The following is a 115,343-nucleotide window of genomic DNA, read 5'->3' as shown; positions in this document are numbered from 1 at the left end:
TTTACGAAGATCCTTCCATCCCCATACTTCCCGGTTCTTGCAGCTTCCATTATGGTCTTTATAACTTTGTCCTTGTGTTCGTCTTCGACTACCATCAGAAGCATGGTTTTCTGCAATTCGTCATAGTGGATGTCTGCAATGTGAATCCCTTTTTGCTTCCCTCTTCCGAAGACTTCCATTTTTGTAAGGGAAATACAGCCCTCTTTTTCCAGGCACTCGACAACCTTTGATTCCATTCCCGGTCTTATGACCGCTCTTATCATTTGCATCGTTTTCATCTCCTCTGGGTCTCAACAGTTACAGCTCAACGATTCCGAATTCTACCATCATAGCTTCTAACTCTTCCATCGGGAGTGGGGTTGGAACCACGAGTTTGTTGTTGTTCTGGACGTTGTCTGCAAGGGTGAGGTATTCCTTTGCCTGGTCGGATTCTTGATCAAAGTCGATTACTGTCTTTCTGTTGATTTCTGCCCTCTGGACGATGTTGTCTCTGGGCACGAAGTGGATCAGTTGACTCCCCAGTTTCTTTGCGAATGCTTCAAGAAGTTCACGTTCTCCATCTACTTTCCTGCTGTTACAGATGATGCCTCCGAGACGGGCTCCACCTTTAGCGAATTTGGCCAGACCTTTGCAGATATTGTTTGCTGCATAAATTGCCATCAGTTCTCCACTGGCCACGATGTAGATTTCCTTGGCTTTTCCTTCGCGGATAGGCATGGCAAAACCACCGCATACAACGTCGCCAAGCACGTCGTAGAATACATAGTCAAGATCGTCAGTGTAAGCTCCCAGGTTTTCGAGCAGTCCGATGGAGGTAATGATGCCTCGGCCTGCACATCCTACACCCGGTTCAGGCCCCCCGGATTCCACACATTTGATGCCGCCAAAGCCTGGCTGTAAAACTACATCGAGGTCGATTCCTTCGTCGCCTTCGCTTCTAAGAGTGTCAAGTACGGTTTTCTGGTTCAGGCCTCCAAGCAGCATTCTGGTAGAGTCTGCTTTCGGGTCGCACCCTACAAGAAGAATATTGTTCCCCATAGTCGAGAGGGCCGCAGTAAGATTCTGCGTAGTAGTTGATTTTCCAATGCCGCCCTTTCCATAAATTGCTATTTGTCTCATTTTTTCCTTGCTCCTTTATTTTCGTCGGCTACCGGAAGCCGGTAACCGTTGTACTATCTAATTGTATATATAATTAACTCTTACTTTAAGATACTTATTTGTTGACTTTTTCCTTGCTTTTTAATACTTATTGGTTCACAATTCGTCTGAATTGCGGTGCTGAATTTGGATCATGGGGCTCTTTCTAACTTCCTAAATCCATTCTTTTTATGTTCCAGTTCCTTCACCCTGCCACACTCGGAAGCCGGTAACCGTTGTACTATGCAGTCTTATTTAAACATTTCTATGCTCGGGCGTGTTCCTTCTTTCTTATCTATTTGCCAGACAGAATTTTGAACCTTTATTTTGAGGGTTACACTACCTGATTGTGGGGATTAAAACACCCGACACAGCACTATTCGTTTCTTGGCTTCAGGAAAGGATTAATAAACAATTCCTCAGTAAACTGCAGAGGCTAAATATAAACAACAGTGAGACCTTTTCATGATTCCAAAAACCTCTTACGATGTCATCGTTGTGGGTGCAGGCCCTGCAGGTTCCACCGCTGCCCTGCATGCCGCAAAGAACGGGGCTTCTGTCCTGCTTCTCGATAAGAAAAGAGAAATTGGAAACCCCATCCAATGTGCCGGTTTTCTTCCGGATGCCTCGGAAGTCCAGGCCCTGATGCCTGAGGCCAGGCTGCCTGATACCCTGAAAAACTATCCTGACTCCTGCGTGTTGCAGCACATCAAAACACAGCGAATCATCCCCCCAAACGGCAGTGTAAAAGAGTTTGCTGTCCGGGGCACAGTCCTCGACCGTCGCCGCTATGACCAGTTTCTGGCTGAGCAGGCTGCTGCGGCAGGGACTGAACTGATGGTAAAGACCCGGGTGACAGGGGTGGAGGGCACAACGGTTGAAACTTCAGGGGTATTCGGGAAACATGCCCTGAAAGCAAAGGCGATCATTGGAGCTGACGGTCCTAATTCCCTTGTTGCAAAATCAAAAGGAATTGCCATGAAACCCGAATTAAGAGAAACCTCCGTTGCCCTTGAGTACCAGGTCAGGAACGTTGATATTGACCCGGATGCCCTTGAGATGTATTTCGGAAAAGATTATGTTCCTGGCGGTTATGCATGGATTTTTCCGGAAGGCGGGGGGCGGGCAAATGTAGGAATCGGTATCCGAAGCGGAATGGCCGAAAAAGGGATTTCTGCAAAAGATTACCTGCACCATTTTATGCGGGACCATCCTCTAGCCGCCCCGAAGCTGAAAAATGCTGTCATAATGAATGTTATCGCAGGGATTATTCCCATAAACGGAGCTCCTGCAAACACTGCAACGGCGGACTCTCTGATCGTAGGGGATGCCGCCGGGCATATCATCGCAACAAACGGCGGGGGAATTCCTCCTGCAATGATTGCCGGAAAAATTGCGGGAGAAACTGCAGCCGAATTTGCCACCGGGAAATGCAAGCTTGAAGCTTATGAACGGCGCTGGAGGGCTCAGTTCGGTGAAGCTCTCGAAACTTCGGTACAGGCGAGGCAGATTATGGATGGGATCATGAAATCCGATGTCCTGATGAATGCGGCTTTCAAATTTATTTCACCCGAACAGATAAAGGTCATGCAGTGCGGAAAACTTCCCGGGACCGTAAAACTCGGGCTTCAGGCCCTGAGCCGCGGGAAAAAATAACTGGTTGTTCTGGCAGTCGGGCAAAATCAGTCCTTCGGGCAAAATCGGCCCTTCAGGCAAAACCGGCCTGTCAGGGATTTTTCCCGGAACACCTTTTCGTTTTTTAACTTTCTGTCCCCTCAACTTTAATTTCTTCTTCCTGCTCCCCGTGAGTTTCCGATGTTCCTTTTTTTTCTTCTCCAACCGGCCTTTCTGCGGCTCCGATCTTTCTTAATTCAGTTTCTGCATCTTCTTTATTGTACTTTGCCTCCGGATAGTTGGGTCTTATCTCAAGCGCTTTATCAAAAGAGGTAATGGCCTCTTCATACTGCTTGAGGACCACAAATTCAAGCCCTCTGAGGTTCCAGGCTCCTGCAAAATCGGGCTTTAAAGCCAGGACTTTATCGAAGTATTCAATCTTCTTTTCAGGATCAGTTTCCCCAACAGCAAGCCCGTACCATTCTTCTACGGTTTTTCCTTCGAGTTTCTTCTTGAACAGTTTGTCCAGAAATCCCAATAGCATCACTTCCCATTGAATATATGTGGGGTCGGTAGAAATAACTGATGATGCTATTGCTCCTTCGTTTTTTAAAAAAGATGCAATGAGAACCAAAACATGCTGAAAAAAAGTTTTTCCCTGCCGAGTTGTTGTGGATAGTTTATATTCGCCGGACTTTGATTTCTATCATTGCACTAGCTGTTTCTTTTTTATATAGTCCCGGCTGTCAGGAAGGAACAGGGATAGTAACTGTTTGATTATAGTCAGTTTTTTCTGGATTTCCTTTTTTTCTTCGAGTTTCCGAAGTTCATTTTTTCCTTCGAGTTTCTGGAGTTCAGGTTTTTTTCATCATGTTCCCGGTTTTAATTTTGCTTCCTTCATCTTTTTCTCCAGATTTCTCCTGTTATACTTTGCTTCCTTGTACTTTGGGCAGATCGAAAGAGCCTTGTTGTAGCATTCCATGGCTTTTTCATACTCTCCCATCTCGGCATAGGCGTTCCCGAGCACTGTCCAGCCGCCTACGAAATTTGGTTTCAGCTCCACTGTGTTTTTGAAGTACTCTACCTTTTTCTCAGGGTCTTTTTCCATTGCCCCGAGTTCAAACCAATCGTGGGCGTTCTTGCCGTCTATCTTTTTCAGGAAAATCCTTTCGAATGAACTGGAAAATCCCAAAGCCTCACCTCATTTTTTCACTATTATTTTATTCGTTCTCTTTCTATATTTATTCAATCTATATGGTTTTTTATTCTTCCCGTATAAGGCTTCTTATATTTCTCCAGACCGAATTCTCCTGATTTCTTAAGCTCTCCGCAAAAACCTGCAGATTCCGGAAAGAATCCCAAAGAAGCTGTCAGAGAAAAGATTCCAGAAAAAATATTCGGGGAAAAAGTAAAAAAGTAAAAACCAAATCAAAATAAAAAAAATTTAAAATGAAAGTTTGCCTGCTTATATTGAAAGCAGGGCACTTTCGTTGTAAAGGCTTTCAAAGTCCGAGCTTATTTCCAGTTTTGTAATGTTGCCCAGAGTAGTTACGTTGTATGCCACTCCACGTTCGCTCGAGTTTGTCTGGTAAACTGCGATCTTTTCATCTACTTCAGGTTCAGGGTTAAGGTAGATGGTTGTCTGCACGTAACTTCCGTCATCCAGCTTTTTGAGATCCATGTAATACTGTTCTGCAGGAATATCCGTGGAATTTGTTTTTGTGACCGCTTCTTGGTAGATGCTTCCTTCCGGGTCCGCCTGGCTCAATATCTGGTCGTATTCCGAGCTGGAAGTTGCATTTCCTTCAAGGACATCGATGACGTTTACCACATTCTGGATGGGGCCTATGATTGAGGGGCTTCCTGCCAGGTTCCAGATGTTGTAGGTCCCATTTGTCCTGTCGAGGATCTGGTATCCTTCATATGGCATTGCCGATGTGTTCAGGGGCATGTTCATCTTCTGCTCGGGAATCTGGTGCAGCTCAAAACCGCTTCCATCGGCATAACTTGCCCCGTATCTCTTCGTAACGTCAGCTCCATAAGAGAAGGAAACATTCATGGTTTGACTGTTTCCGAATGCAGATTCCAGGGGGGTCCCTTCGGTTTTTTGAAGGTCGACATATATAGCATTCGTTACTCCTTCAGGTGACATTTCCAATCCGTCGATAATGGAGTTAAAATCGTGCTGGACATGTTTGCCCGGGATCTGAGAGAACGGGACTGTCATAAAATTCTCTCCTGTCTCCGAAGCAGGGGTGTTATTATCATCGTTTTTATCATTAGCCGTAGACGAGAAATATATCATAAAAGCTGAGAGAAACATCGTTACGGCCAGGAAGATAGCCAGATATTTCTGGTTTTTTGTTGCAGGATCCTTTCGTTTCATAAATGAAACCTCATAACATAAGGTAAATTATTCTGAATGTAAAAAACATACATGGTATCTAAATCTATTGTCATAAAAAAGTTTTCGCATCCGGTTTAGCAAAAAAGAAAAAACTTATGGGATTATTTGGAATCTGAGTCCTAACTTCTTCCTTTGAATAATTCGGCCCGAGCTTCAGAATCAGTCAAGGGTCAGGATTTTGAGCATGTTTGTGCCTCCGGGTTTTCCGGAAGCAGGGCCCTGGGTGAAAACTACTAAGTCTCCGCTTTTTGCAAATCCCAGTTTCTTTGCCTTTTCCGTGGTCTCTGTTTCCCAGTTTTCAAAGGTTTCTTTTACTATTATCGGATAAACCCCGTAGGACAGGGCAAGGGAGCTACGGGTTTTCGGGAAGCGGGTGAAAGCCAGGATCCAGGGTTCAGGTTTGAAGCGGGAAAGCCTGCGCGGGGTTGCTCCGCTCCGGGTTGGGGTGAGCACAGCGGCTACAGGAAGCTTTTGCAGGGCTTCGTTCACCTGGAGGGCAATTACCTCGTCCACTGACATTTCCTGTGCCGTAATTCCCTTGAGCATTGTGTCAAGTCCCCATTTCGTCCGGGAGCGCCAGTTTTCTGTCGTTTTTGCAATCTTTGCCATCATCTCCACAGTTTCTACAGGATAGTTTCCAACTGCGGTTTCTTCCGAGAGCATGACCGCATCCGTCCCGTCAAGGATGGCGTTGGCAACATCCGTAGCCTCAGCCCTTGTAGGCCTTACATTGTCGGTCATGGAGGCAAGCATGTGGGTTGCAGTAATTACGGGGATACTCAGGAGCTTTGCACTCCGAATGAGTTCTTTCTGGACCGAAGGCACTTCCTGGATGGGAATTTCGACTCCCAGGTCTCCTCTGGCAACCATCAAGGCATCGGTTTCTTCAAGAATTTCCTCAATATTCTGGACTGCCTGGCTCCGTTCGATTTTTGACACAACGTATACGGGCTTTCCCATGGTCGAAGCAAAATTCCGGACTTTGCGGATATCTTCGGCTTTTTCCACAAAAGAGATGCTGATCGCGTCAACATCTTCGTTCAGGGTAAACTCAAGGATTTTGAAGTCATGTTCCGTCACGGGGTCCAGGAAAATTTTCGCCCCTGGCAGGTTCAGCCCTTTATGAGAGTAGAGCTGTCCCCCTACCATAACTTCGCAGATTACGTCTTTTCCTGATATTTCTAAGCAGAGGAGCTGGATGAATCCGTCACTAAGGTAGATAAGGCTTCCCGGAGACACGCTCTCAGGGAGCTGTTTGTAGCTGACCGGGATGCGGTCCTCGCTTCCGGAAGTTTCATCTACTGTAAGTATTATCCTGTTCCCTTTATAGAGCACAAGCGGCTCTTTTTTGAGCTTGCCTATGCGAATTTTCGGGCCCGGAAGGTCGGCAAGGATGGCAATTGTCCTGTCAAGCTCTTCTGCAACATTTCGGATTCTCCGGATAACTTTTCCGTGGCTCTCGAAGTCTCCATGGGAAAAGTTAATTCTTGCCACGTTCATGCCTGCAAGCACCAGTTCCCTCAGAACCTCCTCGGACGAGGAAGCAGGGCCTATGGTACAGACGATCTTTGTTTTATGGTCGGGGATTTGCATGTTTTCACGGCCGTTTATATTCACGTTGATATTCACTGCCGTTTTGGAACTGTTATTTTCGATTGTTATTTTTAGCAAACTTACGCTGCTTATTGCTGCTTGCTTACTCTCCCTTGTAAATCTTCAGGGCTTCTTCAGCGCTTGCGTCTTCTACGGTTATTGCATAGACTGCATTGCACATGCGGACAGCTTCGTCCAGGGATTTCTGGTGGATGTTCCTTCCGGTTGCATTTCCCTGGGCCCCGGAGATGTGGATCTGGTCATGGAGCTTTTCGAGGAAAGCTTCGGCTTCATCGCTTGAGCCGCCTGCGCAAACGACTTTTGTGCGTCCTGCTGCTTTGATAGCTTCCTTGAAAATCTCGGCGGATTCTTCCCCTTCCTTTTTCGGATAATTGACCTTCACAAAGTCAGTCCCGAGGCAGGCTCCTGTTCCGGTTGCTCCTGCAATCAGGTGCGGATCTTTTTCGTCTTTTACGGCAGCTCCGCGGGGGTAGATCCAGAGTACTGAGACCATCCCATGCTGGTGGGCATCATAAACTACCTGGGCGGCCTGTACAAGCATCTCAGCTTCAAACTCGCTGCCGAGATAAATTGTATAGCCAATTCCAAGGATATTGAGCTCGCTGTTTTCCTTAAACTCGGCTACCTGGTCAACGTCATACCAGAGGTTGCTGAAGGGGTCTGCCTGGGAAGTGCCAACGAGATTGGTCTTGGAGTTCACCTTCACGAGATAAGGCACGTCTTTATATTCCATGCCGTAGCGGGCAATCAGCCCGAGCTGGGTCGCAAAAACTCCTATTTTGGACCGGGCTGCAATCCTGAAAAGGTGTTCAGGATCGGCATCGTCTTCAGGGACTCCTTCTCCAAAAAAGTCATCATTCAGGTGCTCTACTTTCTGGTCTCCTGCAAAAAGCATGAGCCTTCCGGTGCCTTTTGTAATTTCCATGTAGTTTTTCACGTATGTCTTACGCATTGCTTTCGGAACGTCCAAAGGTACGATTACGCCTTCTTCGCTAATTGAAACCATTTATATAAACCTCAGTCTGATTGAATAACAGTTAATTGGATAGTAAAGTTATCAGGTGATTTGGTTGAAAGGTAGGTAGTAATAATAGAAATGATTTATCTAGTTATTCTTCTCACTATATTTAATAATTTTTTCAGTTGCTCTGCTGGTATATTGTATCATGACATTGTATCAGGGCATTGTATCAGGATATACCTCCTCCAAACTTCAGGACGCTTTCTCTCCATACCGGTTGTTTAAAAAGTATTCTATTCAGAATTATTAAGCATTTCGGAGATTTAAAAACCGGATAAATTATTGGCTTCAGACACTAAAAATGGGTCGAGCATACAAATCTCTGGGTATGAAATCGGATCCTGTAAAAACAAGTGGCAAAAACAAGTGGCAAAAGAAATCAGAGCAAAAAGCAAAATTTAAAAAAGTAAGGTTTAATTACGCCGCTTGCAGGGCTCGAACCTACGACATTCTGGTTAACAGCCAGACACTCTACCAACTGAGTTAAAGCGGCTTTCAGGTCGGAACGCTTTCGATTTTGGTTTTTATCCTTAAAACCTTCTTATACACGAGATCTTTTGGATATATTATACATATATATTTTATGGGTCTCTATGGATTTATGGGCCTGACCGGATTTGAACCGGTGACCGCTCGGTTATGAGCCGAGCGCTCTAACCTGACTGAGCTACGGGCCCTCTCTGTTGCATAGCGCTTCAATAATGTTAGTAAGGCTTTTATAATGAATTTTTGAATGTGTTTCTATCTTTTAGAAAAAGCGCTATCATATATACAAAAGTTTTACGCCGCTTGCAGGGCTCGAACCTACGACATTCTGGTTAACAGCCAGACACTCTACCAACTGAGTTAAAGCGGCTCATGTGCTCGGGTGTGTTATTTGTTGCTCACCCTGTCGCGAACACTCCTAAAGCGATAATCTTATTTATATATTTCGCTTGAGTTCTCTTTCACAAACTGTAGCTGGGGAGGACTTATACTATATTTACCTTTAGTTGGAAGGGTCAGTTCATTACTATGTTGTTTTACCAATGATTTTATTTAATTCCCTTCTGATTTACTTCCCATCAACTTATTATCTTTGCTTTATAACCTTAACTCCCATTTTTTGTAGGGAATATGTTGAATTTGAGAGTTTTATCTAATTCTCTTACTTTCTTAGGAACTTCAGTAATGATACTTTTTTCACCAAAGTTTATACTTTTCACTTTTCTAAACTTCAATAGGATATCAATGGGTGAGACCTTGTCATTTATCTCTGCTTTTTTAATTGCCTTCAACAATTTACAGTACGCATATAATGAAAGAAATGCCACAAACACATGCCCATAAACGCTCTCATCATCATGAAGATACAATTTGTCAGCGTCTAATGTTGTTTTGTATGCATCAAACAACTTTTCAATCGAGTCTCTTTTTTTGTAGAGTTCATACATCTCCTTTTTTCCTATGTCGTAATTGGAGATAATCAAGAACTTCCCTGCTCTATTTTGTTTTAAAGAGTACTCTTCATCGCTGATCTTCCCTTCCTCTCTCTTTCTGAAGATCGTCTTCTGTTCTTCAAGTCTTAGATCCAGGTCTTCATATAAATATAGGAACCTATTTCCTAACTTTCTTTTACCACATTTGATGAGTCTATCATGATAGATGAATTCTTCATTAAGGTGTATTCTTGTGTCATAATAGTGGCTGTTCCTTTTTGTTGGTAACACAAATTTGATATGTTTTTCTTCTAAGCAGTTAAGGATGTTCTCTGAGAAAAAACCACGATCAAGAAGAAGTATCTTATCGCTGATATCCAACTCTTCTATTGTTTTGTATAATGTCTTTATGTCCTTCACACTGCCTGGAACTGATTTGATCATAGTAGGCATTTCACTATCAAGACCACAAAGAAGGGCAAAGTTGATTTGGGGAACTTGAATACAGTCTTTGTTGTAGCCTTTTTCAGCCTGTAGAATATTCATAGATCGAGAGAAACAGGAACTTAAGTCATAGACGAGTTGAGTGTCTGCATTTTTGAGATGATTGAATAGCTCATTCTGCCCAAACCTATCACAGCCTACTTCCCTTAACACTTTTGAAAGATTGGATGGATTAAGATTTGGTTTTATACCTTCAAGATTATAGAGATCTTCCCAAGTATCTTTAATTCGTTTGAGGGGGACATATCCATTTACACGAACAATTGACATTGCATAGAGTTCTTCCCAATATTCCGGAAAATTTTTCATGAGAAAAGGTTTGAGCTCTCCCATCATATTATGTAAAATCATTGAATTTCCATAGTCAGTGACAGAGTGAGGCACAGGTATCACATTAGTTTTAGGTTTCTCACCCTTAGGTATAAAGCCGTAATCTTTGTCGAGTCTACCAATGTAAACTGAAACTTTACGACCTTTCTTAATTTTTTTGTCATATTTACTCGTAGAGCGATAAACATAATGACAAGCGCCTCGAACTTTGATTTCAAGACATTTTTCTCCAGCTTTACGCTGATCTTCAAGCCAGCATCTTGCCCAGGGTTCCATAATCCCTATTATGTAGGGAATATAGGCATATATAAGTTTCGATTTGAAATCGTTCTACTGATATTAAAAATGAGAAAAAATAAGCAAATTAGATGATATAGTCCCTATAAATAGGCAGAGTTAAGATTATAACTTTGAGGTCAATGTTCAATATTGTTGAGGTCAATGCTCATATAATTTTTATATTTGTTTTATATCATTGAATTTGACATTCATTCAACTAACGGATTTATATGACTCGCATTTTATTTTTTCTATATCTCTTAGGTAGCTTTTTATATTATATTCTCGGATTCCTTCTTCTTTCTATTCATTTATATATACTTATTTGCGAGATAAACCTTATATCCTATTACAGGTAATATAATGAATAGCTTTTTACAGCTTTAGGTGGCGAAATCGGATAGGATTCGTTTTAGGCAGTGTAAATCCAATTTAGCTTAAAACTCTTTACTTAAAGGCCTTTCCGGGGAATTCCAACCAGTAGAAGCCTCTTCCGGCTTTATGTAAAATTTTAGTATTAGGGGTTTAGGTTCAGTTGCTTGTTGTACTGTTGGGTGTCTTATCAGATTCTTTCTGAAATTTAATACACTCTTCTGTCCCGATCACGCTTCTGACTGTTTGGCCTCATAGGTTAAAAATGGAAAATAAGGGGGCTTATTCACGAAACATCTAAAAATATGTCCAAAATGTAACGCTAAGCTTAAAATGAGTGCAGATGGTGGAAGACAGTACTGTCCTATTTGTAAGTACTGGACAATAACAGGCACTGCAAGGCTCGACTCGATCATGATATATGACTGAGGAGTCCCGCATGGTAAATTTTGATGTCCCTACGCTTTGCATCGAGTGCAAGACCTGGCTGAAACGCCAGGTAATAGGTTCGAATGTTTTCTACTACTGCAAAAGTTGCGGGCGCATGAGTTCTGATATCTGTCTTTCTGGGGGGAGTGTAAATAATGCACAGAATTCATTTGCCCAAAGGGCATCTTCTGTAACAGAGCTGGAAGTTTCTGTAAATGCTCAGAATGCTATAATGGAGAGCTAATCTTAAAAAAAGTTTTTTTCACGGAAAGTTAGAATACCCAAATTTAGTTTTTCGAAAACGAGCCCTAAAAGGGTCTTAATTTTTAATTTTTAATTTTTTTACCTCTGTAATGTTTTTATCCTCAAACATGTGCATCTATTTCAGTATGTGTAACTATTCCTAATATGTAAAACTCTTCATTCTTCATTTCAAAGGAGAATGATTCTTTTTTCTTATCTCTTATTCGGGGATACACCGGATATTGTAAACCAGTTTTTGAATTCACTGCGCCAGTCGTTGAAATCTCCTACAAAAAATGAAGAGAAAGAAAAGGTAAAAAGAAAGATTGAGTTTTGCCGAAATGCGGGTCCCTTTTTCACTGCCCGGCTTTAAGCAATTTACAAACGTTTTCCACTTCGGACCGGAATTCATCCTGGGTGAATCCGAAAAGGCCTGCAAGATACATGGCACCTCCGGCACCTGCACCCTCCTTTATCGTGCCGGTTTCGTACCTGTGAAGTCCTTTCAGGGATGATTTCCCAAAACCGGGGTCAGCAACGTAGACTACCGGTACTTCCAGAGTTTTTGTGAGTTCTACGAAGTGTGCAGATTTATCCTCTACTACGTAGCGGGTTGTTGCAATTGAGAGCTTTTCGGTGTTAAAGCTCAGGTGTTTGATAATGGCATAGACTGCTGCCATCTGAGTTCCGCCGGCAAGGACAACATTGATCTCCGTGTCCTGGAAACCTGCCACAAGGCCTACGACAGCAGGCATCATGGGGTCTCCCATGCAGGCAATGGCTTTCATGGGGTCATCTTTGAGGCAGCCAAAGGTCAGGCCTGAAGCTTTCATACCTTCTTCAACGACCTGCTTTTTGAGCCCCAGCGGGTTTTCATCTGCGCTGCTGCTGACATTTCCGTTATACCCGAGTGCATTTAAAACTCCCATCGCTGTTGTTGTGCCGCCCGGGATGCTCTCCCCGATAACTACATGGTCTATCTGGTTCCTGAGCCTCTTGGCAAGGAACTTTGCCCGCTCGTAGATGCCCTGCACATCCCGCACAGCAACAGGCTCCCGTATGTCTTCTCCGGGCTTTGCTTTCAGGTCAATGCAGGGGACATCTGGAGTCACAATCAGGCCGGAGTTGATAAAATGATAAGGCACCTCCGTCAGTTGCAACGCCGAACGGGTCATTATTGCAGGGGTAGGGGTATCATAGGGAGGGGTCATGGGAAGAACTGGTACACTGATAATGTTTCCTGTCTCCATAAGTTCCGCATCCCCTGCCGGCGTATAATCCGTAAGTTCAGCCGTTTTCCCTGCTGCTGAGAGCTTCGGGATGTGTGCGGTTTTGGTATTGGAAAGCACGCATAAAAATATGGGTTTTTTAGGCTTTTTCGTTACTTCCGGGTCGATCCAGGCCATATTATATCTCCTCTATGAATCGTAGATAAGTATGCAGAATAAATAAGTCTTGTAGATAATTCTCAAATTTAGATAATTTTCAAACTTAAACAATTCTCAAACTCATTCTTCCGGGATTGGATTTTGCATAAATTCGTCATTTTCGTATAAGGTACGAGGGTGAATTGGTGTAAATCTACTCAAAGTCCGGTGAAGAGTTCTTTTACTTAGTATTTAATATTTATCTGCAATCAATTATAATTTGATTGTACTCAAATTAACTTTACTTTATTTTATCCTAATTTCGAGGTCAGTAAGTCTATCTTTGTGGTCTTTTTTATGGGAAGTGGGATAAGAAAAAAGCCAGGAATATGGGATGCCTCTTCCCCATATTTTCCTGCCGAAATTTTATGAAAGAGAGTTTACAGGGCTCAGTATGTTCTTGCAATGTAAACGCGGGTTTCGGTTTCTGCTCCACAGATAGGGCATTTCTCTTTTCCTTTTCCTCTTGGGGTCAGGGGAATTCCCAGGATACCTGCTCCAATCCGGTCTTCCATTGCAAGTCCGCACTCTTTTTTACCGCACCAGGGGATTGTTGCAACTCCTTTCTGGATCTTTTCCTTTACTTCTTCAAGTTCGGTGCAATCAAAGATGCGGCTTTCGAGTTCGTCTCTGGCTTTTTCATAAAGGTTATTCTGGATTGCCTCAAATTTCTGAAGTACTCCAGCCTCTATCTCCGGAAGGGAAATCTGTTCCTTTTTCCCGGTGTCTCTCCGAACCGCAATCGCAACATTGTTTCCCAGGTCTCTTGGCCCTATTTCAAGCCTAAGAGGTACGCCTTTCATCTCCCATCTGTAGTACTTTGCACCGGGGCGCAGGTCGCTTTCATCGATTTCAACCTTAACCCCAGCTTCTTTCAGGCGCTCCTGAACATCCCTGCAGGCTGCAAGCACCTCTTCTGCTCCTTTCTTGAAAATAATCGGGATAATGACCACCTGAACAGGCGCAATTTCAGGAGGCAGGACAAGTCCTTTGTCATCTCCGTGGATGGAGATTGTGGCTGCAATAGACCGCTCAGAAATTCCGTAACATGTCTGGTAAGCATAGCGCTGTTCGCCGTCAGGGGCTTCGTACTTGATATCGAAGGTCTTTGCGAAGTTGTCGCCAAGGTGGTGGGCCGTTCCTATCTGAAGGGTTTTCCCGTCAGGCATCATGGCATCAATGGCATCGGTGTAATCAGCGCCCGGGAATTTGTCCCAGTCCGGTCTTCGTGAGCGGAGTACCGGAACTGCCAGCCTGCGGTAGATCTCGGTGTAAAGTTCAACAGCTTCCTGTACCTGGGCTTCCGCATCTTCCCATGTGGCGTGTACGGTATGGGCTTCTTTAAAGGAAGTGATCTCCCTGAGCCTTATCAGTGGGCGGGTATGCTTTGTCTCATAGCGGAAAGTATTGACTATCTGGTAAAGCTTTATAGGGAAATCCGCATGAGACCTGACCCACATCTTGTACATCGGATAAATGGCAGTCTCACTTGTGGGGCGGAGAGCCAGAGGGATGTCAAGAGGGTCTTTTCCCCCATGAGTGACCCAGTATACCTCATCTTCAAAGCCTTTGATGTGCTCGGCTTCTTTCATAAACTCGTTTTCGGGGATAAGCAGAGGGAAGAGAGTCTCCTGGTGCCCACTGTTGTCGAGAATTTCCCTTATTATATTGTAAGTACTTCTCCTGATGGCAAAACCGAAAGGGTACCAGACATAAAGCCCCTTTACAGGGTAGCGGACGTCCATTATTTCTGCCATCCACAGGAGTTCGTTATACCAATCGCTGAATTCCTCTTTTGGAGGGAGTGCTGCTTCTTTTTCGCTTTCTGCCATACCTTCACCGTATTATTGTGATTTCAGTTAATTTTGTGATAATTCATATTATTAAACGCATCAGTCAGAAAATAACGCATCATTGTCCCGATATTGTATTGTTTGTGCCTTAAACGGAACGTTGTTCCGCATTATGGATAGTGCTGCGTATTATGAGATAATATGGACTTTTTGCGCCATCCCTGCTGCTTTATGTGTGTGGGTAAAGCCTGCTCAGCCCTTGACGTGATTGCCTTTATTGAAATAAAAGTAAATAACTATATGGGGGCACTACCACCAAAATCCTGGTCGGGCTGTTAGAAAAATCGGAAAAAAGAATTAATCTCCTCCGAGGGGCTTGACATTGTCCGAAACGTCGTGCTCAAGTTCGGATTTGTCAACATCGAAAACTATCATGCCTGTGTTAAGCTTCTCAGCCTCTTCTTTTGAGAGTTTGATAGCAACAGCCTTTTTCGAAATAATTGCACTGTTTCCGAGGGGATCTTCTACAATGACTGTAATTATTCTCTTACTTTCGATTACTTCATTGAGCATGCACAGGAGTTCCTGGCTGCGGGTGAATTTTTCTTCATCTTCCTGTACCCATTTGCTTGCAGTTATAAGGACTTCCTTAACCCTCTGCAGCACACCTTCGATGTTCGTTACGTACGAATCAGAAACCGTGCCGGGCTCGATAATAATTCCCATCTCAGGAATGCGGATCGTTCCTGAAGTTGAGCGGATAACTCTTGAGTCCAGGTCTTCCGGGCTCTCGATTGACAGCTCATAGCGCATGGGTTCTTTGCTGGAGAGAATCATTGTATCTGCAAAACGGAAACTGCACTGGCATTTTGCAGTTATGTACATGACCTCCCCGAAATAGGGAATGTTATCTCTCTGCCACTTCATTACAAGGTCGCTCTGACACAGGGGACAGGAGATCCTTGTCTCAAAGTTTTCTCTCTTAAAATAATCCTGATTCAATATTTTCCACCAATAATCTTTGATCTGTCGATTTTAATACCCGTAGGAGTTACAATCACAGTGTTCCCTTTGACACCGGCAATATCTCCGTGGACATCGACAACAACATCTTTCAGCTCTTTTAAAACCCTATCCCTTAGCAGGTCGTCGCCTCTGATGTTTGAGATGTCGACCATAAGGATGTTTCCGTTGTAAATCTCCTGCTTGAGTGCGGATACCTGGTTAATGCTTGAGACTTCTGCAATTTTTACGTAAGTCTCTGCAGGCTCCTCCTCCAGAACTTCTTCATATTTACTGAGGTCAATTTCAGTGTAATCTTCGGCACTGGTTGAGCTTTTTACATTGCCGCCAAGGATCTTGTCTATAAGTTTTGCCATTTATGCACGCCTTTTGTATTTTTTTATATTTGGATAATACTGACCTATATTGGGATCTATATTAATTAATTTTGCTATTATAAAGCCACAGTGGTCCCAAGCTTTTGTTCAGGAGTTTTTTCCGTTGACGTAAACGTTTTCTTCCCAGCAGAATCTCTTTTCAGCACTTTCTCAGAACTCAAAATTAAGCGTTCTCTGAAAACTCAAAATATAATTTTCTCAAAACTCAAAATTCCAGAGTTTATCACCGACATGGGTTATTGACTTTATGGCTTTTCCCGAATCTGCATCAACCATCTGCTGCCCTTCCATAAGGGCTTTTCCTATTGCAAGAGCTTTCCTGTGAGTCTCTTCAACGATAATTACTAAGTCTCCCTCTTTTATTTCAGGATCTGCTTCCAGGATCCCGGGGGCCATAATATCCGCTCCTTTTGAAACGAATCGGATGGCCCCTTTGTCTACTATAACAAGACGCTTCTGCAGCCCCATCTCAAGAGCCCCGCGGACTGTAGGGAATAGATGCCCTTCGATTTCAAACAGAAGGGGCTTTCCGTCCACGAGAATGAGGGAAAATTCGTCCAGAGTAACCTTTTCCAGAGTTTTTTTTTCCAGCTCTACCATTTCCTCCCCTAATGCGTACTCAAGGTCTTTTAACATCTTGTTCTTTACATTTTTCCTCAGCTGAACTCTCGATTTTACTTTCAATCAATCACCTGATTTCAAAAGGTACACTTATTCATAGGATAGGGTTTTTGAGCCTTTTAAAGCTTGTGTGGATTCTCAAGGTTTCCTGATACGGGATATGCAAGTTCTCTGCAGAATGTTTTGTATTTTTTCCGGCTTTTGTCCTGAGTTTGTGGTTTTTGCAATCCATTCGTGGGTTTTATTCCAATTTTATAAAAAGCATCATAAGCAGCACCAGCGAGCTTCCGAGAAACACTTTTTCATAACCTAAAGGCTCTATAAATATGCTCCCAAAAACCGGTATTATCCCTAGCCCTGCATAAATTCCCGTATTAAATATTCCCATTGTAAATCCGCTCGAGCTAATCCTGGATGTGGCAGTAACAAGTCCTATAATCGCCGCTCCTCCCCCTGCACCAATAAGGAAGAAAGCCATCAGAGGGGCTTTTACTGAGAGCAGAACGCCTGCAGCCGCAAGGATCAGACCTGTCCTCACTATCTTCTTATAATCAGCACCTGTTCTCCCTGCAGCCAGAGAACTCAGCATTGCAGCTACATATGAGGCTGCAATTGCAAGCCCCAGCTCCGGTTTTGTCAAGAAGTCCGCACTGTAGTCCGCATAATTTGCAGTCAAGATCCCTGTTGCTCCGTAGAGGAGAACGGAAATCCCCCATATCTTCCAGAGCCCGCTTTCAGAAAAAACCTGCCCGAATTTTTCCATATAGCCGGCAGGCTCCGGGGTCATCGAGGTTTCAGGAAGCTTTCCTGTGAACTCTTTATGGTTTGAGGTGCCGGTTTTTTTCTTTTTCCTGCCGGAACTGTCTGAATATACGAGTTTCCGGGCTTCCGGAAGAAGCAGGGCAAGGGAAAAGCCTGCAAGGATGGTGAAAATGTTTATTGCGGTTTTGATTCCCATTTCCGCAAGTATTCCTGAGAAAAAAACTCCTGCAGCAAGTCCGGCGTTTAACAGGAAATTAAATTCTCCCATACTGCGCTGGCTGTCTTCCCATTCCACAATCATGGAAAAAGCCGCAGGGAAAAAAGCTCCGCAGCCCAGCCCTTCTACGAATCTTGAGATGCCTAGAATCCACAGGTTGTCAAAAAATGAAATAAAAAGCCCTGAAATAACGGTAAGTGTGATTCCCAGGCCTGCTACCTTCAGGTTTCCTATCCTGTCGGCAAGGATTCCGAATGGTAAGAGTGTGAGAAAAGCCCCTATAAAATATCCGGAATAAAGCAGGCTTGAGATGGCTGGGCTAGCATTGCCCTCTCCCGCAAGTTCGGGGAGGACAGGAATTATTGCATTTGTAAGTCCCTGGATCGCAAAAACTGACGAGTAGAGTATGAGTTTTTTCGAATTCATGGTTTCTTCTGTTCAGTGTTATTTTATTCTGGTATTTTTCCGGTAAGTTATTTTTCTAATTAGATTTATTTTCAGTCTTTTAATAGAAGGGCTCCTGCCAGGATAAAGCCGTTTATGGCAAATATTTCTTCAAAGCTCAGGAACCCCGTAAGGAACCCTGCAGCGATCGGAAGAAAAGACAAGCCTGCGTATACTGTTGTGTTAAAAAGTCCCATTGCAAGACCTCTATATGCATCCATTCTTGCAACCGCCAGGGCAAAACCTACCATTGCAATTCCTGATCCTCCTCCAATGCTTGAAAATCCCAGGAAGGGGTATTTGATCGCAAAAAGGGCCCCAAGGGCTGAAAAAGATAGACCGATCCCGATGATCACCTTTTCTTTAATTCTAAAACGCCCGACCAGAAGAGAAGCGGCCATGGCGCAGATATAGAGGCTTGAAATAGCACCTCCGAGCTGGGCTTTTGTCAGGAATTCAAGGCTGTACTCGGGATAGTAGGCTATAAGAACTCCTATCGCTCCGTTGAGCAAAAAAGAACTCAGCCATATTGCCGAATTCTGACGGTTAAGGAGTCCTGAAATTTCGCTGAAAGAATGTTTGAAATGATCCTGGAGGGAACCTGACAGTAAATCTGTTTTCTCTCCTTTTGCTTTCGGGTTAATGAGTTCTTTGTGTCTGGGAAGAAGTGGGATAATCGAAAGTGAAGCTATGAAAGTGAATATAAGGATGGCTCCTTTCAGGTAGGTATCTGCCAGCAGGCCTGAAACTAAAGCCCCTGAAGCCAGTCCGGCATTGAAAAAAAAGGTAAATTCTCCCATGCAGCGCCCCGGGTCTTTGCATTTTGAGAGTGTAGAAAAGGCAGCAGGAAAAAAAGCGCCGCATGCAGCGCCTTCCATAAATCTGGAAATGAGAAGGATCCACAGGTTTTCGGAGAAAAGGATGATTAGTCCTGAGGCAGCTGTAAGAATAATCCCAAACCCTATGAACCTGAGATTCTCGAACCTGTCAGCCATAATCCCGAAGGGGAGCATTGTTGCAAGGGCTCCCAGAAAGTACCCTGAAAAGAGAAGGCTTGAGGCAAATTCTCCAAACGTACTGTGATAACGGGCTGCAAGTTCCGGGAGTATGGGAATTACAGCATTGGAAAGCCCCATAATTGCAAAAACTGCAACATAAATCAAGCGCCTGTCAGGGTTCATAGGATCTAAAACCCGTAAACTCGTATAAGTTTCTTATCGTGGCTACTTTTGGGGGTGCAATTTCTCTTCCGAATTTCTATTTCTATATTGGGGTCTATTTTTATATTTGGGGTTTCTTCTGAGAACATATTAGACTGTAACATCTAAATAATTATGTAACATCCAAATAATTATTGAACAATTATTAAGGCTGTAATATCTAAAAAAAATATGTGTGAAATACGGAAATTCTGATAAATGTTCTTGTATGATATTCTGCATGATATTTTTTATATTATATTAACTCGAATGAAATGCATAGCTATTTATATAATTAATTTGAATAGGTGATATGTGTAATGTGAGCGGGAAACTTTTTTCACATACCATACCCCCCACTCCCCATATGACCCCCCACTCCCCAACCCGCTCACACTACTTCTAACCTTATTCTAATCCTACAGCTTATTCTTTCCGTTTTTTTCAGACTAAGTTGCTTTTCGTCTGTTTTGCGGTTCTTCCGGCAAGGTCTACCGGCTTTGTTATTCTTCAATTATTTCGCGGTCATTTCTTATTTTGCAGTTCGTTTGCTACAGTTATAGATGTAGTTATTAATACAATGGTAGGTTATTTTCATTCGGAGAGCCAACATTCTTAACTTATTTTGTCTTTATATGGCTATTTATTTCTTAACTATTTTTAAATTTTAATTCCATAATCCTTATCACTTTGGAGATTATAGGATTGCCTATTATATTATCTTTTCTATTTTTCTTTTTCTGTTTATTGCTTTTTAGAGCTTTAATCTCCTCTATAATGTTTTTTTCTCCTAAAAAAATTAATCTTCAACCATTTACTCATAAATATTTTTTTCTCATCTGATCTGAAATTCTTTGAAGAACTTCTTTTCAGCTATAAAAACACAAGCTTACTATCGACAAATCCGGCAGTTTTTGCCGGGACAAATGATTGAAAAATAAATTTCTGTTCACGAGTGTATTTAATAAAAAATAACTGATAAGTTGTTGATAAGGGTAAATGTCTCGAAAGAGCAGATAAGCCGGTAAAAATCAAAAATGAACAAAAAATTCGATGAAAATTAAATGAAATTAGATAAAAATGAGACATGAAATGGAGGGGGTGGATTCCCCGATTGGGGATTCCAGATTATTCTCTTCTCTTAGAATAGCCCGCTGTGTATTATCAGGGCGGAGAAGAGAATTGCCACCATGTTCACGACTTTAATCAGAGCGTTGAGGGCAGGTCCGGCAGTGTCTTTGAACGGGTCACCTACGGTATCCCCGACAACTGCAGCTTTATGGGCTTCTGATCCTCTTCCGCCATGATTCCCATCTTCAATCAGTTTTTTTGCGTTGTCCCAGGCTCCTCCTCCGTTATCCATCATGAGGGCGAGCATAAACCCTACTACAATGAGCCCTATGAGAAGTCCTGCAAGCGCTTTCGGGCCCAGGATGAAACCCACAAGCAGGGGCACAAGTACGGCAAGGAAGCCGGGCATTGCCATCTCATGGAGGGCTGCTTTTGTCACGATGTCAACGCAGCGTCCATATTCCGGCTTTGCAGTTCCTTCCATAATTCCGGGGATCTCCCTGAACTGCCTGCGGACCTCATTTACGACCTCAAAAGCGGCTTTTCCGACCGCGCTCATCGTAACCGCGCTGAATACGAAAGGCAGGAGGGCTCCGAGAAGAAGCCCTGCGAGTACCACAGGGTCATCGAGATTCAGGGACTGTCCCCCAAGATTTACCTTGCTGCGGTAGTCCGCAAAGAGGGCAAGTGCGCCCAGAGCTGCCGAGCCTATTGCGTATCCTTTGGTAACAGCCTTTGTGGTGTTTCCAACGGCATCGAGGGCATCCGTGACCTTTCTGACCTGAGCCGGGAGGTTTGCCATCTGGGCAATTCCACCGGCATTATCCGTAATAGGGCCGTAAGAGTCCAGAGCAACTATCATGCCTGTGGTTGAAAGCATTGCAACGGCTGCAATGGCAATTCCGTAAAGCCCTATTCCTGAATCTGCTGCACCTCCTACAACGAAGTAGGAAAGAAGGATTCCTATTACGATTACTACAGTAGGCACGAGTGTGCTTTCAAAGCCTATTGATAACCCTGAAATGATGTTGGTTGCAGCTCCGGTTTCAGAGGAAGCTGCGATTGTTTTTACCGGCCTGTAGTCTGTAGAAGTGTAGTATTCCGTAATAATCACCATAAGCACCGTGATTACGATGCCTACGAGAGTGGCATAGAAAAGCCTGATATCTCCCATAAGATAGTTGGTTACAAAATAGAAAGCGATCAGGCTGATAATTGCAGAGCCGCCTACACCCTTGTAGAGGGCCTGCATGATCTTACCTTCTTTTCCTATCTTCACAAAGAAGACAGATATAATGGATGCAAAGATTGCGACAGAACCAAGTATCAGTGGGTAGAGTATGGCGTTTTCGTAAGTGCCGGTAATAAGGGAACCAAGCAGCATGGCAGCCAGAGAAGTGACCACATAGGTCTCAAAGAGGTCTGCCCCCATTCCTGCACAGTCCCCCACATTGTCCCCCACGTTGTCGGCAATAACTCCTGCGTTCCTGGGGTCATCTTCAGGGATCCCCGCTTCGACCTTGCCTACAAGGTCGGCCCCGACGTCAGCAGCTTTTGTAAAGATTCCCCCGCCTACACGGGCAAAGAGGCTGATAAGACTGGCTCCGAAACCAAATCCTACAACCAGGTTCACGTCCCCATAGAGGATGTAAAAACTACTTGTACCGAGCAGTGCAAGCCCCACTACTGCAAGTCCTGTCACAGCCCCCCCGCGGAATGCAACTGACATGGCTTTCTCAAGCCCACTTGATGCAGCATGAGCAGTCCTGACGTTTGCCCTGACCGAGACGCTCATACCTATATAGCCGGCAGCAGCCGAACTTATGGCACCTGCCAGGAAACCGATAGCTATTTTTAGCCCATCATCAAGCAAAAAGAGAATCAGGAATGAGAGAATGATCGAAACCACTGCAATCGTTTTGTACTGGCGATTTAGGTAAGCCATAGCTCCTTCCTGAATTGCTCCGGCTATTTCCTTCATCCTCTTATTGCCGGCATCTTCCTTCAGGATGCTTTTTGCGAAAAAAGCAGCGAAGACAAGACTTATAACGCCTGCTAAAGGAGCAATAAATATTAAACCTTCCATAAATTTCCTATCCTTTGGTTTTGATACCCGTTCACATTAATATTTTTTATAATCCCTTCAAGAATTCCTATCCTCTAGCTTCAACGTCCCTTTCATTGTCTCTAGAATTGTTTTCATCCATGTATTTCTTGTAATTTTATCATGATTTTTACGTATCAATTTAGTATTATTCTAAAGTATTTTTTTAATTGTTAAAGCCTCATTTTAGACGAAAGCGTAAATAGTTATTTTTTATATAAACTTTTGCGCCATTTTGCCCTCTCAGAGTTCACTCAACTCGACAAAATACGAAGATTTTTTTTCTGGAATTGATGAATAATGGAACTCATATATGCAGATTTGGGACTGTCAGTGAGGACAAAAAGATGTTGGGGGAATGGTTTATTGGAAATTCTATTCTGGGTGTGTCGGTGGTTTTTTCTTTGTTTCTTTTTTCGATGCGTTTTTCGACACCTGCGGTTGTAGTCAGCTTTCTATTAATAAATGGGGATGAGGTTAAAATACGAAAGAGGGGGCTATTTTTTCCTTTAACCCATCTCTTTTAGATATTTATTTATTTCACTAGCAAGGTAATAAGTTACCGTATTCCCTCACCTCGGTGAGAGAGAACTTGGTTTTTGCCCTGAGAGCAGGGGCCAGGAACCAAATATGAACGGGGAAGCTTTGCCCCTAAGAATTTGTCGGGATCAGTAAGCGATGTCTTATCAAGACGAACCTTCTGAGTAATGCCTGAGTAATAAGTGTTTAACCCGCAAAAATCGTCAAAATCAAAAGGAGCTGTTTAAAAAAACAAACCGATATCAAAAAGAAGGAAAAATCGCAATCTATAAAACAAGAGTCATATTAATGTCGAGTGGTTTTATATAAGATTGTGTCAGTTTGCAACGAAAGTTTTGTTGTGTGGGGGCTGAAATCCTCAGTTCCCCCGAATCTTCAATGGAAGATCGAGTATCAATTTATATACAAAGACCCATTTATTATCTCCAAAAGTACTTTGGAGGAGTACTTTTAATTTGCTTTCCGGTAGGATGGTTGAAATTATGGATATGTTAATCTACCTTGCACCAATATGTGCCCTTATTGGTCTGATTTTTGCAGGTATATCCTACAAAAACGTCCAAAATGAAGGCGCAGGTAATGATCTTATCAAGAAAATTACTGCGTCGATTCACGGTGGAGCTATGGTCTATCTTAACAGGCAGTACCGTGCAATCGCCGTATTTGTCGTTTTCCTTGCAATTGTAATTGCGTTAGTTCTGCCAAACGGAATTCTCACAGCAGCATGTTTCGTTTTTGGCGCGGTGCTTTCCGCAACAGCTGGCTATGCAGGGATGCTTACGGCGACTCTTGCAAATGGGCGGACCACAAATGCTGCCACCAGAGGCATTGGTCCCGCTTTTAGGGTTTCATTTGCATCAGGTACCGTTATGGGAATGAGTGTCGTAGGTCTTGGTCTCTTTGGGCTATCTCTTTCATTTATCTTTCTTGATAGTGTTTATTCCAACCTGGATCTGCTTACTATCGTAAACATTGTTGCGGGCTTTTCACTCGGAGCTTCGTCTATCGCTCTCTTTGCCCGTGTAGGTGGGGGAATCTTCGCCAAAGCTGCTGACGTGGGTGCAGACCTTGTAGGCAAGGTCGAAGCCGGGATCCCTGAAGATGACCCGAGAAATCCTGCTGTAATTGCTGACAATGTCGGAGACAACGTAGGGGATATTGCCGGAATGGGGGCTGACCTCTATGAATCATATGTCGGTTCTATCCTTGCAACGATGCTTCTTGCAGCATCAACAGCAGCAACTACTTTCCCCAACATCCCGGTTGAGAATGTTATTCTGGTTCCGCTGACGATTTCGGCTATTGGAATTCTCGCATCTATTGTCGGTACTTTTTTTGTCCGTACAAACAAGACTGAATCTTCAGCACTCCATATGGCATTTAATATGGGGTTGATTGCTGCAATCATTCTTACGGTAATTGCTTCGTATTTCGTTACATCCCTGCTCCTTGGAGAATACGGACTGAATGTCTTCTTCGCAACGGTTGCAGGGCTTGTTGCAGGTTTTCTTATTGGGCAAATCACAGAGCACTACACGTCATATGACAGAAAGCCTACCCTCAGTGTTGCAAATTCCTGCCAGACAGGTTCCGCTACCAATATCATTACAGGTTTTGCAAAAGGGATGGAGTCAACTCTCTGGCCTGTTGTTCTCATCAGCATTGCAATTTATATTGCGTTCCAGCTCGCCGGCCTCTACGGTATAGCTATTGCAGCCGTCGGAATGCTTGCTACGCTCGGGATCTCCCTTTCGGTCGATGCATACGGCCCTGTAGCTGACAATGCTGGTGGCATCGCGGAGATGTCTCACCAGAAGGAAGAGGTGCGTCAGATTACCGATACGCTTGATGCGGTAGGAAACACTACGGCAGCTATCGGCAAAGGTTTTGCAATCGGGTCCGCAGCTCTTACCGCACTTGCCCTCTTTGCTTCCTACGGTATTGCAGTGGGGCTCAGTGCCATCGATGTTATGAATCCGAACGTCTTCATCGGGCTTATAATAGGCGCAATGCTTCCGTATCTCTTCTCTTCAATGACCATTCTGGCTGTCGGAAATGCGGCAGGTGAAGTGGTGGTTGAAGTAAGGAGGCAGTTTAGGGAGATTGCGGGTTTGATGGAAGGCAAAGCTGATCCTGATTACGGCAAATGTATTGCAATCTCAACACACTCTGCTCTTAAAGAGATGATTCCACCAGGACTTCTTGCAGTTATTGCTCCTCTTTTAGTCGGGCTTGTACTTGGTCCCGGAGCTCTTGGAGGGCTTCTTGCAGGTTCCGTTGCTTCAGGTTTCATGATTGCAATCACAATGTCCAATGCAGGAGGAGCGTGGGACAATGCAAAGAAATACATTGAACTCGGAAACTTCGGCGGAAAGGGTTCAGATGCTCACAAAGCAGGTGTTACCGGCGATACTGTAGGTGACCCGTTCAAAGACACTGCAGGTCCTGCAATCAACATCCTCATTAAGCTCATGAGCATAGTGGCTGTTGTGTTTGCACCCTTGTTTATGTGATTTCCTTAATTCTTCCCTTTTTTTATTTTTTTATTTTTAGTACGTATTCTATTTCCTGGTCTTCTTTTCCAGTGTTCTTTTGCTTAAATCTGTGGAAGATTGCTGTTTCTTTGTGGATAGCTATTTCTTCGCTTGGATTGACTTTTGCTTGAGTACCTGAAGAACGTGCCCTTTCTTCAAGTATTTCCAAATTTTTCCGGTTTGATGGCTCGTGAATTAATCGTCCACAGCTTAAGCGCCTTTACATACCAGGGAAAAATGTCAGGAACAAAAAAAGCATAGCTTCAGCTCTTCGTCCCTTCCTGTCCCATAGGCAAGCCTCTTTCTTATTTACTCTATGATAAGTTATTCACACACAGATTTATTTCACACACTATCGGCTGTTCACACACGATGGTTATTTATGTGTCAAATAGCCAAAAAGGAATACAGTTTCCTATTTGAGAATTATCAAATAAAAATCTTTCTGTTTTATCTTGTTTTACTCAGGTTTCCAATGGAATTAAACAGGGTAAAAAAGACCTTACGGAAGGAAGATAAATCTGTTTTTCGAAGTCTGTTTTTTGGTGGGGGAGAGTTCAGTTCACTCCCCTTACCTGAAGCAGTTGGAATTCTATCTCATCAGGAATTGTGGCGAGGAAGACAAAGGTGTTATACCCCAGCTTCTGTACTTCTTTGATTGCCTGTGCCTGGGTCTCGTCCAGTTCTCTTGAATCGTCTACGATACAGAACGACTTCCTGTTCCCGGTATTTACAAGGAAGTTAAAGGTCTTCCCATGGGTGTTGAGGAATGTAACCAGGTTCTTAAGTTCATCCCAGGTATTGCACATATGGATGTTCTTGGACCCCATGTTTTCCACATACCAGTCCCGGCTCACATAAGAGTATGAAGCATACTGTTCGTTCAATTCATCATAGGATTTGATGATTTTATTGAGGTCTTTTCTCAGGTTCACCCATTTCCAGTTCTGTGTTGCGAAATAGCGGGCTGCCACTATTTCAAAGATTGACTGCTTGTCTTCAGTTTCGAGTTTCATTTTCTCACATCGCTATTTTGTCTGCCTTCCAGTGTGCTCAGAATACGTCATCCTGGGCATAACTCCGGTTAAAGCGCAGGGAAAGTTCGGCTTTTTCCAGTTCTCTTCCAAGGTATGCCGCATGGTCCAGGCGTGATACCAGTTCAAGTTCAAGCAGCGTGTCCATAACTTCTCTGGCACTCTCTCCTGCAACAGCTGTTTTCTCGTGTTCGGCTACAATCAGTCCACCGTCCCCGCTTATTCTGTCCGGTACAATCCGGATTCGGATGGGGCCTGCAGGGTCTACACGCCAGTTCTTCGAGGCTCTGGCCATGATTATTTTTTCAGGGAGGGGGCTGTCAGGACGTCTTCTTTTTTCCTTTATACAGAGAAGATCAATGCCAAGGTCCTTCGGGGAGCTTTCCCTGATTTTGCAAAGCTGCATCATCTCGGAGGCTTTTTTTAGCTCTCTTATGGATCCCTGGGCTTTATCACTGTATTCAGGAGTAAAAAGGATACTTGCTCCTGCTTCTGCTCCTATTCCGCAGAGTGTGGCATTTACTCCAATGGTATCCACGTCCATGAGTTCCGTTACATTGCCGGCTCCGAAGAATAACGGCAGCTCCGGGTACGTTTTGTGAAACTCATGGTAGCGTACAATAGATTCGGTTATATTGTGGCCTACGGGGTCAAGGACAGGGTCAGCTATTATTTTTTCAATCCCGAGCCTGCGGGCAGCTTCGATATTTTTTATCAGGTTTTCCAGGTTGTTTCCTTCATCGGGAATTACCACTGCTGCAACGCCCGCTTTTGCAACTATCGGTCCTGCAGTTTCCATATTCGTGCCGTTAAGGCTCAGGACAAGTTTTGCTCCTGCCTCTATTCCTTCCTTTATCAGTTCAGGGTCAAGAGTATCGACACTTATCGGGGTGCACGTGAGGGTTTTTGCAAGGGATACCGCTCTCCTGATCTGTCCCGGGAGGGTGTTAAGTGTAGCTCCGAGGTCGATAATATCTGCTCCACGGGCGATAAAAGCTTCGATTCTTATCGCCAGGTCTGCAGGGTTCATTTCCGCAGCCCCTACGATTTCTCCCATGACCTTCATACGGGAATTTCCTCCAAGCTTTACCTCTCCAAGGGTAAGGGAGGGATGAGCTTGCTCTTCAGCTTTCCTTACAAGCTCAAACGCCATCTCTTTTCGCACATCTGCAAGGAGCTCACAGGCAGGAACTTTTTCGGAAAATTCAACTTCCTCTGTAAAATGGAGCACGAAGCTGAGGTCATAGGCATGTTTCGGGCCCAGCCGGATTTTACAGCCAAGCTCTTCTGAAACCTTTGAAAAGTCTCCTGCTACAAGCCCGGGAAGCAGAATAAGGTCATATCTGCTTGAAAAACCTGCATCCTGAATGGCTTTAACCAGCTTTTTTGGAGTTATGAATGCAGCAATGTCGATATCTGCTACGAGGACGTCTGCTTTTTCTCCAGCTGCTTTCCTCACGGTATTTTCCGCAAGCCGCCCAGTTGCAATCAGAATTTTCATGTTTTTTAGATGGGATCGCTAATAAAAAAGAGTATCTGTTCGGTAAGCCCTTCAAAAAATGAGTATCAGGTAAGGAAATACCCATTCTACTTATTTCGGGTAAGTTTCCTCCAGTAAAGCTCTGGTTTCTCTCCGGAAAATTCCGGAGAATAACCTGAGGGGAGCCCGGTATTCTGAGGGGCCGGGCATTTTTCTGTATCTGGTTTAATTTATGAAATCAATAATCGATTCTTCGTGCTTTTTTCTGAGAGGTCCTGCAGTTTCTCCTCTTCTGCCAGGGTTTAATCTCCCGAATCTCTTTTCCTGAATTGGTTCGGCCTCTGCTCTGGACTCGAAGATTCCAGCTCCAGCCTGAGGACCCAGGATCTGGGCAGACTGGACGCCAGTCATGATTGCCATTACTCTGACCTTACCTTCATAATCTTCTCTGATTCTTGCGCCCCATATCACATTGGCGCCTGTGGAAAGTTCATATGTAAGCATAGAGGCAATTTCCTCAGCTTCCTTCAGACTCAGGTCAGGCCCACCTGTTACATGGACAAGGCTGCCGGTTGCACCCTTGTAATCAACATCAAGTAAGGGGTGATTCAGGGCAGTCCGTACAACTTCCGTGCTTTTGTCCTGGCTCTTGGATTCTCCGACAAGCATTACGGCAACTCCGCCGCAGCTCATGATGGTTCTGATGTCGGCATAGTCAAGGTTGATGAGGGAAGGCACTGTGATGGTTTCAGTTATGCCTTTCACGGTTTCGGCAATTAACTGGTCCATTACCGAGAAAGCCTGGTCAATGGGAAGGTTAGGTACGTAGTTGAGTAGCCTGTTGTTGTCAAGGACGATTACCGTGTCTGCTGCCCTGCGCAGGTCTTCGAGTCCTTCTTCGGCTTTGAATATACGAGCCCTTTCGACCCGGAAGGGGCTTGAGACCATGCCTACGACGATTGCACCCTGTTCTTTTGCAACTTCGGCGACTACGGGGGCAACTCCTGTTCCCGTGCCCCCTCCAAGCCCAGCTGTAATAAAAACAAGGTCTACATTCTTCAAAACTTCCTCAAGAGTGCCTCTTGCAAGTTCTGCGGCTTTCTTTCCGGTTTCCGGATAACCGCCTGCTCCCAGGCCTCTTGTAAGAGTTTTTCCTACGAGGATCTTCTTGTCAGCCCTTACATTATCAAGGTGCTGCTTGTCTGTATTGATGCACACTGTTTCTGCGCCTTCGATCCCTATGTTGTAGAGCCGGTTTACGGTATTGTTTCCTGCACCCCCGCATCCTACAATCATAATTCTCGGCTGTCCGAATTCTTCTATGTCTTCTTCGGAGGAGGAATTTTTTCGATATTCCTTCTCTTTTTCGCTAAATTTCATTGCTTCCTGTACTATAGATTGCAATTTATCCCCTCGGCTGGATTTCGTTTATCATGTTATCTTTATTTTTTTCTTTTGACTCCCCACCCTCGATATCGGGGGGCAAATTTCTGGTTATATGGTTAAATTGGGGATAACCTGTAAAAACCTGGTAAAAGATTTTCATTCGTTATCTTTAATAAGTTGGCACTGTTCTAAATTTAAACATTTCGGACATATTTAAACAGTGCTTTTAAATCGCATATGAAGTTTAAATATGTCACCCATAAATTTCATATATTCTACTTTTTTCTGCCTTTTTCCCTGAGTTCTCAGGGGAAAAAGTGCGGGAACTTACACAATGTTTATATACAGTAATTTAAAACTTTCTCGAAAGTCTTGTTTTTCAGGAAAGCTATCCTGATCATGCATGTCAGGGCAATTTTTATTTTCTTTATTGCATGTTATTTTGCGATTCTGCTCTCCTCAAATCATTGTATATGTGATCGCCACATTACTTTTTTGTTGAGACCTCCAAACTGAGGTACTTTCAATTTAATGAAACTGTTTATATTATTACTTTTAAGTAGAATTCTCATCTTAAAAACTTTTTCGGTATCTTTCGAAGATTTTAAGGCGCCTGTTTATTTTTTCCAGTAATAAAAGATAACTGCACATGAGTGTTTATATAAATTTGAGTTAAATCTTCTGAATTCCGGATTTCATTTTAAAATTATTTCAGTTGAATCCTCCGCTAGCTTACAGTGAGGTGCGCCAGCTCAACTTTGATTTTCCAAGAAATTTCTTTCTTCTTTTATTCAGTTTGTAACACGCACAAAAGGAATAAAAGCATTTATGTCCTGACTTTTTCGGAAGAGACCGCTTTCCTGCGTCGAACGGGACAAGAACGACACAATATAGCGAGTACGGTTGTAAGTTTTAGATAAATCCATTATTTAGTCCGATTGAGCGAAACGAAGTGGAGCGAAAATAACCGTATGCTAATTTTTATGTTGTCTCCCCGAAATGCCGGGAAAGCTTTAAGACTGCAAAACCATTTTTACTTTAAATTACTTCACTTGGACTCTTTAGCAAACTGTATTCAGGAAGAGTCAGAACTCAGTTCTTATCCCCTTAAATCTTTATAAATAGTTTTCATTTCTTTTGGTTCAGGAGCTAGAAGCGTGTTAAAAGCATTAATTTTTGATATGGACGGTATTCTCGTCGATTCCATGCCTTTCCATGCGGCAGCCTGGAAAAAGGCTTTTTTTGACATGGGTATGAAAATCAGGGACGAGGATATCTATGAAATCGAGGGTTCAAACCCCAGGAACGGGCTCCCCCTGCTTATCAGAAAAGCCCTTAAAGATCCCGACGCTTATGATTTTGAAACTATTACCTCAATCTACAGGCAGGAGTTCAAACGAATTTTCGAACTGAAGGCTTTCGATGGGATGAAAGAATGCCTTGAAATACTCAAAGCCCACTTCCTGCTTTCGGTGGTCTCGGGCTCGGACCGCTTGATCGTTAATGGAATCCTTGACCAGCTCTTCCCCGGCATATTTGATACGGTGGTCACCGGAGATGACGTCCTTAATTCCAAACCTCATCCGGATCCTTTCCTGAAGGCCGTTGAACTTCTTAAAGTCGGGAAAAATGAGTGTGTCGTGATCGAGAATGCCGTTCTGGGCGTGGAAGCCGCTAAAAGAGCTGAAATATACTGCATAGGTGTCCCTACATATGTGGATCCTTCAAAGCTCGACAGGGCGGATCTAATAGTAGGCGATCATAAAAAGTTAATGGAACACCTTCTTAATCTGAAGTAATCTTTCCAGTCCTTGTCTAAAAAAAGAAATGGTGGCCCCTTTTTGGGGTCACAGTAGCCTCACAGTCTCGAGGTTTGTGAGGGCCCGTGTCTCTATCTTAAGTTTCTTGTACACGGAACTTGCAAGGTCCACGCAGGCTTTTTCATCGCCGTGTTCGGTGAACACTCTTTCCGGGCGTGGCTGCATTCTCTTGATGTACTCCATAAGCTGCCTCCTGTCCGAGTGGCCTGAGAAGCCGTCCACTACCTGAACTTCCATGTTCATTTTCAGGATTTCAGTGCTTCCGTTCTTCCCCGTCATGGGGATTTCCTTCCATCCCTTCTGGATCCTGCGCCCAATGGTCCCGTCAGCCTGATAGCCCACAAACACAAGCGTATTGCGTGGGTCATCGGCAAAGGCCCTGAAATAGTCCATAACAGGTCCTCCGTTCATCATCCCTGAGGTTGAAAGAATTACACAGGGATGTGGATTCTGAATGATTTTCTGGCGGGCTTCATGGGAGTCAACAGGCCTGAAGCATTCGGACAGGAAGGGGTTTTGACCTTTCTGGAAGATCAGTTTTCTCAGGTCGTTGTTAAGGTACTCGGGATGGGTTGCATGGATCGCGGTGGCCTCCCAGATCATTCCGTCAAGGTAAACCGGGATTTCGGGGATAATCCCTTTCCTTATGGACTCTTCGAGTACGATCATGACTTCCTGACTTCTCCCTACGGCAAAAGCAGGGATAAGGGCAATTCCTCCGCGCTCAACGGTATTCTTAACCACCATCTGCAGGTGCCTTTCAGCGTCTTTGAGTGCAGGCTGGAAGGCGTTGGAGTTCCCATAGGTAGCTTCACTGATAACAGTTTCAACTCTGGGGAATTTGTTGACCGCAGGGTCGAAAAGCCTGGTTTTTTCATACTTGTAGTCTCCCGTAAAGACTACATTATGGAGTCCATCTCCTATATGGAAGTGGGAAATTGCCGAGCCCAGGATATGGCCTGCATTGTGGAAAGTCAGTTTAATGTCAGGGGCGATGTCTGTTACTTCCTCATAGTCCAGAGGTATGGTGTGTTTGAGGGTCTTAGCTACCATCCCTGATTCGTAGGGAATCTTCTTCCCCTCTTTAGCTGCCACATCAATGTAGTCAAGCTGAAGCAGCACCATGAGGTCTCTTGTGGGAGGCGTACAGTAGACAGGTCCTTCGTACCCATACTTGAAAAGCAGGGGAACAAGGCCCTGATGGTCAAGGTGAGCATGGGTAACGATTACGGCATCTATCTGGTTTAATGGAAATACTTCAGGAACATAGAGGAAAGGTGTCATATTTTCGTCCGAACCTACATTGACTCCGCAGTCAATCAGGATTCTGGACTCGGGAGTAGAAAGCAAAAAACAGCTTCTACCCACTTCTTTGCATCCGCCGAGGGCTGTAACTCTTACCCACTGGTCTTTTGAGGTACACTCCCTGTGAATTTTTCTCCCCACGGTTTTCAGGATTTCTTTCCTTTCTTTGAGGTTGTTCCTCATAAACTCCCTGATATTTTTTACTGTACGGGACTTAATAGGAGGTGTCCGGACAACTTTGGGAATCCAGCCGATCTGCTTTGTAATTTCTCTAAGGGTTGCACCATGTTTTCCTATTACAAGCCCGGGCTTTTCGGCTTCGATGATCACTTCTCCGGAATCAGGGTCAAAATAGTAGCTCGAGATTACGGATTCTTTTGGAACAACTTCTTCAATTATAGAAATAGAGTCCTCGGGAGTTGCAAGCACCCTCGGGTCAGGCCGCATGGCAATCCGCGTCCTGAGTTCTTTTGCCAGGTTGCGGATTATGTTCCCGTCGTCTGCGAATTTACGGGGCTCTTCAGTGTACAGGACAAGCTGAGGACCTTCGAATTCGACGTCGGTAATTGTAACGCCTGCAGGTAGATTTTTCTCAATTTTCTGTTTGAGATCTAATAGCACGTCTTCAATAGGCATTAAGAATCTTCCTTTTTGTCAAAAAATCAAAAAGTATCTGGATGTCGAAAAAATAATATTTGAAAAAGGTGTTAGTTTATATATTGGAATAAAAAACCAACAGTTAGAACATTTTTAGTTAAATAAAGCCCTTCTGGATTTTACTTCTTCGGGGTCCAGCCTTTTGAACGCCTCCTTTGTAATTACGACTACATCGATATTTTCTCCGGAAGCTGCATCTCTTTTCGTTGCAGTGTGGATCGCTCTGATTGCAAGATCGAGACCTTCTTTTACAGCCATATCCTCTCTGTACTGGTCCTCCAGTACGCCGTAAGCCATGGGAGATCCCGAACCCGTTGCCGAGATCCTAGTCTCTTCGATACTTCCTCCCATTGCGTCAAGGGAGTATACTGCAGGTCCGTTCTTGTCAACCCCTCCGATAAGGAGCTGGACCATCATAGGATAGTAGCGGTTAGCATTCAAGAAGTTAGACATCAAAGTGGCAATCCCTTTGATTGTCATGGATTCGTTCCTGCGCATTTTGTAGAGCTGTGACTCTACATTTACCAATCGCACAAGCTGCTGGGCGTCCCCTACCGAACCGGCAATGGTCATCCCTACCAGGTCATCTATCTGGTAAACTTTCTTTGCAGTTTTGCTTGCGATGAAATGCCCCATTGTGGCTCGCTGTTCACTTGCGAGCACAATTCCGTCGGTACAAACTACTCCTACGGTAGTTGTGCCCTTTAGATATTTGTCATTATCCATAAACATACCCTCATAATAAGTTAAAAATGAGAAAATGTAGCTAAAAAAATATTTTAGTTGAGGTGAGCATTTTTAGCTTTAATCGCAGGATTTAGCAATCCATTATCTCATTATTAATATCGCTATATATAAGTTTTCCTCCTCATTTTTCTAAACGCGTATGCATTTAAAACCGGAGCATTTTTTGATAAAATTATTTTTCTTGTTGACAAAATTATTTTTCTTATTTTCTATATCCCGGATGTTTGTCTCTCTTCTATCCGGGGAGTTTAGCGGGAAATTCTTTCTACTTCTTCAGCGAGTTTTTTTACTCTCTGAACTGTATATTCAGGTATATTTTTTTTACTCATGAGTTCCAATCTTTCATTTATCGTTATCCTCTTCGTCCCTTTTATAAGATTATCGGCATGTGCAACGATTTTTTCCTCCAGGCTCCGGGGGAAATAGTCATCTTCGGGAAGTCCCAGTTCCTTTGCCTCTTCTTTTGAAACTCCGGCTCCTATATGCCGCTTTATTATCTCGACAACTTCCGGTTCGACTCCTTTGCTTTGAGCCAGCCTGAACCCTTCAACTGCATGGGAAATCCCATGAGTCCGGCATCTTCCCACATCATGTAACAGAGCCCCTGCCTCTACAAGCTCCAGATTAACATCATTTCCGGCTGCTTTCGCCTTTACTGATATCTCAACTGCCAGGGAGGCAACTTCCTTACAGTGTTTAATCACATTAGGGGCACAGCCCGCTTCTTCAAGCAATCTTATTGCCTGGGTCCGGGTAATCAAGATTGATCCCTTACGCGGAACTCAGGGCTTCCACACGCTTCTTCAGGGCGCCTATAAACTGGGAATTATCGTAATAGACCAGGTCTTCACCGCACATGGGACAGAGAAATTCCGTTTCGGTTGCTTCGTCAAAAAGAAGGCGAACACAGCCCTGCGGACAGACATAAAAAACGTTATTTTCCTCAAATTCAAGACGGGTTTTCAGGTTCCTGAGCAGCTTTTTCTTTTCCCTCATGAGCTGGTGCTCTATGTCGGAAAAGTCCAGATGCCAGAGATAAGTCAGCCATCCGCTGTTTGAATCTCTTTCCCTTACAACGATTGCAAATTTGTTTTCGTAAAGTATGAAGAGGGTTCTTCGCACGGTATTCAGCAGAACTCCGGTCTTTGCCGCAATTTCTTCATCCGTGACTTCGCCTTCGGGCATCTCTTCTATCATTTTAAGCCCTTCTTCCCCTACGAGGCTCATGAGATATCCTCTAATTACCTTGTCATTCAAATCTACCAAAGTGTTCACCTCGCAAATCCCTTATATGAATTGGACATACCAGTATTAAAGTTTACATTCTGCTTTTTCTCAAAGAGATCTCTCATGTCTGGAAAAAGCTGTACTCTCGCAACTGAACCTCATGCTTGTCGGGCAGGGTTCAGGGGCTTTCTCTCCTCTTTTGTTCGATTTACAATAAAAGTCTTTATTCTCTCTGCCCCTCTTTCAAGAGACCTGACTGACTCGTCTCTTGTGGAGGCACATGCAAACAGGGAAGTAAGGGGCCAGTCGGGCTCAGTAACAGTTCCCATAGAAGGAATATCAGCGCTTTTTTCCCTGAGAATGACGTCCATGAGTTTTCTGTCTATAAAAAGCTCTCGATCCGAGTAAAGAACTCCTCTTGCAGCAAAAAATTTTGCTTCAGGTTTTTCCGGAAGTTCGCCTCTAAAGCAGCCGATGTGGGCTTCAAAAAGGTTAATTCCCGTCGCCATTTCTACGGTATCTAGGCTGCCCTGAAACCTCGGGTTTATTTCCAGCACTACAGGTCCCTTTTCCGTGATCAGGAAATCCACTCCGTTTGAGCCCAGGAGCCCGAATTCGAGCACCAGTTCTTCAGCAAGGGCTTCCATTTCCTCTGCGTATTCGGTCCTGAAAGGAGTTACGTTTCCACAGTAGGCAAAAGGCAGCCTCGAGAGCCAGGGTATCCCTATCAATTGTTCATTCACAGCAACTGCCAGAGCCTGACTCTTTGTGGAAAGCAAAGAAACGCTTGAAGGAATTCCTTCCAGAAACTCCTGTATTACAAGCTCCTCTGTTGCAAGCCCCGGGTCCAGCTTTTCCAGTTCTTCGAAAGCTGCCAGCAATTCCTTCCTGTTCCTTGCAACTCTGTTAAAGATCCCTCCTCCTCCCGAGGAAGGTTTGAGAATCACGGGATATTCGATGGCATTCAGTTCTTCCGGGGAATAACATTGAGGTATAGGCATTCCGAGAGCTTCGAGCTTTTTTTCAAGGTGCAGTTTGTTTGAGGCTTCCTTTACCGCATCGGGACTGCTGGCGAGTACGGGGCAGGGAAAACTGCCCGGGTCCAGCATCTCCATTCCCGAGCCCGGAACAATGGCATCAAAGTCAAGCTCGAAGGCGTTCATTTTAGCTATTATCCAGCGTGGATCCAGCTGACGGAGTTCGCTTGAGGTCCTGCACTCAAGGAACGCTGATGCGTATGCACATTTCTGCAGGTCAAGGTCCCGAAAAGCATCTATTGAGCAGACAGTGTAGCCTGCCCTGCTTGCAGAGCAGACAATATTTCGCGTATCAAACCCAATTGCAAGGATGTTCTGCATGTTTCTCCGTTTTTTTCATTTTTCCCGCAGAAGTTCGAAGTTTGCCAGGGCAAAGATTCCATATTCCGTTTTCAGGACAGGGATCTCGTCTCCTGCTTCTGCACTGAAGGACATCGGCTTTTTTATTGCAACGGTTTCATAGGTCTCAGGGTCAAGCACAAGAATTGCATTTTCTTCGATTGAAACCAGAACCGTATAAACCATATCCCTTATATTTGCAATTTTTTCTGCGCCTTTGATTTCTTCCGGGGTTGAGATAAACCTGGAACCATCTTCAAGGCTGATACCGTTGACCTTTTTTCCTGAGCTTCTTATCTGGATAATCCTACCTCTGAACTTTATCACGTCTCCTGGTCTGAACTCCGGAAGGCGCATGGCAAAAGTAATCCTATAGAGGTTTTTTCCGTCTTTCATGCCGACCAGGGTTGGAGATTCGGAGAAACTACCTCCAAGTTCGGAGATGATTGCCCGGCAGACCTGTCGGCTGGCATTCATGGAACCCATATAAAGGTCGACACCTTCTTTCTGCTCCTGACATTCACTTATAAATGCCAGTCGGTCCCCTTTTTTCTTCATGCTCTTCATAGCTTCTCTGGCAATGGCAGAGCAGCACTTCTTTTCTTCTTCCGTAGGGAACCTGCCCGTTGCCCTGATCTGGATGATTGCTTCAAAGTATCCTCCGGACTCGCGGCTGCACATATCGCAGGCTATCCGCTGAACCCTTACTTCTGTCTCAGCTTCGGCATGAACCGGCTCTTCTCTTACGATTGCATCTACTTCGGCTCTCACCCTGTACATGTAAGGCGTAACCTCCCGTGGTTCAAGGTAGAGTTCCACATCTCCGGCTTCATTGTGGATAAAAAGGGCGTTTTCTACGGCTTTCAGCACCACTTCTTCTATATTGCCTATATCTTCCCAGCGGCTCCTGTGGAAATATGCTCCGCAGCTGGAACAGATCCTTACGTGAAGTACAAGAGGCAGTTCGATTAGTTTGAAGGTTTCAAAGAAACAGTCCCTGCAAACGGAATCAAAAAGTTTGTCGCATTCTTTGCCGCATTTCGGGCATGTAATGGAATTCATCTATAATCCTTACTGCTAGTCTTCTTGGAGTAGTAGGTTACCTGATTTAGAAAATAAAGTATCTGAAGGAATAATCAGCAGTTCATCTGTTAAGCATTCTCATGCTATTTAATAATAGCTGGGTCTGCTGTTTTTACTCATCAGGTGACTTTCGTGCCTGAGATGTCAGTCCGCTATATCAGCAAATCGCTGCATCCAGTACTCTAATATTAAAAAATCCGTGTTTTAGAAGCAGACCAAATTGGCTTTTTACTTATATAAGCATTTGTATAATTTTTCTTTGCGCCGTTGTTTTGTTTTAGACTCTGTTTTGTTCAAAGCACCCCTCACAGGATTTTACTGCTTTTTCCTTTGGCTGTCTTTTCAAACTCCACCATAATCGAAAAATTTGAGACCCCATCTCTAAAATATCTTTTTTAAGATTTACTTTAGTTGTGCCTCCATGTCTCCAGACTACCGGGAATTCTTTTACCTTAAATCCCCGGGCCTGTGCAAGCACCATAAGCTCGGTATCCCAGAACCAGTGTTCATCCTCTACAACATCAATCAGTTCAAACAACGGAGCTTTTTTAAAGGCCTTAAACCCGCATTGATGGTCGTATAACTTTGAGTTCAACACAGTGTGCACCAGAAAATTAAATCCCTTGCTAGCTATTCCTCTTTTTAGGGGTCTTTTGACATTGCTTTGAGGCATCATCCTTGAGCCTGTCGCAAAGTCATATCCTTCTACTGATATTGATTCTATCAGCTCTTTCAGGTGGTTCATATCGGTTGCAAGATCCACGTCAATATAACAAAGGACGTCGCCTGATGCAGACTTAAAAGCTCTGTTCAGGGCTCTGCCTCTTCCCTGGCGAGAATTCGAGTGAAGGTGACTTATCCAGTTATGCTCCAGAGCGAGTTTCTCTGCGACTCTATCTGTCCCGTCACTGCTCCCGTCTTCCGCTATGATTATCTCAAAAGAAGAAGTAATATTTCTGAGAGTTTCCGCAGTTTGTTTTACTGTTTTTTCTATTCTTGCTACCTCATTATAAGCAGGCAATACCAGCGAAACCCTTGTAATGTTAACACCCGAATAATGTTTGAATATTGGTTATTTATGGTACCTGTACAGGTTAACATCTGTCATATCCTATTATCTGGATCGCTTCATTTTATTTAAATTAACTTATTTTTCATCTTTTCTTATGTGTTTTTTATGCATTTATATATTCTTTTTTATAGCATTTGTCCTAATTTCATAATCAATATTTTTGATGGTTCTTATGCTCTTATGTGGAAACTAACAATATAGCTGGAAAGCAAAAAATAAAATTGAAACTCTACGTGAGGGAACAAAAATTCAGAATCTATACGGATAACCATAACTAAGAATTTATATGAGTTTTCAAGGAAAACTTACATACTAAAAGGTCGAAGTAAGAATCCCATCCGTGCAGAAGTTAATTCCTTAAAAACCGTCTGTGGCTGTTATTGTGATATGTCTCATATTTTTTTAAAAAAGATAAAAAAGTACCGTGTCTTTTAGACACGGAATCTTAACCTTCAATTTTTTTGCCTTTATTTAGGTGGCCAGTTCTTTTCCATCCAGCCTGGGATACGGCCGGAGTCCATTGGTCCTACCTTTACATTTGCACCGAGCTTGTCCTCAAGGTCTCCCTGTAGACGGGCCGCAAGACCCGGAGTAACTACGGTGTTGTGGTTTACGGCTGTCTTAAGGTCGAACCCTGCCTTGTCAAAGGCTTCCTTCACCTTGTCAGCGGTCAGCTGTCCGCCTGCAACTGCAGCTTCCACCCCTATCCCGTCTGTGTCAACTGCAAGTAACCAGCAGTCGATTCCGTTGGACGATATATCGCTCTCCACAGTATAGTATGTGAGTGCGAAGTTTGTGGTAAAGAGCACCGGGGAATCCGCTGTCGGGCTTCCTACCTTGTACATTCCTCCGTCCACGGAGACCGGGGTCCTCGGGTCCGTGTAGATGGTCTCTGCCAGGTGAACCTCAGGCAGGGTGGAATAAGGCTCCATGCTGTGGAGGATCATTATGTCTCCGTACCTTATAGTAAAGACCGAAGCCATTACGGTTTCCCAGTATGAGGCGCTGACCGGGTCGGAAATTCCAGCCATCCATGCAGTGAAGGGGAGAGCAATAATCGGGTATGCGAATCTCCGTGTCGCCCATAATTCCCGCTCTCCTTATCTTCAGGAAGTTGGTGAATGTTTCCTTCAGGCCCTTTCCTGTGGGGTATGTTCCCGGGTCAAGGACAATATCCTTAATTCCTGCCTCTGCAAATGTCTTTGCAAGGGTCTTGAGGGCATCAAGGTCATTGAAAGCTGACACAACCACAGGCACCTTGTATTCAAGGGCGAGTTCTCCTACTTCCTTCCAGTTATCCTTGTTTGCAGCATAAAGCAGCGGGTTCAGGTCCTTTGCCACTTCGAGTCCTGCCTTCAGGACCTCAGGGTTGAAGGAACAGAATATCATGGGCAATCCTGCTTCAGCTACCTTCTTTACAGCTGCCGCAAACTTTGCCGGGTCGTTGGAAACGGCTCTGATAGCCACCCCATCGAGGAGCAGGTTTCGGCCTACATAGAACTTTCTGAAGTTGGCGATGCTGTTCACTCTCTCAACAATGGCAGCTTCATCCATGTTGTCTGCCACATCGAAGAACATCTTCGTCTTGTTGAAGAATGTGAGTTTGTGGCGGTACAGGACATCGTCCCCCCCAATGTTAACTGCTTTCTCGCCTACTCCTATGGTTACCTGGCGAATTTCCGGTGCAAGTAGCCTGTCGAGTTCTGCAAGTTTCTTTGCAAATTTCTTCTCCTTAATAAGAGGTGGACAGTCTGATGTCTTGCCTGACCTGTCAATCAGCTTGGAGGCAAAAGCCATACATGTAGCTTCCCCACACTCTCCACAGTTTGTCTGGGGCAAGTATTTGTAAGCTTCTAACGGGCTGTTTATTTTCATGTTTTACACCTCCGCTCCTATCCAGTTTGCAATGTCAACCTGCTCTGTGTCGATCATACCGAAGAGTGTCTGTGTGATCTGTTTCAGGACAGCAACCGATGTTGGGTGCATCATCATGAACAGGTCGTTTCCTGCAATTGCAAGGGACAGTCCTGTAACGATTTCCCATATCGGACCTCTGTACTCTCTCGGTCCCCAGTCAGAGTCTTCCTTAAGTGGGGAACTAACCATCCATGACTCACGGGCACCCCATGCATTTGTGGTCCCTGAAGACATCGGGAATGTAAGTTCGTCATCACCCATAAGGGCTGCAAGTCTGATACGCTCCATGTTGGTGTAAGCGTAGTCGAGACCGTATCCCAGGGCTGCAGTGGTGGGGTCCATGATGATTCTGTCTCTTGGGACGTTGCACTGCTTCATGAGTTTCCTGTTTAGTTCCTTCTGCGCGTTCATGTCCAGCTGTGTCCAGGAAAGCACGTCGTGATCGTATTTTAGTGCTGCCTCTGCGATTGCTGCATAGTCCAGGTTCAGGCTGGCCGATGCAAGCAGGCAGCGCTCGCCTTCCGAAACTTCTGCTGCTCTTGTGAGCACTTCCGGGTCCTTCTGTGGGTTCCCTGATCCGCCTATGGCAATTGGCACATCAACAGCCTGGAGCACTTCTTCTACAGTCTTGGCTGCTTCTTTTGCAGGAGTGTCTTTGATTAGCGGGTCTGTTGAAATCAGGTGGATGGTGATCATGTCAGCGTTGAATTTCTCAACGTTCTTCTTTGCCCATTCTCCCGGGCTGTCCATGACTTCATCATAGTTCTGCTTGACAGCTTTTGCAAGGCCGATCCTCATATCGAACACGTCAATAGTGACCTGGTTCCTGTTCGGCATCGGTGCGTCGAAGTAGAACGGAAAGGGCTTTCTCTCCGCCCAGCATCACTCTCTTTCCACGGCTTCCGCCGTCTGCCGAGGTGTTGCCTATTGGTACTTCCTGGATCTCGGTTGCCCATTCAGCGATGTTAGCAACATCGAACTTTGCAGGGATAAGATCTTTGAGTTTGGGGGCTGCAAGAGCTGGGGCAACTGCCGGAGCTGCTGGTGCGCCAATGCCCACCGGATATCCGAACATGCCTGCGAGTCTTGCAAAGTGCTGGGCAAGTATTGCACTCTCCTGCCCAAGAGCTGCGGCAAGCATCGGGTCAAAGCCGCCTCCGAGTCCACCGAGATCAATCTCAATGTCCCCTTCAATAGTCACACCTTCGAGGGCTTCTACATCCATTCCCGCGAACATGTTTGTTATATCAGATAACTTCATTTTCTTTGCCATGTAAACCTCACCGTTTCCGTAATTTATCCGTTTTTACGAGTGACTGTATAATAAAATAAAGAATGTAATACAGGATCTGTTTCCACTTTTTCCCTTGTATAAGAACAGGGATCGGAACAGGAATTCTCCTGTCCCGTTACTCTTATGATTTTAAATGCCGTTTCAAGCTCTTAATCCGGCTCTGGACTCTTTATATTTGATTCCGGTACGGTTTTCTGCATCATCCACAGGTTCAAAACTATTGGGGTCAGTACCCCATTTTTTGTACAATTTTTTCGATTTCCATTGCAGCAGCCGAATCATCCGTTATTTCATAGAGAGGTATTCCTTTTATGTCCATTTCCTCAATTTTTGGATCTAACGGTATCATACCTATCAGGCTTAGTTTCAAATCCTCTGCCAGTTTAGTGAGCTCTTCGCGGTTAGCATCTGTAACTTTATTTGCAATAACGTGAATGTTTCCTACATTTGAATCCAGTTCACTCACCAGTTCTCTGATTCTTTCGGCAGTCCTGAATCCCCTTCGTGAAGCGTCAGTTACTACAATAAGGTCATCTATGTCCCGGATAATCTTGCGGCTGAAATGCTCAAGCCCCGCTTCCGCGTCAATTACAACCACATCATAGTTTGTGATCAGTTTGTCCATTATCCCGCGGAGGAGGTTGTTCACATAACAGTAGCAGCCTGACCCTTCGGGCCTTCCCATTACAAGCAGGTCATATCCCGGCATCTCTTCAATTATCTCATAGACCTTGCTTTTAAGTATCGACTCTTTGTTCATATCGGGGTTATCAGGCCTGGGATTGGTAATTTCGGCCTGAAGGAACTCTTTTGCATCCCCGATTGTTTTTACATTCTCACAGCCAAGGGTTTCAGGAAGGTTCGTATCCGCATCCGCATCAACTGCCAGTAGAAACTTCCCTTTTTTGGAAAGGTAGCGGATCAGAAGAGCCGCTACCGCTGTTTTACCAGTCCCGCCTTTTCCCGTTATTGCAATTACTTTAGTCACAGCATACCCCTTTGTATTGTTTTTCGGTTTTAGGCAATTGCCTTTCGGTTTTAGGCAATCGCCTGTCGTCACTCAGTTATTTCTTTTCCTTCTTCTCGCTGATGATCATCCTGTCAATGGTGATCTTTGCATTCTTGAAGGTCAGCTTTATTCCGCCGCTTGAACCGCCTGACATCATTGGCATTGCAGGCATCTGGAATCCGGTTGCTGGCATCATCATCGGAGCTGCTGCAACTGCTACTTCCTCTTCTTCTTCCTCTTCTTCCTCTTCTTCTTCCTCAGCTGCTGCCCAGGTAGCAACTACCGGATGGTTCTTCTCCTGGAGGAAGGCTTTCAGGGATTCAATGTCAGTTGCATCGTTTTCTGTTGCAATCTTATCTTTGAGATCCTCAGGAATGGTTTCTGCAATCTTTTCCTTCAGCATCGAGGGGAGCCAGACAACCCTGTTCCATCCCCCGTCAGCCTGGATGAACTTCGGGGAGTAGAAATAGTTGATTCCAATACCAAGGAAACCTACGATCTGCTTACCGCCACCTGTCTGGCCTGCCATGGTTGAGAATCCGATCCCATTCGGTGCCATTCCCTGGTATTCCCTGTTAACCCAGCCTATACCATCTACTTCAGGGATATAGAACCCGACTACTTCGAAACATCCGCATGATGTGTGAGGAGCATCGAAGAAGGAGTGAAGTTTGATTTTGTCGAATTCGCCGGCTGAGAGTTTCTTTGCAATCTCGTTGATCCCTGTGTATTCGCCTTTCTCGGCATCAAGAAGATCACCCTTGGCGATTTCAAACTGTGGGCCTTCGGGGTCTACTTTTGCTGCTGCTCGGCCGTCGAACCAGTTGATAGCACCACAGAGGGAGACCCTGTCAGGGGAGACAACACAAACGTTGGTCGGAGCAAAGGACTGACAGAGAGTGCAGCCATAGAAGACATCCACATCTTCGTCGTGGAGGTCCTTGGTCCTTGCGTCTCTTGCCTTGAAGATTTCCTTTGCTTCTACCATCTGCTTTTCAACTTCAGCCTGGTCGGTGTAGAAGGTCACCTGCATTTTCTCGATAAAAGGAAGTTCTGTCTTGAAGAGCATCATGACGGCCTGTCCGAAGGGCTCGAAAGAGTCCATCTTTGAAGCTGTGTCCTTGGAAACTCTCATCCAGACATCGTACCTCTGGTTCAGGTGCATGATACCCTGGCAGTAGTTGATGAAGTCGTGGACACGCCTTTCGACTACGGACTCAAGGTCAGGCTCTACGAGTTCTCCGCCTATGTTGAAGATCATTGCCCAGGGGTAGGTCTTTCCCTCTTCCATTTCTTTGAGGTCTGGACCGATAATTGTTACTCTGTCGTCTTCAATTTCATCCATAGGTTTTGCGCGGACAAGTTCGAGACCCAGGGATTTTGGACCTCCAAGCTCTACGAACATTCCATCTTTCCTTACTCTTTCTCCTTCAAACATAGGGGAAATCTCAAATGGGAATTCTGCCATTATATTTCGCCTCCTAATTCAAAATTATAATGCATCTATAAGTTCATCCAGAGCAGCATAGTGGTCTGCTTTGCTCAGGTTTCCGAAAGACATCGTTGCGTTCTGGACGTAGTTTCTGTCAATTGCAATTGCTTTTACGGTGCTGAAGTTCTTTGTTCCGGACAGTACCTGGTTGATGTAGTACTTTATGTGTCCAAGGACAATGAGTGTATCATAAGTCCCATTTCCGTCAAGGCCGGGCCAGTTCGCGTCTGTTACATAAAAACCGAGCTGATGCAGGTTTATGTATTTTGCATCCACATCCTTACCCACGAAGCCTGGCATAGAACTTCCTGTAGCTGCAATAGGAATGTTTGCTTTCTGTGCAATCTTTACTGCTCTGTCCAGGAGTTCCGGATCAAGAACTTTGGTCCCTACCACAAGAAGCGGCCTCTTTGCCTTAGAAATCAACTTGGCTGCGATCTCTGGGGTAGTTACTTTGGAAGTTGTCACTCCGTAGCTGGTAAAGAGTTTTGTGTTCTTGGTAGTGTCTACCATTTTCAGGCCTCCTTGCAAAGTCTCTTGAGGTTAGTTGGCTGTGCGGAGACATCGAATTTGATCTTCGGACCGGAGATAATCTTCTTCCTCTTCCAGTCAATTTCCCAGCCATGCTCTGCCTCTAGCCTCTTGAGGAGCTCTTCACGCTTGGCAAGCGGGAGGTCAGCCTCATTCCTGACGAACTTCCACCAGTCTTCCGGTTCTACACCAAGGTATTTCTTGGAAAGTTCCATCCAGTGGGTCAGCTTTATGGACCTGCCCATGTTGTTGTCGGACGGGCGGATGCAGGCCTTTGCCATCATCGGGATTGCTTCCTGCCAGGTCTCTGCTGTGGTCAGGAGGAATTCCGGTGCGGGTGGGATGTTCATTTCTGAGCCGTCTCTGCCATCGTAGACTTTCCACTTGGACTCATCATAGTTCTTGGCAATCAGGGCTCTCCTGTACTTGGAACTGTGTGGGCCGAGCACTGCGGGGATACCGTATATATTACATCCGGTACCTATTGAAGCAGCCTTCTGCGAGTATGCACCCCAGGCAAGTCCGCATGCACCAACACGGTTGAGAGTATAGTCTGCAATTTCCGCCAGGTTCCCTGCCAGGGTCCTCTGCGCAAAGATTCCGGCGACTTTCTCTGCAGCTCCACTGATGTGTGCGTTGGACACACAGGAACCAGTGTTAAGCAGCCCACCGCCGGCAAATGTACCCGGGAACCTTTCGTACAGGGTCTTGCCATCCTCATCCTTGTACATACCGATGTCCATTGCGGAACATCCGCTTACTGCAAGGAGATAGTTTCTCTTCAGGAATTCTTCGGCAATGAGATAGACATCTTTGGTACCTGCTGGATAATTCGGACATCCGATGATTGCGATAATACCGGGGGTAGTCCCCATAACGAGGTTAAGGCCTTCTTTTCTGATTTCTGCGTCACTTGCCTGTCCTCTGCCGGCTCTGACCAATCCCTTCTCTTCACTGATGGCCTTCTGTGCAGCCTTCTCAAGCACGTTCAGGATTGGGATTTCTTTCTTACAGACCTGTTCACAGCGGCGGCACCCGATACAGACATCGTGGAGGGCTTCAAGGTACTCGTAGCTTCCCTTGGCTGCATATTCCAGAGCTTCTGGGATGTCAAGTTCTTCCGGACATGCAAGCATGCATTCTCCACACTTGACACACTTGTCGATGTATACCTTGAATTCCTCGTCAGTCGGGATTGCTGTAATACCTTCCGCATCACGGATTGGAGCCATTACTTCGGCAATCTTCGGGATGAGTTCTCCGAGTTTATCATAATCCAGCATCACACAACCCGGAATTGCTCCTGACTTGATCTCTTCAACTATCGAGTCTACATCAGCGTCTGTGCGGTCCGGCAGACCGAACATGATCTTTTCGTTTGATGCGATCACAGGGATCTTGAGCTTCTGGGATTCTGCAAGGACATCACCGCGGACGCACTGTTCGTCCACAACAATGACATCAGGCATTCCGGAGCGGATAATCTTCAGTTCCTTTGCCAGAGACCCTACGATCTTGGCGTATGGAGCTCTCCTGTCGGCTTCCTTGTACCTGGTCATGTCGAATGCGGTACAGCAAAGTCCGGCGATTTCCATCTTGTCGGTCAGGTTGTTTTCTTCCATGTAATCCATGATGTATGTTACACCGGCTACGTTGTGCCCGATTGCAACAATGAGGGGCTTGGACTTGTCAATGGATCCCATACCGATTTCAATGAGCGGGGCTTCTGGGTCAGCTTTAGGGAAGTCATATGCTGAGACCTGAGCGATATCGGAGACTTCCATCCCAACGTGGTCAAGACTACCGCTAAAGAGGGCTTTAGAATCATAGTCAATTTCTGCGCTTTCCTGGCCTGCATGGATGGTTGCAAGGAGCTGGGTGAGCTGTTCTTCGACATATTCCATTGGAGCTCTGCATTCTCCGAGGGTCTTTGGGCTCAGTCCTGTGCAGATTGTGACGTTCGGGGTCAGGACGTTTGATTCTCCAAGGTTGAGTGGGAGATCTTCGCCAAAGACTTCTATTACATGGTCAAGCAGGTGGCGGCCGTGGGCAGCATGGCAGGCAGTACCTGTAATTACACGGAGGAAGAATTCCCTTCCTGTCTGTCCAGCCATGTCAATTCCGCAGGCACCTCTCTTGTTCCCGGAAAGGTCACATGGTCCGTAAGTACAGTAACAGCACTGGTCACACATAGGGGTCAGGACAGGCTCGTAGCGGTTAAGAAGAAGCAAGTTCCAGCTCCTGTAGGATGCCAGACCTGCCATAGCAGTGGGACCCATCGGACCTAACTCTTTTGCTTTTTCTTCAGCAGCCTCCTTTGCTGCCCCTACAATGTTATTAATAGTAATCTGAACGGATTCCAGATCGTCTATAGAAAAACTCCCGGTAGTTAGTTTGCTCATTTGAGCTTTACCTCCTAAATTTGTTTAAAGTCGACTTCGTCATGGCGGTTGCTATTTATGCGGCATATTCTTCATGATTATACATTATATACTTTGCCGTCCGCCTTAAAGTCACAACCGTTTAAATGACGTTTTCTGGCAAAACGTTTTTAGCTCTTGATTTGAACATCAAACGCTATACCAATACTTTTTCAAATAAAGCCGTTTTTATATGGAATGTTCCATTCCAAAAATCGTTTTTAGGGCTCAATATATCTTTAGAACTCTTTTTTTCGCCCAATTTCTCAAAAAAACCGTTTTTACCAACGATTGAGACCTTAATGTTGAGCAGAGGTCGCTACCGATGGATAATAAACACTAATTAAAAGTCTAAATGTACCAAATCTATATAACATTTTCTAATTTGTAATACCCTATTTCGTGATGGGTAAAATGGAATGTAGAGGCACACTATTCGTAAAAAAAATCTCGAAGATAAATTCTGTGAAAAATAGTCTCAAGGCTTCATGCTACCGTTTTTTTGATTGGGCCTTCTTTAGCTTCTATATCTTTTTTCGTCGATTTTTATTTTTGTTATTAATTGTTCATTTTTTTCGTATTAATAACAATCAATAGTGTAAAATATTCTTACTCAAAGCCCAAATCTGGCACAAATAAAATTCCAATTCTCCCATATTATCTTTTATTATATCTTATATTATTATTTTTTAATCTATTATACTTCTCTCCCTTATGAATATATCAAAACCTATTTATATCGGTACGTTCTCAAGCTCAATTTGTATAGCAAACGCTGTAAACCGTTTTCATGATTTTTTTCGGGAATGAAGCAAATATGATTTTCTTACTTGAATATTAATTCATAAATTCTTTAAATTAAATAATAGTCATTCCAATTTAAAAAAGAATTTTTGTCTTGCTCCTGAACCCCGGTACTATTAATATCTAGAATCTACTTATATAATATCGTGGAATTATGTTGTATTGAACAGGTTGGAGATTCAGGATAACCTGTTTCCGGAGTTGGAAGTTTAAATCAATCTGATTTGCTGAACGTTGCATTTGATCACTTTGCTGATTTGAATTATTCTATCTAAAATTTAAAAAGAATGCTTCTGGATATATGAACTTCACAATTAATGGGATGAGCTTCTGGATCTATTAATAGGTTAGCTTTTATTATGCCAGGATTTCTCATGACATGAATCGTCTTATGCATTAATTTGCGTGCCTGCTGTTTGTTCCTTAGCTTATGTTTGGACAAGTTTCTTGTGTTTGGACAGCATCTTGCGCTTAATATTATCCCCTTATTCATTTTGAGACATTCTGAGTAATCTCTTATAACTTGCCTTACTATTCAGGTGATTTTATTCAAAAATTTTATACTGGATTAAAATAGAGAGTAATTGGAACATGTTTGACAGTAATATCCCATACGAGTCTCGAGGCGGAATGACCGGCAGAATCAAAAGTTCGGTTTCTACAAGCCCATCGATAGCAATTATTTTCCTGTGCGTAATTTCTTTCTTTTTGGAACTGGTTCCGGGAATAGGTCCTCTCTATATCAGTGCTTTTCAGTTTGACCCTCATTATCTTATGGCAAGACCGTGGACGCTTGTTACATACATTTTCCTGCACATCGGATTATTGCACCTTTTTTTCAATATGCTTGTCCTGTACTTCTTCGGGACTGCCCTTGAGAGAAGGGTGGGAAATAAACAGCTCTTGGGGATCTTTTTTACCGCAGGAGTTCTATCCGCAATAGGATATGCCTTCTTAAGCCAACCCATTTTCAATATCTATCCCAACAAGTCTGTGGTTGGAGCGAGCGGGGCGGTTTACGGGGTTTTTGCTGCCCTTACCGTCCTTGAGCCGAACATACAGGTGTATGTTTATTTTGTCCCCATGCGTTTAAAACACGCCCTGTTGCTGTTTGCTGTCTTTGATTTTCTGATGGTTAATTCGTCGGACATGATAGCCCATACCGCTCACCTGAGCGGGCTCTTCGTAGGGCTCTACATGGGTTTCCGCATGAAAAAAATCCATGAAAAATATATGAGATCGAGGTATGACGGCAGGTGGTGAGGCTGGAAGGAGAGATTTTTTCTCAGGACAGGTACTATTATCTACGTCCCTCCCCCGGGGAAAAAGTCCCGATCCAGATTTTAAATTTCAGGCGGGTCTTTGCAGCCTGGTCTCACAAGCAGAAAAACACTCTCTATTTTGAAAAAGTTCCCGAAGAGTCTGAAGAGGAAGGCTTGAAAAGGTTAAGGGAAATTGTTCTTCTGCAGGTCTATGACTGGTTTGCGGGGAGAGAAGGTTTAGTGGAGCTTACGGAGCCGGAGTTCGAACAGTTTATGGGAGTCTATGAAGCTTTTCTCCGGCAGTCAGGAGAAATCCAGTATAGCAGGCAGAAGAAGGGACGGAAAAATGAAAATTTCTTTGAACTTCAGGTATCTCCTTCCATCATTCGAGAAGTTCGGAAAGGCCTTTTTTCCGATAAATTATAATTCTATAAAATATATATCGGGTTTTATAGTTAAATCACTTAATTTTGAAAGGTTTTAATTCATATTTCGTGACTTCCCTTTTCCCGAACATATCAGATTTTCAATCAAGTCTCTCGGAAAAGCAGAATTTGAACCTTTTATTGTCAAAGTATGCAAATGTTTTACTACAGAAAAGCAAATATTTAGATATTATCAGATTATTACCCGAACTGCCGGGCATCAGACTTTAGACCTTAAAAACCTGGCTGTATATTTATGGCTATGAACACCAGAACTACGAAAGTTAAAGCAAAATCTCAGTACCGATCGATGGAGGGAGAAAGGGCTGCTGAAACTCTACTGCCCTCAAAGATAAATTCTCCCCGAGGATCGGGCAATAAAAATAAAAAGATGCAGGTAGAGTAAAAAAACTGTAAGGATCATAGAGGACATTGATAATGAAGCCTGTAAAAAGCGGACTTGATTCCATTTCTAGATACCTCCGCACCAAGAAAGAAGTCGGCAGGAGGAAAATAGGACTTCTGGTGGATGGACCGAATATCCTCAGAAAAGAGTTTGACGTAAATCTCGAGGAGATAAGGGACGTCCTGAAGGACTACGGGAATATCAAGATCGGACGCGTTTTCCTGAACCAATATGCTTCTGACAAGCTTGTCGAGGCTATTGAAAACCATGGCCTTGAGCCCATCATCTGTTCCAGTGATGTTGACGTGCGCCTCGCAGTGGAGGGCATGGAACTGGTCTACAACCCCAATATAGATACCCTTGCAATCGTGACCCGAGATGCGGATTTCAAGCCGCTCCTGAATAAAGCAAACGAACATGGGAAAGAGACCATTATCTTCGGGGTTGAGCCTGGCTTTTCCACCGCACTCAAGAACTCTGCGGATTATGTCATTCTCATGGACAAAAACCACATGAGCGGTTATGATGACGAGGTCGAGGAGGAAAAAATTGACGTCTCGGAGTTTGAGGAATATCCGGAAGACGAATACGAAAAATCTGTGGAAAAGACCTGATTTCTCTCTTTAAAGATCGTTTTTCTACACCCTTTACGGATAATCGACGTCTACTCCAAGAATCTGCTTTTTTCCGGCAGAAACGTCTCTTGCTATCTCAGCACAGCCGATTGCAGCGTGCCACTTCCCGAGGTTCGGGCACTCCTGATCCAGGTGAGTGCAGATTTTTTTCTGCACGTACTCTACTTCTCCGACCGAACCTGCGATAAAGACCGTGCCGGTAGTTCCATAGTCTTTCATGAGAAGCTGCATGGAAGCAATTTCCATAGCTGCAAAAAGGGCTATCGTATCAAGGGCTATCAGGGCCGGCTTTTCTCCTTTCCCGGCTGCATTGAGCAGTTCTTCCCTGTCTTTATAAGGAGTCATCTTCAGGGTCCCTGCTTCTATAAAAGCCTGGTTTGCGGTCTGGAGCCCGTCGTCAATGTCCCGGATTGCCTGCAGGTCAAGGGGCCCGTGGTGAACTCCCGGAGCAAAGATACAGGCGTCAATTGCCCCAATTACCTTTCCTGCAGCAACTGCCAGGGTTACGGTATTAGAACTGATATCGGAAACTACGAAGTCTTCATAGCCTAAACATAGGATGTGGTATGCAATCCCCATCTTTTCAGGGCTTGTGAGATGGGAAAAAACCTTCATTCTCGGGTCCACTTTACTCCCTGCGTGAAGGCCGGGAATTGCTATTGCCGGAATTCCGGAGTTCCGGATTGCATCAAATACCCTTGTGCCTCCTCCCGTCTTTTTTCCTGCACCTTCTATGCTCTGGAGTCCCCTGCCTTCAAGTTTTCTTATATCTCTTATTGCAGAAAAGCCGTCTCCCATGGAGTAGGTCAAAGCAATCAGGTCGATGTCTCCAAGCTTGACCTCAAACTCCCTTTCAATGGCTTCCAGAATTTCTTTTTCTGACATTGCAGCCGCTTCAGCCCTTCCGAGTTCAAAGGTCAGGATTTTTTCATCCTCAATAAGTGCAAAACGCATTGCAGTTGTCCCGTGGTCAACCCCTATGAATATCAAACAGTAACCTCTCCTTTAACGCCTCAGAGGGCATTTTTTAATATCTCGTTTAATTCGTTCATGATTCTGTCCCCCTCCTCAGCTGTACCGATCGTAGTCACCAGCCTTATTTCCTGAAAACTTCTGCCTTCAGAGAGTAGCAGCCTCAGGTTCCCCCTTGCGTCAGCTCGCAGGACTTTTCCGGCAAGCTTTCCGCCTGCAAAACCTTTTACGGAAATAACGGATGGGATTACTTTTTTTATTTCCGGATGCTGACTTACAAGTTTTATAAGTTTTTTTCCAGCTCGCCCTCCAATAACGGTAGTATGGGTTCCGCCAAGTTTGTTCTTTGAAGGGTTCTGAGCGTTTTCCTGTAAGCTATCTTTATTCTCTGTCATTTTAGTCAAACCGCTGACCTTGCTTTTTCCAGCCCTATTCTTGTTTACGTCAATAAACAGATTGTTTTTTCTTTTCTTCTTTTTTCTTTTCTTCTTTTTTTCTCTTCTTCTTTTTTCTCAGAAAATTCCTTTTCTGTTTGTCCTTTTTATATTTATAATGTGTATCGATTTACTCTGTGGAGAGACTAATAACCCCAGCGAATGCTTCAGGCTAGCTATTTCTCCTGGCTGTAAAATTTTATGTAAAACGATTGCCATTCAGGCAAAAGCCTATAAAAAGAGAGTTTCCAGATTGCTCAGACACATAAAATGACTGGTTCTGGACTATTTTCTGTTTTCCTTGTTGGAGCTGCCTTCCCGAAAAATCGGGGCTCAATCAAAATCAGATCTTTTCAAGTTCCTTCATACCGATTAGTTTTATGTTGTTTTCTTCCAGTGTTTTTATCGCTCTATCAATTTCGTTTACCCGGACAATGAGAAGGGCTTTCTGGTCCCGGGTGACAAAAGCATAGGCATAATCAAGGTTGATATTCGCTGCTCCGAAAATTTCTGCAATTCGGGACATGCTGCCTGGTACATCTTGCATCTCAATTCCCAGAACACTGGTTTCTGAAACTGTGAACCCGGCCTCGTGGAGCACACTGTGCGCATAGTCTGACCTGTCCACAACCATTCGTATGATTCCGAAGTCTCCTGACTCGGCAATGGTAAACGCCCTGATATTTATGCCGGCACTTTTCAATTTATTTGCCACGCTTGCAAGTCTGCCAGGTTTATTTTCCGCAAAAAGGGAAATTTGTTTTATAACTTTGTTTTCCATTCCAGCACCCATGTTCTTTTATCCCATATTTTCTTATCTTTCCTTTTTTCTTTTTATCGAATTAAATAATATCGAATTGAATAAGATACTTACTTTTTCTTCTTCCCTGCTTTTTCAGTTCTTTGTTTTAACCTTTTCTTTCTTCTCTCAATATTTTTCCCTCAGTGTATAATATAAGTTTCTGTGTAGTATTTTAAGTTTACATGCTTATTGTTTTTTCAAGCGTAAAGGCTTGTTCCGAATTCCGTCAGGGCTTATAAGAGGGACTTAAAAGAGGAACATAAATCAGGAATCCCGGGGTGGAAGCAGCACTCTATAGTTTTTCCGGGTTATTCCTTTTCTTTTTCTTAAATTTTTAATTTCTTGTTTTAATTTTCAACTTTCGAACTATGAAGACTTCAGATCTTCCGGTGGTCGATGACTTTCTTTGATTTCCCTTCCGAACGCGGAAGAGAGCCGTGTTCCACAAGCTCGACTTCTACTGCAAGATTCAGCACGCTCTTTAATGCGCTTGCAACTTTCTTTTTGAGGGCCATCATGTCCGACATCCGGTCACTGAAGGCAGATTCATGCATTTCGATCTGGACCTTCATTGAGTCGAGGGGACCTACCCTGTCCACGATAATCATGAAGTGGTTCCCTACTTCAGGGATATTCATCAATACCGATTCGACCTGTCCGGGGAAGACATTTATTCCGCGCACAATGATCATATCGTCCGAGCGCCCGCTGATCCGTGTGATCCTCGGGTGGGTCCTGCCGCATTTGCAGGGTTCAGATAATTTTTTGGTAAGGTCCTTGATTTTGTAACGGATAAGGGGATTTGCTTCTTTTGCAAGGGTGGTGATTACGAGTTCTCCCGTTTCCCCGTCAGGCATAGGTTCTCCTGTTTCGGGGTCAAGAATCTCTACCAGGAACAGGTCTCCCCAAATATGGATGCCGCACTGTTCATCACATTCTGTAAAGAGAGGACCGCTGAGTTCCGAGGTTCCGTAGATATCATAGGCTTTAATCCCGGATTCGTCTTCTATTCTCTTCTTGAGCTCCTCAGACCAGGGTTCAGCCCCGAAAAATCCTTTCTTTAATTTCGTGTCGTCCCTGATACTGATGCCTTCTTTCCTGGCAGTTTCGATCATGTATAGGAAGTAAGAGGGGGTGCAGGCTATGGCTGTCGTCCCAAGGTCTTTCATGAGTTCAAGCTGGCGTTCGGTGTTTCCAGAACTTGTGGGGAGTACGGTTGCTCCCAGTTTTTCACTTCCGTAGTGAGCTCCGAGCCCGCCTGTAAAGAGTCCGTACCCGTAGCTTACCTGGAGGATATCGTCCTTTCCCATCCCGACGGAGGTGAAAGCTCGGGAAAGGGATTCTGCCCAGTCGTTAATGTCCTTGTGGGTGTACCCGACTACCGTCGGTTTGCCCGTGGTACCCGAGGAAGCGTGGAAGCGGGCAAGCTTTGAGTTGGGGACACAAAACATTCCCGTGGGGTAGGTGTCTCTGAGATCCTGCTTATAAGTAAAAGGTAATTTCCTGACATCTTCAAGAGTCCGGATGTCTTCCGGGCGAACGCCGTGTTCGTCAAACCTTTTTCTGTAAAAAGGAGAGTTCTCATACACGTAATGTACGAGTTTCTTCAATTTTTCTTCCTGCAACTTTCTCAAGTCGCCTACGGACATTGTCTCGATTTCAGGATCCCAGTATTCTGGCATTTTTTCACGCTCTTTGTTCTTTATATTGAGACCTTTTAGTTTCAGGCCGCGTCTCTTTCGACCTTTTTTTATGTATATTTTTCATTTCATGTCCCTTTAAGGTCATGCTGTAATAGCGATGTATTATTTTATACATCTCTTATTTTATACAGATTTTTCGTACCGGAAGATTAAGGCAATTCCGGGAGGATACGAACTTCCGGTAGATTCGGTAATGTGAAGGTTAGTTGGATTCTCATATAAATAACCGTTGTTGTTATTGAATATTAGAAAATATTTTTTTAACTAATTTCTGAAAGTATTGGAAAAATATACCTTCTTGAAAAATATGAAGTATGAAGTGAAGTCTGAAGAGATCTCAACTTAGAAAAACTCAGAATCGGCAAAAATACCGGATTGAAATGTACCGAAAAAGAATAACTTTCAGGAATAGAGGATTATGCTGTTAAGAAACCATAGTATTCATGGTATTCTAAAAACCTTGTCTTAACCGCTTTTTACTATTTATCTTTATTCTTCTTCTTCCTTGAATTCAATTTCATCCTCAAAAATCTCTTTTGAGGTTGTTCCAAGAGAATTTACAAGGATTTTCTTTGTCATTTCCCTGCATTTATGCAGCACTTCGTCCATTTTGGCGATTACATCTATTCCCGCAGCTCCGGAATGCCCTCCTCCGGTACCGTTATATTCTTTACTAATATCTTCCATCAGCTGGCCGAGGTTAACTCCGGCATTTACGGCATCTCTTTTTGCTCTTGCACTTACCCTGACACTTTCTCCTTTGGTAGTGCCAACAAAAGCCACATCAGCTCCGATATTAATAAGCATCGAAGAAGCAGAACCTCCATAAGAACTTATATGAGAAGATGCTATAAGCATTTCTCCTACCCTCTCGAGCTCAATTCGGCTTGCTGCTTTCAGGATAGCGATGCGCATTGAGATGTCCTGGGGGGTAGCAGCCATAAGATCCAGTACTTCCCCATACTCAACGCCACTGGCTTCAATGATTTTTGCTACTGTTCGGAAGGTGTCGACAGATGCGTGCTTGAAATGCCCTGTGTCGGTTACGATTCCCGTGAGCATACCGATTCCCACCCTGCGGTTAATCGGAGCTCCCATTGCTTTTAAAATATCATACACTATCTCTACAGTTGAGGTTGTGTTCCTGTGCAGATAGAACTCTGCGTTTTCGGTAAGGGCGGTGGTTGTGTGGTGGTCGATTACGCAGTAACTTGTAAGTTCTATGTCGTTTAGCTGTGCTTTAGTTGAGGTATCAACAACAACAACAAAACCGTAATTTGCAGGGTCTGGTTTATCCACGACTTCGATTCCGAGCCTGTCTATCAGGACGGATGCCACACGGTTGCAGCCGTCTACGAGCCCGACCGTACCTCCGAGTGCTTCAGCAAGGGCAAAAGCACTGCTAACAGCATCCGGATCTGCATTCCGGTGACACAAATACAAAATGTTTCGATAGTCAAGGAGCCGGTTGAAAAACTCCACTTCATCAACTTGCATTGTCCACTCTGGCTATCGTTTTTATAGGTCTCGAAAATCCCGGAGCCCCGGGATTTCGGCACAATCTCCTTTATAACTATCCATTAAGCTATAGTTATTTTCTGCATTTCATTTATGCAAAAAGAAATAAAAAATTATTGTGCTCTGGGGCCTAGTGCCTGTTGGATCTGTTCCTGAAGCTGTTTGAAGCGGGTAGTGAGCCTTTCTTCCTGTCTGGAAACAGACTGAAGTCTGAGTGAGAGTGTTTCTTCTCTGTCTTTAAGTTTTGAAACGGACTCCTCTTTGCTTGTTTTTATTACCAGTTCTCCTACATTACGGTAAACCACCGCATCATCAGCCAGCTTTTCTAGTTCTTCGAGAGCCATTTTGGACTCTTTCTGCATAGCTTCAATTTGAGATTTCTGCATGGTAAGAGCCTGAACTTGCTGCTGTACCTGCTGAAGCTGTGCTATCTGGTTCTGGATTTGAGGAGGTAATTCTGAAGTCATATAATTTTCACCTGAGTCCTCAATAAACCTGAAGGGATTTTAATGTTTCTGTCCTGCAGCTTCCGAAAATAATCACCTCCGACAGAAAGTAGATAAAAAGCCGCTGCCAAAAACTTAAACAATAAGTTCAACTCTAATTAACATATCTACACAATCAAATTAATATCTAAAAGATGGGGAAGGCATATTACGGGTACAGGTTCATTATTGGTAGAGCATGTTTGATGCTTATTGTGTTCATCCAGACTTATACTCAGATTAACCAGTGTTCAGATTGACTAAGATTCAGATTAAACCAGGATTCAGGAGATTTTCTTATATGGCAGAAGATATGGAAAAAAGCGCAAACCTTGATGAAATAAAATCCCTTCTCGAAGTGTTCACAAATGCCCATGGGATTTCCGGCTTTGAAGATGAAGTCAGGAAGCTGCTCGAAAAAGAGCTCGAACCCTATGTTGACAGTATGCGGACAGATACCATGGGGAACCTTATTGCTGCTAAAGAAGGAAAAGGACCCTCTGTAATGCTGGCTGCCCATATGGACGAAATAGGGCTGATGGTCAGGTATATTGATGAGAACGGGTTTCTGCGCTTTGTCGGGATAGGGGGCTGGTTTGGCCAGACTCTTCTGAACCAGAGAGTCATCGTACACGGCAAAAACGGCTCTATTTATGGAGTTATAGGTTCCAAACCTCCTCATGTGATGAAAGACGAGGACAGGAAAAAACCCGTTAAAATCGATGATATGTTTATTGACGTCGGGGCAAAGGATAGGGAAGACGCCGGGAACCTGGGAATCGAGATAGGCACTACGATTTCTATTGACCAGGAATTCGCACCCCTGGCAAACGGGAAGGTTACCTCAAAAGCTTTTGATAACCGCGCAGGAGTTGTAATTCTCATTGAGGTCATGAAACGGCTTCATGAGCGCAAAATCGGGGCAAATGTCTATGCTGTGGGCACTGTTCAGGAAGAAGTGGGGCTTAAAGGAGCAAAAACCTGTGCTTTCGGGCTCTGTCCGGATGTCGCTCTTGCCCTTGATACAACCATTCCGGGAGACCATCCGGGTATCGGCAAGACCGATTCCGCCCTTGAACTGGGAAAAGGACCCGTAGTTACTGTAGCCGACGCATCCGGAAGAGGGCTCATAGCCCACCCACATGTTCTCAAATGGCTCCGGGAAACCGCGGATGCAAACGAGGTCCCGTATCAGCTGGGTGTAGGTTCCGGCGGCACTACTGATGCTACTTCTATCCATCTTACAAAGGAAGGCATTCCTACAGGTACGGTTAGTATAGCAACTCGCTATATCCACTCCCCGGTAGAAGTTCTGGATATGACAGATATAGAAGCGTGCGTGTCCCTGATCGTAAAGGCAATAGAAAATGTAAAAACGTACTTCTAAGGTTCCCGGTTTCTCTAGATTTGCTCGTTCAAGCGGGCTATTTTCCTAGTTGAAGTGTTTGCACCAAAACAGTACCAGTGGAGTTGCATTACCAGAGCTGGTGCTGTGAAGCATTCTTTTCGTGCTCGATGTTTAGCAGAATAAGTTCCTGATTACAATTTTTTTGTGCTCTTCATATTATTTTTAACTTTTTTCATCCCGCAGATTAAAAAACTGAAAGAATAAAAAGACTCTTGCCCAAATTCCGGTTATTAATGTCAAATTAAAAATCACTGGTGTCACATCAACCATCATAGATGTAATCCATCATAGATGTAATAATTCTCTCCAAGTCTTTAGATCTAATATTGATTTTGATTAAAGGTCGGATTCTTTTTGCGAATTAATAATCGCAATAAATATATGCAAAGATCACTATATTCTGGATATGGGTGGAAAGGGATTACTCTATATACTCCGAATGAGGTATAAAAATCAAGGCAATTAATAATTGAGTTGGGTATTATTTTTTGTTAACGTATGTTGACAAATAAAAAAAGACTGGTTAATATATATAAATATAATTGGGTAATTTATTTTTAGTGATCTCTACGGATGTGGAGATAAAGGTTGAATCTGGGGGGGTTTATATCATTTGCAGGAGGGTAAAAATCGAAGATAAAGAACAATGGAATAATGTTGTTAAAGAAAGTCTTAACGGGACTTTTTATCATACTTGGGAATGGAACGATGTTATAGAAAAAGGGTTAAACTCTGAATCTTTATCCGTAGCAGTCGAAGACGAGGAAGAACATAAATTAATTGGGATCTTTCCATTTTTTATCAGAAATCTTTTTGAAGATTACAGAATTAACAAATATTTTCCAACTATTTCAAATAATTTTCAAATAGGTTGTTCTCCTCATCATAAATTATATAGTTTTGGAGGTCCCTGTGTCCTTTCCAGTGTTACCAATTGTGAAGAGATTTATAAGTTGATTTTCGATTCTATTGATTCGTATAGCAAAGACAAAAAAAACATTACTGGTCATTTGATATATCCTTATCATAATTGTCTGGATTCGGCGCTAATTCAAAATGGGTATACAAAGACAGGAATCAAAAAAACTGCTATAATAAATATAGATAAGAATCTCACTGAAATATGCAAAGGGTTCAAAAAACAATTCAGTAGAGATATAAAAAAAGCTTCAAAAAAAGGGATAATTATATACGAAAGTCAGAACTATGAGGAAGATATAGACCTTTACTATAATCAATTCCAGAAACTCTTAATCGACAGAGTTATTGAAAGAACTGGAAATTGTTATGGGAGAGTATCATACGCCTTGGTGCCATATTCGTATTTTGAAAAACTCCGTGACATCCTTTTTCCGAAAAAAATGGCAAGATTATTCTTTGCAGAATACAATGGAGTAAAAGTTGGAGCATTAATAAACTTTTACTATAAGGATACGATATATCTGGGTCACACCACGGTATTGAGAGGCAAATACAACGGTCTTAACGTTTCTAAACTCTTAATGTGGCACATCATAGTGGACGGAAAGAAAAACGGCTTCAAGAATCTTGACGTATCGGGCCTTCACCCAAATGAATCACATGGTCAATATCAGTTTAAAATGGGATTTAAGGGTCAGGTCAAAGAAATAGGGGTGTACAAGAAATCGTACAGATATAATGAGATTAAACATGCAAAAGCAATTATTTATAAACATGCAAAAGCAACTATTATTGAACTTAGAAAGCTACAGTAATCATTTTTTCAAATTTTGCTCTTTGATCTCAATACGAAAATAGTAGGCGTCAATCCAAACAGAGGGCTACCCTGTTATTAGCCTTTATATCTTAAATGCCTCGCTCAGATCTGCAAGTGCTTCTCTCGGTATCTCAATATCTTCATCTGAGTCTCTAGTTTTCGATTCTTAAGGGGGTCGCTTCTAAAGTAGCTTTTTATTATTCTAATTTGATTATAACCTTACTTCCGGCTTTTTAGGCGCATAAATTTAATTTTTCCATGATCTCTCTTTGCTTCCTTGTTAGTTCTGTAACTATTGACTCTCCATTTTCAAGCTCTATCTTTTTGATTTTTTCAAGTTCTAAGAGTAAACTCTCTACTGTATAGTCCTTGAGGATCCCCTTTTCCTTCATTATATTCAGGAGCCTCATTCTAATTATGAGTCCAATGAAACAGACAAATAAGAAGCCTTTTGTTGTCGAATCCTTCTTTGTATTGAGTGGAAGTGACTGAATGTCATTTTTCATTGTTTTGAATCCTTTTTCAACAACATCTCTTTCTCTGTATACCGTAAGGCATTCCATCCAGCCGCGTTCCCCATTGTAGAAGAGGAAAAACTTTCCCATCCTGTTTATTCTCTGCGAAACCGCATTCTTCTTGATTGTGATCTTGAAATGATCATCAATTTGTTTCCATGAATAGAAACTTGCCATATACCCTGCTCTTTCTTTGAAGACTTCTCCTGCTTTTCTCCATCCCGGAATTGCTGTTTCTTCTATTTTTTCCTTCACATCATAAATCCTTGAGTAAAATGCATTCTTCTCTTCTATTTCTCTTTTTGGATCATAGAAACAATATCCATTTATCTTGAACTCCTTTTCTTCAAGAGTCACCGGTTTTACAAATATCGGTTTCTTGTTGTACTTATGAAGGTATTCCGGACTTTCAATGTCTTTTTGTACCGAACTCATGAGCTGCTTGACACTTTTAAGTGTCATAGCAGCCGGCATAATAAACGGAACTTCTTCATGGAGCAACTCCTCAATGTTGCCTTTACTGAAAAATCCCCTGTCCATTACCAGTGTGTAATCTTCCACTCCGTAAGCTTTTATCTTCTTGATTGTGTTTTTAAGGGTTGTAACATCAACAATACTTCCAGGATAGATATCATACATCACGGGAATGCCTTTTTCTTTATCCACTATCATGGAGAGATTTATTTGAGGAAGATCTAAACCGTCTCTATTGTATCCGTATTCAAGTAAATTCATCATTTGGGAATAGCTCGAGAAACTGGTAAGGTCGTAAATTAATGTGCTTTTTGTCCCGAGATTTCTGAACATTTTACCCATAAATGTGGAAGGAATGTCGCTATCCCCTACTTTAGAAAGCAAGTTACTGATATTTTGGCTTTTCAAAGGTAACCTCAGGCCACTTAAGGGAAAGAGCAGAACTCTCATACCAGGTTTTAAGGTTATACATGGCTGTAGGACGAGCTATACGGTTGAAAACCATTGAAAGAATCATATTCCTTTCTTTTCCGTTGAACAGATCTCCAAGATACTCTCCAATCTTAAGTTCATCTGTTATCCACTGTAAGGGGAGAAGCTCACCATAGTTGTAGGCTTTCAAGGGCTTGGAAACTGGGCATATGTTTTCACTGGAGTTTAAAGCATCCCGAACTCTAACAGGTTCGCCATTAACGTTTCTTCCCAGGTATTTGGATTTATGACGAATCTGTTTCTTTTCTTTATCATAGTAGGGAATGTCTTCATACCAGTATTCAATTCCATTGATCTTCTTGATACGGCGTGTGGGCATCATATGCGCTTATAATATAAGCGCATAAATACATTTAAAACTTTCGGGTTGTGTCAAAAAAGAGGGCAAACTCATGTGCATGTGCGCATGAATTGAGCGGGTCGAAGAAATAAAATTAAGATTATGCGCTTAAAATTTGGGAACTAAGGTTATAACGGGATCCAATGCTCTTTTTTAGATTTTTATAAATGAAATTTTAATTTCATGTTTGGCCTGGCCCGAAATTCTTTTTTCGAGTGGTAAGCTTTTAAAATACATATATTGTTAACTGGAAACTAAAAATACTATGGTCTACCTATTGAAGAGAAGTTTCGGAGAGCCCGGGAGTAAATTCGGGAATATTCCCGGATAGGATGGGGTTTCTGAGATAAAATGAGATAAAATATATGTAAGGTTATAGTGAAATGAGTGCTGCAAAATAGGGTACGGTTATATAATATCAATAATATTATTTCCTCCTTGTTCTGCAAAATGATCTATTGAAATAAAAACCAAGACTGAGGGATTATATTATTCGAAAACATCCACTTTCTGGATACTACTTTGAGAGACGGTGAACAAACACCTGGCGTAGCCCTGACCAGAGAGAAGAAACTCTTAATTGCACGGGCCCTTGATGAGATGAGAGTTAATGTTATCGAGGCCGGCTCTGCAATTACTTCTGCCGGGGAAAGGGAATCAATCAAAGCCGTAGCGAATGCCGGGCTTGATGCCGAAATCTGCAGCTACTGCAGGATTGTAAAAATGGACGTTGACCATGCTCTTGAGTGCGACGTCGATTCAATCCACCTTGTAGCTCCGGTTTCGGACCTGCACATCAAAACGAAGATCAAAAAGGACCGGGATGCAGTAAGGCAGATCGCAGCCGAAGTTACCGAGTATGCCAAAGACCACGGTCTGATCGTAGAGTTGAGCGGAGAAGATGCCTCGCGTGCGGATCCGGAGTTCTTAAAAGCCATTTATTCCGACGGAATAGATGCCGGAGCTGACAGGTTATGTTTCTGCGATACTGTAGGGCTCCTGGTGCCTGAAAAGACCACTGAGATTTTCCGGGACCTGTCTTCTTCCCTGAAAGTCCCGATAAGCATTCACTGTCACAATGACTTCGGTTTAGCAACTGCAAACACGGTTGCTGCGCTTGCGGCAGGAGCAAAGCAGGCCCATGTGACAATTAATGGTTTAGGGGAAAGGGCCGGAAACGCCTCGCTTGAAGAAGTCGTAATGAGCCTGGAATGGCTCTATAAATACGACACCGGTATCAAGCACGAGCAGATATACCGGACTTCAAGGCTTGTAAGCCGGCTTACCGGAATTCCCGTGTCTCCCAACAAAGCCCTTGTAGGGGGAAATGCGTTCACTCACGAAGCAGGAATCCATGTGCACGGGCTTCTGGCTGACAAGTCAACCTATGAGCCGATGAGTCCCGAATATATCGGGCGGCAGCGCCAGATCGTACTTGGAAAGCATGCCGGAAGGAGCTCTATCACTCTTGCCTTAAAGGAAATGGGACTTGAAGCTGATGACGCCCAGACTGAAGAAATCTTCAACAGGGTCAAGCAGATGGGCGACCAGGGCAAGCATATCACCGATGCTGACCTGCAGACCATCGCGGAAACCGTGCTTGATATCTACAAAGAGCCTATTGTAAAATTAGAAGAGTTCACCATTGTATCCGGAAACCGCGTTACTCCAACCGCTTCCATAAAACTCAATGTAAAAGAAAAGGAAATCGTACAGGCTGGAATCGGAAACGGCCCTGTGGATGCTGCGATCAATGCTATCCGAAGAGCTGTAAGTTCCTGTGCTGAAGACGTAATCCTTGAAGAGTACCATGTAGACTCGATTACCGGCGGGACTGACGCTCTTGTAGAGGTAAGGGTAAAACTTTCCAAGAACGGAAAGGTAATTACTGCAAGCGGGGCAAGAACGGACATTATTATGGCCTCTGTAGAAGCCGTAATGAACGGGATGAACCGCCTTATCCGGGAAGAGTAAGTCACAAAAGGATGCGGAACTTCAAAAGTTTCTCAGGAGGACTTTTCGGTCCTCTCCTTTTTTCCTGTTTGAAGAAATTTTTGAAATATGGGATCTCTGACACTCTTTATACCCGAAGAGACCCTTATCCATATATAACATGATTGATTATGATGTATTTACTAAACCAGTAATAAAAAAATGTGAGTGTGAGAGATAAAAAAGTATTTCTTGTAAATACACACTTAACTGGAAAGGTACCCACCTGGGTACTCAGTTAAACTAAGAAATAAGTAAGGAGATAAATAATGACAACCGGGTCAACAGAAAAAGTCAACGGCGCAAAGGCTCTAATAAAGTGCCTTGAAAAGGAAGGGGTTGACACTCTCTTCGGATACCCCGGAGGGCAGATCATTCCTTTCTACAACGAACTCTATGATTCAGATCTGCGCCACATACTTGTACGCCACGAACAGGCAGCAGCTCACGCGGCGGACGGGTACGCTCGTGCTACTGGAAAGACCGGGGTCTGCGTTTCTACTTCAGGTCCCGGAGCAACCAACCTGGTAACAGGCATTGCTACCGCATATATGGACTCAGTGCCAATTGTAGCCTTAACCGGCCAGGTACCAAGGTCCCTTATCGGAAACGATGCTTTCCAGGAAGCAGATATTACCGGCATTACTATGCCAATTACCAAGCACAACTATCTCGTACAGGACCCATTAGAAATCCCGAGGATTGTAAAAGAAGCCTTCCATATTGCTTCAACCGGAAGGCCTGGCCCGGTATTAATTGACCTTCCAAAGGATGTACAGAATATAGAGATTGACTTACAATATCCTGACAAGGTAGCGCTCAGAGGCTACAAGCCCACTTACAAGGGTAATACGCAGCAAATAAAACGAGCCGCCGAAGAGATTGCAAACTCCTGTAGACCCATAATCTATGCAGGAGGAGGAGTTATAAGTTCGAACGCGAGTGCGGAGCTCGTTGAGATGGCCGAGACTCTCATGGCTCCGGTTACCACTACCCTTATGGGGATAAGCGCTATCCCGACTGAACACCCCCTCTATGTCGGAATGCTCGGAATGCACGGGTGCAAATACGCAAACTATGCAGTTCAGGAGTCCGATCTTATTATTGCTGTGGGCGCAAGGTTTGACGACCGGGTTACCGGCAAACTTGAGTCTTTTGCCCCCAACGCCAGGGTTATCCATATTGATGTTGACCCTGCCGAGATCTCCAAGAATGTAAAGGTGCATGTGCCTATTGTCGGGGACGCAAAGCAGATACTCAAGTCTCTTATCAAATATGTCCGGCGCTGCAATTCCACTGAATGGATTGAAAAGATAAAACAGTGGAAGAAGGAGTATCCTCTTGCCTACAGAGAGGTGTGTTCGGATACTATAATGCCTCAGTTTGTTGTCGAGCAGATCTCCGAAGTCTGTAAAGATGCAATCATAGTTACGGAAGTCGGGCAACATCAGATGTGGTCAGCTCAGTACTTCAAATATAGTAAACCCAGGACCTTCCTTACTTCAGGCGGGCTCGGTACAATGGGATACGGGCTTCCTGCAGCCATGGGTGCCAAGGTCGGAAAGCCGGATAAGAACGTTATCAATATCGCAGGCGATGGCTCTTTCCAGATGAACTCTCAGGAGCTTGCAACCCTGGTCCAGAACGATATCCCTGTTGTTTCCGTGATCCTGAACAACGGTTACCTGGGCATGGTCAGGCAGTGGCAGGAACTCTTCTATGACCGGAGGTATTCCCACACCTTCATCAAGGGCAGTGTTGACTTCGTAAAGCTTGCCGAAGCCTACGGTGCACTCGGACTGCGTGCGGAAAAGCCTTCCGAAGTCAGGCCTGCAATCGAAGAGGCTGTAGAGTCCGGAAGGCCTGCTGTTGTCGAAGTGATTGTTGAATGTGAAGCAAATGTCTATCCGATGGTGCCGGCAGGAGCTGCAATTAATGAGATCATCGACCTGGAGGAACACTGATGAAACACACGCTTGCAGTCCTTGTGGAAAATAAGTCAGGTGTGCTCACCAGAGTTGCCTCCCTTTTCTCAAGGCGCGGATACAATATAGACAGCCTGGCTGTGGGAGTTACCGAAGACCCTGATATTTCGAGAATAACCATTGTTGTGCATGGGGATGACCATGTGCTTGAACAGGTAACAAAGCAGCTCAACAAGCTTATAGATGTTATCAAGGTCTCGGATATCGGAAGCGATGATGCGGTTGAGCGGGAGCTTGCCCTTATCAAGGTCTCAGCGGATGTGAACACAAGGTCGGAGATTATCCAGATAGCTAATATCTTCAGGGCCAGGATAGTGGATGTTGCCCCCAAGTCCATGACCGTTGAGGTAACAGGGGACGAAAGCAAGATTCAGGCAATTGAAAAACTTCTCCGCCAGTTCGGGATCAAGGAAATGGTCAGGACAGGCAAGATTGCAATGGTGCGCGGGCCAAAGAAGGTTTAAATATTAAGGACAGGTAATGGGAGGTAGCTGCTCAATTATTTTTCACAGATTGGGGCAGCCGGAAGCCTTTTCGAATTCTAAAGGCCTTCTTAAAAACGTTCCGGGTTTCCGGTCTCCCTTTACACTCCAGAAGGCTGCCCTAACCCAGAAACAATAACTTTTCGGAAATCAGTTTAATTCTCAGGGAAACATCCATGCTTGAAATTAAGCACTTCCCTGAATAATACGGGAAATTTTCATTAAAAAATTAAGGAATATATCAGGAAAATCAATCAGTAAAATTAATCAGGAGAATTAAGGAATGGCAACGATAATTTATGATAACGAAACAACTTTTGATGCACTTCAAGATAAAACAATTGCAATAATGGGTTACGGAAGCCAGGGCCATGCGCACGCCAGAAATCTGCATGAATCCGGGCTCAATGTTGTGGTCGGGCTCAGGAAAGGCAGCTCCAGCTGGGAAAAAGCCGAGTCTGATGGTCTGAAGGTTATGTCTGTCGAAGAAGCTGCAAAAGCTGCAGACGTTATCATGATTCTCCTTCCGGACGAAAAACAGGCAGCTGTTTACTATTCTCAGATTGAACCCAATCTGGAAGCCGGTAACGCCCTTGTTTTTGCCCACGGATTCAATATCCACTACAACCAGATCGTGCCTCCGAAAGATGTTGACGTCTTCATGGTCGCTCCCAAAGGCCCCGGCCACATTGTCAGGAGAACCTACACAGAAGGCATCGGAGTGCCGGGCCTGATTGCAGTCTACCAGGACGCAACCGGAAAAGCAAGAGACCTTGCACTGGCCTACGCTAAGGGTATCGGGGCAACCAGGGCAGGAGTTTACGAGACCACTTTCCGTGAAGAAACCGAAACCGACCTTTTCGGAGAACAGGTTGACCTCTGCGGAGGGCTTTCCTCACTTATCAAGACCGCTTTTGAAGTGCTTGTGGAAGCAGGATACCAGCCTGAAATGGCCTATTTCGAAACCTGCCATGAAGTCAAGCTCATTGTTGACCTTATCTACGAAGGCGGGCTTGAGAGGATGTGGCACTCCGTTTCCAACACTGCTGAATACGGCGGCATGACCGTTGGCCCGAGAGTCATCAATGAAGAATCCCGTGAAGCCATGTACGAAGCCCTTGAAAAGATCCAGAACGGTGAGTTTGCAAAGGAATTCGTTCTTGAAGGCATGGTTAACCACCCCGTACTCAAAGCCATGGAACGCCAGGAAAAGGAACACCAGCTTGAGGTTGTCGGAAAACAGATCCGGGCAAACATTCCCTGGCTCAACAAGAAGATTGATGACGACTAAGCTTTAAGTTGCTTTTTTCAGTTTCAGGCCACCGTCCTGGTGGTCTGGTGATTTGTTTTTTCAAATTTTCTTCCAGTTTTCTCCGGTTTTTCTGATTCTTCGGGACTTTTTTCTGACCGGTGGTCTTTCACTAACTGTTTGATCTATTCTGATACCCGGAGCTAGAAACTTTCAATCTTTCTTTCCCGCGCCACTGAGGGTCTTTACCGGCCTGCCAACCAGATAAAAGTTACTCAAAGATCCGATATCGTAATTAAGAGAGACAAATATTGAATTGAAGGAATTGGCTCAGGAGTGAAAGAATTCTTTCCTTTACTACGAAAACGTTTTTCAATTATGTTTTATAACCTGATTTCAATCTTTTAACAGAAAGTTCATAAATCTGAAATTGAAAATTCAATCAGGAGAGAAAATATGCCAGTAACAGGAGAAAGCAAAGTCATTGAAACCATCATCAATAGAAGGAGTGTCCGGGAGTTTACGGACAAACTCATCAGCAAGGAAGGAATCAACACAATCCTCAATGCGGGCCGCTGGGCTCCTTCCGGTTTGAACAACCAGCCCTGGCGTTTCGCAGTTATCAGGGACCCCGAAACCATACAGAAGCTCTCGGAATGCACTAATTATTCTAAAACAGTGGCAGGAGCCCCCTTACTTATCACAGCCTTCCTTGATTCCGAAAATTCGTACAACAGGACAAAAGATATCCAGGCAATAGGGGCTTCCATCCAGAACATGCTCCTTGCCTGCTGTGAGCTCGGCCTGGGGGCAGTCTGGCTCGGAGAAATCCTGAACCAGCATGAAAAGGTTAATTCAATCCTGGGTTGCCCATCAAAGCTCGAACTTATGGCAGTGCTTGCTATAGGGGATCCCGCCCCCGGAAAAAGAACTTCTACAAGGAAAGCCCTTTCGGAACTTGTGTTTGAAGAAAAATATGGGGAGAAGTGGGAAGAGTGAGATTCTGAACTAGATACTAAAATAGCCTGAACCAAAATAGCCTGAACCCAATATAAATCCTGAAATCTTTAAATTGGCCTGCAGCAAGTTTCTTTTGATCAACTTTCTTTAAGAATATTTATAATTTGATTGAGGATTAAATTTATAAGCTATTTGGCACTATAAACAGCCAGTTAACTGATTGCATTCCTGTATGTCAGTTAACCGGGCGTAACTTTTTCACAATGAAGGTCTGTGGTGTAGAGGATATCACTGGAGCCTCCGGAGCTCCGAACCTGGGTTCGATTCCCAGCAGACCTGCTATTGAATTTTTTCCGACTAAACTTTTTAAACATTCAATATAATATTTTTTAAATAGATGCAGGTTTCAATTTTTTTTCTTTCATTTCGGGTTAATTTCCTGTATTTTTTTAAAATATATACCTATCTATGGACGAAAAATATAATAAGAAAGTGACAGTTAACTTATAAAAAAGAGAACTCTGGAAGGTTTACAGCATGGCTCACGGATTCAATCGTCGCTTCCTGCGTGTGGGAAGAAGAAAACTTTCTTTAGTACAATTAATTTTAATCGCAATATTACTGTATTTCTTTCTCAGGGTGATTTTGCCGTTTTTATGGACCTTGTTTTTGATCGTTGTTTTGGTCGTGCTTTTGAAAGTGGTTCTTGAGATCGTTTAATATTTTTAACATTCCCTCTTTTTATTTTTCCTGTTCCTATTTTTTCCTGTTTCCATTTTTTCCTGTTCCTATTTTAGTCAAATTTTTATTTGGTCACATCTTATTTTATAAACACAAATAATAAATTTATATCTTAATTAATGTTCATTTATAGAAAAACTTATAATCTTAAAGTGCAAACTCTATTTTATTTACTAGAGGAATGTTTTCAAATAAGGTGTTTTGGCTTTCAATATGTCGTGTTTTCATTGAGAGAAACACGAATCTCTGAAAGTTTATTTTCCTTTAGTATTATTGGGGGGTTGAAATCTGGACACAAGAAATAAAGCGATACTGGGAAGAAGTAGTCTTATTTTTCTGGGGCTCTTTTTGGTGATTATTTTTTCGGGATGTGTGGAGGATGAAGCTTCTGCTGCAGAAGTAGATAATAAAGTTTCTGCTGCAGAGGAATTCGATACTTCTTTTTTACTTATCAACAATGCTGAAAGCAGAATTATGTCTATAAAAGAAGACATAGAGTCTGGCACCTATACGGCTGCAAAAAAGAACCTTAAAGCCTCGAGGGCAGATTTTGAGAATGCTCAAAGAATTCTTAATGATATCTCCTCGGATTACGAAGAGGAAAACAAAGATATTCAGAATTATAAAATTTTAGCTGAAGGCGGTCTGGATAGGGTTCGCTCTCTGGAATATCTGCTTATAGCTATGGAACATTTTGATAAATCCTTAGCATATATGTATTCTGGAGAATTTAACCTGGGTAAAAAAGAACTTGACATGGTGAACGGAGCTTTAAACGAGTCGTCTACTTCATTAATTTCGGCAAAAGAAAAAATCTTCAGGATCGATCTTGATTCGGTTCCAGTAGAACAGAAGAATAGTTTTATTCTATTGAGAGCCGACCTGGAAACCAGCGGAAATATGTGCGAGGAATTTAGAGAAATGATGAGTGGAATGTACCTGTATATGGACGGATCTGAATATCTTTTCAACGGAATGAATTATGCCGACACTGAGAAATGGGGTAAAGCCGCAGATGAATTTGGGAATGCTGCTGACAAATTTTCTGAATCCCAAAAGATTCTGGAGAAATTAAAAGATTCGGAGTGCTCAGAAGTTTCTGTGGAAGCTACTGAAATGTATGGGTTCTTGACTATGGTGCAAAAAGATTTGCCTCATCTTGAAGCTGGTTGCAGATATATGGAAAATGGCCGTTATTCTCGGGCGGAAAAAGAGTTTGATATGATCTCTAGTTTTTGAGTAAACGGTTCTTCAAAAAATCACAGGTAATAGGCGAGATAAAAGAAATTAAAAGTAGTAAAAGAAGCTTTTTCAGTTTTTCTTTTATCTCATCTTTACAATTGTTCTCTTTATTTTTTGTCTCACTTTTCTTTCAAAAACGCATCAATTGCCTTTGCAGCTTTTTTACCTGCGCCCATCGCACTGATTACTGTTGCTGCACCTGTGACCACGTCTCCGCCGGCAAAGACTCCGCATTTGGATGTTGCGCCGGTTTCCTCGTCAGCAACAACAGTGCCCCGCCTGTTCTGTTCAAGGCCTTCCGAGCCTTTGAAAATGATCGGGTTCGGGGAGGTGCCTATGGCGATTATCACAACATCTGCAGGGATAAGGAACCCCGAACCTTCTACAGGGACAGGGCTTCTCCTGCCGGACTTATCGGGTTCTCCAAGTTCCATTTTTATGCATTCGACGCCTGTTATGTTGAACTTTTCGTCCCCGTGGATACGGATAGGGTTTGTAAGGAGTCTGAAAGTTATGCCTTCTTCTTTGGCGTGCTCGACTTCTTCCCGGCGGGCGGGCATCTCGTCTTCGCCGCGGCGGTAGACTATGCTTACCTCGTCGGCGCCAAGGCGGAGAGCAGAGCGGGCTGCGTCCATTGCCACGTTTCCGCCTCCCACAACAACCACATGTTTTCCGTGCCTGACTGTTGTGTCATATTCGGGGTCATACGCTTTCATGAGGTTTACGCGGGTCAGGAATTCGTTTGCGGAATATACACCGTTTAAGTTTTCGCCTTCGATTCTCATGAAGTTCGGAAGCCCCGCGCCCGTACCCAGAAAGACGGCATCGAAATCGTCACAGAGTTCGTCTAGGGTCTTGATCCTGCCAATGATATAATTGGGTTTGACATCTACCCCTAGCTTTTTGATATATTCTACTTCCTGCCTCACAATTTCTTTCGGAAGCCTGAACTCGGGGATGCCGTAACTCAGGACTCCTCCGGCTCTGTGCAGGGATTCAAAGATTGTTACTTTGTGCCCGAGCTTTGCAAGGTCTGCTGCGGCAGTAAGCCCTGCAGGACCGGAACCCACAACTGCTACCTTCTGGCCTGTCGGGGGCATGACTTCAGGGGCCTCCACACCCTTTACGAGCTCATAGTCCGCGCAGAAACGCTCAAGCCTTCCGATTGCAACGGGCTGACTCTTCTTCCCGAGAACACAGCGGGCTTCACACTGGGTTTCCTGGGGGCAGACGCGGCCGCAGATTGCAGGGAGGGCGTTTGTGGCTTTGATTTTTTCGATTGCCCCTTCAAAGTTTTCCTCGCAGATAAGTTGAATAAAGCCCGGAATGTCCACATTCACAGGGCAGCCCTCAACACACTTCGGGTCTTTGCAGGCAAGGCAGCGAGAAGCTTCGGCAAGGGCATCTTCTTTTGTGTAGCCGAGGGTTACTTCATTAAAGTTCTTCCTGCGCTCTTCTGCGGGCTGCTCTGGCATCGGGGTTCTTTCTTTCTTTGTTTTTCCCGTTTTTTCTCCTTGTACTTCTTGCATTTTTTCATCCTCTCCTTCTCAGTGCAGTCCGCACCTGCATTCCTCTTCGTACTTTTCCACAGCTTTTGCCTCTTCGCCGCGGTACATTGCAAGCCTGTTCATAAGCTGGACAAAATCAACCTTCCGGGCGTCAAATTCAGGGCCATCAACGCATGTAAACTTCGTTTCTCCGCCGACCGTAACTCTGCAGCCTCCGCACATCCCGGTTCCGTCTACCATTATGGAGTTCAGGCTGACAAGTATTTCCACATCATAGGGGGAAGCAACACCTGCTCCTACTTTCATCATGATAGGAGGTCCGATAATTACGACCCTTGCAACCTTTTCACCACTGTCCAGGATCCTTTTCATGATATCGGTTACAAACCCGTGGTGTCCTTTTGACCCGTCATCGGTTGCTATGTACAGTTCGGAACTGGCTTTTTCCATGTCGTCTTCAAGGATAAGGAGGTCTTTGTTTCGGGCACCGATTATTGAAATTACCCTGTTGCCTGCACCTGTGTAAGCCTTTGCCTGGGGGTAGATCGGAGCAACTCCCACTCCTCCTCCTACAAGAATTACTGTGCCAAGCTTTCTGATGTCGGCAGGGGTTCCGAGGGGCCCGACAAGATCTTCAAGGGAATCGCCTGCAGAAAGCTTTGCAAGCTGTTTTGTGGTTTTACCCATTTCCTGAAATATTACAGTAACCGTACCTTTCTCTTCTTCAAAATCCGCAATTGTAAGAGGAACTCTTTCCCCCCTTTCATCAATCCTGAGGATTATGAACTGTCCGGCTTTTGCAGCCTTTGCCACGTCAGGGGCGTCTATTACCATTCTGTGCACCGATGGGGCAATTTCTTCCTTTTCCAGTATTCTATATGCCATGAGATCACATTTTCCTGAGTAAAAGCATATCTTCTGAACAAATGATAGGATAAATTTAAGTGTAATGAGTTTTTTGCGGGGTCCTGTCCTTTTACCTTTCCGCACGGACGTTCTCCTTATAATGATTAATGGGATATATATTCTCCCAAATAATTTTAATTACACCACCTGTTTTGTTCCATCTTTTTAGTGAATTTGTAAGAATTTATAAACATCTGTTTTTTGACAACTTGTTTGAAAATAATCAACATCTTTTTCAGGTTCTTTTGTCCTTTTTACAAAAATTTAATAAATCTGTGAGGTGTAATAAAATTAGGGGCAAATTTCCCAAATCCATTTTATCCGGGAATAGTAAAAAAGGAGGAATGAAGAGAAGAAGAGGTAAGGGGTTTGAAATAGAGCCATCCGTTTTAAAGGCAAATAACTAATTATTAATCAGGAGGTTGTTTGTTCGCCGCGATGGAATCTGATAATCTGTCTTAATATCCCGTGGATTGAGGGTTGTTGAAAATACAATCCGATGAGGCCTGAAAATTGGGAAACCTTCAAAGGTTAGCAGGATCCAGGGACATTGGATTGAAACTTAAGGTAAAAGTATTATTTTCAAAGGCGCAAACTGATTAGGGGAGTTAAATCTATGCCAGAACAAGAGAAAAAGGAAGAACCGCAAGAAACAGATGAAGCCAAAGTTGAACCGATACACCCCTCCGAACAGAGGGGAGGCAAGAAGAAAGGTCTTCTTGATACTTGCAAGTAAACAGGCCTTCATCTTTACTTTTTTTCTTTTCAGAGTTCAAACAAATTCTCTGAGCAGGAATGTATTATATGTAAACTGGCACGAGTTACTCTGCATATACAAGGAGGATTAATTATGACAGAGAAAGCTAAGGTTGAACCTATCGATCCTATGGAAAAGGCACGTGGAGGCAGGAAAAAACCTCTGGTGAGCTGCGAAAAATACGATGAGGAAGAAAGAAAGGCGCTTTTAGAGGAAGAACAGAAAGACATCGAAGAAGCTAAAGTTGAATCCGAAGAAGCTAAAGTTGAGCCTATACATCCATCTGAACATAGAGGGGGCAAAAAGAAAGGCCTGCTTGACACGTGCAAATAAGCAAAGCAGGTTTTTATTTTTATTTTTTTCTTCTGATCACTCTTTCCCTTAACGCCTTTTAGTTTCAGATTTACTGTTTCAGATTTACTGTTTCAGATTTACTGTTTCTTGCCAGGTAAGCTTTTATTACATATAATATCTGGATAAATGCACATATGCACATATATTCATGTTTGGTAGTAAAGTAAAGTTCTTTAAAGCTCTCGGGGAATGGAATCCGGCTTACTATCCTTTCTTACCTGCTGGAGCATAGTTACTGCGCCTGTGATTATTCTTCCCTACAAAAAAGACCAGACAAAGGTGTCAAAGCACCTGAAGGTTCTTGTTGAAGCTGGAATTTTGAAGTATGAACGGCAGGGCAGAAACATCATTTACAGCATCAAAAATAAGGAGATCAGGGATTTGCTAGTATCTCTCTGGATTCGGGATGTAAAGCCCTGTTGTGATGGGCGGCAAATTTCCGGGGTTTGTTGTGAGGAAATTGAAAATAAACTTCAAGATAAAAAAGGAGAATCTGAAAAATATGGAATGGGGTAAAAGAATGGATGCCACTGAAAAAAAAGAAGTTATCAAAAAGAAGTATCAGGATATTGCAACTTTAGGAGGTTCTTGCTGCTCTGGTAGGGGGTGCTGCGGGGATTTGAGTGCAGCAGACCTTTCCAGATCTCTTGGCTATTCGGAAGCGGATGTTCAGGCTATGCCCGATGCAAATCTGGGGCTTGGCTGTGGAAATCCTACCGCTTTTGCAGAAATGAAACCCGGGGATATAGTCCTGGATCTGGGCTCAGGTGCGGGTTTTGATTCTTTTCTTGCTTTACAGAGGGTTAGAAGCTCTGGAAAGGTTATTGGAGTCGATATGACCCAAGAAATGGTTGAAAAAGCTCAGGAAAATGCCCGAAAGTACGGTTACTCAAATGTTGAGTTCCGCCAGGGGAATATTGAAGCTCTTCCGCTTGACGATCGTTCGGTGGATGTTATTATCAGTCACTATAATAAGATGTCGTAGTTATCAAATTGTCGTAATGTAATTGAGTGTGTCGATATATATACTAATCCCTTTACTTTCTAAATAATTTACAAAATGTTAGGCACCTTAAAGTCCTTAAAAAGTTAAAACTGTTTTCTATAGGGAAATTCTCCTGGATATTTTTGCGGCAATCGTTCGTATAGTTACGAACAAAGTACGAAATCGTTTTATCAAAAACTTCCCTACTTCTCTTGCCTTTACAGGGCTTTGTAATAACCCCATGATTCAACGATTACAAAAAATAGGTACAAACTATATTAACCTTTAATTTTTAACGCCTTAAAACGCCTCAAAATGTTTATATAATTCCAATGTTTAAAAAAGAAAAGTTTTTGAGATCTTGACAAATCAACATATCAATGAGTACTGATATATTTGTTCGTATCTTTACGAACTTTCTTTTTGTTCCTCACAGCTGGTGTCCTGAATACATGGCCGCAGGAATTGCAGCGATAAAGACCTTTTGGATATCTTACTCTTTTTACAACAGAGCCGGACCCGCATGAAGGGCAATATTTCACATCACGACCGTAAACGTAATGGTGAAGCATGTTTAACGCCTCATCTTTTCATGCCCTTCTTCAAGGGTTAACAAAAATTCTGCAAGAGGATATGTGCTTTCCTCATTCATTAGCGTGCTTATGAAACCAGCGTTATAAGCCTGTTTTATACCTATAACGATCTGCTGATATAGCCCCGGTGGCACTTGAATGTCGATAATGTCCGGTTCGCCATCTTCCAAAATTGATTCGGTGGGAGGCATTACCACCTCCACCTTTTCCGGCTCCAGTAGTACGTGATATTACCCTGTCCGTGTGATACATTCGTGCATTTGTATTTGAAAGTTCGGCCTTTGAATTCTACCGTCGTATCGTAAGGGCACCCCCCATGACGTCCAACCTTAAGCGCCCACCGATCCCACGCTCGCCAGCACCATCCAGGGACTTTATCATTTGCAAGAGGTTGAGAAAAATTAAATATCCTCTTCATAAACTTCAATTTCATATTAAGCCCCCTTTCCTACCTTTTTTACCTGCAGTCCCCAGGACGAACGAGACGGGGTCTTTCACGTAGTGATGCTTCACACGTCGCCCGAACATCACAGGTGAGTCTATTATCTCAGTCTGTTTTCTTTTCCCCAATGCATCCGGCGCGTTTATTATCGGGTCGGTTGGTGGAGGTGTGTACTTCGGTGGAGTGTAACCGGGATACTGAGGTGGGGTATAGTCTGGATATTTTGGAGGGGTATAGCCCGGATATTTTGGAGGAGTGTAACCGGGATACTGAGGCGGGGTATAGTCTGGATATTTTGAAGGAGTGTAGTCCGGATAAGACAGCGGTTTATAATCCGAATATTTTGAGGGAGTATAGCCCGGATAAGACAGCGGTTTATAACTAGAACCCCGCCCAGACGGTTGATAAGTTGAACCGATCGGGTCAGCTGCCTTTCTGGTCGGTGTATACGACGGGCTTGTAGGGGTAGATGTCCGCCTTATTGGAGTAGACCCGGTTATTTCCGAGTATGCGGGGCCTTGCATAGAGTCAAGTGATGAGTTACGGACCAGGTCCCTACCCGTGGGGACATAGTTTCCCCTTACACCTTTTGCTGTGCCATAGTCCCGGTTTAATTCCTTAATAGTCCTGCTTTCTCCTACCAGGTCCCGAACTGTCCGCGCTTTAACATTAGGGTCTCGGATTAGTTTGCCTTCCCCTGTAAGCTCCCGGACTGTCTGGGCTTCCCTCACACGAACCCTGCGACCGCTGTATTTAAAATACTGGTTGTCAGAGATTATTTTTAACTCTGTACCGGGGGTAATGGTTGCTTCGTGTTCCGCTACACCGCCCTTAATGTTTCTTTCGAGTTTTGTAGTCAAGTATGCAGAACCTTTTTCTGCCTTTGTGGCAAGGAACTGATCCGATTTTGAGACACTACCCCTAACATCAACTGGTAGCCTTTTTACTCCACCAGTGACCTCAATATGCATAGCGTTCGGGTGAAGTGGGGAGCTCATGCTTTCAAGACTATCAGAAGCAAGTTTACTACTCTTTGTTTTTAATTCAGCCCCTTTAGACTGAAGTTTTTCCAATTTAAGGGCCCTGCCGAATATCTCTTCCGATGACCCGATTACCTTACCAGCTGTCCCCTTTATCACGCCACCAGTCGATTTAGCAGTTGATAACATCCCTGAAGCCATCTCAACAGGCGCAGGACTTGTATCTGTTACAGTTTTGACCCGGAGGAAATGAGGACTAAGGCCTTTTTGTTCCCCTGAGATGTAAAGGCCCGGATTATCGCCCGGTCTGCTTTTAAATATATTACCCTCTGCGTCTACCCCTCTCACTGTTAGGTCCTTCATGATGTCGCCGGATGCATGCCAACCTTTCGCCGTACCCTCAGGGGTTGAGAAGTCTTTGATGATGCTCTCCGCGCTCTGAGTTGGTTTAGTTTCAGGAAGTGTAGATTTGCCCGTCAGTACATCCTCCGAAACCATCGACTCAACAGGAAGTTCGGACCCCCTGACGGTTACCGCATCCCAAAGAGCGGAGGCGTGTTTTGTACCTTTTATGAATCCGATGCCTCCGACAGCAAGATCAACCCCGAACTTTTCAAGCCCTTTAACGCCACTTTCTTCATATGTTGTTACTGCTTCCGAACCGAGTACCCCGGTCATACCAAGAGCTAAAACCGGTTCAACTAATTTAGCCGATGTTTTTGCCCCGGCCTTTTCTAGGAGTTCTCTTGATGAGATGGTTGCCAGTTTTGCCCCGGCACCGAATGCGTAACCGCTTGCGATTAATGCGGCCTGTTCAGCAGTGTACCCCGTTGGGCTTTCCTGGAAATCTTCGTATTCGTTGATAGCAATATCAGCAGGTACATCTTTAACGCCGGCTATTGCATCCAGTGCTTTTTTAGCTGCATTGTCTGCAAGCTCCGGGTTTTTCTCGATGGCAGGTGTCAAAACTTCAATCGCTTTTTCGGCTGTTCCACCTATAAAACTAAGGTACCCATAATCAGTTATCCCAGAGTCACCGATCCCGCGTTTAATATCTTCGGCTTCGGGTAAATACGGTTTTATGGCATCGTCTATCTTCAGTGCTGTGGATTTGGCAGCTTTCGTTATGTTAGAAAGTGGGCTGTTTTCATAATCTGCCGTTGTCTTGCCTGATTCCTTGAAGTCCTTATATTTTTCAGCGATACCGGTATTATCAACTAGTCCCAACCCCATACCCGCTGAAGTTATAGCCGCTGTTCCTGCGGGGATAAGTTCGAGTTTTTGAAGTGTACTCCGATCTATGTTTGCGGTTTCACCTGGGGCTGTTAACCAGTCCTGGGTACCGGCTAAAAGGTCTTTCCGTGCCTCTGCCGCCTTTTTCTCTGCTGCTTTCTGTGTTTTATATTCGCTTACGGCCTGGTCTCTTGAATAGTAACCCTCACCGGAGATAATGCCCTTTATGCCTGCTGTGCTTTCCCGGCTGGCCCCCTTAACCTCTATGCCTGCGATTTCATTTCCTGATACATCCAGAATAGGGTTATAGGCTGCTCTGGCTTTTTCTGCAGCTTCTGCGGCTTCCTTCTTTGCTGTCATCACCGAAAGATAATCATCTTTTGATTCATATTTGGTTAGGGGGTTCCTAATCTTTGATTCTTCTGATAGTGCAATGGCTTCTTTTTGTGCTCCGGTTGAAATGACTGTTGCTTTTGCATCTTGAGCAGTTCTGGATTTTGCGCTTGCGTTTGCGTTTGCGCTGCTCCCTGCTTTCATTTTTGCAAGCTTTTCATTATGTTGTACTGTTGTTCTTTTTCCCCCGGTTGAGTACCATTTTTCAGAGTATTCCTGGGAAGGTGACGCTCCACTTGTTAGGGTTGTTCTGGCAGGCAGCCCGGACCGTGCGCGCTGTTTGTTGATCTTAGCTAAGTGTGCTTTGTCACTTGCTGTTACAGGTACCCACTCATAGAGACCCTGAGAGTTTATCCACCAGTCGGCCTGTGAGTTTGCGACCTCTTCCGGAATGACCGTATAGACCCGGCTTGAGTTAGTGTTGCTTTTGCTGGCTTCTGCAAGCTGGTTATACTGTTTTTCTGATATTGTTTGCTCACGGCCCAGGTAGTCGTATACTGAGTATGTATAGCTTGGGCTTTGTTCTTCTGTCTGGATCCCGGATAATTGGAGAAGGTCCTCGGGACGTGCTGTATATCCGAGCCCCTGGCCTGCTTCTGCTTGTGCTGCCTGCTTCTGGGTTTCGTTATAGGCTGTTTCTATGGCATGGGACCGCTTCATGAGGGAGAGTTCTGTTTCTGTAGGGGCCCTGTTTAATGGGGTTGTTTGAACCTGATTTAACATGTTTTGTACTTTTGCGTGCGCTGCTTCTCTCTGTGTGTTCTGGATTGAAATTGTGGTAGGGGTAGCATTCTGGATTGCTTCCCGGATTTCTTGTTTGTTGATGTTTGCGAGCTTGCTTGTGTTTGAAAGCGTTCTGGTGTAAGCCATTAGTTGTTACCCTCCCTTTCAAGAAATTCGGCCAACTTTGCTTTTTTATCTTTTTTAGTTTTTAATTTTGATAGCTCTTCTAATTGCGTTTTCAGATCTGAGAAATCGAGTTTGCTGATTTTATATTCCAAAGAAGTTTCATTCACAGCTGCTCCACCTCCCCGAGTGCGCTCACTGCCTGGATTAGCAATGTCTTAACCAATAATGAATTAGAGATTCCGAAACCATCAGCAGCGGAATCGAGCGCGGCTTTTGCTTGTTTATTGATCAAAACCTGCATGCGTTCAGCGTCGCCCTCATCTGACCGGAACAGCTCGAACGACCTGACGTACTTGAGTTGGTTTGCGACCTTTTCCAGGGACACGCGAATGAGGTCGGTCTCACTGGTCTTGTATCGCTTCGCATGGCGTTGAATTTCTATTCTCAGACCTGTTGGAATTCTAAAATCTAGGGTTATTTGATTTGCCCGCTTCTCTTTTTTTGCCTTTCTTTCGAGGTATGCGTCTTGTCTATTCACCACTACCACCACTCCAATTATATTTTTATTGCATTATTTAAATACTTTTTCTGTTATGATATTAAGGAAGGGCTTCTTTATATACCTTTGCATGGAGTGAGACCGAACGAAACATGAGGAAAAAGGACTTATTCCGGAACAAAATAGTTATAAAAGTATCGTAGATATACCAGAATCTTAGAAGGATATTTTGATATTATGTTCGGTTAGAAGGTCGAAAAAATTAGAAGTGTAAGTTAAAAAAGATTTTTTATATGTAGAGGTTTTAACAATATAGTATGACAAGGAAGGTCTCAATCCGCCGCACACGAAGATGTATAGACCTTCCCGCTGCCTTTACAACTTAATCATTGATGAGTTGACGAGCGTCTACTCCTCTGCCTCTTCTTTGGCTTCCCAAGTTCGGCTTTGATCGTTTCGGCGAACTCGTCTATATAAGGTTCGGTGATCCCGAATTTATCATTGAGTACCTCTTTTAAGGCATCGGTTTCGACCACACCAGGGCACTGTTTTGAAATACATGACACAACAGATTTAACAAAAACCGATTCGGTAACGACGTCTGTTATTTCTAGATTTGTCATAGTGAATTTGTATGCCTGTTCTTCGGTGTAGAGTTTTTCCTTTTCAAACGTAAGATCGACATCGAACCATACTGGCTCGCCACATACAGGGCAACCTGCTTTTATATACACTTGTAGATCCCTCCAATTTAATTCATCTTTACTTTTTATCATCCTCTTTTATTTTTTTGAATACTCTCTCCCCCGTTTCAGGAGGCTGCATTTTTAATTCAACCTTTCACTGCATATTTTTTTATTGATTTTGAGGACACGCATAGAACCATTATAATTTCCTTGTTCTTTGCTCCCTTTTGTTTCATCTCTCTGATTTTGTTTTGCAATTCAAGCGGCAACTCGTTACCGTCTTTTCTATGAGACATCCACCGCTGTTTCTGTACAGGAGTTCCGTCAATTCTGATTACCATTCAATCTTACCCCCCTATTTTATTGCTAAGGTTATTTCTCGCTCGCTTCTCTTTGTTTTCTGATAAATACCCGGACATCTTCACCCGCTCTTGTACGGTCAACGTATACGGTGCCATTGCTCGCAATAACTGGATGTTGTCCCTTATTTTCACCTTTTGATGCCTTCACTGGTTCCCAGTCATCGGCATTCAATCCAAAGAATTCGCTACAGGATATTTTTATCACCAATATGTAATTAGACATTATACTATATAATATTTAGTGTCTTAATTGATAAGTTATTATGTCTTGTTTAGTAATGAGGACATGATCTTAAGGAACTGACTACCCGAAGAAGGCCAGGAGAAAAAAATAAAAAGAGGAAAATGAACGAGGGGTTATACTCCCTACTCTTCTCACATTCAGAGAGTTAAAAGGGGGAAGTACTCTCTGAACATGTTTGATCTTGTAAGGACAATTCGCCCACACAAGTAAATCAAGTAAACTTGATTTACTAACGTTCAGAATGAGGTTAAAGTAAATAAATATTTCGAATTCAATAAGGTTCATTATGACAATTGAAAACATAGAAAAACAAGTAAAGTATATCTTATTTGGATTAAGGGAAATGCAGAAGGACCTCAATAGGGAGAAAGTTATGATGGTGGGACTTGGGAAACCGGGAGAACCGGAAGAAAAGATGGGGATTATAACACACAACATTCAAAAAAGGATTAGAAGGTAGATGGGAAAAACGTTTTTCCAGCAACAGGATGATTTTTATATTTATAACCGAAAATGTAAAAGATTAGCGGCAGACGGTGTAAGTATCCTAATAACGACCTATTCCAAAATGAAAAAACGAAATGGAATAGATGAAAAACGATATCAAAAGGATTTTTATAACTTCTTATATTCCACTTTTTTACTATTGTTTGCCTTAGAAGCAACAACTATATAGAAAAACTATATAGATTGAAATGTAGAGATAACAATAGGGGAAAAAACGGAATATAAGAAGTTAAAAACGGTATCATGTCCCTTGAAAAAATCTATTCCAATGCAAAAATACAAAATGGAATAGATTTATTTTTTTTTTAAAGTTGCAAATAATCAACACGTTTTTGAAAAAACGTCATCGTATTGCATGGAAAATGGGGAATGAAAGAAAAGAGTATGTTTTTTCTTTTTTAGATTTATTAAAAAGTTCGAGCATTATTTAATCTCTGTAGGGTATACATAAGTGCCCTCGTAAAAATATATATTGTCTGACTTCTTCGTATCCTTGTTATATTCTGTACTCCTTCTATAATTACGTCCGAGTTTGGCCATACGGTTTCTGAAAGCAGACTCTTTTAAAGGTGTCACACCTTTAAGACCGCACCATATTGTATAATATTTGAAAACGAGTTTTGCATGTGTCGGTTTTTCGTCTCCTTCGCAATCCCTACAGCATCCTTCTTCAAATACGGCTGCGTTATCTGAATTTAAACGGTATACTTCTGTGACTTCCGTTACATCCATGTCATATGAAAACTTTCTGTTTTGAATTACCTGTTTGAGTCCAGCAAGCATTAGATTTAAAAACCCACTTTTTTCCTGTTCAGTCGTTAGTTTGTTTATAAGGTGCTCGTCTATTTCGTTTTTTTCGAAGGTTCGCGGGAACTTGATTAACATCCATCTTCTGTAGTATGCGTAGTTGTCCGAGTAAGCGAATGGAATTCGATTGGCTGAGAACATCAGTTTCACAGTAGGATTAAAAGAAAAAGAATTCTGATATTTGCGCTCAGCCATTAGCTCTGTATCGTTTCCTGTTAGGGTATTGAATTTTTCATTTGTCTGTAATGTACTATCTTTCAGGTCCGGGAAAGCGTTTAGAAGTTTGCCGTATAAGTTCGCGACTCTATAAGGGTTTTCCTCAAGGTCCTGTAATGTTTCACTACTTACGTTACCTTTTCCCAATATGTTCTTTAAGAGGTTAATAAAAACCGATTTACCGTTTGAGCCGGTACCATACAGCATCAAAGCCTTTTGCATACTGACATCAGGAATAAGACAATATCCCGCAAATTCAAGCAGTAGGTTAACATTTTTCTCTTCAAGTTCGCAGGAAACGAGATAATTTTTTATTTCCGGGCAGTTTGCTTTGGTGTCATATGTAACCGGTATTTGTGATATGCTTAAATACTCCGGGTCATGCGGTTCCAATTTCCACGTATCGAGGTTGAACAACCCATTTGTAAGGTTTATATAACGCGAGTTTAATTGCCTCTGGTCAATCTCCCGGCGCTGGATAAATGCACAGTCTCTTATATATTCAAGTACTTCGTGAATGTATTTAGAGCCCGGTGTTGGTCTTTCTACATCGTCTATGTCTGGGCATTCGTCTCTTAATTTTTCTTCGTACAGGTCCCCATATATTGCTCGAATTCTTGCCCTTATGAATAGTTCGCTTCCTTCGTTTTTATAAACGCCGTTTATATATACATAAAATTCTTTAGTGTCTGCCATTACAAACAGGCTATAGGTGTTCATTATTTTGTCGCCCACGTCTTTGAATGGGACTTTTATCTTCGTTTTGTCCGTTTTGTCTGGTCGCCTTTTACTTACTCTCTCGTTCTCTTTCTTTTCCTCCTTTATCTGCTGGATGCGTTCCATCCTGCTTCCTTCCGGGATCATCTCCCAAAAGTTAGATTTTGCATAGGTTGTGATAATCAGGTCGATTTCTTTATCTGTAAAATCGATCAGTTTACCGGTTAGCTTTCTGTATACATTCCCAGGATTTGTTACTTTTTCAAAGTCTGTATTTATTAATTCGTCTATTGTGGGATCTGTGATTATAAAATTGCAAAGTTCGGGATCAAGGTCCGGGAGTTTGTTGTACTTGCTCCGAAGCCTGGCCATTAATGAACCGGCTGGGGGTTCATACTCCATTTGCTGTCCGATGCTGCATTTAATAGGCTTCGTATTGTTCCAAAGCTGTTCTGCGGTCATAGACTCCGTTTCTGACCCCATCAGACCGGCCCCCATAGAGGGGTAGACCCGTCATTACGCCCCCCCTTTCTCGAATAATATAGAGCGATACATTCGCGCTCATATTCGAATGTTTTTCCGCAGTGGGGGCATTCAAATGCGTCATCGTAATCGTCCAGATCCACGTCACTACATCCCTGCTCTTCGCCGCAGTGGGGGCATACCAGGTGATGCGTTCCGGTGCAGTAGATTTCCTTTTCTGACTCCATTATATCGCCCCTGCAGCCAGAATAAGCACCGCTACCGTTGAGCAGATAAAAATAATTTTAATTGATGTCTCAAAGCAAGCCTTGGCCACAGCACGGAGTATTACAGACGCGTTCATACTCACCGCTCCCAAAATCCGTACTTTCCCTCGTCGTTATCCGAGTGTGACTCCTCTCTGAAGTTTTTTGCTTCATGGGTGTCTTCCGCTGTCGAGGGCTGTACCTGCCTATGCTTTTTTCGTGCTCTGTATCCCGGGTATGAAATCATAAAGGACTGCCTCCGTGGATGCTGAAGGAAACGCCCAAGTTGCACAGACAAGTGTTGAAAAATTCACCCTTTGTAATCCATGACGAAACTTCAAGCTTGGTAACATCGTTTATCCCGAAAACTGGAACAGAAGGATTTACGCCTGCAACTCCTGTTATATCCACCACTTCAAGCAGCTGGGGATCACCGGGGTCTTCTTCGAATATCACAACGGGACCCAGGATTTGCCTACCATTTTCCAGACAGTCATCTTTATGTACTTTAGAGTTATTTGAATACACAGTGTGTTGGGTTTGGTATGTACTCCCTTTTGCTCGATTGTCCTGGCCGGGCCTCCCATCACGATAGTTTTTGACCTCGTTTTTCGCCGCAAAACGATTCATTGCCCCACCCCCGCGACACATGTAATCCTGTTCGCAATTGCCCTGTCTAACGGGTCAGAGCTGTTTTTCATATGCTCAACGGTTTCATGGTGCTCTGCGTATGTACGTTTTGCCCATTCAGAAAAATTGATATTAGAAGTAGATTCATTATTCATGCCGGGTAACCTCCTTTAAGCGTTTCTCGGTGCTCCGGTCCTCTCAGAGTCTTGGCGGGCCTGCGGGACCGGTGTTATTCTCGCTTTTATTTCTTCCTCTTCAATTCTTTGCAATGTCCATTCCCTAAGCAGTGTGCGGAATGGGGTTTTCAGAGTCTTTGCAAGTGTTTCTCCTCGTTCTTTTCCGTCCTCTGAGAGGCGAAAACAGATTACTTCAAGTCTGTTTGCGTTCATCAGGATGTAATACAGCCTCTAATGATAAAAAGACATATTTTTATACGGTATTTCAGGTTTTAACGTATCGATACGGTTTTTTTAATATCTCCGTATCGGTACGATAAATTGTAGCGATACGTTTATGTATAGTGAAATAATATTATAATGTGGTGTATTACATGGGGTCATTGAGTACAGAAGCCACAGAAATTACAGGACATGGAATTAGAATTGTTGAATATTTTTTAAAAGAGGGTAATGATTTTTCACTTCCGGTTAGCATTGCTAGAGCCAGTACGCCTGAATTAAATCTGGGGACAGTGGGTAAACACTGCGAGAAACTCGTCAAGTCAGGTATATTGGAACGAAAACCAATTGAGATAAGTGGTAAAGGTGGAGGCCTTAAATACCACTACAAATTAATAACATCGTTTGAGACTGTGAAAGAAATTCATGTGGTTGTTACTCAGGGCAACATCACACCAGAACTTCTCATGACATCCACGTTTTACGCTAAAGCGGTACCATCTTTGGTCGATTTTCTTGAAAATGAGATGGAAAACAAAGGTTATCAGTTATACGAAACTGATAAACAGGTCGTCAAATCCTGCTTGAGAGCAAGTCCCGAAGTGTTACGGTTTGTACTGCATCCTGACAGTTATGTCAAAATGTCGTCTATGCCAGAGTATATGAATTTTCTCGATATGTATAAATATCGAACGTTTGCATCAGGTATTTTTAAATTATGTAACCTCGGCGAAGTCGATAAAGGAACTCAAATATTCCTCGAGTGGTTAAAAAAGGCATACGAAATATATTATAAAAACCATGCTGTCCTTCGGGTTTTTGAGCGTCTGCTTGAGTTAGATTTTATACGGTGTAATCTAGATTTGAGTACATATGAGGGGCTGATGCGTGAAATTACAACAACATTAGAGAGCGATCCTCAAACCCAGACCTCGATTTCAATACTCTTGGATGAATTCGGAGATGAGTATTTAAATATTTTTCCGTCCGAGTATCTGGGCGCTTTGGAAAATGAATGTAAGGCCGAGTACCCAATCCCAAACACCAGGATGGGATAGAAAATTTCACGATTCAGCCCTTCATCATCTCTTTAATCTCCGCGAGTTCTCTTTTCAATTCCATGAACTCGTCTGCATTGATTTGTTCCATGAACTCGGCTTTGATGTTTTCGGTGGTCGTTACTGCTTCCCTGGTTAGCGGCATGCCGCACCTACGGCAATACAATGAACTTGTGAGGTTAAGCTCTGAGCACCTGGGGCATTTACCGCTCCGCATTGCGGAGGCTTCACTTTCCGTTTTCGTCAACCCAGCGCGCTTTATTATGGTGTCATCCGTTCCAGGGTCATGTGTATATCGGCTCGGCATTGGGCTACCCTGCCCCCACCCGTAATATGTGCGGAGCTGTGCGTCTGTAAGCGATTCAGCATTATTTGTACAGGACACATGCCGGAAGCTGTGCGGGTTCACTCGTTTTTGAATTCCAGCTTTTTTACCAATTTCCCTGAGTTGTTCCCACAGTCCCGATCCGGAGAGCTTCACCCACTCAGATCCAATTATTTTTCCATTTTCGTCTCTGGTATTCCGAATATAATTTGATGTCCATAGCGGGGCTTTTGGATCCGTTTGGCCGTTTTTGAGCTTACATGGATGCATCTCAACCCACTGGCGCATGTATGGTGCTGTGTGAACCAATTGTACTGACCTTTCACCAGTCTTCAATTTATCCTCGTTAGAGTGTACTCTGAATGCCAGTTTAAACCCATAGTCGTTAAACTCTACATCCCCTACGAGCGAAGATAGAAATTCTGTTTTACGGGGCCCAGCTTCATACAGGGTCATAATTGCAGCTTTGTCCCTGGGCGACTGCGCAGCATCTACCATTAACGTAATTTCATTAAAGGTTAGAAGCTCATTCTTGTCTATTAGTTTCGACGTTTTTCTACCCCTTTCCCGCATCAGTAAAGCGCAGTCTTCCAACTTCAAGTATTTAAAAAAGGATCTTAGATTAATCTTGTATGATTTTATAGTCTCCGGGGAGTAGTGCTTTGTGACCCCACCACGAACGAATGTATGTTCGTCCATGGAATCGAGGAAGTCAAGAACATCATCCTCGGTGAGGGCCATAATATCTTTTTTACACCACTCGGCGAATACGGTAAACGCTTTGTAATACATACACAAAGTGTTCTCCTTGATCCCCTCATGCTTCTTTTTTCTGACTAACTTGGCCATAAGTTCTAGATTTGTATTCGGCCTCCGCCCGTTCTCAAAAACTTTATCCAATCTCGCGGCATATATCTCCATATCTTTCATAAAGAATAAACCCCTTTTCTGAATTTAAGCATATCCAACAACTACAACATCAAGCTTTAGTCTTTATCAGCAACTGCGTGATTAACCTCGCGCCGGATAAAGAAAAGGTTTTCAGGGAAGCTTTCAGGGTTCTGAAGCCAGGAGGCCGGATGTATGTTTCGGACATGGTCCTCCTGGCAGATTTGCCCGAAGACCTTAAAAACGACTGCGACCTGCTTTCGGGATGTGTCGCCGGGGCTTCGTTAAAAGAGGAGTACCTGGGCCTTCTCAAAAAGGCAGGTTTTTCGGTTAAAATCCTGGCTGAAGATTCGGATATAAGTAAAAGGCAGTATGGGGAGCTTCCAGTTGAAAGCCTCAAATTAAAGGCCTGGGTATGAACAGAATTTATGGGTTCATGTGTTAGAAAGGAGTCTGAGAAGTAAAATCTGTTTGAGAAGTAAGGCTGGTCGAGAAGTAAGGCTGGTCGAGAAGTGAGGCAGGTCTGAAAAGTGATATTTTCGGCTTCTTTTCTTCTTTCTCATATTCAGGGGCTTATGTTCTTCCATGAAGAACATTAACTGAAAGGATTTTTATCAGCATGATTCCTCAGAAACTATGCTTCAATAAGTATATCCCTCAATCTATTTATATTACTATTCAATTATTATTTTTTAATGATATGGTGTTCCAGGCCTTGGGCTCCATGTCCGATCTTTCGAATTCAGGAGCTCTCCTGAACGCGGGGTAGCAGGAGATGGTCTCTTTGAGGTGATACTGCTGAAAACCATCAGGAATGTAAAAATCTGTTTCGCAATAGGTTTTGTACTTTTGTTGCTCAGCTCAGGTACTTCAACTGCCAGGAGGATCACTGTGGGGAGTGATGAGAATCAGGATTTTTCTTCAATTCAGGAGGCTGTAAATGCTGCCAGTCCCGGAGATACTGTTTATGTCTACAAAGGGCTTTATATGGAAAATATATATCTTGACAAAGAAATTACTGTCCGTTCTATCTCCGGAATTCCCGATATGATTAATATAAAGGCAAAAAATCCCAATGACCACGTATTTCATGTAAATGCAAACAATGTAACCATCAGTGGTTTTTATATAAATGGTGCCAGTGACCCTTTAAAAGCAGGGATTTATCTGGAAAACACTCATGGAATCCTGATCAGCAATAATAAACTTTCCAACAACCATCTGGGAATTTACCTCGATTCTTCGACCACAAACATGCTGAATCTAAATAATGTTTCAGGGAATGAAGTGGGAATTTTCCTGAAAGCTTCGAAAGATAATTGGGTTATCAACAATAAGGTGAAGATGAATAGTCTGGATGGCATTTTGCTTGAAGCCTCAGACGAGAACCATGTTACTGGCAATCTCCTTAATTACAATGTCGGGTACGGCTTTGTGCTCTCAAACAGCAGTAGAAACCTCATTTACAATAACTTCTTCCAAAATAATGTAAACGTCGGATATGAAGGGACTAACTCCGCTAATTCCTGGAATATGACCCGAGAGAAGGGAATAAATATTGTGGGGGGTCCTTATATCGGCGGAAACTACTGGACCGGTCCTGAAAGTACAGCCCTGTGCGCAATTGATGATCAGGATAACGATGGATTCTGTGATGTTTCCTATGACCTTGGGGAAGGAAATATCGATTACATGCCTCTCATACGCCATTCCTCTGCTTTTCAAGGCAATGAACGGTCCATCACGGTTTCTCTTATAGGATTTGCCTTATTTGTATTTGCCGTCTCAATATTCATCGTAAAAAAGGTAATGAGCTGGGGCAAGGGCGAACTTCCAGAAGATGATGTAAAATAAACCCAGGGAAACTCGTCATTAATTTTTGACCAGCTTATTTGAGTTTTATCGGGTTTACATTTCATTTATTCATAGCCTGTTTTCCTTCATTTTTTCGGTTTGACGGTTTGAATTTGATAGTTTGATATCTTATTTTTCGGCATTCTCAAAGCCAAAGGTTATATATTTACTCCTTATCATATACTACTAAAAAATAATCAAACTCCAAAAATAATCTAATATTAAAAACAATTTATTCCTAAAGTAATTGATACATAAGTAATGTAATCATTAGTGATTAATACTAAAGAACATAGTACCTCGGGTCATTGATATCAAAAGCAATGTAATCTCAGGTCATTGATATCAAAAGCAATGTAATCCCAAAATAATTGATTCCAAAAAATACATTCGATAATTAGTATTCAAAGAGTAGTTCTTCTATTTAGAAAATATATCAAAAAATAATCATGTCCTGAAAATAACCTTCTTCCACAGCGTATTTATGTTTCCTTTCCCTCAAGACAATGTTGAAAGGGTTTTTGTCTTGAAATACTTTGATTGAATATTTTTTAAATCGATTTCCATGGAGATGACAGGCATTAAGTCAATAATTCTTGCAGGCGGCTCAGGGACAAGACTCTGGCCTCTAAGCCGGGAAATGTATCCCAAACAATTTTTAAAATTTGGTGACACTTCACTTTTTCAGGAGACAGTGCTTCGATGTCTTGAGGTTTCAGATGTTTCTGAGATTTTTGTTGTAACGAACGAAGCCCAGAAATTTTTTGTGATTGGACAGATCAAAGAGATAGGCTACTCAATTCCTCCGGAAAATGTTCTGATAGAGCCCGAAGGCAAAAACACCCTTCCTGCAATCTTCTTTGGAATGAAAGAGATTGGACAGAAATTCGGAAATTCAATCGTAGGGGTATTTTCCTCCGACCATGTGCTTGATAGAGCTGCAATGGCAACGATTTCTTCAGCCGAAAAACTTGCTTCGGATTATCTGGTCACTTTCGGGGTTGTCCCTACATTCCCTCATACGGGATACGGCTACATTAAAGCCGCCGAGCCCTGTGAACCAGGTTACAGAGTTTCGGAATTCAGAGAAAAGCCTGATTTCGAAACCGCACAAAAATACATTGAAGAAGGCTGCCTCTGGAATAGCGGAATGTTCCTTTTTGAAACAGGGCTCTTCTTTGAAGAAGTCAAAAAACATGCACCTTCTATTTTTGCCTGCTTTGAGAGAGGGGGCAGTATTGATGAGATTTATGCGTGTGTAGATAACGTTTCTATTGATTACGGCATAATGGAAAAGTCGGATAAAGTCGCTGTTGTAAAGCTGAACCAGAAATGGAGTGACCTCGGAAACTTTGCGGCAATTTATGATGAGCTTGAAAAAGATTCGGTAGGAAACGTGGTCTATGAGTGTGACCCCATGCTTCTCAACTCCGATGGGAACCTGGTTTATTCGAAATGTGGAAAAATTGTTTCTCTTATTGATATTAAGGACATGGTTATTGTTGACACGAGCGATGCCCTGTTAATATGTCCAAAATCGAGCAGTCAGAAAGTAAAGGAAATAGTCTCCGACCTGAAGGGCAGGAACGACGAAAGAGCATTTATCGGACAGACAGTCTACAGGCCCTGGGGTTCATATACGTTACTTGATGTCTCTCCCGGGCATAAGATCAAGAATATTACCGTGCTTTCCGACCATAAATTAAGCCTGCAGCTGCACTACCACAGGAGTGAACACTGGGTGGTTGTAAAAGGCATGGCCTGTGTCGAAGTGGACGGAGAGCAGTTTTTCCTGAGACCCGGGGAAAGCACATTTATTCGGGCTGGACAAAAGCACAGGCTGTCAAACCCTGGAAAGGTTCCGCTGGAGATTATTGAGGTGCAGTTAGGAGAGTTAGTGGATGAAGGGGATATTGTCAGGTTTAATGATGTATACGGGAGAAGCTGAGGGAAACGTATGAAGCTGATTAATACCGGGATAGAGGACCTCTTTGTACTCGAACCTGATGTTTTTGGGGATGATAGGGGTTACTTTTTCGAAAGTTACAATAAGATGAAATTTGATTCTCTTATTGGAAAGATGTACAATTTTGTTCAGGACAATGAATCCAGGTCTTCTTATGGGGTTATTCGAGGGTTGCACTATCAACTGTCTCCTTTCAGTCAGGCGAAACTTGTGAGAGTTTTACAGGGAAAGGTATATGATGTTGCCGTAGACCTCAGGAAAGACTCGCCCACTTTAGGGAAGTGGGTTGGAGTTGAACTTTCCGGCGAGAACAAAAGACAGTTCCTTATTCCAAAGGGTTTTGCCCATGGATTTTCAGTAATGAGTGAAACCGCAGTTTTTGCATACAAATGCGATGAATATTATCATCCCGAAACCGAGGCAGGAATCGCATACAACGACCCTTCATTGAATATTGATTGGAAAGTAAGGGATGAAGATATAAGGGTTTCTCCAAAAGATGGTCTGCTGCCCAGATTTGAAAAAGCCGAAATGAACTTTTAATGCACAAATTTTTATCTTTCAGAACAGTTTGTTTATTGTTGGTTTATTGTCATGATGTATTATTTACAGAGGCGACCTGAATGAAACTGCTGGTAACAGGAGGCTGCGGATTTATAGGCAGCAATTTCATCCGTTATATGCTGGGAAAGTACCCGTATTATCAGATCATAAACCTTGACAAATTGACATATGCCGGAAACCTCTCCAACCTCAAAGATATCGAAAATAATCCGAATTATTCTTTTGTCAAAGGAGATATCTGCGACCCTATCGTTGTGAACGAAGTAATGAACAAGGTGGATCTTGTTGTTCATTTCGCTGCCGAAAGTCATGTTGATCGCTCAATTGACGATGGTTCGGTTTTTGTAAGGACAAACGTGCTCGGTACAAATACCCTTCTCCAGAGTGCGCTTGCAAACAATATCAAAAAGTTCGTTCATATTTCTACGGATGAGGTATATGGAAGCATTAAAGAGGGTTCTTTTACCGAAGAAGATAATCTGAATCCTTCAAGCCCTTATTCCTCAAGCAAAGCTGGTTCCGACCTCCTTGCAAAATCATATCACACTACATATGACCTTCCGGTTTGCATTACCAGGTGTACAAACAACTTCGGACCTTACCAGTACCCGGAAAAATTAATTCCCTTTTTCATTAGCAAATTAATGGAAGGCAAAAAAGTTCCGGTCTACGGTACGGGTCTGAATATCAGGGATTGGATCTATGTTGAAGATCATTGTTCTGCAGTAGATTTTGTCCTTCATAACGGAAGCAGTGGAGAAATCTATAATATAGATGGTGGAAACGAACTTACTAACCTTGAAATTACTCACCGCCTTCTTAATATGCTTGGCAAAGATGAGGCTTCAATTGAATATGTGGGAGATCGAAAAGGTCACGATTTCCGTTATTCCCTTGATGGCAGCAAACTGGAAAAAATGGGCTGGAAACCGAAGTATGATTTTGACACTGCTCTTGAGCAGACGGTCAGATGGTATGTTGAAAACCGATGGTGGTGGGAGCCATTAGCTATCCGGTGAGATGGCTGAAGTCAAGGTTGTAAATGATAAGTTTCATTACTTCACCAACTCGTAATCAGCGATTTTAATATCAATTTTCCGATATAATACCAAAATTATACATGTTTGGGTTATTTTATTCACGATCTATGGCTAAGATAAAACACGAATCAAAAAATATTGGTGTTTGTACTTTGGATGGAGCCAAATGTATAATCCCTTTGTTAAATTGCTTGTTAAGCATGTTCCAATGTCTTTTACTCACTTTCGACAGGTCGACATTAAATATTAGAATATCTTTTCGACATCGTCTTAGAACATTTATTAAATATATATCATGTTTAAAGTTGGTTAACATGTGACCCAGCTCTTACGATCTATGTAAGCACTGAACTATTTTTTTCACTAAGGGTGTGTCTTAATACCTTAACTCTGCCTATTTATAGGGACTATATCATCTAATTTGCTTATTTTTTCTCATTTTTAATATCAGTAGAACGATTTCAAATCGAAACTTATATATGCCTATATTCCCTACATAATAGGGATTATGGAACCCTGGGCAAGATGCTGGCTTGAAGATCAGCGTAAAGCTGGAGAAAAATGTCTTGAAATCAAAGTTCGAGGCGCTTGTCATTATGTTTATCGCTCTACGAGTAAATATGACAAAAAAATTAAGAAGGGTCGTAAAGTTTCAGTTTACATTGGTAGACTCGACAAAGATTACGGCTTTATACCTAAAGGTGAGAAACCTAAAACTAATGTGATACCTGTGCCTCACTCTGTCACTGACTATGGAAATTCAATGATTTTACATAATATGATGGGAGAGCTCAAACCTTTTCTCATGAAAAATTTTCCGGAATATTGGGAAGAACTCTATGCAATGTCAATTGTTCGTGTAAATGGATATGTCCCCCTCAAACGAATTAAAGATACTTGGGAAGATCTCTATAATCTTGAAGGTATAAAACCAAATCTTAATCCATCCAATCTTTCAAAAGTGTTAAGGGAAGTAGGCTGTGATAGGTTTGGGCAGAATGAGCTATTCAATCATCTCAAAAATGCAGACACTCAACTCGTCTATGACTTAAGTTCCTGTTTCTCTCGATCTATGAATATTCTACAGGCTGAAAAAGGCTACAACAAAGACTGTATTCAAGTTCCCCAAATCAACTTTGCCCTTCTTTGTGGTCTTGATAGTGAAATGCCTACTATGATCAAATCAGTTCCAGGCAGTGTGAAGGACATAAATACATTATACAAAACAATAGAAGAGTTGGATGTCAGCGATAAGATACTTCTTCTTGATCGTGGTTTTTTCTCAGAGAACATCCTTAACTGCTTAGAAGAAAAACATATCAAATTTGTGTTACCAACAAAAAGGAACAGCCACTATTATGACACAAGAATACACCTTAATGAAGAATTCATCTATCATGATAGACTCATCAAATGTGGTAAAAGAAAGTTAGGAAATAGGTTCCTATATTTATATGAAGACCTGGATCTAAGACTTGAAGAACAGAAGACGATCTTCAGAAAGAGAGAGGAAGGGAAGATCAGCGATGAAGAGTACTCTTTAAAACAAAATAGAGCAGGGAAGTTCTTGATTATCTCCAATTACGACATAGGAAAAAAGGAGATGTATGAACTCTACAAAAAAAGAGACTCGATTGAAAAGTTGTTTGATGCATACAAAACAACATTAGACGCTGACAAATTGTATCTTCATGATGATGAGAGCGTTTATGGGCATGTGTTTGTGGCATTTCTTTCATTATATGCGTACTGTAAATTGTTGAAGGCAATTAAAAAAGCAGAGATAAATGACAAGGTCTCACCCATTGATATCCTATTGAAGTTTAGAAAAGTGAAAAGTATAAACTTTGGTGAAAAAAGTATCATTACTGAAGTTCCTAAGAAAGTAAGAGAATTAGATAAAACTCTCAAATTCAACATATTCCCTACAAAAAATGGGAGTTAAGGTTAATAATAAATTTGGTCCTATGGTCTAGATAGGACTCACTCACTTGAACGGAAAAAGAGGAGCATTAAACCATAAAATATCTAAAGTGTAAATTCAAATTATGATATTTAATGTGTTTGATTTTATGCCTCAAGTACGTAACTAATATGGGAGAACTTCATGTTGGTATGTACTCAAATTTCGGAAAAGTTTATAGTCTGAATTTAAATTAATATTGCCAATTATCCGATTGTAGAAATAGTTTGAATTTTAAAATAGTCTCTTAAGGTACAGACGGGGATTAAAGTGGTAAGTATGATAAAAATATTGGCTACAGGCATAATAATAGAGGATAATTTTGGTGGCCCTTCGATATTGCATGGACTTCAAGAGGTTTTAGCTGAACTTTATGGTAATGATTATGAATTAATATATTACCAGACAACCCCATTTAACGAATACTCGTCACGTGATTTCAACTTCAAAATGAAAACAGTACCCTTTTCATTCAAGAATTTTGAGTTTGCTTTTCTGAGAAGTAAAGAAATGAAAGAATTTATTCGAGATGTAAAATCATCGGATATTGTTGTGAATTTATACGGGATTTGTTTTTCCGATAATTTAAACCCACAAAAGTTTAGTTATTTGAGGATGTTTTTGACTGCCTTTACATTCAAGATATTAACAATTGCAAAATTTTTCCGCAGAAAAACAGTTAAGAACACCTGTAGTTTTGGACCTATGAAGAGCAAATTGAACCAAAAGTCTGCAGCATTTGCCTGCAACCACCTATTCGATGTGGTGTCTGCAAGAGAAGCGAAAAGTCGCGATGCTCTCATTTATGATGCAAAAGTAAAAAAAGAGATTTTTTTATCGCCGGATATTGCAAACATGATGACTTTCTCAAATGATAAAATTTTTGGTGAGAATAAAATAGGAATTTCTACTAGTCACCAGATAATCCGGCAATGGGAAGGAAAAACAGGGTATGTCGAATGCATGGTAAATTTATGTAGACATATTTCCCAGACATATGGAATATCGATTATTTTAATTCCCAATGAAGTTCAACAGTTGTCAGATATGAATGATATTACCGTGTCGAAGGAAATCCAGGATAAATTGAAAAAAGAAAGTATTCATGTAGATATCATTGATTCGGCACATATGTCCAGCAAAGAACTAAAAAACACCATCGCCTCATGTGAGGTTATTGTCGCCAGCAGATATCATTCATGTGTTGCTGCTTTGTCCTCAGGAGTTCCAACACTTGTTGTTGGATGGCACTACAAGTATGAGGAACTCCTCCACTGGTATGGTCAGGATGAATGGGGGATTCCAACTGGTGAATGTACTTCCGAAAAACTGATCTCAACCTTTGATTCATTCTGGGAGAATAGAGATGAATCTAAAAAGATAATTGCTGAAAAACACCCCGATGTTCGAAAAGCAGTTATTGAGACTGGCAAAATTCTGTTTTCAAAATAAAGGTGGATTATGCAAATAAATAATATTTCCCATATTGCAAACAATGCTCTCTGTACTGCTTGCGGAGCGTGTTCTGGGATCTGTCCTTCAAATGCAATTGAGATAATTACAAATACTGCCGGGTATCTTGTTGCAAATCTCAACAATGACCTGTGTATCGATTGCGGGAAATGTGCAAAAATCTGCTCGAGTAACCCTGAGAATAAACCGTCAATTGAAACTGATGATATTTTTCATGGTGTATGTCTTGCAGGGTATGTAGGATATGCAAGTGATAATACAATAAGGCAAAAATCACAGAGTGGGGGAATTGTAACAGCACTATTGTGTTATCTTTTAGAGCAAAATAAGATCGAAGGAGCAATAGTAAACAACCTAAACTTACAAACAAGAAGGCCACAAGCGGTACTTGCTTTATCGGAATCTGAAATAATCGATGCATGCGGGTCATATTATACCCAGTCTTCAGTTGTTAAAACAATACTTGAACATTCGGATAAAAATACTGCTGCTGTTGTTTTAGGGTGCCAGGCTGAAAGTCTTCAATTAATTCGTGAAAATTACCCAAATGTAACCTTGCCAAAATATACAATTGGTTTAATTTGTGCAGGACAAAATGGGGGTGATATGATTGATGATTTGATTGAACAAAGTGAGTGTGATTCCAAACAGATATCGCGGTTCTGGTTCAGGGATAAAAGTTGTGGGTGGCCTGGCGATGTTCATGTTACAACTTCAACTAACGATTATTGGCTTCCAAAAGAAAAACGTCACAGGTTAAAACAAGTATATGAACTGCATCGTTGTATAGCTTGTTATGACCAGATGAACATCTTCAGTGATATTGTCTGTGGAGATCCATGGGGAATTACTCATAAGCAACAACCTGAAGGTCATACTGTTGTTATTGCCAGAACCGAGAAAGGAAAAAAACTTCTTGAAGATGCTGCAAGAGATGGGGCAATTGTACTTGAAGATTTATCAATAGAAGACATTTTTTATGGTCAGACTGTTGATGGAAGACATAAAACCAAATTCTATACTTCTCGTGAACTTTTCGATGAAAATGAATGGTTATTTCCATATCCAGACAATTATTTTGAAAATATCCCATTTACACCCGCAAATAAAATAGTTCGACAGAGGTTAAAGGAGAGATTAACATATTCACGTGAGTTGTATATAACAATAGATCGTGAAGATTACCTCCGAAAAGTCAACTTGAAAAAGAAAAAATATCAGGGAAATATAATTCAGAAAGTGACACGGAAAATGATGCCATATGCGGGAGTTATTCTCAGGAAATTATCTATTATAAAGTAATTATAGTTAAATATTTTTTGTTTTATAGGTTTAATCCCAATTAAATTATTTATGAGTTTGGTTTTTAATTGACTGAGTGAAATTATATATTGTTTTTAACCGGAGTTCTATTACTGAAATTTATCCGACACCTCAACTGCTCTATTATTTGGTATAAGTGCATGTATAATTGACTTCAATTCTCTGATCTCAACTCCTTTCAACAGTATTATTAATAAGCAATATATGATAAACCCAAGTCCTATTGCAATAATTATACCAATAAATGTCTCAGGATTATAGGTATGAACAACTAAAGCCATCAGTAAACTACTTAATATAATTTTTGATATTAATAACCAATCTATATTAATTTGGATGTATTTTTGTGAAAAGAATACGGATACAGCACACATTAAAAAGTACGCTATTAAAGTACTAACTGCAGCTCCAACAAGACCAAAAATTGGTATTAAGATAATATTAAGTAACAAATTAGATATGGCACCAATCGAAAGAAATACTATATTATACTGGGTTTTTTTCACCAAATGAGTAACATTAATTGAAATCTGATACACTCCCTCGAAGATAATACCAAACGCGACAAAAGGAATTACAATACTCCCTGATACAAATTCTGCAGTTGTCATCATTCTTAATATAGGTTTTGCAAGAACTGAAATTCCAAAGGCAGATGGGATAGCAAATAAAAGAAAATACTTTAGTGAATACTCAAGATACCCATTAACTTCAGAGAGATTTTGCATATCATAAGCTTTTGATAAAGTAGGAAATAGCATGAGCTGAATTGGCGAGACAAAAAAAGAAATGATGTTTCCAATTGCATATGCTGCAGCATATATACCTACAGCGTTAAGTCCCATGAAAAATCCTAGAATGTATTTATCACTTGAACTTGTTATCCACCTGACAGCTGAATTCGGTGCTAGTGGAAGTCCATATTTTAAATGGGAGTGAAGATAGGTAAATTTTGGAACAGAAAAACCTATCTGGGATGTTATAAGTAATATTCCAACTACAATGACAAATAACTGAACTAAGAGTGCAGCACTGATAACCCCAAAGAGACCAAAACCCATTTTAACGAGTATCAGGATTAATACAAGTCCGCCAAATGAATTAAATATTGATAGGAATGCATATTTAGAAATTTGTCTGAATATACGAAAATAAAACATTGTTATCTGATTAAGAGCTGAAAAGAATATAAGGAAAGATCCAATTTTGATGAAATATGAGGTATTGATATCTTGAAAGAGAAATGATGCAAGCCAATCTGAAATTACAAATACCAATATAGAGATTAACATGCTTGTTAATGCTACAAAAAATAGAACCGAGTAAAAAGTTTCCCGAATTACATTGACATCTTTCTCTGCTGACATAAATCGAACAATAGACATCGAAAGACCCAAAAGGGCAAAAGGTGTTAGAAGAGATACAGTAACGTTTATTTGGGACCAAATCCCGTAATCATATGACCCAAGGGTTTTTGTGATAATAGGAAGTAAAAAAAATGCACCTAAGGTTGTTAAAACCTGTGTGATTCCGATAAGTCCTACATCTTTTATAAATTTATCATATGTCATTATATCACATTTCAAAAAATTATGAAAAAAACAGATTTATTGCAATTATAAAAAATTCCATATTTAGCTTTCTTTTTTATATTTATATAGCAGTCATTAAAATTTCAAGAATCTTTACACATGCATCCCCGTTTCCAAAAACATTTCCTTTTGCCTTGCCTCCTTCAAAATTTAAAATTGCGTCCATTATTTTCTCATAATCCGCACCAACAAGCACATTCCCTCCATCCTCTATAGTTTCAACCCACTCGGTATTTTCCCTCATAGTTATGCAGGGCACCCCAAGCATGTAAGCTTCTTTCTGCACCCCTCCCGAGTCTGTAAGGATCTTTTTTGCATGAGCCATGAGCTTTAGCATTTCCAAGTATCCAAGGGGGGGAATCACCTTAACTTTTTCACGTAGTTTGTCCCAGAGTCCATATTGTTTCAGATACTTTTCAGTTCTCGGGTGAACCGTAAAGACAATGGGAACACCTGCATGACAGAAAGCTTTTATTATGGAGGAAAGGTTTTCAAAGCTGTCAGCGTTCGAAGCCCGATGAACAGTTGCAACAATATATTCTTTTGAGTTTAGATTCAGCTCTTTAAGGATTGTGGCTTTTTGTTCTGCAATCTTTATGTTATATTTTAAGGAATCAAGCATTACATCCCCTACATTATAGACTCCCTTTGTGATTCCTTCTTTTTTCAGGTTTAAGACTGCAGTTTCTGTTGGGCAAAAAAGCAGGTCTGATACATTGTCTGTAAGTACTCTATTAATCTCTTCTGGCATTTCCCGATCAAAAGACCGGAGACCAGCTTCTACATGCGCAGTTTTGATATGTAATTTGGAAGCTGCAAGGCTTCCCGCAAGCGTGGAGTTTGTGTCCCCGTATACAAGGACAAGGTCAGGCTTGTCTCTGAGGAGAATTTTCTCGATTTCAATCAACATTTTTCCAGTTTGAGCTCCATGACTATCAGACCCTACACCCAGATTGTAGTCTGGTTTCGGGATATCCAGTTCCTCAAAGAAAACATCTGACATTCCTATGTCATAGTGCTGACCCGTATGCACGAGGATTTCTTCATGTTTTTTTCTTATCAGTCGAGACAGAGGTGCACATTTGATGAATTGAGGGCGAGCCCCAACGATTGATACTATTCTCATCCTACCTCAAGTTTTTATGAACCATGCTTTTCCTGTAACACGTCGATAAATAGATCTTCTGTTTTCTGAGCCACACTCTTCCAACTGTGGTGCATTAACGCTTCTTTATATCCACGTTTTCCCATTTCTCTTTTTAAAGCTTCATCCTCCAGCACTTTTAAGATAGCTTCTGACAGTTTCTGGGAGTTTTGCGGTTCAACTAAAATTCCTGCTTTTGCTTGTTCCAGTATTTCAAATCCCCTTACATCGCTTGCTATTACAGCTTTTCCGCATGCCATATACTCATATAATTTTAAAGGCGAATAACCGGATTTTAGGGGTATCTTGGGTACCACACATACATCACTTGCATTTATGTATAGTGGTACTTCCTCATGGGATACAAAGCCTGTAAATATGAATTTTTCGTGTATTCTTAGATCTTTAACTTTTTGAACGATCTCGTTTTTTAAAGGCCCATCGCCAATTATTAAATATACTGTGTCTGGCTTTTCTTCCAAAACTGCAGGTGCGGCTTCTACCAGATATTTAAGCCCCTGCCACTCTACTAAGATACCAACAAATATGACAACATTTTTTTCATCAAACCCGTACTTCTTTTTCAAGTTTGAGGTATTGTTTAATGGCCTGAATATATCTGTATTAACTCCGTTTCCTATTACCTCTATTTTTTCTTCAGGGATGCAGTAATTTTTGATTATTGCTTTTTTTATTCCTTCCGTAACTACAATTATTCTGCTGGCGTTTGAATAATAGTTCTTTTCGCATAGTTTTATGATCTCTAAGTAAACCTGTGGCTCACTTCTCATTGATATCTCATCAATCATGTCTCCGTTTACTTCCATAACCAGAGGGATCTTAAATAACTTGGAGAATATCAGTGAGGGTGATATGAATAATGTTCCATCAAATCGCTGATAAAACAGGTCTGGTTTTTTTTTCGTTAATAGGTATAGAGGATATATTATCCAAAATAGAGAATTCAATAGGATGGTACGTTTTATGCGTGTGGTACCAAAAAGTGGAATATAACATCTATTTTTGAGATGAATTTCAGGCTGTGGTTTTTGGCATATTAAATGGACTTCATTTTTTTTCGATAAGTTATTGTATATTTCTAATGTGTGAGTCGTCCCTGCGTTTTTTTCCCCAAAGTATATGTCTGTTAGATAGTGTATATTCATTCTAATTCTCAACTCATAAATTATCAATTAATTCTTTAATATAACTCTGTTGTGAAATCTACCATTTACACGTTAATCCTGTCATAAGTAATTGCTAGAGATATTTTTTGGTTGAGGCTAAAACATTTGCCTATTCGGATCTATTCATCTGATTGACTCAACAAGCTCTCAATTTTTTCAACAACTTCGTTCCAATCCATTAAAATTTGCTTTTTACTTAAAATTGCTATATGCTTATTTCCTTCCAGTGCTTTTATAGCTTTAGATATTTTATTGGATATGATTGGACTCTCAATCCCTACACAATATTCCCCGTCTACAAACTCCTCAAGCGCACTCCCTTTTGCAACCACACACGGAGTCCCTGCAGCCAGCGCCTCTGCAACTGTTATTCCATATGCTTCATGAGAAGAAAGCATTAAAAACACATCGGATGATGCATAGCATTCAAGCAGTTCTCTTCTTGACAGGTTTTTTAACCACTCAACCCTCTCAGATACCGCCAGGTCCTTTGCCATCTCGTGGAGTTCTTCTTCATAGGGTCCCTTTCCAACAACCCTTAGCCTGAAATCCCGGAGCTCAGGCAGACTTTGAATAATGTACTGTACCCCTTTATATTCTTCCAGGCGGCCTACATATAGGAGGATTTTCTCTCCGTCTTTCTTTTGCTGGCGCTTCAGGTTTTCAAACTCTTTAAGGTTAATCCCGTTTGGAATTTTCACCGTTTTTCCCTGAACTCTGAAATCGGATTCAACAAGTTTTTTTTCGTACTCGGACACACAAATTATTATGTCTGCCCTGGAAAAAATTATCTTTCCCAGGAACCTGTAAGGTTTATGCAGCAGGTTTCGAAATGCAGTATGTCCGCTCCGGTGGTAATGTGGGGTAAACACAAATCTTCTTTCACGTTTTCCCAGGGCTGCAAATAACGCCGGAAGTGCGTGATAGCTATGTGCGTGAATCACGTCATAATTGTGTTGTTTAAGATAGAAATATATCTGAGGGGCAAAATAGTATGCATTTCCGGGAGCAAAGGACCTGAACCTGATAATCTCTACCCCGTTTATGGTGTCCCTTCTGTTCAATTTTCCCGTCGGGTCTGTCGTTATGACCTCAACGTCGTGCCCTGCTTTGGCCAGCCTCTCACTAATCTCTTTAACGTGCGTTTCTACTCCTCCAATATCAGGGAAATAGCGGGGGCAAATCTGGGCTATTTTCAAAACTGAACCTCTCTATCCAGGTACTTATACAGTCTAATGCATTAGCTTAATATAAAGATAATGTGATAGTTAAGGTCAATGGCATCCCACAAAAGCATTTGCATAGTCGGACCTTCTAAGCGTTTTTTAAGTGGTATCAGTTATTATACAATTCGTCTGGCAAACGCGATGTCTGCGGAAAAAGATGTCTCTGTTGTCTGCTTTCGGCAGCTCCTGCCAACCTTTCTTTTCCCAGGTAAATCTCATGTAGGAAAAGACATTTCAGACCTGAGTTTTTCACCTGAAATTTCCGTTTTTGATGGAATGGACTATAATAATCCTTTGACGTGGGTCCGGGCATACAATTTTATTCAATTACATAAACCTGATGTCATAGTTTTACAGTGGTGGACTTCTTCAGTTGCGCACATGCACCTTTTGCTTAAGTTCTTTGCAAGTGTACTTAACAAACCTAAAATAATCATTGAGTTCCATGAAGTCGTGGATCCTTTTGAAGAGTCTGTACTACCTATCCGTTTATACTCAAAAATAACGGGAAAATTGCTCCGCAAAAACCTTGATGCATATATTACTCATTCCGAATCTGACAAAAAGCTTGTTGCAGAAAGGTATTCGATTGCCCCTGAAAATATCCATGTAATTCCCCACGGCCTCTATGACCAGTATGGGAATGTGCTTGACAGTAAAGAAGCAAAAAAAACTCTCTCAATAAAAGAAGAATTTGTTATCCTTTCTTTCGGTTTAATTCGCAAATACAAAGGTATCCCTTATCTTATCAGGGCTTTCGAACAGCTTCCTGCTGAGATACTTGAGAAAACTAGGTTGCTGATTGTCGGAGAAATCTGGGAAGACCGCAAAGAACTGCTTGACCAGATCGAGGTTTCCTCTTGCTCCGATAGGATCACGCTTGTGGACGAATACGTACCCGATGAAAAGGTCAGCCTTTACTTCAGTGCTGCAGATGTGGTGGTCTTACCCTACCTGAGGGCTTCACAGAGCGGAATTGCCCATATAGCCATGTCTTTTGGAAAACCGGTTGTTGTTTCTGAAGTAGGCGGCCTGAAAGAATCTATGGCCGGATATGAAGGTACTTTTTTTGTTCCCCCCGGAGATGTAGAATCCATCCGGCAAACCATTCCGAACCTTCTCGGAAAAAATGAGCGTTATGAAGCTCCGGATCAAAAATGGGATAAAATTATAAACTCTTACATCGAATTAATACAATCTATGTAATTTTCTTTTGGCATGAAAGTGTTTGCAATTACTTTCATTATTTGTGCCTCTATTCGAAAGATATCATATGTGTTTTCTGTAGCTATATGTTAGTTCCACTTCCTGAAGGGGATTACTATGGGTTCTAAGAATCGTCCCACATCAACGTTTAAGTCTAAATTAAAATCCAGCTTGCCTTATATTCTTGTAGTTTCGATAATCGGTTTTATATCTTTTTTGATCAGAATACGCCCCTCTGATTCGGTTTTTTTATCCAACGGGTTTGTAAAGTTCGGGGGCAACGACCCCTGGTATCATATGCGGACCTTAAATGTTCTCCTTGAAAATTATCCAAACAGGATGTTTTACAATCCTATGACCAACTACCCCAACGGGAGTTACATCCATTTTGGCCCTCTGTTTGACCAGATGATGGCTATAACTTCTTTGGTCCTTGGAATGGGCAGCCCCGGTCAGGATCTTATTACTACTGTCGGAGCTTATTTCCCTGCAGTGCTCGGAGCCCTTACTGTCATTCCTGTTTACTATGTCGGAAAATATCTCGGGGGGCATAAAACAGGCATACTGGCTGCAATCTTGATTGCTTTTGCTCCAGGACAATTTTTGCACCGTTCCATCATAGGCTTCACGGATCATCATGTAGCTGAGACTTTATTCAGTACATTTTTCATGATGTTTTTCATGCTGGCTTTGATTTCCGCAAAAGAAAAAAGATTGCGTTTCGAGCATGTAATTACCAAAAATCTCGATGTCCTGAAAGAGCCACTGATATATTCCATTATAGCCGGTTTCATGTATTCGGCTTACCAGCTTTCATGGCCCGGAGCTTCTCTTTTCCTATTGATCATTCTGGTTTATGCCGTGATCCAGTATGTCATTGATAATTTCCATGGTGAGTCTAGTGACTACCTTGGGATTGTAGGAACGGTTACGTTTCTTGTAAGTTCAATCCTTATCCTTCCCTTTGTTCATCCTGAAATGGGCTTTTCAATGTATTATTACTCCTGGTTCCACGTAATTACGGTTTTTGGAGCACTGATGATTTTTGCATTTTTAGGTTTAATTGAAAGAGAGTTCAAAAAAAGAAATTTAAAGACTTATTATTTCCCTCTGGCAATATTCGGAGCTTTTATTTTTGGGCTTATTGCAGTGAAAATTGCGGTTCCATCTCTCTACTCACTGGTCATAAACGCCCCTCATTCAATTTTTGGGGTCCAGACAGGTGGCCCTTCTACGATTAGGGAAGTTACCTCCATATTTTACCCAGGGGGGGAATTTTCATTTTCAAGAGTGTATAATTATTTTACAGCTCCCGCTTTTTTCGCTTCAATAGCTGGAATGATCCTCCTTACGGCAAATATCATCAGGAAACCAAGACCTGAAGAGCTGCTGGCTCTGGTATGGGGCCTTTTAATGTTCATGGCAATCTATGGACAGAACCGTTTTGCATATTACTATTCGGTAAATATTGCAGTTATGGGGGCTTATCTGGGAGGCAGGCTCCTTGAACTTGTAAAATGGGACAGGCTTGAAGAAAACTTCAGAACTAATGTGAAATCGCTTAAGGATTTCCCCAGTTTCTTCAGATTTGTAAAAATAGAACAGATCTTTGCAATCCTTGCCATATTCGCGGTGCTTGTTCTTCCAGAGTACAGTTCTGCAATGGGACAAACAATAGGCGGCCCCGGAGGTCCCAATGGTCCCTGGATTGAATCCTGTCTGTGGCTCCAATCCAATACTCCGGATCCGGGCATGGACTACAATTCAGTTTACGAAGCTCCTGAGGATGGAGAACTTTTCGATTATCCTGAAACCGCTTACGGAGTGATGTCCTGGTGGGACTATGGGCACTGGATTGAAACTATCGGACACCGGATGCCCAACGCCAACCCCTTCCAGGCTGGAATTGGAGGACGTAGAGGAAGTATTGATGAAGAAAACAAACCCGGAGCTTCCACTTTCTTTACAGCCCAATCCGAAGAAGAAGCGACTAAAGTGCTGGAAGCTGTTGACCCTGATCCGGATAAAGCAGGGGCCCGTTATATTGTTTCGGACATAGAAATGGCTTCTTTATATGATGGGAAATTTTTGCCTATGGCTACCTGGACCCTTGATTCCGAAGGGTACTATGCCCAGTACCAGGTAGAAGGTAACTCTCAAATCCTGCCTACAATGCGTTATTACAACTCGATGGAATCCAGACTTCACTTCCTTGACGGAAATGGTTTGAAGCAGTATCGACTGGTTCACGAGTCATGGGCGGGTCAGAGTAACGAGGTGGCGTACAAGCAGATCTATAATCTCTTTTACGGAGGAAACGTTCCCGAAGAGGATAGCGGGTATGTTAAAATCTTCGAATATGTAAAAGGTGCAAATATAACCGGGATTGCTTCGCCCAATGAAACGATTAAAATAAGTACGGCAATTTTGACCGGCCAAGGCAGGACTTTTGAGTATTCCCAGTCGACAACTTCGGACTCTGAAGGCAGGTATGAGTTTACCGTCCCCTATTCAACCGAAGGTCCTGTTTCCGGGGAAACCCAGTTCGATACGGCTCCCACAGGTCCGTATGTCGTAAGCTATGAAGATACGACCAAGGAAGTAAGGGTTAATGAGGAAGCAGTGTTAAATGGAGAAAAAGTGAAGATTTGAATACGTCAGAAGCATATGTTTGGGGAAGTAGTTTGATTTTTTTAACTTCTTCTATTTTAATCTTCTATTTTAATCTTCTATTTTAATCTTCTATTTCTATCTTCTATTTCTATCTTCTATTTTAATCTTCTATTTCTATCTTCTATTTTAATCTTCTATTTCTATCTTCCATCTTTACTTTTCTCTGGATGCTCTAATCTGAGTTTTACTACAAGAGTATGTCATTTCTTACAGGAGGCATCTTTATCTATCTGATTTATCCGTTATTTAGATATACTATTAAAAAACTTATTTTATAACTAGGGTTTATTAAGTATAGTTTATTAAGTGTATTATGTATCTCGCACGTTTTTGAAGATCTGTTCTTCTCTGAAGGATACGGCTTGAAGAATCAATGTTCATTATGAAGTAACTGTAAAGGAACTTTTGTTCCTGCGGGGTTGGCGTATCCATCCTGAAGGGGATTACTATGGGTTCTAAGAATCGTCCTACATCAACGTTTAAGTCTGAAATAAAATCCAGCTTGCCTTATATTCTTGTAGTTTCGATAATCGGTTTTATCGCTTTTTTGATCAGAATACGCCCCTCTGATTCGGTTTTTCTATCCAACGGGTTTGTAAGGTTCGGGGGCAACGATCCCTGGTACCATATGCGGACCTTGAATGTTCTCCTTGAAAACTACCCAAACAGGATGTTTTACAATCCTATAACCAACTACCCTAACGGGAGTTACATCCATTTTGGCCCTCTGTTTGACCAGATGATGGCTATAACTTCTTTGGTCCTTGGAATGGGCAGCCCCGGTCAGGATCTTATTACTACTGTCGGAGCTTATTTCCCTGCAGTGCTCGGAGCCCTTACTGTCATTCCTGTTTACTATATCGGAAAATATCTCGGGGGGCATAAAACAGGCATACTGGCTGCAATCTTGATTGCTTTTGCTCCAGGGCAATTTTTGTCCCGCTCCATCATAGGCTTCACGGATCATCATGTAGCTGAGACTTTATTCAGTACATTTTTCATGATGTTTTTCATGCTGGCTTTGATTTCCGCAAAAGAAAAAAGATTGCGTTTCGAGCATGTAATTACCAAAAATCTCGATGTCCTGAAAGAGCCACTGATATATTCCATTATAGCCGGTTTCATGTATTCGGCTTACCAGCTTTCATGGCCCGGAGCTTCTCTTTTCCTATTGATCATTCTGGTTTATGCCGTGATCCAGTATGTCATTGATAATTTCCATGGTGAGTCTAGTGACTACCTTGGGATTGTAGGAACGGTTACGTTTCTTGTAAGTTCAATCCTTATCCTTCCCTTTGTTCATCCTGAAATGGGCTTTTCAATGTATTATTACTCCTGGTTCCACGTAATTACGGTTTTTGGAGCACTGATGATTTTTGCATTTTTAGGTTTAATTGAAAGAGAGTTCAAAAAAAGAAATTTAAAGACTTATTATTTCCCTCTGGCAATATTCGGAGCTTTTATTTTTGGGCTTATTGCAGTGAAAATTGCAGTTCCTTCACTTTATTCCCTTGTCGTAAATGCTCCTCATTCAATTTTCGGAATCCAAACTGGAGGTCCTTCTACAATAGGAGAAGTTTCCTCCATATTTTACCCAGGGGGGAAATTTTCATTTTCAAGAGTGTATAATTATTTTACAGCTCCCGTTTTTTTCGCTTCAATAGCTGGAATGATCCTCCTTACGGCAAATATCATCAGGAAACCAAGACCTGAAGAGCTGCTGGCTCTGGTATGGGGCCTTTTAATGTTCATGGCAATCTATGGACAGAACCGTTTTGCATATTACTATTCGGTAAATATTGCAGTTATGGGGGCTTATCTGGGAGGCAGGCTCCTTGAACTTGTAAAATGGGACAGGCTTGAAGAAAACTTCAGAACTAATGTAAAATCGCTTAAGGATTTCCCCAGTTTCTTCAGATTTGTAAAAATAGAACAGATCTTTGCAATCCTTGCCATATTCGCGGTGCTTGTTCTTCCAGAGTACAGTTCTGCAATGGGACAAACAATAGGCACCGGAGGTCCCAATGGTCCCTGGATTGAATCCTGTCTGTGGCTCCAATCCAATACTCCGGATCCGGGCATGGACTACAATTCAGTTTACGAAGCTCCTGAGGATGGAGAACTTTTCGATTACCCTGAAACCGCTTACGGAGTGATGTCCTGGTGGGACTATGGGCACTGGATTGAAACTATCGGACACCGGATGCCCAACGCCAACCCCTTCCAGGCTGGAATTGGAGGACGTAGAGGAAGTATTGATGAAGAAAACAAACCCGGAGCTTCCACTTTCTTTACAGCCCAATCCGAAGAAGAAGCGACTAAAGTGCTGGAAGCTGTTGACCCTGATCCGGATAAAGCAGGGGCTCGTTATATTGTTTCGGACATAGAAATGGCTTCTTTATTTGGAGAGGGAGTTAATCCAAAATTTGGGGCAATGACTGCCTGGACTCTTGATTCCGACGGATACTCTCAAGCTTACTGGACAGGGAGTGGATATCAGTACTTCCCCTCCGACCGCTATTTTAACTCAATGGAATCAAGGTTGCATATTTTTGACGGAAATGGCCTTAAGCAGTACCGTCTTGTGCATGAGACATGGGCTTATCAAACTCAGGAAACCTGGCACAAACAGGTTTACAATTACATGTACGGAGGTAACATCCCCGAAGACAATACGGGTTATGTCAAAATCTTCGAATATGTCAAGGGGGCAAACATCACCGGGACTGTTTCCACAGATGAAACGGTCAAGATAAGTACTACAATTCAGACTGGTCAGGGCCGGACTTTTGAGTATTCCCAATCTACAACTTCGGATTCTGAGGGTAAGTATGAGTTTACAGTTCCCTATTCAACCGAAGGTCCTATCTCCGGGGAAACCCAGTTTGATACTGCTCCCACAGGTCCGTATGTCGTAAGCTACGGAGATACGACTAAGGAAGTAAGGGTCAGCGAAGAAGCCGTGCTAAATGGAGAAGAAGTGAAGATTTGAATATGTCAAAAGCATATGTTTTGGGCGTAGTTTGATTTTTTTAACTTCTTATTTTATCTTAAATTTCTATGTATTTTCTAACTAGGGTTTTATTGAAAAACCCTGTAATTTTTTACGGGAAACCTCTTTATTTTTCCGATTTATCCGTTATTTAGATATACTATTAAAAAAGTTATTTTACGAGTCTAGGGTTTCTTAAGTACATTGGATATCTTGCATGTTTTTTGAAAACGTGTTATTGTCTCTGAGGGAGGCAGCTTTAAATTATCAGCAGTCACTATGAAATCACCTATAAAGGATCAACGGAACTTTTGCTCCCGTGGGATTGGTGGATTCATCCTGAAGGTTGTCGGAGTTAATTTTGTGGCGAGGGCATTGAAGTTCTAGTTGAGGTAATATTAATCATAAATAGTTTGTATTTGAGTCCATATCTATTTGATTTTCTTCCAACACAAATTATATATTTTATTGTAAAAATGTACCTCCTGAAGGAGATTACTATGAGTTCTCAGGATCGCCCTGTATCAACGTTTAAGTCTGAAATAAAATCCAGCTTGCCTTATACTCTGGCAGTTGCAGTAATCGGTTTTATAGCTTTCTGGATCAGAACACTTCCATCAGGTACGGTTTTCCTATCCAATGGGTTTGTAAGGTTTGGAGGCAATGATCCCTGGTACCATATGCGGACCCTAAATGTTCTCCTTGAAAATTATCCAAACAGGATGTTTTACAATCCTATGACCAATTACCCTAACGGGAGTTACATCCATTTTGGCCCTCTGTTTGACCAGATGATGGCTATAACCTCTTTGGTTCTTGGAATGGGCAGCCCCGGTCAGGACCTTGTTAATACTATCGGAGCTTATTTCCCTGCAGTGCTCGGAGCCTTTACGGTCATTCCTGTTTACTACATCGGAAAACATCTCGGAGGCCATAAAACAGGTATATTGGCTGCAATCTTGATAGCTTTTGCTCCAGGGCAGTTTTTTTCCCGTTCGATAATTGGTTTTACGGATCATCATGTAGCTGAATCTCTATTCAGTACTTTCTTCATAATGTTTTTTATGCTGGCTTTGATTTCTGCAAAGGAAAAAGGGTTGCGTTTCGAACATGTAATTACCAAAAATCTCAATGTTCTGAAAGAGCCACTTATATATTCCGTTATGGCCGGTGTCATGTATTCGGCTTACCAGCTTTCGTGGCCCGGAGCTTCTCTCTTCTTATTGATCACTCTGGTTTATGCCGTGGTTCAGTATGTCCTCAACTACTTCCGTGGAGAAGCAAGTGACTATCTGGGATTTACGGGTATAGTCGCATTTTTGGTGAGTACAATAATTATACTTCCGTTCGTCCATTCTGATATGGGATTCTCGATGTACTATTACTCCTGGTTCCATCTTGCTACTGCGATTGGGTCAATGGCAGGTTTTGTAGTTTTGAGTTTTATCGAGCGGGAGTTCAAAAGTAAAAATATAAAAGCTTACTACTACCCTCTGACGATACTCGGAATTGTCGTTCTGGGTTTGCTGGTGTTAAAAATAATATCTCCATCCATTTTTTCCCTGGTTATCAATGCTCCAAATACCGTGTTTGGAGTTCAAACGGGTGGAGCAGCTACAATTGCTGAAGTATCTTCGATCTTTTATGATAGTGGAGCTTTTACCCTGTCAAGAGTCTTTGGAAACTTTACAGCCACAGGTTTCTTTGCTTCTCTTCTCGGAATGTTAATACTTGTTGTAAATCTTTTCAGAAAACCAAAACCTGAAGAAGTACTGGTTCTTGTCTGGAGTTTTTTGATCCTCCTTACCATCTACGGCCAGAACCGTTTTGCATACTACTATTCAGTAAACGTTGCAGTTCTCAGTGCCTATGTAGGAGGCCTGTTGCTTGAAAAGGTAAAGTGGGGGCAGCTAAATGAAAAGTTTAAATCCAGTGTGAAATCTCCTGCAGACATCCCGGGATTTTTGAAGTTCGTTAAAGTAGAACAGGTTATTGCGGTCCTGGCTATAGTAGTTGTCCTTATTTACCCTGTATACGGCTCTGCAATGGCACTTACAAAAGGCACAGGTGGTCCTGACGGAACCTGGATTGAATCCTGTCTGTGGCTCCAATCCAATACTCCTGACCCGGGCATGGACTACAATGCAATCTACGAGGCCCCTGAAGACGGGGAAACTTTTGATTATCCTGATACTGCTTACGGAGTGATGTCCTGGTGGGATTATGGGCACTGGATTGAAACTATCGGGCACCGGATGCCCAATGCCAATCCTTTCCAGGCTGGAATTGGAGGGCGTAGAGGAAGTATTGAAGACGAGAACCAGCCGGGAGCTTCAACTTTCTTCACAGCCCAATCAGAAGAAGAAGCAACCGAAGTGCTTGAAGCCGTTGACCCTGACCCGGACAAAGCCGGAGCTCGTTATGTAATCTCGGATGTTGAAATGGCAACAGGGAAGTTCTATGCAATGACTGCCTGGACCCTTGATACTGACGGATACTACCAGCCTTACTGGACAGGGAGCGGATACCAGTATCTTCCTTCCGAGCGTTACTTCAACTCAATGGAGTCGAGGCTGCATATCCTGGACGGAAACGGTCTGAAGCAGTACCGTCTTGTCCACGAAACCTGGGCTTATCAGACTCAGGAAGCCGGGTACAAACAGGTTTACAATTACATGTACGGAGGCAACATCTCCGAAGATGATACGGGTTATGTTAAAATCTTCGAGTATGTTAAGGGTGCAAATATAACCGGAACCGCTTCCCCTAATGAAACGGTCAAAATAAGTACGACAATTCTGACCAATCAGGGTCGGACTTTTGAGTATTCCCAGTCTACAACTTCGGATTCTGAAGGCAGGTATGAGTTTACCGTTCCCTATTCAACCGAAGGTCCTATTTCCGGGGAGACCCAGTTCGATACCGTGCCCACGAGTCCGTATGTCGTAAAATATGGGGATACGACCAAGGACGTAAGGGTCACCGAGAAAGCCGTGTTAAATGGAGAAGAAGTGAAGGTATAAAGGAAGATTTGCAGTTAGAAGTAAAGTCAAAGCGGTAAGATGTGCATCATGTTCTTCTGCACATCTGCTTTTCTTCTAATTTTTACTCTTTTCTTTGCTGTACATTTTCTAAATATATCTGTCTTTAGTTTCCCGTCATTTTCTGAAATATCCATCTTTAATTATCCATCATTTTCTTAAATATCCGTCACTTAGATATACTATTAAAAAACCTACTTCACAGGTGATGTGTGATGAAAAACCCTATCATAGGCCGAGTATGGAAATTCGGAGACGACATAGACACTGATGTGATTATCCCTGGAAAGTACCTGCGGACAAAGGATATGCAGATTTTTGCAGCTCATGCGATGGAGGGTATTGATCCTGAGTTTACAAAAAAGGCAAAGTCCGGAGATATTATTGTTGCAGGGGAGAATTTCGGGTGCGGTTCCTCAAGGGAACAGGCTCCTCTTGCTATAAAGCATGCAGGAATAGCCTGTGTTGTGGCAAAGTCCTTCGCAAGAATCTTTTTCAGAAATGCGATTAATGTGGGGCTGCCCCTGATGGAGGCTGATATTGAGTGCCAGGAAGGGGACGAGATAGAAGTTGACCTGCTCAAAGGGGAGGTCAGAGTTCCCGGAAAAGGGGTGTTCATTGGAAATAAACTGCCCGACTTCCTGCTCGATATGCTCACGGATGGCGGACTTGTTGCCCACAGGAAAAAAATGCAAATCGAACAGAAGGCACAATAACTGCTTAATAAAGATTATTGCTTAATAATCGGCAAGCAGAGCGAGACGAAAGATAATTGCTTGATAATATGGTAATGACCTGATTGAAGGAGTCACTGACAAGGAACAGGACAGAATTCAAATAGATCGGGTCCAGTAACCACTCAAACAACCGATTTTATCAGTCGATTAATATGATTTTTCCTGATGAGTACAAGTATGTGGGGGTAACAAAAGGCCTTCCCACAGGCACCGAGCAGCTAATTTATTTCCTTACGGAGTACCTGATCGAAGAAAGGGAAAATCCCGAAACCGGAAATCCTGAGTATGCAGTTTACCACGTGAAAAAAAGTGGAGACGGTTTTCTCAGGAAGGTTGAAGCCCTTGGGCTGATTGCCTCAGGCGATGAGGTGGTCAGGTATGACCGGGAATTAAATATAAAAGACCGTGCCCTTCTGATAGAGACTGCTGCAAAGCTCTGCATAGGTAGGGTAAACACTGTCATCTTTACAGGTGTGGACAGACATGTTACAATTGTACATGACCCTGATCCGTCCGGAATCCTCGAAATCGAAATTCTTGACGTTGCTCCCCCTGAGCCTGCCTGGCTTTTGCAGGTTGTAAGGAGGCTTGAAGCCAGCGGGATTTTTGGTGACCTGCAGGTCCGGTTTACTGAAAAGATAATTGACCTCAGGCAATTCGAAGGAGAAAACACAGTTTTCCCCTGCAGTGCATCGGGCCTTGAGGGAAAATGCCTTGACTCGGATTTTCTTACCGAACATGGACACCTGCTTGTAGGGTGCGAGATTTCAAAAACTCTTTTTGAGATACGTTTTCCGGAACTTGAGTATTCTTTCGTAAATATCTGCCCTTTTAAGTCCGAAATAGTCGTACCCTCAAAACCCTTTATTACGCGCTGCTGCAGGTCCGAAAAGTCAGGGCTTGTCAATATTTCCGGGTTTGAAGGGGCTGTCGTCCACTGGGGGGCATCCGAATACCAGGTTGCAGAAGCGGTCCGAAGACTTGTAAACAGGCTGAGGAAAACCGATTGATATTGTTCTGAATATCTTAGTAGGGGAACCTTTTAATTGAAGCCTTTAAATTGGAACTTTTAAATTGGGGAACCTTTAAGTTTCAGGAAAGTCGTTTTCCTGAAAACTAAGATGTAAAACGAAAATGGAGTAACTTTTCGATGTCTTTTTTAACCAATTTCCTTTTAGGACTCGGGCTTTCAATGGATGCTTTTGCAGTTTCCATGTCAAGCGGCACCACAATCAGGCCTTTTAGAGTCAACGATGCTCTTAAGCTGGCTGTTTTTTTCGGGAGCTTCCAGGCGCTAATGCCGGTCCTGGGTTGGATTGGAGGAAGTACCGTAAGCGGTTTTGTTTCGGACTATGCTCCTTTTATTGCATTTTTGCTTCTGGCTTTTATTGGGGGCAAAATGATCTATGAAGCTCTTTACGGAGACCCTGACGGAAAAGTAAGTTCCCTTAACTATTCCGTGCTTTTCCTGTTAGCCGTTGCAACCAGCATAGATGCCCTTGCAGTGGGCATAAGTTTTGCTTTTCTGGGAACGCCTATTCTTGAGCCTGTAGTTATTATAGGCTGTGTAACTTTTGTCATGTCTTTTTGCGGGGCAATTCTGGGATACCGGCTGGGGCATTTCTTTGAACATGAGGTCGAAATTCTTGGCGGGCTCATTCTGATCGGACTCGGCGGGAAAATCCTTGCCGAACACATGCTCTGGATCTGAAAACTTTCCTGAGTGGCTGAAAAAGTTACGCCAGATTCATATACCTCCAGTATAGATGCAGTACCATGAAACTCGCGGTAATCGAAGGTGATGGGATCGGCAGGGAAGTAATTCCTGCGGCTGTGGAAGTCCTGGACGCGTTCGGGCTTGAGCTTGAGAAAGTTCCTCTGGAACTGGGTTATGCGAGATGGG

92 protein-coding genes, 4 tRNA genes and 5 pseudogenes (2 of these 101 only partly in view) are annotated in these 115,343 nt (G+C 42.7%); 37 read left to right on the top strand and 64 right to left on the bottom strand.

The window, feature by feature from the left end:
- Together MSSIT_RS17135 and nifH are read right to left on the bottom strand one after the other, a co-directional pair.
- A protein-coding gene (locus MSSIT_RS17135; protein ID WP_048173725.1) for a P-II family nitrogen regulator crosses the window boundary here: on the bottom strand, window positions 1-269 show its 5' portion. Its footprint begins 49 nt before the window's first position; 269 of the gene's 318 nt are visible here — the first part of the coding sequence; the start codon lies at window positions 267-269; the stop codon falls past the left edge of the window.
- Between the two features lie 28 nt (window positions 270-297).
- Complete coding sequence (gene nifH / locus MSSIT_RS17130; RefSeq protein ID WP_048173724.1) at window positions 298-1,119, bottom strand: nitrogenase iron protein; 822 nt, start codon at window positions 1,117-1,119, stop codon at window positions 298-300.
- A 483-nt stretch (window positions 1,120-1,602) separates the two neighbouring features.
- Between nifH and MSSIT_RS17125 the strand changes: the two genes are divergently transcribed.
- A complete protein-coding gene (locus MSSIT_RS17125) occupies window positions 1,603-2,793 on the top strand; it encodes a geranylgeranyl reductase family protein (protein ID WP_048173723.1) in 1,191 nt (396 codons plus the stop codon).
- Between the two features lie 103 nt (window positions 2,794-2,896).
- Here the strand turns inward: MSSIT_RS17125 and MSSIT_RS17120 are convergent, their stop codons facing one another.
- From MSSIT_RS17120 to MSSIT_RS17080, 9 genes are all read right to left on the bottom strand, one after another.
- A complete protein-coding gene (locus MSSIT_RS17120; RefSeq protein ID WP_231589952.1) occupies window positions 2,897-3,385 on the bottom strand; it encodes a tetratricopeptide repeat protein in 489 nt (162 codons plus the stop codon).
- A gap of 234 nt (window positions 3,386-3,619) precedes the next feature.
- Entirely contained in the window at window positions 3,620-3,943 is a 324-nt protein-coding gene (locus MSSIT_RS17115) for a tetratricopeptide repeat protein (RefSeq protein ID WP_048173722.1), read from the bottom strand.
- A gap of 273 nt (window positions 3,944-4,216) precedes the next feature.
- Window positions 4,217-5,137 carry a hypothetical protein gene (locus tag MSSIT_RS17110; RefSeq protein ID WP_048173721.1) on the bottom strand — a complete coding sequence of 307 codons (921 nt, stop codon included), beginning with the start codon at window positions 5,135-5,137 and terminating at the stop codon, window positions 4,217-4,219.
- 180 nt (window positions 5,138-5,317) lie between these two features.
- Complete coding sequence (pyk, locus tag MSSIT_RS17105; protein ID WP_048175018.1) at window positions 5,318-6,751, bottom strand: pyruvate kinase; 1,434 nt, start codon at window positions 6,749-6,751, stop codon at window positions 5,318-5,320.
- 103 nt (window positions 6,752-6,854) lie between these two features.
- Window positions 6,855-7,778: a beta/alpha barrel domain-containing protein gene (locus MSSIT_RS17100; protein WP_048173720.1), complete on the bottom strand. Its 924-nt coding sequence runs from the start codon at window positions 7,776-7,778 to the stop codon at window positions 6,855-6,857.
- 435 nt (window positions 7,779-8,213) lie between these two features.
- Window positions 8,214-8,286 (bottom strand) — tRNA-Asn (locus tag MSSIT_RS17095).
- A gap of 109 nt (window positions 8,287-8,395) precedes the next feature.
- Window positions 8,396-8,470: transfer RNA gene (locus MSSIT_RS17090), tRNA-Ile, on the bottom strand.
- Between the two features lie 106 nt (window positions 8,471-8,576).
- Window positions 8,577-8,649: transfer RNA gene (locus MSSIT_RS17085), tRNA-Asn, on the bottom strand.
- A 235-nt stretch (window positions 8,650-8,884) separates the two neighbouring features.
- Window positions 8,885-10,321 carry a transposase gene (locus MSSIT_RS17080; protein ID WP_048171832.1) on the bottom strand — a complete coding sequence of 479 codons (1,437 nt, stop codon included), beginning with the start codon at window positions 10,319-10,321 and terminating at the stop codon, window positions 8,885-8,887.
- Between the two features lie 814 nt (window positions 10,322-11,135).
- Here MSSIT_RS17080 and MSSIT_RS17075 point away from each other — a divergent pair.
- Window positions 11,136-11,369, top strand: a complete 234-nt coding sequence (locus MSSIT_RS17075) for a hypothetical protein (RefSeq protein ID WP_231589951.1) — start codon at window positions 11,136-11,138, stop codon at window positions 11,367-11,369.
- A 355-nt stretch (window positions 11,370-11,724) separates the two neighbouring features.
- Here MSSIT_RS17075 and cobT read toward each other — a convergent pair whose 3' ends face one another.
- From cobT to MSSIT_RS17035, 8 genes are all read right to left on the bottom strand, one after another.
- Window positions 11,725-12,774 carry a nicotinate mononucleotide-dependent phosphoribosyltransferase CobT gene (cobT, locus tag MSSIT_RS17070; RefSeq protein ID WP_048173718.1) on the bottom strand — a complete coding sequence of 350 codons (1,050 nt, stop codon included), beginning with the start codon at window positions 12,772-12,774 and terminating at the stop codon, window positions 11,725-11,727.
- 410 nt (window positions 12,775-13,184) lie between these two features.
- Window positions 13,185-14,627: a proline--tRNA ligase gene (gene proS / locus MSSIT_RS17065; protein WP_048173717.1), complete on the bottom strand. Its 1,443-nt coding sequence runs from the start codon at window positions 14,625-14,627 to the stop codon at window positions 13,185-13,187.
- Between the two features lie 318 nt (window positions 14,628-14,945).
- Window positions 14,946-15,590 (bottom strand): ZPR1 zinc finger domain-containing protein, encoded by a 645-nt coding sequence (locus MSSIT_RS17060; RefSeq protein ID WP_048173716.1) that lies wholly within the window; start codon window positions 15,588-15,590, stop codon window positions 14,946-14,948.
- Complete coding sequence (locus MSSIT_RS17055) at window positions 15,587-15,967, bottom strand: cell division protein SepF (RefSeq protein ID WP_048173715.1); 381 nt, start codon at window positions 15,965-15,967, stop codon at window positions 15,587-15,589. The genes MSSIT_RS17060 and MSSIT_RS17055 overlap by 4 nt, the downstream gene beginning before the upstream one ends.
- A gap of 219 nt (window positions 15,968-16,186) precedes the next feature.
- Complete coding sequence (locus MSSIT_RS17050; protein ID WP_048173714.1) at window positions 16,187-16,672, bottom strand: RNA-binding protein; 486 nt, start codon at window positions 16,670-16,672, stop codon at window positions 16,187-16,189.
- Window positions 16,673-16,850: 178 nt separating this feature from the next.
- Window positions 16,851-18,014, bottom strand: a complete 1,164-nt coding sequence (locus tag MSSIT_RS17045) for an MFS transporter (protein WP_048173713.1) — start codon at window positions 18,012-18,014, stop codon at window positions 16,851-16,853.
- 71 nt (window positions 18,015-18,085) lie between these two features.
- Window positions 18,086-19,213: an MFS transporter gene (locus tag MSSIT_RS17040; RefSeq protein WP_048173712.1), complete on the bottom strand. Its 1,128-nt coding sequence runs from the start codon at window positions 19,211-19,213 to the stop codon at window positions 18,086-18,088.
- A 1,159-nt stretch (window positions 19,214-20,372) separates the two neighbouring features.
- Window positions 20,373-22,388 (bottom strand): sodium-translocating pyrophosphatase, encoded by a 2,016-nt coding sequence (locus tag MSSIT_RS17035; RefSeq protein WP_048173711.1) that lies wholly within the window; start codon window positions 22,386-22,388, stop codon window positions 20,373-20,375.
- 1,040 nt (window positions 22,389-23,428) lie between these two features.
- Between MSSIT_RS17035 and MSSIT_RS17025 the strand changes: the two genes are divergently transcribed.
- Window positions 23,429-25,459, top strand: coding sequence for a sodium-translocating pyrophosphatase (locus MSSIT_RS17025; protein ID WP_048175016.1), 2,031 nt, complete (start codon window positions 23,429-23,431; stop codon window positions 25,457-25,459).
- Between the two features lie 22 nt (window positions 25,460-25,481).
- Here the strand turns inward: MSSIT_RS17025 and MSSIT_RS23690 are convergent, their stop codons facing one another.
- From MSSIT_RS23690 to ftsZ, 4 genes are all read right to left on the bottom strand, one after another.
- Window positions 25,482-25,649: a hypothetical protein gene (locus MSSIT_RS23690; protein ID WP_156158899.1), complete on the bottom strand. Its 168-nt coding sequence runs from the start codon at window positions 25,647-25,649 to the stop codon at window positions 25,482-25,484.
- Between the two features lie 388 nt (window positions 25,650-26,037).
- Entirely contained in the window at window positions 26,038-26,496 is a 459-nt protein-coding gene (locus MSSIT_RS17020) for a hypothetical protein (RefSeq protein ID WP_048173709.1), read from the bottom strand.
- 37 nt (window positions 26,497-26,533) lie between these two features.
- Window positions 26,534-28,015 carry a dihydropteroate synthase-like protein gene (locus MSSIT_RS17015; RefSeq protein ID WP_048173708.1) on the bottom strand — a complete coding sequence of 494 codons (1,482 nt, stop codon included), beginning with the start codon at window positions 28,013-28,015 and terminating at the stop codon, window positions 26,534-26,536.
- Between the two features lie 204 nt (window positions 28,016-28,219).
- On the bottom strand, window positions 28,220-29,398 hold the full coding sequence (gene ftsZ / locus MSSIT_RS17010; protein WP_048173707.1) for a cell division protein FtsZ: 1,179 nt from the start codon (window positions 29,396-29,398) through the stop codon (window positions 28,220-28,222).
- A gap of 1,139 nt (window positions 29,399-30,537) precedes the next feature.
- Between ftsZ and MSSIT_RS17005 the strand changes: the two genes are divergently transcribed.
- Window positions 30,538-31,179, top strand: coding sequence for an HAD family hydrolase (locus MSSIT_RS17005; RefSeq protein ID WP_048173706.1), 642 nt, complete (start codon window positions 30,538-30,540; stop codon window positions 31,177-31,179).
- A gap of 48 nt (window positions 31,180-31,227) precedes the next feature.
- Here the strand turns inward: MSSIT_RS17005 and MSSIT_RS17000 are convergent, their stop codons facing one another.
- The 13 genes and pseudogenes from MSSIT_RS17000 to cdhA form a co-directional block, all read right to left on the bottom strand.
- Entirely contained in the window at window positions 31,228-33,141 is a 1,914-nt protein-coding gene (locus tag MSSIT_RS17000) for a beta-CASP ribonuclease aCPSF1 (RefSeq protein WP_048173705.1), read from the bottom strand.
- Window positions 33,142-33,255: 114 nt separating this feature from the next.
- A complete protein-coding gene (gene psmB, locus MSSIT_RS16995; RefSeq protein WP_048173704.1) occupies window positions 33,256-33,888 on the bottom strand; it encodes an archaeal proteasome endopeptidase complex subunit beta in 633 nt (210 codons plus the stop codon).
- Between the two features lie 269 nt (window positions 33,889-34,157).
- Window positions 34,158-34,670, bottom strand: coding sequence for a TIGR00295 family protein (locus MSSIT_RS16990; protein ID WP_048173703.1), 513 nt, complete (start codon window positions 34,668-34,670; stop codon window positions 34,158-34,160).
- 10 nt (window positions 34,671-34,680) lie between these two features.
- On the bottom strand, window positions 34,681-35,175 hold the full coding sequence (gene tfe, locus MSSIT_RS16985) for a transcription factor E (protein ID WP_048175014.1): 495 nt from the start codon (window positions 35,173-35,175) through the stop codon (window positions 34,681-34,683).
- 119 nt (window positions 35,176-35,294) lie between these two features.
- Window positions 35,295-36,494: an ATP-grasp domain-containing protein gene (locus MSSIT_RS16980; RefSeq protein ID WP_048173702.1), complete on the bottom strand. Its 1,200-nt coding sequence runs from the start codon at window positions 36,492-36,494 to the stop codon at window positions 35,295-35,297.
- A gap of 15 nt (window positions 36,495-36,509) precedes the next feature.
- Window positions 36,510-37,574, bottom strand: a complete 1,065-nt coding sequence (locus MSSIT_RS16975) for a 60S ribosomal export protein NMD3 (RefSeq protein WP_048173701.1) — start codon at window positions 37,572-37,574, stop codon at window positions 36,510-36,512.
- Window positions 37,575-37,872: 298 nt separating this feature from the next.
- Window positions 37,873-38,637: a dolichyl-phosphate beta-glucosyltransferase gene (locus MSSIT_RS16970; protein ID WP_048173700.1), complete on the bottom strand. Its 765-nt coding sequence runs from the start codon at window positions 38,635-38,637 to the stop codon at window positions 37,873-37,875.
- 497 nt (window positions 38,638-39,134) lie between these two features.
- Window positions 39,135-40,542: pseudogene (gene acsC, locus MSSIT_RS16965) on the bottom strand (acetyl-CoA decarbonylase/synthase complex subunit gamma).
- Window positions 40,543-40,545: 3 nt separating this feature from the next.
- Window positions 40,546-41,857: pseudogene (cdhD, locus tag MSSIT_RS16960) on the bottom strand (CO dehydrogenase/acetyl-CoA synthase subunit delta).
- Between the two features lie 247 nt (window positions 41,858-42,104).
- Window positions 42,105-42,866 (bottom strand): carbon monoxide dehydrogenase accessory protein CooC, encoded by a 762-nt coding sequence (locus MSSIT_RS16955; RefSeq protein WP_048173699.1) that lies wholly within the window; start codon window positions 42,864-42,866, stop codon window positions 42,105-42,107.
- 76 nt (window positions 42,867-42,942) lie between these two features.
- Window positions 42,943-44,355 carry a CO dehydrogenase/CO-methylating acetyl-CoA synthase complex subunit beta gene (gene cdhC / locus MSSIT_RS16950; RefSeq protein ID WP_048173698.1) on the bottom strand — a complete coding sequence of 471 codons (1,413 nt, stop codon included), beginning with the start codon at window positions 44,353-44,355 and terminating at the stop codon, window positions 42,943-42,945.
- A 24-nt stretch (window positions 44,356-44,379) separates the two neighbouring features.
- Window positions 44,380-44,892, bottom strand: a complete 513-nt coding sequence (gene cdhB / locus MSSIT_RS16945; protein WP_048173697.1) for a CO dehydrogenase/acetyl-CoA synthase complex subunit epsilon — start codon at window positions 44,890-44,892, stop codon at window positions 44,380-44,382.
- A 2-nt stretch (window positions 44,893-44,894) separates the two neighbouring features.
- Entirely contained in the window at window positions 44,895-47,312 is a 2,418-nt protein-coding gene (gene cdhA, locus MSSIT_RS16940; protein ID WP_048173696.1) for a CO dehydrogenase/acetyl-CoA synthase complex subunit alpha, read from the bottom strand.
- Between the two features lie 1,413 nt (window positions 47,313-48,725).
- On the opposite strand from cdhA, the gene MSSIT_RS16935 reads away from it, so the two are divergent.
- The 3 genes from MSSIT_RS16935 to MSSIT_RS16925 all read left to right on the top strand — a co-directional run bounded on the left by MSSIT_RS16935 (window position 48,726) and on the right by MSSIT_RS16925 (window position 50,841).
- On the top strand, window positions 48,726-49,397 hold the full coding sequence (locus MSSIT_RS16935) for a rhomboid family intramembrane serine protease (RefSeq protein WP_048173695.1): 672 nt from the start codon (window positions 48,726-48,728) through the stop codon (window positions 49,395-49,397).
- A complete protein-coding gene (locus tag MSSIT_RS16930) occupies window positions 49,391-49,822 on the top strand; it encodes a hypothetical protein (protein WP_048173694.1) in 432 nt (143 codons plus the stop codon). Before MSSIT_RS16935 ends, MSSIT_RS16930 begins: the two co-directional genes overlap by 7 nt.
- A 437-nt stretch (window positions 49,823-50,259) precedes the next feature.
- Window positions 50,260-50,841 carry a TIGR00288 family NYN domain-containing protein gene (locus tag MSSIT_RS16925; protein WP_048173693.1) on the top strand — a complete coding sequence of 194 codons (582 nt, stop codon included), beginning with the start codon at window positions 50,260-50,262 and terminating at the stop codon, window positions 50,839-50,841.
- Window positions 50,842-50,874: 33 nt separating this feature from the next.
- Here MSSIT_RS16925 and MSSIT_RS16920 read toward each other — a convergent pair whose 3' ends face one another.
- The 6 genes from MSSIT_RS16920 to MSSIT_RS16895 form a co-directional block, all read right to left on the bottom strand.
- Window positions 50,875-51,852 carry a methanogenesis marker 12 protein gene (locus MSSIT_RS16920; protein ID WP_048173692.1) on the bottom strand — a complete coding sequence of 326 codons (978 nt, stop codon included), beginning with the start codon at window positions 51,850-51,852 and terminating at the stop codon, window positions 50,875-50,877.
- 23 nt (window positions 51,853-51,875) lie between these two features.
- Complete coding sequence (locus tag MSSIT_RS16915) at window positions 51,876-52,229, bottom strand: DUF2103 domain-containing protein (protein ID WP_048173691.1); 354 nt, start codon at window positions 52,227-52,229, stop codon at window positions 51,876-51,878.
- Between the two features lie 382 nt (window positions 52,230-52,611).
- Complete coding sequence (locus MSSIT_RS16910; protein WP_048175013.1) at window positions 52,612-53,049, bottom strand: ACT domain-containing protein; 438 nt, start codon at window positions 53,047-53,049, stop codon at window positions 52,612-52,614.
- A gap of 398 nt (window positions 53,050-53,447) precedes the next feature.
- Window positions 53,448-54,752 (bottom strand): phenylacetate--CoA ligase family protein, encoded by a 1,305-nt coding sequence (locus tag MSSIT_RS16905; protein WP_048173690.1) that lies wholly within the window; start codon window positions 54,750-54,752, stop codon window positions 53,448-53,450.
- A gap of 510 nt (window positions 54,753-55,262) precedes the next feature.
- Complete coding sequence (locus tag MSSIT_RS16900; protein ID WP_048173689.1) at window positions 55,263-56,270, bottom strand: DHH family phosphoesterase; 1,008 nt, start codon at window positions 56,268-56,270, stop codon at window positions 55,263-55,265.
- 134 nt (window positions 56,271-56,404) lie between these two features.
- Window positions 56,405-56,758: a prefoldin subunit beta gene (locus tag MSSIT_RS16895; RefSeq protein ID WP_048173688.1), complete on the bottom strand. Its 354-nt coding sequence runs from the start codon at window positions 56,756-56,758 to the stop codon at window positions 56,405-56,407.
- A gap of 319 nt (window positions 56,759-57,077) precedes the next feature.
- On the opposite strand from MSSIT_RS16895, the gene MSSIT_RS16890 reads away from it, so the two are divergent.
- Window positions 57,078-58,163: a M42 family metallopeptidase gene (locus MSSIT_RS16890; RefSeq protein ID WP_048173687.1), complete on the top strand. Its 1,086-nt coding sequence runs from the start codon at window positions 57,078-57,080 to the stop codon at window positions 58,161-58,163.
- 581 nt (window positions 58,164-58,744) lie between these two features.
- Window positions 58,745-59,920 carry a lipid II:glycine glycyltransferase FemX gene (locus MSSIT_RS16885; RefSeq protein WP_197080294.1) on the top strand — a complete coding sequence of 392 codons (1,176 nt, stop codon included), beginning with the start codon at window positions 58,745-58,747 and terminating at the stop codon, window positions 59,918-59,920.
- Between the two features lie 235 nt (window positions 59,921-60,155).
- Here the strand turns inward: MSSIT_RS16885 and MSSIT_RS16880 are convergent.
- Window positions 60,156-61,725: pseudogene (locus MSSIT_RS16880) on the bottom strand (IS1634 family transposase).
- A gap of 501 nt (window positions 61,726-62,226) precedes the next feature.
- On the opposite strand from MSSIT_RS16880, the gene MSSIT_RS16875 reads away from it, so the two are divergent.
- From MSSIT_RS16875 to MSSIT_RS16845, 7 genes are all read left to right on the top strand, one after another.
- Window positions 62,227-63,717 carry a (R)-citramalate synthase gene (locus tag MSSIT_RS16875; RefSeq protein ID WP_197080379.1) on the top strand — a complete coding sequence of 497 codons (1,491 nt, stop codon included), beginning with the start codon at window positions 62,227-62,229 and terminating at the stop codon, window positions 63,715-63,717.
- Window positions 63,718-64,004: 287 nt separating this feature from the next.
- Window positions 64,005-65,699: an acetolactate synthase large subunit gene (locus MSSIT_RS16870; protein WP_048173684.1), complete on the top strand. Its 1,695-nt coding sequence runs from the start codon at window positions 64,005-64,007 to the stop codon at window positions 65,697-65,699.
- The gene (ilvN, locus tag MSSIT_RS16865) at window positions 65,699-66,184 is read left to right on the top strand and encodes an acetolactate synthase small subunit (RefSeq protein ID WP_048173683.1); all 486 of its coding nucleotides are present in this window, start codon (window positions 65,699-65,701) and stop codon (window positions 66,182-66,184) included. Before MSSIT_RS16870 ends, ilvN begins: the two co-directional genes overlap by 1 nt.
- Window positions 66,185-66,485: 301 nt before the next feature.
- Window positions 66,486-67,493, top strand: coding sequence for a ketol-acid reductoisomerase (gene ilvC, locus MSSIT_RS16860; protein ID WP_048173682.1), 1,008 nt, complete (start codon window positions 66,486-66,488; stop codon window positions 67,491-67,493).
- Between the two features lie 414 nt (window positions 67,494-67,907).
- On the top strand, window positions 67,908-68,450 hold the full coding sequence (locus MSSIT_RS16855) for a nitroreductase family protein (RefSeq protein WP_048173681.1): 543 nt from the start codon (window positions 67,908-67,910) through the stop codon (window positions 68,448-68,450).
- Between the two features lie 228 nt (window positions 68,451-68,678).
- Window positions 68,679-68,750 (top strand) — tRNA-Arg (locus MSSIT_RS16850).
- Between the two features lie 774 nt (window positions 68,751-69,524).
- A complete protein-coding gene (locus tag MSSIT_RS16845) occupies window positions 69,525-70,391 on the top strand; it encodes a hypothetical protein (RefSeq protein ID WP_231589949.1) in 867 nt (288 codons plus the stop codon).
- A 122-nt stretch (window positions 70,392-70,513) separates the two neighbouring features.
- Here MSSIT_RS16845 and gltA read toward each other — a convergent pair whose 3' ends face one another.
- Entirely contained in the window at window positions 70,514-71,923 is a 1,410-nt protein-coding gene (gene gltA / locus MSSIT_RS16840) for an NADPH-dependent glutamate synthase (protein WP_048173679.1), read from the bottom strand.
- A gap of 18 nt (window positions 71,924-71,941) precedes the next feature.
- Entirely contained in the window at window positions 71,942-72,787 is an 846-nt protein-coding gene (locus tag MSSIT_RS16835) for a sulfide/dihydroorotate dehydrogenase-like FAD/NAD-binding protein (protein WP_048175011.1), read from the bottom strand.
- An 871-nt stretch (window positions 72,788-73,658) separates the two neighbouring features.
- Here MSSIT_RS16835 and MSSIT_RS16825 point away from each other — a divergent pair.
- The 3 genes and pseudogenes from MSSIT_RS16825 to MSSIT_RS16815 all read left to right on the top strand — a co-directional run.
- Window positions 73,659-73,898 (top strand): hypothetical protein, encoded by a 240-nt coding sequence (locus MSSIT_RS16825; RefSeq protein WP_048173677.1) that lies wholly within the window; start codon window positions 73,659-73,661, stop codon window positions 73,896-73,898.
- Between the two features lie 210 nt (window positions 73,899-74,108).
- On the top strand, window positions 74,109-74,435 hold the full coding sequence (locus MSSIT_RS16820) for a hypothetical protein (RefSeq protein ID WP_231589947.1): 327 nt from the start codon (window positions 74,109-74,111) through the stop codon (window positions 74,433-74,435).
- Window positions 74,436-74,439: 4 nt separating this feature from the next.
- Window positions 74,440-74,886: pseudogene (locus tag MSSIT_RS16815) on the top strand (methyltransferase domain-containing protein); the annotation flags it as partial.
- A 395-nt stretch (window positions 74,887-75,281) separates the two neighbouring features.
- On the opposite strand, the gene MSSIT_RS25780 reads toward MSSIT_RS16815, so the two are convergent.
- The 8 genes from MSSIT_RS25780 to MSSIT_RS23675 form a co-directional block, all read right to left on the bottom strand.
- On the bottom strand, window positions 75,282-75,476 hold the full coding sequence (locus MSSIT_RS25780; RefSeq protein ID WP_156158898.1) for a hypothetical protein: 195 nt from the start codon (window positions 75,474-75,476) through the stop codon (window positions 75,282-75,284).
- Between the two features lie 2 nt (window positions 75,477-75,478).
- The gene (locus MSSIT_RS16810; protein WP_048173676.1) at window positions 75,479-75,688 is read right to left on the bottom strand and encodes a hypothetical protein; all 210 of its coding nucleotides are present in this window, start codon (window positions 75,686-75,688) and stop codon (window positions 75,479-75,481) included.
- A gap of 238 nt (window positions 75,689-75,926) precedes the next feature.
- The gene (locus tag MSSIT_RS21430) at window positions 75,927-79,415 is read right to left on the bottom strand and encodes a hypothetical protein (RefSeq protein WP_052721707.1); all 3,489 of its coding nucleotides are present in this window, start codon (window positions 79,413-79,415) and stop codon (window positions 75,927-75,929) included.
- Window positions 79,415-79,561 (bottom strand): hypothetical protein, encoded by a 147-nt coding sequence (locus MSSIT_RS23680; protein WP_156158897.1) that lies wholly within the window; start codon window positions 79,559-79,561, stop codon window positions 79,415-79,417. The genes MSSIT_RS21430 and MSSIT_RS23680 overlap by 1 nt, the downstream gene beginning before the upstream one ends.
- A complete protein-coding gene (locus MSSIT_RS16795; protein ID WP_156158896.1) occupies window positions 79,558-79,944 on the bottom strand; it encodes a hypothetical protein in 387 nt (128 codons plus the stop codon). The genes MSSIT_RS23680 and MSSIT_RS16795 overlap by 4 nt, the downstream gene beginning before the upstream one ends.
- 335 nt (window positions 79,945-80,279) lie before the next feature.
- Window positions 80,280-80,627 carry a hypothetical protein gene (locus MSSIT_RS16790; protein WP_156158895.1) on the bottom strand — a complete coding sequence of 116 codons (348 nt, stop codon included), beginning with the start codon at window positions 80,625-80,627 and terminating at the stop codon, window positions 80,280-80,282.
- A 98-nt stretch (window positions 80,628-80,725) separates the two neighbouring features.
- Complete coding sequence (locus tag MSSIT_RS16785; RefSeq protein WP_048173672.1) at window positions 80,726-80,920, bottom strand: hypothetical protein; 195 nt, start codon at window positions 80,918-80,920, stop codon at window positions 80,726-80,728.
- Window positions 80,921-80,951: 31 nt separating this feature from the next.
- Window positions 80,952-81,164 carry a hypothetical protein gene (locus MSSIT_RS23675; protein ID WP_156158894.1) on the bottom strand — a complete coding sequence of 71 codons (213 nt, stop codon included), beginning with the start codon at window positions 81,162-81,164 and terminating at the stop codon, window positions 80,952-80,954.
- A 307-nt stretch (window positions 81,165-81,471) separates the two neighbouring features.
- Here MSSIT_RS23675 and MSSIT_RS23670 point away from each other — a divergent pair, with 307 nt between their 5' ends.
- On the top strand, window positions 81,472-81,645 hold the full coding sequence (locus MSSIT_RS23670; RefSeq protein ID WP_156158893.1) for a hypothetical protein: 174 nt from the start codon (window positions 81,472-81,474) through the stop codon (window positions 81,643-81,645).
- A 470-nt stretch (window positions 81,646-82,115) separates the two neighbouring features.
- Here MSSIT_RS23670 and MSSIT_RS16775 read toward each other — a convergent pair whose 3' ends face one another.
- The 5 genes from MSSIT_RS16775 to MSSIT_RS16760 all read right to left on the bottom strand — a co-directional run bounded on the left by MSSIT_RS16775 (window position 82,116) and on the right by MSSIT_RS16760 (window position 85,179).
- The gene (locus tag MSSIT_RS16775) at window positions 82,116-83,894 is read right to left on the bottom strand and encodes a DNA primase family protein (protein WP_231589946.1); all 1,779 of its coding nucleotides are present in this window, start codon (window positions 83,892-83,894) and stop codon (window positions 82,116-82,118) included.
- 20 nt (window positions 83,895-83,914) lie between these two features.
- A complete protein-coding gene (locus MSSIT_RS16770) occupies window positions 83,915-84,142 on the bottom strand; it encodes a hypothetical protein (RefSeq protein WP_048173669.1) in 228 nt (75 codons plus the stop codon).
- A gap of 261 nt (window positions 84,143-84,403) precedes the next feature.
- Window positions 84,404-84,790 carry a hypothetical protein gene (locus tag MSSIT_RS16765; RefSeq protein WP_048173668.1) on the bottom strand — a complete coding sequence of 129 codons (387 nt, stop codon included), beginning with the start codon at window positions 84,788-84,790 and terminating at the stop codon, window positions 84,404-84,406.
- Window positions 84,787-84,945, bottom strand: coding sequence for a hypothetical protein (locus MSSIT_RS23665; RefSeq protein ID WP_156158892.1), 159 nt, complete (start codon window positions 84,943-84,945; stop codon window positions 84,787-84,789). Before MSSIT_RS23665 ends, MSSIT_RS16765 begins: the two co-directional genes overlap by 4 nt.
- 15 nt (window positions 84,946-84,960) lie before the next feature.
- A complete protein-coding gene (locus tag MSSIT_RS16760) occupies window positions 84,961-85,179 on the bottom strand; it encodes a hypothetical protein (protein ID WP_048173667.1) in 219 nt (72 codons plus the stop codon).
- Between the two features lie 170 nt (window positions 85,180-85,349).
- Between MSSIT_RS16760 and MSSIT_RS16755 the strand changes: the two genes are divergently transcribed.
- Window positions 85,350-86,246, top strand: coding sequence for a hypothetical protein (locus MSSIT_RS16755; RefSeq protein ID WP_197080293.1), 897 nt, complete (start codon window positions 85,350-85,352; stop codon window positions 86,244-86,246).
- A 13-nt stretch (window positions 86,247-86,259) separates the two neighbouring features.
- On the opposite strand, the gene MSSIT_RS16750 is transcribed toward MSSIT_RS16755, so the two are convergent.
- The gene (locus tag MSSIT_RS16750) at window positions 86,260-87,501 is read right to left on the bottom strand and encodes a tyrosine-type recombinase/integrase (protein ID WP_048173665.1); all 1,242 of its coding nucleotides are present in this window, start codon (window positions 87,499-87,501) and stop codon (window positions 86,260-86,262) included.
- Between the two features lie 59 nt (window positions 87,502-87,560).
- On the opposite strand from MSSIT_RS16750, the pseudogene MSSIT_RS16745 reads away from it, so the two are divergent.
- The 8 genes and pseudogenes from MSSIT_RS16745 to MSSIT_RS16710 form a co-directional block, all read left to right on the top strand.
- A pseudogene (locus tag MSSIT_RS16745) lies at window positions 87,561-87,878 on the top strand (methyltransferase domain-containing protein); the annotation flags it as partial.
- Window positions 87,879-88,248: 370 nt separating this feature from the next.
- The gene (locus MSSIT_RS16740) at window positions 88,249-89,313 is read left to right on the top strand and encodes a right-handed parallel beta-helix repeat-containing protein (protein ID WP_052721706.1); all 1,065 of its coding nucleotides are present in this window, start codon (window positions 88,249-88,251) and stop codon (window positions 89,311-89,313) included.
- Window positions 89,314-89,878: 565 nt separating this feature from the next.
- Entirely contained in the window at window positions 89,879-91,261 is a 1,383-nt protein-coding gene (locus MSSIT_RS16735; RefSeq protein ID WP_048173664.1) for a mannose-1-phosphate guanylyltransferase/mannose-6-phosphate isomerase, read from the top strand.
- Window positions 91,262-91,270: 9 nt separating this feature from the next.
- Entirely contained in the window at window positions 91,271-91,822 is a 552-nt protein-coding gene (gene rfbC / locus MSSIT_RS16730; RefSeq protein WP_048173663.1) for a dTDP-4-dehydrorhamnose 3,5-epimerase, read from the top strand.
- An 80-nt stretch (window positions 91,823-91,902) separates the two neighbouring features.
- Window positions 91,903-92,862, top strand: a complete 960-nt coding sequence (gene rfbB, locus MSSIT_RS16725; protein ID WP_048173662.1) for a dTDP-glucose 4,6-dehydratase — start codon at window positions 91,903-91,905, stop codon at window positions 92,860-92,862.
- Between the two features lie 529 nt (window positions 92,863-93,391).
- On the top strand, window positions 93,392-94,828 hold the full coding sequence (locus MSSIT_RS16720; RefSeq protein WP_048173661.1) for a transposase: 1,437 nt from the start codon (window positions 93,392-93,394) through the stop codon (window positions 94,826-94,828).
- A gap of 297 nt (window positions 94,829-95,125) precedes the next feature.
- A complete protein-coding gene (locus MSSIT_RS16715; RefSeq protein ID WP_048173660.1) occupies window positions 95,126-96,298 on the top strand; it encodes a polysaccharide pyruvyl transferase family protein in 1,173 nt (390 codons plus the stop codon).
- Between the two features lie 9 nt (window positions 96,299-96,307).
- Window positions 96,308-97,621 carry a Coenzyme F420 hydrogenase/dehydrogenase, beta subunit C-terminal domain gene (locus tag MSSIT_RS16710; protein ID WP_048173659.1) on the top strand — a complete coding sequence of 438 codons (1,314 nt, stop codon included), beginning with the start codon at window positions 96,308-96,310 and terminating at the stop codon, window positions 97,619-97,621.
- Between the two features lie 110 nt (window positions 97,622-97,731).
- Here MSSIT_RS16710 and MSSIT_RS16705 read toward each other — a convergent pair whose 3' ends face one another.
- The 4 genes from MSSIT_RS16705 to MSSIT_RS16690 form a co-directional block, all read right to left on the bottom strand.
- A complete protein-coding gene (locus MSSIT_RS16705) occupies window positions 97,732-99,213 on the bottom strand; it encodes a flippase (RefSeq protein WP_052721705.1) in 1,482 nt (493 codons plus the stop codon).
- An 82-nt stretch (window positions 99,214-99,295) separates the two neighbouring features.
- Window positions 99,296-100,360, bottom strand: coding sequence for a non-hydrolyzing UDP-N-acetylglucosamine 2-epimerase (gene wecB, locus MSSIT_RS16700; RefSeq protein WP_048173658.1), 1,065 nt, complete (start codon window positions 100,358-100,360; stop codon window positions 99,296-99,298).
- Window positions 100,361-100,374: 14 nt separating this feature from the next.
- Window positions 100,375-101,544, bottom strand: a complete 1,170-nt coding sequence (locus tag MSSIT_RS16695) for a glycosyltransferase family 4 protein (RefSeq protein WP_052721704.1) — start codon at window positions 101,542-101,544, stop codon at window positions 100,375-100,377.
- 140 nt (window positions 101,545-101,684) lie between these two features.
- Complete coding sequence (locus MSSIT_RS16690) at window positions 101,685-102,764, bottom strand: glycosyltransferase family 4 protein (RefSeq protein ID WP_048173657.1); 1,080 nt, start codon at window positions 102,762-102,764, stop codon at window positions 101,685-101,687.
- Between the two features lie 78 nt (window positions 102,765-102,842).
- On the opposite strand from MSSIT_RS16690, the gene MSSIT_RS16685 reads away from it, so the two are divergent.
- From MSSIT_RS16685 to MSSIT_RS16670, 4 genes are all read left to right on the top strand, one after another.
- Window positions 102,843-103,997 carry a glycosyltransferase gene (locus MSSIT_RS16685; RefSeq protein ID WP_048173656.1) on the top strand — a complete coding sequence of 385 codons (1,155 nt, stop codon included), beginning with the start codon at window positions 102,843-102,845 and terminating at the stop codon, window positions 103,995-103,997.
- 117 nt (window positions 103,998-104,114) lie between these two features.
- Window positions 104,115-106,649: an oligosaccharyl transferase, archaeosortase A system-associated gene (locus MSSIT_RS16680; RefSeq protein ID WP_048173655.1), complete on the top strand. Its 2,535-nt coding sequence runs from the start codon at window positions 104,115-104,117 to the stop codon at window positions 106,647-106,649.
- 469 nt (window positions 106,650-107,118) lie between these two features.
- Window positions 107,119-109,662, top strand: coding sequence for an oligosaccharyl transferase, archaeosortase A system-associated (locus MSSIT_RS16675; RefSeq protein WP_048173654.1), 2,544 nt, complete (start codon window positions 107,119-107,121; stop codon window positions 109,660-109,662).
- Between the two features lie 500 nt (window positions 109,663-110,162).
- A complete protein-coding gene (locus MSSIT_RS16670) occupies window positions 110,163-112,685 on the top strand; it encodes an oligosaccharyl transferase, archaeosortase A system-associated (RefSeq protein ID WP_048173653.1) in 2,523 nt (840 codons plus the stop codon).
- Between the two features lie 26 nt (window positions 112,686-112,711).
- Here MSSIT_RS16670 and MSSIT_RS25405 read toward each other — a convergent pair whose 3' ends face one another.
- Window positions 112,712-112,840 (bottom strand): hypothetical protein, encoded by a 129-nt coding sequence (locus MSSIT_RS25405; protein ID WP_261788893.1) that lies wholly within the window; start codon window positions 112,838-112,840, stop codon window positions 112,712-112,714.
- A 78-nt stretch (window positions 112,841-112,918) separates the two neighbouring features.
- Here MSSIT_RS25405 and hacB point away from each other — a divergent pair, with 78 nt between their 5' ends.
- From hacB to MSSIT_RS16650, 4 genes are all read left to right on the top strand, one after another.
- Window positions 112,919-113,419 (top strand): homoaconitase small subunit, encoded by a 501-nt coding sequence (hacB, locus tag MSSIT_RS16665; RefSeq protein WP_048173652.1) that lies wholly within the window; start codon window positions 112,919-112,921, stop codon window positions 113,417-113,419.
- A gap of 173 nt (window positions 113,420-113,592) precedes the next feature.
- Complete coding sequence (locus MSSIT_RS16660) at window positions 113,593-114,450, top strand: DUF7714 family protein (protein WP_048173651.1); 858 nt, start codon at window positions 113,593-113,595, stop codon at window positions 114,448-114,450.
- Between the two features lie 140 nt (window positions 114,451-114,590).
- Window positions 114,591-115,151: a manganese efflux pump MntP gene (locus MSSIT_RS16655; RefSeq protein ID WP_048173650.1), complete on the top strand. Its 561-nt coding sequence runs from the start codon at window positions 114,591-114,593 to the stop codon at window positions 115,149-115,151.
- 65 nt (window positions 115,152-115,216) lie between these two features.
- A protein-coding gene (locus MSSIT_RS16650) for an isocitrate/isopropylmalate dehydrogenase family protein (RefSeq protein ID WP_048173649.1) crosses the window boundary here: on the top strand, window positions 115,217-115,343 show its beginning. 869 nt of this gene lie beyond the right edge of the window; 127 of the gene's 996 nt are visible here — the first part of the coding sequence; the start codon lies at window positions 115,217-115,219; its stop codon lies off the right edge, out of view.

Origin of the sequence: Methanosarcina siciliae T4/M (assembly GCF_000970085.1) — an archaeon.
GTDB lineage: Archaea > Halobacteriota > Methanosarcinia > Methanosarcinales > Methanosarcinaceae > Methanosarcina > Methanosarcina siciliae.
This window is presented reverse-complemented; position numbering and strand designations above follow the sequence as displayed.

Bases quoted from the DNA above. Each gene is read 5' to 3' on its own strand.
- MSSIT_RS16735 (WP_048173664.1), top strand. From the start codon at position 89,879: ATGGAGATGACAGGCATTAAGTCAATAATTCTTGCAGGCGGCTCAGGG.
- MSSIT_RS23675 (WP_156158894.1), bottom strand. From the start codon at position 81,164: ATGTCTAATTACATATTGGTGATAAAAATATCCTGTAGCGAATTCTTT.
- ilvC (WP_048173682.1), top strand. From the start codon at position 66,486: ATGGCAACGATAATTTATGATAACGAAACAACTTTTGATGCACTTCAA.
- MSSIT_RS16675 (WP_048173654.1), top strand. From the start codon at position 107,119: ATGGGTTCTAAGAATCGTCCTACATCAACGTTTAAGTCTGAAATAAAA.
- cobT (WP_048173718.1), bottom strand. From the start codon at position 12,774: ATGGCCTGGATCGACCCGGAAGTAACGAAAAAGCCTAAAAAACCCATA.
- MSSIT_RS17040 (WP_048173712.1), bottom strand. From the start codon at position 19,213: ATGAACCCTGACAGGCGCTTGATTTATGTTGCAGTTTTTGCAATTATG.
- MSSIT_RS16890 (WP_048173687.1), top strand. From the start codon at position 57,078: ATGGCAGAAGATATGGAAAAAAGCGCAAACCTTGATGAAATAAAATCC.
- MSSIT_RS16775 (WP_231589946.1), bottom strand. From the start codon at position 83,894: ATGACCGCAGAACAGCTTTGGAACAATACGAAGCCTATTAAATGCAGC.
- MSSIT_RS16760 (WP_048173667.1), bottom strand. From the start codon at position 85,179: ATGAACGCAAACAGACTTGAAGTAATCTGTTTTCGCCTCTCAGAGGAC.
- MSSIT_RS16720 (WP_048173661.1), top strand. From the start codon at position 93,392: ATGGAACCCTGGGCAAGATGCTGGCTTGAAGATCAGCGTAAAGCTGGA.
- MSSIT_RS17080 (WP_048171832.1), bottom strand. From the start codon at position 10,321: ATGGAACCCTGGGCAAGATGCTGGCTTGAAGATCAGCGTAAAGCTGGA.
- MSSIT_RS16980 (WP_048173702.1), bottom strand. From the start codon at position 36,494: ATGCAGAACATCCTTGCAATTGGGTTTGATACGCGAAATATTGTCTGC.
- MSSIT_RS16835 (WP_048175011.1), bottom strand. From the start codon at position 72,787: ATGGCATATAGAATACTGGAAAAGGAAGAAATTGCCCCATCGGTGCAC.
- MSSIT_RS17025 (WP_048175016.1), top strand. From the start codon at position 23,429: ATGGATATGTTAATCTACCTTGCACCAATATGTGCCCTTATTGGTCTG.
- MSSIT_RS25405 (WP_261788893.1), bottom strand. From the start codon at position 112,840: ATGGATATTTCAGAAAATGACGGGAAACTAAAGACAGATATATTTAGA.
- rfbB (WP_048173662.1), top strand. From the start codon at position 91,903: ATGAAACTGCTGGTAACAGGAGGCTGCGGATTTATAGGCAGCAATTTC.
- hacB (WP_048173652.1), top strand. From the start codon at position 112,919: ATGAAAAACCCTATCATAGGCCGAGTATGGAAATTCGGAGACGACATA.
- MSSIT_RS16785 (WP_048173672.1), bottom strand. From the start codon at position 80,920: ATGGTAATCAGAATTGACGGAACTCCTGTACAGAAACAGCGGTGGATG.
- MSSIT_RS17020 (WP_048173709.1), bottom strand. From the start codon at position 26,496: ATGAAACTCGAAACTGAAGACAAGCAGTCAATCTTTGAAATAGTGGCA.
- MSSIT_RS16685 (WP_048173656.1), top strand. From the start codon at position 102,843: ATGGCATCCCACAAAAGCATTTGCATAGTCGGACCTTCTAAGCGTTTT.
- MSSIT_RS16750 (WP_048173665.1), bottom strand. From the start codon at position 87,501: ATGAAAGATATGGAGATATATGCCGCGAGATTGGATAAAGTTTTTGAG.
- MSSIT_RS17045 (WP_048173713.1), bottom strand. From the start codon at position 18,014: ATGAATTCGAAAAAACTCATACTCTACTCGTCAGTTTTTGCGATCCAG.
- MSSIT_RS16910 (WP_048175013.1), bottom strand. From the start codon at position 53,049: ATGGAAAACAAAGTTATAAAACAAATTTCCCTTTTTGCGGAAAATAAA.
- MSSIT_RS16975 (WP_048173701.1), bottom strand. From the start codon at position 37,574: ATGAATTCCATTACATGCCCGAAATGCGGCAAAGAATGCGACAAACTT.
- MSSIT_RS16810 (WP_048173676.1), bottom strand. From the start codon at position 75,688: ATGCCTCCCACCGAATCAATTTTGGAAGATGGCGAACCGGACATTATC.
- ilvN (WP_048173683.1), top strand. From the start codon at position 65,699: ATGAAACACACGCTTGCAGTCCTTGTGGAAAATAAGTCAGGTGTGCTC.
- MSSIT_RS16680 (WP_048173655.1), top strand. From the start codon at position 104,115: ATGGGTTCTAAGAATCGTCCCACATCAACGTTTAAGTCTAAATTAAAA.
- MSSIT_RS16715 (WP_048173660.1), top strand. From the start codon at position 95,126: ATGATAAAAATATTGGCTACAGGCATAATAATAGAGGATAATTTTGGT.
- cdhA (WP_048173696.1), bottom strand. From the start codon at position 47,312: ATGAGCAAACTAACTACCGGGAGTTTTTCTATAGACGATCTGGAATCC.
- MSSIT_RS23670 (WP_156158893.1), top strand. From the start codon at position 81,472: ATGACAATTGAAAACATAGAAAAACAAGTAAAGTATATCTTATTTGGA.
- MSSIT_RS16820 (WP_231589947.1), top strand. From the start codon at position 74,109: ATGGAATCCGGCTTACTATCCTTTCTTACCTGCTGGAGCATAGTTACT.
- MSSIT_RS16925 (WP_048173693.1), top strand. From the start codon at position 50,260: ATGAAGCCTGTAAAAAGCGGACTTGATTCCATTTCTAGATACCTCCGC.
- MSSIT_RS17035 (WP_048173711.1), bottom strand. From the start codon at position 22,388: ATGGAAGGTTTAATATTTATTGCTCCTTTAGCAGGCGTTATAAGTCTT.
- gltA (WP_048173679.1), bottom strand. From the start codon at position 71,923: ATGCAAGAAGTACAAGGAGAAAAAACGGGAAAAACAAAGAAAGAAAGA.
- MSSIT_RS16695 (WP_052721704.1), bottom strand. From the start codon at position 101,544: ATGAATATACACTATCTAACAGACATATACTTTGGGGAAAAAAACGCA.
- MSSIT_RS17075 (WP_231589951.1), top strand. From the start codon at position 11,136: ATGGTAAATTTTGATGTCCCTACGCTTTGCATCGAGTGCAAGACCTGG.
- rfbC (WP_048173663.1), top strand. From the start codon at position 91,271: ATGAAGCTGATTAATACCGGGATAGAGGACCTCTTTGTACTCGAACCT.
- MSSIT_RS16900 (WP_048173689.1), bottom strand. From the start codon at position 56,270: ATGCAAGTTGATGAAGTGGAGTTTTTCAACCGGCTCCTTGACTATCGA.
- MSSIT_RS16705 (WP_052721705.1), bottom strand. From the start codon at position 99,213: ATGACATATGATAAATTTATAAAAGATGTAGGACTTATCGGAATCACA.
- MSSIT_RS25780 (WP_156158898.1), bottom strand. From the start codon at position 75,476: ATGCTTCACCATTACGTTTACGGTCGTGATGTGAAATATTGCCCTTCA.
- psmB (WP_048173704.1), bottom strand. From the start codon at position 33,888: ATGGATAATGACAAATATCTAAAGGGCACAACTACCGTAGGAGTAGTT.
- MSSIT_RS16765 (WP_048173668.1), bottom strand. From the start codon at position 84,790: ATGAATCGTTTTGCGGCGAAAAACGAGGTCAAAAACTATCGTGATGGG.
- MSSIT_RS16870 (WP_048173684.1), top strand. From the start codon at position 64,005: ATGACAACCGGGTCAACAGAAAAAGTCAACGGCGCAAAGGCTCTAATA.
- cdhC (WP_048173698.1), bottom strand. From the start codon at position 44,355: ATGGCAGAATTCCCATTTGAGATTTCCCCTATGTTTGAAGGAGAAAGA.
- MSSIT_RS16915 (WP_048173691.1), bottom strand. From the start codon at position 52,229: ATGACAGAGAATAAAGATAGCTTACAGGAAAACGCTCAGAACCCTTCA.
- MSSIT_RS16660 (WP_048173651.1), top strand. From the start codon at position 113,593: ATGATTTTTCCTGATGAGTACAAGTATGTGGGGGTAACAAAAGGCCTT.
- MSSIT_RS16935 (WP_048173695.1), top strand. From the start codon at position 48,726: ATGTTTGACAGTAATATCCCATACGAGTCTCGAGGCGGAATGACCGGC.
- MSSIT_RS16710 (WP_048173659.1), top strand. From the start codon at position 96,308: ATGCAAATAAATAATATTTCCCATATTGCAAACAATGCTCTCTGTACT.
- MSSIT_RS17055 (WP_048173715.1), bottom strand. From the start codon at position 15,967: ATGGCAAAACTTATAGACAAGATCCTTGGCGGCAATGTAAAAAGCTCA.
- MSSIT_RS17100 (WP_048173720.1), bottom strand. From the start codon at position 7,778: ATGGTTTCAATTAGCGAAGAAGGCGTAATCGTACCTTTGGACGTTCCG.
- MSSIT_RS17015 (WP_048173708.1), bottom strand. From the start codon at position 28,015: ATGAAAATTCTGATTGCAACTGGGCGGCTTGCGGAAAATACCGTGAGG.
- MSSIT_RS21430 (WP_052721707.1), bottom strand. From the start codon at position 79,415: ATGGCTTACACCAGAACGCTTTCAAACACAAGCAAGCTCGCAAACATC.
- MSSIT_RS23665 (WP_156158892.1), bottom strand. From the start codon at position 84,945: ATGAATAATGAATCTACTTCTAATATCAATTTTTCTGAATGGGCAAAA.
- nifH (WP_048173724.1), bottom strand. From the start codon at position 1,119: ATGAGACAAATAGCAATTTATGGAAAGGGCGGCATTGGAAAATCAACT.
- MSSIT_RS17000 (WP_048173705.1), bottom strand. From the start codon at position 33,141: ATGCCTATTGAAGACGTGCTATTAGATCTCAAACAGAAAATTGAGAAA.
- MSSIT_RS17125 (WP_048173723.1), top strand. From the start codon at position 1,603: ATGATTCCAAAAACCTCTTACGATGTCATCGTTGTGGGTGCAGGCCCT.
- wecB (WP_048173658.1), bottom strand. From the start codon at position 100,360: ATGAGAATAGTATCAATCGTTGGGGCTCGCCCTCAATTCATCAAATGT.
- MSSIT_RS16855 (WP_048173681.1), top strand. From the start codon at position 67,908: ATGCCAGTAACAGGAGAAAGCAAAGTCATTGAAACCATCATCAATAGA.
- pyk (WP_048175018.1), bottom strand. From the start codon at position 6,751: ATGCAAATCCCCGACCATAAAACAAAGATCGTCTGTACCATAGGCCCT.
- MSSIT_RS16655 (WP_048173650.1), top strand. From the start codon at position 114,591: ATGTCTTTTTTAACCAATTTCCTTTTAGGACTCGGGCTTTCAATGGAT.
- MSSIT_RS17110 (WP_048173721.1), bottom strand. From the start codon at position 5,137: ATGAAACGAAAGGATCCTGCAACAAAAAACCAGAAATATCTGGCTATC.
- MSSIT_RS16770 (WP_048173669.1), bottom strand. From the start codon at position 84,142: ATGGAGTCAGAAAAGGAAATCTACTGCACCGGAACGCATCACCTGGTA.
- MSSIT_RS16825 (WP_048173677.1), top strand. From the start codon at position 73,659: ATGACAGAGAAAGCTAAGGTTGAACCTATCGATCCTATGGAAAAGGCA.
- MSSIT_RS16895 (WP_048173688.1), bottom strand. From the start codon at position 56,758: ATGACTTCAGAATTACCTCCTCAAATCCAGAACCAGATAGCACAGCTT.
- proS (WP_048173717.1), bottom strand. From the start codon at position 14,627: ATGGCAGAAAGCGAAAAAGAAGCAGCACTCCCTCCAAAAGAGGAATTC.
- cdhB (WP_048173697.1), bottom strand. From the start codon at position 44,892: ATGGTAGACACTACCAAGAACACAAAACTCTTTACCAGCTACGGAGTG.
- MSSIT_RS16670 (WP_048173653.1), top strand. From the start codon at position 110,163: ATGAGTTCTCAGGATCGCCCTGTATCAACGTTTAAGTCTGAAATAAAA.
- MSSIT_RS16905 (WP_048173690.1), bottom strand. From the start codon at position 54,752: ATGCCAGAATACTGGGATCCTGAAATCGAGACAATGTCCGTAGGCGAC.